The organism is Halopseudomonas xiamenensis (assembly GCF_014219065.1).
GTDB classification, from domain to species: domain Bacteria; phylum Pseudomonadota; class Gammaproteobacteria; order Pseudomonadales; family Pseudomonadaceae; genus Halopseudomonas; species Halopseudomonas xiamenensis.
Genome location: NZ_JACLGO010000008.1, coordinates 1 through 112,495 on the forward strand (window position 1 = coordinate 1; position 112,495 = coordinate 112,495).

At 62.4% G+C, this 112,495-nt stretch carries 100 protein-coding genes, 1 tRNA gene, 1 pseudogene and 1 riboswitch; of the genes and pseudogenes, 64 read left to right on the forward strand and 38 right to left on the reverse strand.

The features are described 5' to 3' along the window. The first annotated feature begins 274 nt into the window (after positions 1 to 274). From H6X51_RS06950 to H6X51_RS06975, 6 genes are all read left to right on the forward strand, one after another. A complete protein-coding gene (locus H6X51_RS06950) occupies positions 275 to 1,243 on the forward strand; it encodes a WD40/YVTN/BNR-like repeat-containing protein (RefSeq protein WP_185266802.1) in 969 nt (322 codons plus the stop codon). 10 nt (positions 1,244 to 1,253) lie between these two features. After that, on the forward strand, positions 1,254 to 3,653 hold the full coding sequence (locus tag H6X51_RS06955; RefSeq protein ID WP_185266803.1) for an efflux RND transporter permease subunit: 2,400 nt from the start codon (positions 1,254 to 1,256) through the stop codon (positions 3,651 to 3,653). Next, the gene (locus tag H6X51_RS06960; protein ID WP_221627262.1) at positions 3,613 to 4,812 is read left to right on the forward strand and encodes a helix-turn-helix transcriptional regulator; all 1,200 of its coding nucleotides are present in this window, start codon (positions 3,613 to 3,615) and stop codon (positions 4,810 to 4,812) included. The genes H6X51_RS06955 and H6X51_RS06960 overlap by 41 nt, the downstream gene beginning before the upstream one ends. A 157-nt stretch (positions 4,813 to 4,969) precedes the next feature. Beyond that, on the forward strand, positions 4,970 to 6,211 hold the full coding sequence (locus H6X51_RS06965; protein WP_185266804.1) for a helix-turn-helix transcriptional regulator: 1,242 nt from the start codon (positions 4,970 to 4,972) through the stop codon (positions 6,209 to 6,211). Between the two features lie 36 nt (positions 6,212 to 6,247). Then, entirely contained in the window at positions 6,248 to 7,489 is a 1,242-nt protein-coding gene (locus H6X51_RS06970; protein ID WP_235991264.1) for a helix-turn-helix transcriptional regulator, read from the forward strand. A 98-nt stretch (positions 7,490 to 7,587) separates the two neighbouring features. Further along, the gene (locus tag H6X51_RS06975) at positions 7,588 to 8,430 is read left to right on the forward strand and encodes an SDR family NAD(P)-dependent oxidoreductase (protein ID WP_185266805.1); all 843 of its coding nucleotides are present in this window, start codon (positions 7,588 to 7,590) and stop codon (positions 8,428 to 8,430) included. A 59-nt stretch (positions 8,431 to 8,489) separates the two neighbouring features. On the opposite strand, the gene H6X51_RS06980 is transcribed toward H6X51_RS06975, so the two are convergent. Continuing rightward, positions 8,490 to 9,167 carry a TetR/AcrR family transcriptional regulator gene (locus H6X51_RS06980; protein WP_185266806.1) on the reverse strand — a complete coding sequence of 226 codons (678 nt, stop codon included), beginning with the start codon at positions 9,165 to 9,167 and terminating at the stop codon, positions 8,490 to 8,492. 194 nt (positions 9,168 to 9,361) lie between these two features. On the opposite strand from H6X51_RS06980, the gene H6X51_RS06985 reads away from it, so the two are divergent. From H6X51_RS06985 to H6X51_RS07025, 9 genes are all read left to right on the forward strand, one after another. Then, entirely contained in the window at positions 9,362 to 10,222 is an 861-nt protein-coding gene (locus H6X51_RS06985) for a TauD/TfdA dioxygenase family protein (protein ID WP_185266807.1), read from the forward strand. A gap of 8 nt (positions 10,223 to 10,230) precedes the next feature. Then, the gene (locus H6X51_RS06990) at positions 10,231 to 10,998 is read left to right on the forward strand and encodes a class II aldolase/adducin family protein (RefSeq protein WP_235991265.1); all 768 of its coding nucleotides are present in this window, start codon (positions 10,231 to 10,233) and stop codon (positions 10,996 to 10,998) included. Positions 10,999 to 11,041: 43 nt separating this feature from the next. Beyond that, positions 11,042 to 11,953, forward strand: a complete 912-nt coding sequence (locus tag H6X51_RS06995; RefSeq protein ID WP_185266809.1) for a 2-hydroxyacid dehydrogenase — start codon at positions 11,042 to 11,044, stop codon at positions 11,951 to 11,953. Positions 11,954 to 12,134: 181 nt separating this feature from the next. Next, a complete protein-coding gene (locus H6X51_RS07000) occupies positions 12,135 to 13,175 on the forward strand; it encodes a Rieske 2Fe-2S domain-containing protein (protein ID WP_185266810.1) in 1,041 nt (346 codons plus the stop codon). Between the two features lie 129 nt (positions 13,176 to 13,304). Further along, positions 13,305 to 14,171 carry a cache domain-containing protein gene (locus H6X51_RS07005; RefSeq protein WP_185266811.1) on the forward strand — a complete coding sequence of 289 codons (867 nt, stop codon included), beginning with the start codon at positions 13,305 to 13,307 and terminating at the stop codon, positions 14,169 to 14,171. A 26-nt stretch (positions 14,172 to 14,197) separates the two neighbouring features. Next, positions 14,198 to 14,839 carry an EthD domain-containing protein gene (locus tag H6X51_RS07010; RefSeq protein ID WP_185266812.1) on the forward strand — a complete coding sequence of 214 codons (642 nt, stop codon included), beginning with the start codon at positions 14,198 to 14,200 and terminating at the stop codon, positions 14,837 to 14,839. A gap of 23 nt (positions 14,840 to 14,862) precedes the next feature. After that, positions 14,863 to 16,383: an amidase gene (locus tag H6X51_RS07015; protein ID WP_221627263.1), complete on the forward strand. Its 1,521-nt coding sequence runs from the start codon at positions 14,863 to 14,865 to the stop codon at positions 16,381 to 16,383. Positions 16,384 to 16,470: 87 nt separating this feature from the next. Next, entirely contained in the window at positions 16,471 to 17,238 is a 768-nt protein-coding gene (locus tag H6X51_RS07020; protein ID WP_185266813.1) for an SDR family oxidoreductase, read from the forward strand. An 88-nt stretch (positions 17,239 to 17,326) separates the two neighbouring features. Next, entirely contained in the window at positions 17,327 to 19,114 is a 1,788-nt protein-coding gene (locus H6X51_RS07025) for an SLC13 family permease (RefSeq protein WP_185266814.1), read from the forward strand. A 33-nt stretch (positions 19,115 to 19,147) separates the two neighbouring features. Here the strand turns inward: H6X51_RS07025 and H6X51_RS07030 are convergent, their stop codons facing one another. From H6X51_RS07030 to H6X51_RS07055, 6 genes are all read right to left on the reverse strand, one after another. Further along, positions 19,148 to 20,461, reverse strand: a complete 1,314-nt coding sequence (locus H6X51_RS07030; RefSeq protein WP_185266815.1) for an MFS transporter — start codon at positions 20,459 to 20,461, stop codon at positions 19,148 to 19,150. Positions 20,462 to 20,705: 244 nt separating this feature from the next. After that, positions 20,706 to 21,731: a 4-hydroxy-2-oxovalerate aldolase gene (gene dmpG / locus H6X51_RS07035; protein WP_185266816.1), complete on the reverse strand. Its 1,026-nt coding sequence runs from the start codon at positions 21,729 to 21,731 to the stop codon at positions 20,706 to 20,708. 10 nt (positions 21,732 to 21,741) lie between these two features. Next, positions 21,742 to 22,662 carry an acetaldehyde dehydrogenase (acetylating) gene (locus H6X51_RS07040; RefSeq protein ID WP_185266817.1) on the reverse strand — a complete coding sequence of 307 codons (921 nt, stop codon included), beginning with the start codon at positions 22,660 to 22,662 and terminating at the stop codon, positions 21,742 to 21,744. Positions 22,663 to 22,677: 15 nt separating this feature from the next. Next, positions 22,678 to 23,469 (reverse strand): fumarylacetoacetate hydrolase family protein, encoded by a 792-nt coding sequence (locus H6X51_RS07045; protein ID WP_185266965.1) that lies wholly within the window; start codon positions 23,467 to 23,469, stop codon positions 22,678 to 22,680. 13 nt (positions 23,470 to 23,482) lie between these two features. Next, a complete protein-coding gene (locus H6X51_RS07050) occupies positions 23,483 to 24,256 on the reverse strand; it encodes a glucose 1-dehydrogenase (RefSeq protein WP_185266818.1) in 774 nt (257 codons plus the stop codon). Positions 24,257 to 24,267: 11 nt separating this feature from the next. Beyond that, positions 24,268 to 25,281, reverse strand: coding sequence for a flavin reductase family protein (locus H6X51_RS07055; protein WP_185266819.1), 1,014 nt, complete (start codon positions 25,279 to 25,281; stop codon positions 24,268 to 24,270). A 217-nt stretch (positions 25,282 to 25,498) separates the two neighbouring features. Here H6X51_RS07055 and H6X51_RS07060 point away from each other — a divergent pair, with 217 nt between their 5' ends. The 9 genes from H6X51_RS07060 (at position 25,499) to H6X51_RS07100 (ending at position 38,388) form a co-directional block, all read left to right on the forward strand. Next, positions 25,499 to 26,929 carry a coniferyl aldehyde dehydrogenase gene (locus tag H6X51_RS07060; RefSeq protein ID WP_185266820.1) on the forward strand — a complete coding sequence of 477 codons (1,431 nt, stop codon included), beginning with the start codon at positions 25,499 to 25,501 and terminating at the stop codon, positions 26,927 to 26,929. A gap of 63 nt (positions 26,930 to 26,992) precedes the next feature. Next, positions 26,993 to 28,654 (forward strand): methyl-accepting chemotaxis protein, encoded by a 1,662-nt coding sequence (locus H6X51_RS07065; RefSeq protein WP_185266821.1) that lies wholly within the window; start codon positions 26,993 to 26,995, stop codon positions 28,652 to 28,654. Positions 28,655 to 28,822: 168 nt separating this feature from the next. Further along, positions 28,823 to 30,013: an acyl-CoA dehydrogenase family protein gene (locus H6X51_RS07070; RefSeq protein WP_185266822.1), complete on the forward strand. Its 1,191-nt coding sequence runs from the start codon at positions 28,823 to 28,825 to the stop codon at positions 30,011 to 30,013. Between the two features lie 84 nt (positions 30,014 to 30,097). Then, positions 30,098 to 31,810, forward strand: coding sequence for an FAD-binding protein (locus tag H6X51_RS07075; protein WP_185266823.1), 1,713 nt, complete (start codon positions 30,098 to 30,100; stop codon positions 31,808 to 31,810). A gap of 11 nt (positions 31,811 to 31,821) precedes the next feature. Further along, on the forward strand, positions 31,822 to 32,586 hold the full coding sequence (locus tag H6X51_RS07080; protein ID WP_185266824.1) for an SDR family oxidoreductase: 765 nt from the start codon (positions 31,822 to 31,824) through the stop codon (positions 32,584 to 32,586). A 1-nt stretch (position 32,587) separates the two neighbouring features. Then, positions 32,588 to 33,622 carry a ferredoxin--NADP reductase gene (locus H6X51_RS07085; protein ID WP_185266825.1) on the forward strand — a complete coding sequence of 345 codons (1,035 nt, stop codon included), beginning with the start codon at positions 32,588 to 32,590 and terminating at the stop codon, positions 33,620 to 33,622. 19 nt (positions 33,623 to 33,641) lie between these two features. Continuing rightward, positions 33,642 to 35,234, forward strand: coding sequence for a FadD3 family acyl-CoA ligase (locus H6X51_RS07090; protein ID WP_185266826.1), 1,593 nt, complete (start codon positions 33,642 to 33,644; stop codon positions 35,232 to 35,234). A 108-nt stretch (positions 35,235 to 35,342) separates the two neighbouring features. Then, a complete protein-coding gene (locus tag H6X51_RS07095) occupies positions 35,343 to 36,995 on the forward strand; it encodes a DUF1302 domain-containing protein (protein ID WP_328795631.1) in 1,653 nt (550 codons plus the stop codon). 13 nt (positions 36,996 to 37,008) lie between these two features. Next, complete coding sequence (locus tag H6X51_RS07100) at positions 37,009 to 38,388, forward strand: DUF1329 domain-containing protein (RefSeq protein ID WP_185266827.1); 1,380 nt, start codon at positions 37,009 to 37,011, stop codon at positions 38,386 to 38,388. Positions 38,389 to 38,481: 93 nt separating this feature from the next. On the opposite strand, the gene H6X51_RS07105 is transcribed toward H6X51_RS07100, so the two are convergent. Together H6X51_RS07105 and H6X51_RS07110 are read right to left on the reverse strand one after the other, a co-directional pair. Continuing rightward, positions 38,482 to 39,231 (reverse strand): SDR family NAD(P)-dependent oxidoreductase, encoded by a 750-nt coding sequence (locus H6X51_RS07105; RefSeq protein WP_185266828.1) that lies wholly within the window; start codon positions 39,229 to 39,231, stop codon positions 38,482 to 38,484. A 20-nt stretch (positions 39,232 to 39,251) separates the two neighbouring features. Beyond that, positions 39,252 to 40,037 carry an enoyl-CoA hydratase gene (locus H6X51_RS07110; RefSeq protein WP_185266829.1) on the reverse strand — a complete coding sequence of 262 codons (786 nt, stop codon included), beginning with the start codon at positions 40,035 to 40,037 and terminating at the stop codon, positions 39,252 to 39,254. Between the two features lie 141 nt (positions 40,038 to 40,178). Between H6X51_RS07110 and H6X51_RS07115 the strand changes: the two genes are divergently transcribed. The 8 genes from H6X51_RS07115 to H6X51_RS07150 all read left to right on the forward strand — a co-directional run bounded on the left by H6X51_RS07115 (position 40,179) and on the right by H6X51_RS07150 (position 47,608). Next, entirely contained in the window at positions 40,179 to 40,964 is a 786-nt protein-coding gene (locus tag H6X51_RS07115) for an SDR family oxidoreductase (protein ID WP_185266830.1), read from the forward strand. Positions 40,965 to 41,020: 56 nt separating this feature from the next. Beyond that, positions 41,021 to 42,001, forward strand: coding sequence for a bifunctional MaoC family dehydratase N-terminal/OB-fold nucleic acid binding domain-containing protein (locus H6X51_RS07120; protein ID WP_185266831.1), 981 nt, complete (start codon positions 41,021 to 41,023; stop codon positions 41,999 to 42,001). A gap of 13 nt (positions 42,002 to 42,014) precedes the next feature. After that, the gene (locus tag H6X51_RS07125; RefSeq protein WP_185266832.1) at positions 42,015 to 43,151 is read left to right on the forward strand and encodes an acyl-CoA dehydrogenase family protein; all 1,137 of its coding nucleotides are present in this window, start codon (positions 42,015 to 42,017) and stop codon (positions 43,149 to 43,151) included. Continuing rightward, the gene (locus H6X51_RS07130) at positions 43,120 to 43,542 is read left to right on the forward strand and encodes a MaoC family dehydratase (RefSeq protein WP_185266833.1); all 423 of its coding nucleotides are present in this window, start codon (positions 43,120 to 43,122) and stop codon (positions 43,540 to 43,542) included. The genes H6X51_RS07125 and H6X51_RS07130 overlap by 32 nt, the downstream gene beginning before the upstream one ends. A gap of 13 nt (positions 43,543 to 43,555) precedes the next feature. Beyond that, positions 43,556 to 44,734 (forward strand): lipid-transfer protein, encoded by a 1,179-nt coding sequence (locus H6X51_RS07135; protein WP_185266835.1) that lies wholly within the window; start codon positions 43,556 to 43,558, stop codon positions 44,732 to 44,734. Positions 44,735 to 44,744: 10 nt separating this feature from the next. Beyond that, entirely contained in the window at positions 44,745 to 45,911 is a 1,167-nt protein-coding gene (locus tag H6X51_RS07140) for an acyl-CoA dehydrogenase family protein (RefSeq protein WP_185266836.1), read from the forward strand. Between the two features lie 325 nt (positions 45,912 to 46,236). Next, complete coding sequence (locus H6X51_RS07145; RefSeq protein WP_185266837.1) at positions 46,237 to 47,115, forward strand: SDR family NAD(P)-dependent oxidoreductase; 879 nt, start codon at positions 46,237 to 46,239, stop codon at positions 47,113 to 47,115. A gap of 13 nt (positions 47,116 to 47,128) precedes the next feature. Continuing rightward, positions 47,129 to 47,608, forward strand: a complete 480-nt coding sequence (locus H6X51_RS07150; RefSeq protein WP_235991266.1) for a nuclear transport factor 2 family protein — start codon at positions 47,129 to 47,131, stop codon at positions 47,606 to 47,608. Between the two features lie 137 nt (positions 47,609 to 47,745). On the opposite strand, the gene fdxA is transcribed toward H6X51_RS07150, so the two are convergent. Continuing rightward, the gene (gene fdxA / locus H6X51_RS07155; protein WP_185266838.1) at positions 47,746 to 48,069 is read right to left on the reverse strand and encodes a ferredoxin FdxA; all 324 of its coding nucleotides are present in this window, start codon (positions 48,067 to 48,069) and stop codon (positions 47,746 to 47,748) included. A gap of 148 nt (positions 48,070 to 48,217) precedes the next feature. Next, on the reverse strand, positions 48,218 to 50,794 hold the full coding sequence (gene mutS / locus H6X51_RS07160) for a DNA mismatch repair protein MutS (protein ID WP_235991267.1): 2,577 nt from the start codon (positions 50,792 to 50,794) through the stop codon (positions 48,218 to 48,220). A gap of 93 nt (positions 50,795 to 50,887) precedes the next feature. Here mutS and H6X51_RS07165 point away from each other — a divergent pair, with 93 nt between their 5' ends. The 3 genes from H6X51_RS07165 to H6X51_RS07175 all read left to right on the forward strand — a co-directional run bounded on the left by H6X51_RS07165 (position 50,888) and on the right by H6X51_RS07175 (position 53,021). Then, entirely contained in the window at positions 50,888 to 51,406 is a 519-nt protein-coding gene (locus tag H6X51_RS07165) for a CinA family protein (protein ID WP_185266840.1), read from the forward strand. A gap of 114 nt (positions 51,407 to 51,520) precedes the next feature. Beyond that, on the forward strand, positions 51,521 to 52,561 hold the full coding sequence (gene recA / locus H6X51_RS07170) for a recombinase RecA (protein ID WP_185266842.1): 1,041 nt from the start codon (positions 51,521 to 51,523) through the stop codon (positions 52,559 to 52,561). A gap of 16 nt (positions 52,562 to 52,577) precedes the next feature. Then, a complete protein-coding gene (locus tag H6X51_RS07175) occupies positions 52,578 to 53,021 on the forward strand; it encodes a regulatory protein RecX (RefSeq protein WP_185266843.1) in 444 nt (147 codons plus the stop codon). Between the two features lie 107 nt (positions 53,022 to 53,128). Here H6X51_RS07175 and H6X51_RS07180 read toward each other — a convergent pair whose 3' ends face one another. Together H6X51_RS07180 and H6X51_RS07185 are read right to left on the reverse strand one after the other, a co-directional pair. After that, positions 53,129 to 54,202 carry an LOG family protein gene (locus H6X51_RS07180; protein ID WP_185266844.1) on the reverse strand — a complete coding sequence of 358 codons (1,074 nt, stop codon included), beginning with the start codon at positions 54,200 to 54,202 and terminating at the stop codon, positions 53,129 to 53,131. Between the two features lie 183 nt (positions 54,203 to 54,385). Then, positions 54,386 to 54,784, reverse strand: coding sequence for a PA3611 family quorum-sensing-regulated virulence factor (locus H6X51_RS07185; protein WP_185266845.1), 399 nt, complete (start codon positions 54,782 to 54,784; stop codon positions 54,386 to 54,388). A gap of 334 nt (positions 54,785 to 55,118) precedes the next feature. Here H6X51_RS07185 and H6X51_RS07190 point away from each other — a divergent pair, with 334 nt between their 5' ends. From H6X51_RS07190 to H6X51_RS07200, 3 genes are all read left to right on the forward strand, one after another. Beyond that, positions 55,119 to 55,793 carry a response regulator gene (locus H6X51_RS07190; protein ID WP_185266846.1) on the forward strand — a complete coding sequence of 225 codons (675 nt, stop codon included), beginning with the start codon at positions 55,119 to 55,121 and terminating at the stop codon, positions 55,791 to 55,793. Between the two features lies 1 nt (position 55,794). Then, positions 55,795 to 56,178, forward strand: a complete 384-nt coding sequence (locus tag H6X51_RS07195; RefSeq protein ID WP_185266847.1) for a diacylglycerol kinase — start codon at positions 55,795 to 55,797, stop codon at positions 56,176 to 56,178. Between the two features lie 96 nt (positions 56,179 to 56,274). Beyond that, entirely contained in the window at positions 56,275 to 59,751 is a 3,477-nt protein-coding gene (locus H6X51_RS07200) for a hybrid sensor histidine kinase/response regulator (RefSeq protein ID WP_185266848.1), read from the forward strand. Between the two features lie 10 nt (positions 59,752 to 59,761). Here the strand turns inward: H6X51_RS07200 and H6X51_RS07205 are convergent, their stop codons facing one another. Then, entirely contained in the window at positions 59,762 to 60,964 is a 1,203-nt protein-coding gene (locus H6X51_RS07205) for an MFS transporter (protein ID WP_185266850.1), read from the reverse strand. A gap of 245 nt (positions 60,965 to 61,209) precedes the next feature. Between H6X51_RS07205 and H6X51_RS07210 the strand changes: the two genes are divergently transcribed. Then, positions 61,210 to 62,319 (forward strand): AI-2E family transporter, encoded by a 1,110-nt coding sequence (locus H6X51_RS07210; RefSeq protein WP_185266852.1) that lies wholly within the window; start codon positions 61,210 to 61,212, stop codon positions 62,317 to 62,319. Positions 62,320 to 62,343: 24 nt separating this feature from the next. Here H6X51_RS07210 and H6X51_RS07215 read toward each other — a convergent pair whose 3' ends face one another. Then, positions 62,344 to 63,408: a metal-dependent hydrolase gene (locus H6X51_RS07215; protein ID WP_185266854.1), complete on the reverse strand. Its 1,065-nt coding sequence runs from the start codon at positions 63,406 to 63,408 to the stop codon at positions 62,344 to 62,346. Then, complete coding sequence (locus H6X51_RS07220) at positions 63,408 to 64,097, reverse strand: crotonase/enoyl-CoA hydratase family protein (protein ID WP_185266855.1); 690 nt, start codon at positions 64,095 to 64,097, stop codon at positions 63,408 to 63,410. The genes H6X51_RS07215 and H6X51_RS07220 overlap by 1 nt, the downstream gene beginning before the upstream one ends. 163 nt (positions 64,098 to 64,260) lie before the next feature. Here H6X51_RS07220 and H6X51_RS07225 point away from each other — a divergent pair. The 12 genes and pseudogenes from H6X51_RS07225 (at position 64,261) to H6X51_RS07275 (ending at position 75,586) form a co-directional block, all read left to right on the forward strand. After that, a tRNA-Ser gene (locus H6X51_RS07225) sits at positions 64,261 to 64,351 on the forward strand. Positions 64,352 to 64,568: 217 nt separating this feature from the next. After that, positions 64,569 to 66,518 (forward strand): TonB-dependent receptor domain-containing protein, encoded by a 1,950-nt coding sequence (locus tag H6X51_RS07230; RefSeq protein ID WP_185266856.1) that lies wholly within the window; start codon positions 64,569 to 64,571, stop codon positions 66,516 to 66,518. A 2-nt stretch (positions 66,519 to 66,520) separates the two neighbouring features. Beyond that, positions 66,521 to 70,408 carry a cobaltochelatase subunit CobN gene (gene cobN / locus H6X51_RS07235; protein ID WP_185266857.1) on the forward strand — a complete coding sequence of 1,296 codons (3,888 nt, stop codon included), beginning with the start codon at positions 66,521 to 66,523 and terminating at the stop codon, positions 70,406 to 70,408. Then, on the forward strand, positions 70,405 to 70,881 hold the full coding sequence (locus H6X51_RS07240) for a MotA/TolQ/ExbB proton channel family protein (RefSeq protein ID WP_185266858.1): 477 nt from the start codon (positions 70,405 to 70,407) through the stop codon (positions 70,879 to 70,881). The genes cobN and H6X51_RS07240 overlap by 4 nt, the downstream gene beginning before the upstream one ends. Beyond that, on the forward strand, positions 70,881 to 71,198 hold the full coding sequence (locus H6X51_RS07245; RefSeq protein WP_185266859.1) for a DUF2149 domain-containing protein: 318 nt from the start codon (positions 70,881 to 70,883) through the stop codon (positions 71,196 to 71,198). The genes H6X51_RS07240 and H6X51_RS07245 overlap by 1 nt, the downstream gene beginning before the upstream one ends. A 30-nt stretch (positions 71,199 to 71,228) precedes the next feature. Further along, positions 71,229 to 71,654 carry an RNA polymerase sigma factor gene (locus tag H6X51_RS20415; protein ID WP_221627264.1) on the forward strand — a complete coding sequence of 142 codons (426 nt, stop codon included), beginning with the start codon at positions 71,229 to 71,231 and terminating at the stop codon, positions 71,652 to 71,654. Then, a pseudogene (locus H6X51_RS07250) lies at positions 71,540 to 72,031 on the forward strand (TolC family protein); the annotation flags it as partial. The gene H6X51_RS20415 and the pseudogene H6X51_RS07250, both read left to right, overlap by 115 nt. 295 nt (positions 72,032 to 72,326) lie before the next feature. Beyond that, positions 72,327 to 72,956: a biliverdin-producing heme oxygenase gene (locus tag H6X51_RS07255; protein WP_185266860.1), complete on the forward strand. Its 630-nt coding sequence runs from the start codon at positions 72,327 to 72,329 to the stop codon at positions 72,954 to 72,956. Next, complete coding sequence (locus H6X51_RS07260) at positions 72,956 to 73,327, forward strand: YbaN family protein (protein WP_185266861.1); 372 nt, start codon at positions 72,956 to 72,958, stop codon at positions 73,325 to 73,327. The genes H6X51_RS07255 and H6X51_RS07260 overlap by 1 nt, the downstream gene beginning before the upstream one ends. Before the next feature lie 62 nt (positions 73,328 to 73,389). After that, the gene (exbB, locus tag H6X51_RS07265) at positions 73,390 to 74,349 is read left to right on the forward strand and encodes a tonB-system energizer ExbB (RefSeq protein WP_221627266.1); all 960 of its coding nucleotides are present in this window, start codon (positions 73,390 to 73,392) and stop codon (positions 74,347 to 74,349) included. Between the two features lie 80 nt (positions 74,350 to 74,429). Continuing rightward, positions 74,430 to 74,783 carry a biopolymer transporter ExbD gene (locus tag H6X51_RS07270; RefSeq protein WP_407925954.1) on the forward strand — a complete coding sequence of 118 codons (354 nt, stop codon included), beginning with the start codon at positions 74,430 to 74,432 and terminating at the stop codon, positions 74,781 to 74,783. Positions 74,784 to 74,806: 23 nt separating this feature from the next. Then, positions 74,807 to 75,586, forward strand: a complete 780-nt coding sequence (locus H6X51_RS07275; protein WP_185266863.1) for an energy transducer TonB family protein — start codon at positions 74,807 to 74,809, stop codon at positions 75,584 to 75,586. Positions 75,587 to 75,661: 75 nt separating this feature from the next. Here the strand turns inward: H6X51_RS07275 and H6X51_RS07280 are convergent, their stop codons facing one another. Next, entirely contained in the window at positions 75,662 to 76,090 is a 429-nt protein-coding gene (locus H6X51_RS07280; RefSeq protein ID WP_185266865.1) for a DUF3010 family protein, read from the reverse strand. 436 nt (positions 76,091 to 76,526) lie between these two features. Here H6X51_RS07280 and H6X51_RS07285 point away from each other — a divergent pair, with 436 nt between their 5' ends. Continuing rightward, complete coding sequence (locus H6X51_RS07285; RefSeq protein ID WP_185266866.1) at positions 76,527 to 77,378, forward strand: restriction endonuclease; 852 nt, start codon at positions 76,527 to 76,529, stop codon at positions 77,376 to 77,378. Between the two features lie 233 nt (positions 77,379 to 77,611). Here the strand turns inward: H6X51_RS07285 and H6X51_RS07290 are convergent, their stop codons facing one another. Both H6X51_RS07290 and H6X51_RS07295 read right to left on the reverse strand, forming a co-directional pair. Then, the gene (locus tag H6X51_RS07290) at positions 77,612 to 79,837 is read right to left on the reverse strand and encodes a hypothetical protein (protein WP_185266868.1); all 2,226 of its coding nucleotides are present in this window, start codon (positions 79,835 to 79,837) and stop codon (positions 77,612 to 77,614) included. Between the two features lies 1 nt (position 79,838). Further along, the gene (locus H6X51_RS07295) at positions 79,839 to 80,996 is read right to left on the reverse strand and encodes an ATP-binding protein (protein WP_185266971.1); all 1,158 of its coding nucleotides are present in this window, start codon (positions 80,994 to 80,996) and stop codon (positions 79,839 to 79,841) included. Between the two features lie 271 nt (positions 80,997 to 81,267). Here H6X51_RS07295 and H6X51_RS07300 point away from each other — a divergent pair. The 3 genes from H6X51_RS07300 (at position 81,268) to H6X51_RS07310 (ending at position 84,662) form a co-directional block, all read left to right on the forward strand. Beyond that, positions 81,268 to 82,406 (forward strand): IS3 family transposase gene (locus H6X51_RS07300; RefSeq protein ID WP_185266870.1). Its coding sequence is split into 2 segments (ribosomal slippage): positions 81,268 to 81,517 and positions 81,517 to 82,406, totalling 1,140 coding nucleotides; the frame shifts between segments, so codons are not numbered across the junction. A 409-nt stretch (positions 82,407 to 82,815) separates the two neighbouring features. Then, positions 82,816 to 83,463 carry a hypothetical protein gene (locus tag H6X51_RS07305; protein ID WP_185266872.1) on the forward strand — a complete coding sequence of 216 codons (648 nt, stop codon included), beginning with the start codon at positions 82,816 to 82,818 and terminating at the stop codon, positions 83,461 to 83,463. After that, the gene (locus H6X51_RS07310; RefSeq protein WP_185266874.1) at positions 83,460 to 84,662 is read left to right on the forward strand and encodes an XRE family transcriptional regulator; all 1,203 of its coding nucleotides are present in this window, start codon (positions 83,460 to 83,462) and stop codon (positions 84,660 to 84,662) included. Before H6X51_RS07305 ends, H6X51_RS07310 begins: the two co-directional genes overlap by 4 nt. A 232-nt stretch (positions 84,663 to 84,894) precedes the next feature. On the opposite strand, the gene H6X51_RS07315 is transcribed toward H6X51_RS07310, so the two are convergent. The 7 genes from H6X51_RS07315 to H6X51_RS07345 form a co-directional block, all read right to left on the reverse strand. Continuing rightward, positions 84,895 to 85,548: a lysoplasmalogenase gene (locus H6X51_RS07315; RefSeq protein WP_185266875.1), complete on the reverse strand. Its 654-nt coding sequence runs from the start codon at positions 85,546 to 85,548 to the stop codon at positions 84,895 to 84,897. A gap of 119 nt (positions 85,549 to 85,667) precedes the next feature. After that, positions 85,668 to 86,201 (reverse strand): ATP:cob(I)alamin adenosyltransferase, encoded by a 534-nt coding sequence (locus tag H6X51_RS07320; RefSeq protein WP_185266877.1) that lies wholly within the window; start codon positions 86,199 to 86,201, stop codon positions 85,668 to 85,670. A 24-nt stretch (positions 86,202 to 86,225) separates the two neighbouring features. Then, positions 86,226 to 86,618, reverse strand: coding sequence for a septal ring lytic transglycosylase RlpA family protein (locus H6X51_RS07325; protein WP_185266879.1), 393 nt, complete (start codon positions 86,616 to 86,618; stop codon positions 86,226 to 86,228). An 84-nt stretch (positions 86,619 to 86,702) separates the two neighbouring features. Then, the gene (locus H6X51_RS07330) at positions 86,703 to 87,431 is read right to left on the reverse strand and encodes an ABC transporter ATP-binding protein (RefSeq protein WP_185266881.1); all 729 of its coding nucleotides are present in this window, start codon (positions 87,429 to 87,431) and stop codon (positions 86,703 to 86,705) included. Next, positions 87,422 to 88,408 carry a FecCD family ABC transporter permease gene (locus H6X51_RS07335; protein ID WP_185266883.1) on the reverse strand — a complete coding sequence of 329 codons (987 nt, stop codon included), beginning with the start codon at positions 88,406 to 88,408 and terminating at the stop codon, positions 87,422 to 87,424. The genes H6X51_RS07330 and H6X51_RS07335 overlap by 10 nt, the downstream gene beginning before the upstream one ends. Next, entirely contained in the window at positions 88,396 to 89,256 is an 861-nt protein-coding gene (locus tag H6X51_RS07340) for an ABC transporter substrate-binding protein (protein ID WP_235991268.1), read from the reverse strand. The genes H6X51_RS07335 and H6X51_RS07340 overlap by 13 nt, the downstream gene beginning before the upstream one ends. 5 nt (positions 89,257 to 89,261) lie before the next feature. After that, positions 89,262 to 91,184, reverse strand: coding sequence for a TonB-dependent receptor domain-containing protein (locus H6X51_RS07345; protein ID WP_185266885.1), 1,923 nt, complete (start codon positions 91,182 to 91,184; stop codon positions 89,262 to 89,264). 116 nt (positions 91,185 to 91,300) lie between these two features. Then, a riboswitch (cobalamin riboswitch) is annotated at positions 91,301 to 91,519 on the reverse strand. Between the two features lie 131 nt (positions 91,520 to 91,650). Between H6X51_RS07345 and H6X51_RS07350 the strand changes: the two genes are divergently transcribed. The 3 genes from H6X51_RS07350 to H6X51_RS07360 are packed head-to-tail and all read left to right on the forward strand — an operon-like array spanning position 91,651 to position 93,767. After that, entirely contained in the window at positions 91,651 to 92,307 is a 657-nt protein-coding gene (locus H6X51_RS07350; protein ID WP_185266887.1) for a 2'-5' RNA ligase family protein, read from the forward strand. Beyond that, positions 92,304 to 92,741, forward strand: coding sequence for a CBS domain-containing protein (locus H6X51_RS07355; RefSeq protein ID WP_185266888.1), 438 nt, complete (start codon positions 92,304 to 92,306; stop codon positions 92,739 to 92,741). Before H6X51_RS07350 ends, H6X51_RS07355 begins: the two co-directional genes overlap by 4 nt. Positions 92,742 to 92,801: 60 nt before the next feature. Further along, positions 92,802 to 93,767, forward strand: coding sequence for a 2-hydroxyacid dehydrogenase (locus H6X51_RS07360; protein ID WP_185266889.1), 966 nt, complete (start codon positions 92,802 to 92,804; stop codon positions 93,765 to 93,767). A gap of 41 nt (positions 93,768 to 93,808) precedes the next feature. On the opposite strand, the gene H6X51_RS07365 is transcribed toward H6X51_RS07360, so the two are convergent. Then, positions 93,809 to 95,968: a TonB-dependent receptor gene (locus H6X51_RS07365; RefSeq protein ID WP_185266890.1), complete on the reverse strand. Its 2,160-nt coding sequence runs from the start codon at positions 95,966 to 95,968 to the stop codon at positions 93,809 to 93,811. Positions 95,969 to 96,136: 168 nt separating this feature from the next. Between H6X51_RS07365 and H6X51_RS07370 the strand changes: the two genes are divergently transcribed. Continuing rightward, a complete protein-coding gene (locus H6X51_RS07370) occupies positions 96,137 to 97,012 on the forward strand; it encodes a YihY/virulence factor BrkB family protein (RefSeq protein ID WP_185266891.1) in 876 nt (291 codons plus the stop codon). A gap of 21 nt (positions 97,013 to 97,033) precedes the next feature. Here the strand turns inward: H6X51_RS07370 and H6X51_RS07375 are convergent, their stop codons facing one another. Continuing rightward, a complete protein-coding gene (locus tag H6X51_RS07375; protein WP_185266892.1) occupies positions 97,034 to 97,999 on the reverse strand; it encodes an endonuclease in 966 nt (321 codons plus the stop codon). 382 nt (positions 98,000 to 98,381) lie between these two features. Here H6X51_RS07375 and H6X51_RS07380 point away from each other — a divergent pair, with 382 nt between their 5' ends. After that, a complete protein-coding gene (locus H6X51_RS07380) occupies positions 98,382 to 99,602 on the forward strand; it encodes a 3-hydroxyacyl-CoA dehydrogenase (RefSeq protein WP_185266893.1) in 1,221 nt (406 codons plus the stop codon). A gap of 178 nt (positions 99,603 to 99,780) precedes the next feature. Here H6X51_RS07380 and H6X51_RS07385 read toward each other — a convergent pair whose 3' ends face one another. From H6X51_RS07385 to purM, 3 genes are read right to left on the reverse strand one after another with little or no spacing between them, the layout of a single operon-like run. Continuing rightward, positions 99,781 to 100,539, reverse strand: a complete 759-nt coding sequence (locus H6X51_RS07385; RefSeq protein WP_185266894.1) for a DUF3108 domain-containing protein — start codon at positions 100,537 to 100,539, stop codon at positions 99,781 to 99,783. Then, positions 100,532 to 101,203, reverse strand: coding sequence for a phosphoribosylglycinamide formyltransferase (gene purN, locus H6X51_RS07390; protein ID WP_185266895.1), 672 nt, complete (start codon positions 101,201 to 101,203; stop codon positions 100,532 to 100,534). The genes H6X51_RS07385 and purN overlap by 8 nt, the downstream gene beginning before the upstream one ends. Positions 101,204 to 101,206: 3 nt before the next feature. Beyond that, positions 101,207 to 102,271 carry a phosphoribosylformylglycinamidine cyclo-ligase gene (gene purM, locus H6X51_RS07395; protein ID WP_185266896.1) on the reverse strand — a complete coding sequence of 355 codons (1,065 nt, stop codon included), beginning with the start codon at positions 102,269 to 102,271 and terminating at the stop codon, positions 101,207 to 101,209. A gap of 224 nt (positions 102,272 to 102,495) precedes the next feature. Here purM and H6X51_RS07400 point away from each other — a divergent pair, with 224 nt between their 5' ends. Together H6X51_RS07400 and hda are read left to right on the forward strand one after the other, a co-directional pair. Continuing rightward, positions 102,496 to 103,713, forward strand: a complete 1,218-nt coding sequence (locus tag H6X51_RS07400; RefSeq protein WP_185266897.1) for a DUF2066 domain-containing protein — start codon at positions 102,496 to 102,498, stop codon at positions 103,711 to 103,713. Between the two features lie 47 nt (positions 103,714 to 103,760). After that, positions 103,761 to 104,474: a DnaA regulatory inactivator Hda gene (gene hda, locus H6X51_RS07405; RefSeq protein WP_185266898.1), complete on the forward strand. Its 714-nt coding sequence runs from the start codon at positions 103,761 to 103,763 to the stop codon at positions 104,472 to 104,474. Here hda and H6X51_RS07410 read toward each other — a convergent pair. The 3 genes from H6X51_RS07410 to arsC are packed head-to-tail and all read right to left on the reverse strand — an operon-like array spanning position 104,452 to position 105,831. Next, the gene (locus H6X51_RS07410) at positions 104,452 to 104,877 is read right to left on the reverse strand and encodes a DUF2069 domain-containing protein (protein WP_185266899.1); all 426 of its coding nucleotides are present in this window, start codon (positions 104,875 to 104,877) and stop codon (positions 104,452 to 104,454) included. The genes hda and H6X51_RS07410 overlap by 23 nt on opposite strands. Then, positions 104,864 to 105,481 (reverse strand): NAD(P)H:quinone oxidoreductase, encoded by a 618-nt coding sequence (wrbA, locus tag H6X51_RS07415; protein WP_185266900.1) that lies wholly within the window; start codon positions 105,479 to 105,481, stop codon positions 104,864 to 104,866. Before wrbA ends, H6X51_RS07410 begins: the two co-directional genes overlap by 14 nt. Continuing rightward, positions 105,478 to 105,831 (reverse strand): arsenate reductase (glutaredoxin), encoded by a 354-nt coding sequence (arsC, locus tag H6X51_RS07420; RefSeq protein WP_185266901.1) that lies wholly within the window; start codon positions 105,829 to 105,831, stop codon positions 105,478 to 105,480. The genes wrbA and arsC overlap by 4 nt, the downstream gene beginning before the upstream one ends. A gap of 111 nt (positions 105,832 to 105,942) precedes the next feature. Here arsC and H6X51_RS07425 point away from each other — a divergent pair, with 111 nt between their 5' ends. Continuing rightward, positions 105,943 to 107,199, forward strand: a complete 1,257-nt coding sequence (locus tag H6X51_RS07425) for a YihY family inner membrane protein (protein ID WP_185266902.1) — start codon at positions 105,943 to 105,945, stop codon at positions 107,197 to 107,199. Further along, positions 107,196 to 107,633, forward strand: coding sequence for a TlpA family protein disulfide reductase (locus tag H6X51_RS07430; RefSeq protein WP_185266903.1), 438 nt, complete (start codon positions 107,196 to 107,198; stop codon positions 107,631 to 107,633). Before H6X51_RS07425 ends, H6X51_RS07430 begins: the two co-directional genes overlap by 4 nt. 340 nt (positions 107,634 to 107,973) lie before the next feature. Here the strand turns inward: H6X51_RS07430 and H6X51_RS07435 are convergent, their stop codons facing one another. The 4 genes from H6X51_RS07435 to H6X51_RS07450 form a co-directional block, all read right to left on the reverse strand. Continuing rightward, the gene (locus H6X51_RS07435) at positions 107,974 to 108,552 is read right to left on the reverse strand and encodes a lytic transglycosylase domain-containing protein (RefSeq protein ID WP_185266904.1); all 579 of its coding nucleotides are present in this window, start codon (positions 108,550 to 108,552) and stop codon (positions 107,974 to 107,976) included. 1 nt (position 108,553) lies between these two features. Next, the gene (locus H6X51_RS07440) at positions 108,554 to 109,258 is read right to left on the reverse strand and encodes a hypothetical protein (protein ID WP_185266905.1); all 705 of its coding nucleotides are present in this window, start codon (positions 109,256 to 109,258) and stop codon (positions 108,554 to 108,556) included. Continuing rightward, positions 109,255 to 110,988, reverse strand: a complete 1,734-nt coding sequence (locus tag H6X51_RS07445; protein ID WP_185266906.1) for a proline--tRNA ligase — start codon at positions 110,986 to 110,988, stop codon at positions 109,255 to 109,257. Before H6X51_RS07445 ends, H6X51_RS07440 begins: the two co-directional genes overlap by 4 nt. Positions 110,989 to 111,184: 196 nt before the next feature. Continuing rightward, entirely contained in the window at positions 111,185 to 112,474 is a 1,290-nt protein-coding gene (locus tag H6X51_RS07450; RefSeq protein WP_185266907.1) for an OprD family porin, read from the reverse strand. Positions 112,475 to 112,495: the final 21 nt, after the last annotated feature.

Sequence of the window (112,495 nt, forward strand, 5' to 3'; positions counted from 1 at the left end):
CCTGAACCGCCGTATACGGAACCGTACGTACGGTGGTGTGAGAGGACGGCGGCTGTGAAGCCGCCTCCTACTCGATTTCGGGCGGAGCCGTCTGGACCGCCGCTCTTGACCCGGATCAACGACATAAGCCGTTTGGACGATGTTTGCCAGGCGGCGCTGGAACAACATCAGGTCACTCTCTGTGCTGCCTTCTATGTCCCGGGCATGAACAGTTGCAGATTCATAAAAACAACAGGTGGCCTGCTACAGGGCACCCACAGGGTGGAATTGCGCCATGAGCAAATTGATCAGCTACTCCTTCTGTCTTGTCGTTGCGGCGTTGGTGGCCTATGCCTTCTCGCCACGCCATGAGCTTGCTGACCGGCAGGTGCAGCTCAACCTGGCGCGCCTGCAGATCAATGATCTGGTCCAGTTCGACGACCGGGTCATTGCGGTCGGTGAGCGCGGCACCATTATCGTCAGCGATGACAAGGGTGATTCCTGGCGTCAGACCCATGGTGACGCGGAACTGCCGGTGACGCTGACCGGCGTGAACTGGCTGGGTGGCAGCGAACTGCTGGCGGTCGGTCACGATGCGGTGCTGATGCACAGCGCCGACGCCGGTGAAACCTGGGAAGTGCTGATGCAGGACGACGAGCTGGGCGAGCCGCTGCTGGGCACCTGGAGCGCCGATGGGCAAAGGATTTTCGCCTACGGCAGCTTCGGCAAGTTCCTCAGCTCTGCGGACCAGGGCCGCAGTTGGCAGGAGCGCGAGCTGGATATCCATGGTGAGCATCTCAATGACCTGGATGGTGACGGCGAGCGGTTGCAGATCATGGTTGGCGAGATGGGCCTGGTGCTGCGCAGCGAGGACCATGGTGAAAGCTGGGAACGTATCGAGCCGTTCTATCGTGGCTCGCTGTTCGGTGTGGCGTACATGGGCAATGCGGTCTGGGTTACCTATGGCATGCGCGGCCACGTGTTCGTCAGCAAGGATGATGGAATGAACTGGACACAGGTCGATATTGCCCATCGCCTGCCGTTGTATGGCCATGCCAGGGATGATTCAGGCCTGGTGATCGTGGGTACCGGTGGTGCCTACGTCAACCTTTCGAACGAGGGAGAGCTTACCGATTCCGGCTACCTCAATGGGCTGGGAACCTTGACCTCGGCAGTGGTCCTGCCTGACGGCGACCTGTTTGTCGCCGGCCAGAGCGGCCTGCTGCAACAGGATCGCGGTTATCTCGCAGTCATTGGTCAATAAGGGGGATAACATGGCCACGCAAAATCGTCGTTGGGTGGATCGTTGGGTCGAGGCCATGGCCGACGGCCTGCTGAACAACCGCAGGTTGTTCCTGTCGATCTTCATCCTGATCACCCTGGGGCTGGGCTACAGCGCCACGCAGATCAAGCTGGACCCGGGTTTCAACAAGCAGATACCCATCACCCACCCGTACATGGAGAACTACCTCCACTACAGTGATACCTTCAGTGGCGCCAATACCATTCTGGTGAGCGTCAACTGGCGTGGTGAAGGGGACATCTATAACGCTGAATTCCTCGACGTGCTGCGTCAAGTCACCGACGAGGTGTTCTTCATCCCCGGTGTACGCCGTGCCAGTGTGCGTTCGCTGTTCACTCCGGACGTGCGCTACGTGGAGATATCCGAGGATGGCTTCGTCGGTGATGTGGTGATCCCGCCGCACTTTTCCGGTACACCCGAAGACCTCGATCAGGTGCGCAGCAATGCCGCCCGTTCCGGTGAGATCGGCCGCCTGGTGGCCAACGACCTCACCGCTGCCATCGTCAATGCCGAGCTGCAGGAGTTCAACCCGGAAACCGGCGAGCGGATTTCCTACACCGAGATCGCCGCCCAGCTGGAAGACATTCGCACGCGCTTCGAGAACGACAACATCCAGATCAATATCGTCGGCTTCTCCAAGCTGACCGGAGATGTCATTGACGGGCTGTTCATGGTGATGGGCTTCTTCGTCATCGCCTTCGTCATCACCGCGCTGATGCTGTGGTTCTACTCGCGCTCGATGGTGCAGACCGTGGTGGCGTTGCTGGTGGCGCTGGTGCCGGTGATCTGGCTGCTTGGGGTGCTGCCACTGATCGGCATGGGTATCGACCCGATGTCGATCCTGGTGCCGTTCCTGATCTTTTCCATCGGCGTGTCCCATGCGGTGCAGATGACCAATGCCTGGAAGCAGGACATCCTCGATGGGCATAACGCCTTCGAGGCGGCGCATGTGTCCTTCTGCAAGATCTTCATCCCCGGCGCACTGGCGCTGCTGATGAACGCGCTGGGGTTCGGGGTGATCATGCTGATCGATATTCCGATCGTGCATGAACTGGGTATCACCGCCTGTATTGGTGGCCTGCTGATGATCGCCACCAACAAGATGATGCTGCCGATCATTCTCTCCTACCTGCGGCTGGACAAGCGAGCCTACGAGCAGCGTGCGCGTACCGCCGATGGCAAGCACCGCCTGTGGTGGAGCCTGTCGATACTGGCCACGCCCAAGGCGGCGCTGGGTGTGTTCGCCATCAGCCTGGTGCTGCTGGTGGCCGGTTCCTGGAAGAGCCGCGACCTGATCGTCGGCGATGTGGGTGTCGGCGCGCCGGAGCTGCGCGAGACCTCACGCTACAACCAGGACAATGCGCAGATTTCCCGCAGCTATTCGATCGGCCTGGACGTGCTGTCGGTGTACATGGAAACCGATATCGAGGAGGCCTGCCTGGATGCCGACGTGATGCGTGCGGTCGAGGAACTGGACTTCCATGCGCGCAGTATCGAGGGTGTCAACTCGGTACACAGCGTGGCCGGGATGGGCAAGGTGTCGATTGCCGGTAATAACGAAGGCAACCCGCGCTGGGCGGCCATTCCGGGCTCGTCCCGTGGCCTGATGCCGGGCTCGCGCGCCTACTCCAGTTCCCATGGGCTGGTGGTCGATGGCTGCCAGACCATGCAGGTACTGTTGTTCCTGACTGACCATGAGGGGGACACCGTGGCCCGGGTGACCGACCAGGTCGAGCGCATCATCGCCAATATCGATGAGCCCAAGGTCGAGTTCAAGATGGCCGGTGGCAACATTGGCGTGATGGCCGCCTCCAACGAAGCGGTACAGAAGGCCGAGGTGCAGATGCACGGCTCGCTGCTGCTGGCGGTGGCGCTGTTCTGCTGGCTGACCTTCCGTTCCATACGGGCGGTGCTGTGCCTGCTGATCCCGCTGGCGATCGTCGCCACCCTGTGCAACGCGGTGATGGCGGTGTTCGGTATCGGCCTCAAGGTAGCGACCCTGCCGGTGATGGCGCTGGGCGTGGGTGTGGGTGTGGACTACGGCATCTACCTGTACGAGCGCATGCAACATGAGCTGGCCATGGGCAAGGATGTGCGCACCTCCTTCTACGAAGCCATGTGCCAGCGCGGTACCGCAGCACTGTTCACCGCCTTCACCATGTCGGTGGGGGTCGGCACCTGGGTGTTCGCGCCGCTGAAGTTCCAGGCGGACATGGGTGTGCTGCTGGCGTTCATGTTCCTGGTCAACGTGTTCGGTGCGATCTTCCTGCTGCCGGGACTGGCGGCCTGGTTCAATCGCAGCAAGCCGCTGGTACGGGTGCAGTCGGCGGATGCGCCGGCTGCTGGCCTGGCACCTGCCGGCAGCCATTGACAAGCCGATGAACGCTGACCGGCGCCGTCTGCAAATGGAAGCCTCATCCTTCGACCTGCTGTTGGGTGAGCTGTATGATGCGGCCATGGACGACCATAGCTGGAGCCGCTACCTGACGCGGCTCCAGCAGTTGTTCAAGGCCAACTACGTGACCCTGATCCTGCGTGCGCCGCAGGACTCGGACAAGGGCCTGATGCTGGTCATCGGTGATATCGAAGGGCAGGGCACCATCTCCTACATCACCTACCCGGGATCGGAAACGCCCTTCGTCAACTGCCCGGTCAACCAGGTATTCACCGTCACCGACCTGATGAGCCTGGACAGCTGGCGCGAGTCGGACTACTACCTGAGCTACTGCATCAAGCAGAACGTGTTCCATGTGATGGGGGTGGACCTGGTGCCACCCAGCGGCGGCGTGTTCCGCTTCCGGGTTACCCGGCCGCAGGGTCAGCCGGACTTCTCGGCGGCCGATCGGGCGCTGTGCGGCGCACTGATTCCGCATATGGGCCGGGCACTGCATATCCACAGCCTGCTCGGACACAAGCATTCCCTGAGTACGCTGTACGCCCAGGCGATGGGACGCTTGTCGATCGCCACCATAATCCTCGATGGCAACGGTCAACTGCTGGAAACCAATCAGGTGGCCAGGGAAATGCTGGCCGCCGGGGATGGTCTGAAGATCATCGGCGGCCGCCTGGAGGCCAGCTATCCGGGGGACAACAAGCGCCTGTACAAGTCCATCCGGTCGGCCGCCGGCAGTGCCGCCGAAGGCCGGGTAGCGCTGGCCGAGGCGCTGTCGATCGCGCGTCCTTCCGGGCAGGTCAGCCTCGGTATCGTGGTCGAGCCGGTGCCACAACAGGACTGGGATGAAGGTGAGAGCCAGGCGGCGGTGGTGATCTACTGCCGTGATGCGGTCGGCCAGTCGCTGTTGAGCACCGCGATCACTCGCCAGGTGTTCGGCTTCACTCCATCGGAGTCGGCCCTGGCGATGGAGCTGGCCAATGGCCTGTCGCTGGAGGAGGCGGCCAGTTCGCTGGGTATCCGGCGCAATACCGCGCGGGCACACCTGCGGGCGATCTTCTCCAAGACCGGAGTGCGTCGCCAGACCGAGTTGGTGCGCCTGATTCTCAATAGTGTGGTAACCCTGGGGCAGCCATGATCAGGGTAAAGGATTGTTTCAAATCAGATTGGCGTATGGATGCACAAGGCGCTGGCGCAAGGGGCTGGTACTGAGCAATATAGAGAGCCAGCCTGGGCAGCGCCTGATAACGATAACAACCCAGCTTCACTGAAGCCAAAGGCATGAGGTTGCAATAATGATGACAACAAGCACAACAACCGATTTTCCTTCGAGCCTGCAGCTGTCATTGGATGACTACGACCGCATCATTGGCCACATCCATGATGGTGGCCTGGAGACCGACCAACTGTCGGTCGCCCTGGAAGAGCTGCGCTGTCTGTTCCAAGCCAACTACGTGACCCTGATCCTGCGCATCCCCGGCGTCCAGGACGTCGGCCTGATGCTGGTCGCCGGTGACCTGGAGGGCAGTGGCAAGGTCACCTACTTCCGCTACCTGCACAGCGACACGCCCTTCTCCAACATGCCGGCGGACCGGGTGTTCACGGTGGACGATGTGATGACCTTCCAGGAGTGGGAAAGCAGCACCTACTACCGCGACTACAGCAGGGACAACGATGTCTACCATGTCATGGGTGCGGACATCTCCACCGCCGACGCCGGTGTGCTGCGCTTTCGCATTACCCGCGGCCAGCACCAGCCAGCCTTCACCGAACAGGACAAGACGCTGTGCTCGCGGCTGCTGCCGCATCTGCGGCGCAGCCTGCACGTGCACAACCTGCTGGGACGCAGCGAGTCGCTGGGCAACCTGTACGCCGAGGCGGTCAATCGACTGTCGGTGGCGACCCTGGTGCTGGACGAGTCGGGTGGCGTGTTGCAGCTCAACGACGTGGCCCGGGAGCTGCTCGGCCAGGCCGACGGCCTCAAGCTGGTCGGCTCGCGGCTGGAGGCCAGCTACCCCAGTGATAACCGCGAATTGCACAAGCTGATCCGTGATGCGGTGGAGTCCAAGGATGCGCCGCAGCCACGGGAGTCCCGTGAGGCGTTGTCGGTCACCCGGCCTTCGGGCGAGGTCAGCCTGGGCGTGGTGGTCGAGCCGATTCCCGGCGCTGAGTGGGCCGAGGGCCGGGGTCAGCCGGCGGTGATGATGTATATCCGCGATGCGGTGGGCAAGTCCCAGGTGGATAACCGGGTGGCCAAGGAACTGTTCAACTTCACCCCGGCGGAAACCCAGCTGGCACTGCAACTGGCCAACGGCCTGTCGCTGGAGGAGGCTGCGGAGAACCTGGGCATCATGCGCAATACCGCGCGAGCGCACCTGCGGGCGATCTTCTCCAAGACCGGGGTGCGGCGCCAGGCGGAACTGGTGCGGGTGATGCTCAACAGCGTGGTATCGCTGGGCCGCGGCAATATCATGCCGCTGGGCAGTCGTGCGGCGGTCATCCCCCGGCCTGAACTGCGTTCGCTGCACTGCCGCTGAGAACCAACAGCCAGCCAAAGACACGAGGTGCAACAGATGACAATAACAATGACCTCTGCGGTTACGGGGCTTCCCAGCAGTCAGCCACTGTCGCTGGATGACTACGATCGCATCATCGGCCAGATACAGGATGGCGCGCTGGAGACCGGGCAACTGGCGCTGGCGCTGGATGAACTGCGCGGCCTGTTCCAGGCCAACTACGTGACTCTGATCCTGCGCGTTCCCAGCGCCGAGAGCATGGGTATCACCCTGATCTCCGGGCAGTCGGAGTGGGCTGGCAAGCTGGCCTATTTCCGTGATTATCGCTGGGATGCACCGCTGGGAAACATGCCGCCCGACCAGGTATACAGCATGGATCAGCTGATGAGCCGCGAGGAGTGGGAAGGCAGTACCTATTATCGCGACTACAGCCAACCCAACGACGTCTATCACATCATGGGCGCCAACATCGCCACCACCGATGCCGGCGTACTGGGCTTTCGCATCACCCGCAGCCCGCGCCAGCCGGCGTTCTGCGAGCAGGACCGGGCGTTGTGCATGCGGCTGCTGCCGCATCTGCGGCGCAGCCTGCACGTGCACAACCTGCTGGGGCGCAGCGAGTCGCTGGGCAACCTGTATGCCGAGGCGGTCAATCGTCTGTCGGTAGCGAGCCTGGTGCTCGACGAGTCAGGCAGTGTATTGCAACTCAACGATGTGGCCCGGGAGCTGCTCGCGCAGGCCGACGGTCTCAAGCTGGTTGGCTCGCGGCTGGAGGCCAGCTACCCCAGTGATAACCGCGAATTGCACAAGCTGATCCGTGATGCGGTGGAGTCCAAGCAGATACCGCAGCCACGGGAAACCCGTGAAGCGCTGTCGGTCGCGCGGCCGTCGGGTGAGGTCAGCCTGGGCGTGGTAGTCGAGCCGATAGCGGCTGCCGAGTGGGCCGAAGGACATGGCCAGCCAGCGGTGATGCTGTATATCCGTGACGCGGTGGGCAAGTCCCAGGTGGATAATCGGGTGGCCAGGGAGTTGTTCAACTTCACTCCGGCGGAAACCGCACTGGCACTGCAACTGGCCAATGGCCTGTCGCTGGAGGAGGCCGCCGAGGAGCTGGGTATCATGCGCAACACCGCCCGGGCGCATCTGCGGGCGATCTTCTCCAAGACCGGGGTGCGCCGCCAGGCCGAGCTGGTGCGAGTGATGCTCAACAGCGTCGGCTCGCTGGGGCGTGGTGCCAGCATCAGCACGCTGGGCAAGCCAGTCCATGTGATCAGGCGGCCTTTGTTGCGGACTGTCTGAGCTGCCCTGCAGCTTCTAGTCTGCGCAGACGATGAGTCTTGCGCAGCACCCTCCGATACTGCTCCGACGAACAGCCTCAGGCAATCCAGGAGCAGAACATGAGCAAGGTGGTATTGGTTACCGGAGCCAGCCGTGGCATCGGGCGGGAAACCGCGCTGGCCTTCGCCCGGGCCGGATTCGATGTGGCTATCAGCGCACGGACGCTGGAGGAGGGCCAGCAGCACGAGCATGCCCTGACCGATGCCGACGGCAAGCCGCTACCGGGCAGTCTGGCCTCGGTCGCCGCCGAGATCAGGGCGCTGGGTCGCCAGGCCTGGTGCATACCCATGGACCTGCTGGATGCCGCCTCGGTACAGGCTGCGGCCGAACAGTTGCTGCGCGAGGCTGGCCGTATCGATGTACTGGTCAATAACGCGGTGTATCAAGGCAGCGATCTGAACGCCACCTTCCTGCAACTGACCCCCGAGACGCTGGAGCGCATGTATCGCGGCTATGTACTGGCACCGGTGCTGCTGACCCAGCGCCTGTTGCCGGCGATGCTGGAGCGGGGCGAGGGGGTGGTCATCAACGTCACCTCCGGTGCCGGCGAGAGTAATCCACCGGTAGCGGCCGACAAGGGTGGCTGGGGTTATGCCTACGGGGCCGGCAAGGCGGCGGTATCGCGCCTGTCGGGTGTGCTCAAGGCGGAGTTGGGTGGTCGTGGCCTGCGCAGCTATACGGTCAATCCCGGGGTGGTCACCACCGATGCACTGAAAGCCACCATCGGCGAGGCCGGGGTGCGGGCACTGGGGGCCGGTTCGGCGCCGCCACCGGTACCGGCCGCAGTGATCTGCTGGCTGGCGCTGAGCGATGTGCAGGGCCTGCACCAGAAGCGCACGATACACGCGCAACCATTTGCTCTGGAGCACGACATCATTGCGGATTGGAGTGCGGTCGAGTAGGTGAAGCTACCTAAATAAACAAGGTAATCCCCCGGCTTAGCCCGGGGGACTTCTTGCTGTCAGTCTTTCTTGGTTGATATCTGTAGACAGCCAAGCGCCATGGCTACCAGGCTGTTGAGGAATGCCTGTGACTCCAGCTTGTCCGGTACGTCTTCGAGAACAGATCGGATCAGGCCGCGCAAGCCTTTTCCCAGAAGATATGCCGCCAATTCCGGATCAGGCACATCGATTTCATGCTCATACATTCTCAGCAGCGGCAGCCACGTTGCATCGATGAACTCGCTTGCTGTTTTGTACGGGCCTCTCCACATGCCTAGATGGAAGGCTTCATGGTAGCGCAGGTGAAATGCCTGACACAGATGGAACAACCGTACTTCTACGCGAATGATATTGGCCAGGATTATGCGTAAGGAGTGAGCCAGCGACAAACCTACTAATGTCTCGCGCATCAGTAGTAACTTCTGAGATTCTTCATCAAGTATGCGTTCATACAGCAGAGCGACAATCGCATCTTTGTTGGGGAAATACTGATAAATCGACCCTACAGCAACCCCGGATATTTCAGAGATACGGGCTACTGTCAGGCCGTCTTCACCTGACTCCTCAAGTATATGTTGGCAAGCTTCTGTGACCGCATCTACCGCAGCGCGAGAGCGCGACTGGGAGGGTTTTTTTCGCAGAGTAGGCAGTATATGGGCTGGTGGCCAGGTATCTGAAGGAGAAGACTTTTCGGTCATGGCTTTAATCCGAGTGCTTGTTCATCTTTTGTCTTGACTTTTGTGAATGTCAATAAAAACAATTGGTTGCGTTTGATTTTTGTTTTCGGGAATGCGAATTCACCTGAACCTGTGATCTGTATACCATGAATTCGAAAGGCAGGAGAAATTTACACTATGCAGATTCGCAATTAACTGAATATAAGGGGATGACTATGTCGTCATTGCTTAAGGTAAAACCGTTAGGACCTCGTATTGGAGCGGAAGTCCGGGATTTCAAATTGGCCGCCTCATCCAAGACGGATATTCTAAAAGAGCTTGAGGTCGGGCTGGTCAAGCATGAAGCCATTGTGCTCCATGCTCCCGATCTTTCACCGGAAGACCATCTGGATATTGCGAAATATTTTGGTGAAGCAGAAGTACATACCTATTACCCAAACCTGGGGAAGGGTTTTGAGCAAATTACCATCATTGACTCGAAGTTGGGTGATCGAGCGGATATGTGGCATCACGATGAGAGCTTTTTACCGAGCCCTCCCATTGTGACAATGACTCATGCACAGGTTCTTCCTCCTTTTGGTGGTGATACCTGTTGGATCAGCATGACCTCTGCTTACGATGCTCTTTCCGAAAAAATGAAGCAATATCTCGAAGGCCTGCAGGCATGGCATGACATGAATGGGCCTATGACGGATGCCTTGCGCCACAATGTGGTTACCCATGAGCGTTATGTGCAAGTCATACAAAAGGAGCAGCGACATCTTCATCCGCTGGTCAAGGTACATCCCATAACCGGTCGGAAAGCGCTGTATATCAGCCCGACCTATACCACGCATATTGACGGTCTGCCGGTGAGCGAAAGCAATGCCATTCTGAACTTCCTGTTCAGTCACTGCCAGGATGTCAACTTCCTGTTCCGTCACCGTTGGAGTGTGGGGGATATGGTGATCTGGGACAACCGTAGCGTCATTCATAACGCCATTCTGGACTATAAGCCGCACCAGCGTCGCATGCACAGGGTTTCAGTTTTTCAACGACAAAGTGAAAAACCAAACTCAATCAATTCTGGTAACTGAGGCGCATGATGAATACTGATATCAATACTGAGCTTTTGAAGAAATATGCACCCATGAAGGGGCGCTATCAACTGCTGCCAGACTTGACCCCCCGGCAGAGCATGGCACTTCTCTGTCGGGTTCTGTATCGCGAAGGTTATAACGATCATATTGCCGGGCATATCACCTGTCGACAGCTCGATGGCTCCTACCTGGCGAATCCCTGGGAGCTGACTTGGGGTGAATTGACGGCCTCGGATATCTTGCGTCTCGATTCTGGGGGGCGGGTGATTGAGGGAGACTGGAATATCACTCCAGCCATCAACCTGCATATGGATATCCATGCCGCGCGACATGATGTCAATGTGGTGATTCATAATCACCCTAAATGGAGTTCTGTCTGGTCCGCAGTTGGCCGTATTCCACCAGTGTATGACCAGACCTCCGCCATGGTGGATAGTGATCCGGTGTTCTACGACGAATACCGGGGTACCGTCGAAGATGGGGCGGCGGGTCGTGCTGCAGCAAATGCATTGGGGTCGCATAAATGGGCGTTGTTGGCCAATCACGGTGTGTTGCTGGTGGCCAATGGCATACGCCAGGCGCATCTGCGAGCCGTCACGCTGGAATGGCGTGCCCGCCTGGCATGGCGTGTAGAAACACTGGGGGATGGCAGCCCGCTGCCCGCATCGGTCGCAGCGGACATTGGTCGCCGTACCGACTCCAATGGCTTCCCCTTCTTGTGGGAAGCCATGGCGCGGGAAGAGATCCGCCGCGATCCCAGCGTTCTGGAGTGAAGGCGATGGACATGCTGAGACGGATTGTTTGGGAGCACAGGTGATGGGAAAGCCTGATTTGTTGCTGGTTACGCCCCTGCCGCCTAGCTGGCATGACGGGCTCAGCCAACTGTTCGAATGTCATGATCTTGCCTTGCTTACTGCAGCTGAACTGGAAGGGGTGGCTCGTCGCGTGCGTGGTGTGGTGGCAAGTGCCAAGTCCGTAGTGACGGATGAGCTGATCGGTTATTTGCCAGCGCTGGAAATCATCGCCGTGATTGGAGTCGGCCTGGATGGTATCGATACTCGATCTGCGGCCAGGAGGGATATCCGAGTGTGCAACACCCCCTCTGTTTCCACGGAAGATATAGCGGATTTTGCATGGGCCTTATTATTGGCATCCGCGCGTCAGGTGGTACATGCGGATCAGTTTGTTCGCTGCGGCCAGTGGAGTCTCGGGCAGCATCCGCTCACGCTCCGGGTGTCCGGTCAGCGGCTGGGTATCGTTGGCCTGGGATGTATTGGACGGGCTGTGGCCGAGCGTGCCAAGGCCTTCGGTATGCAGATCGCTTATACGGGCCGTAACCGTAAAGAGGACGTGCCTTACCAATGGTACGACAGGGTAGCGACGCTGGCGCGAGACGTGGATTTCCTGGTGGTTTGCGTCTCAGGAGGAGAATCGACCCGTGCGTTGATCGATGCCGAGGTGCTGCTTGCGCTGGGGCCCAAAGGCGTCTTGGTCAACGTTGCTCGGGGGGCCGTGATCGACGAGCAGGCGCTTGTTGAAGCGCTGCAGCAACGTGTCCTTGCTGCGGCTGGGTTGGATGTGTTCTGGGATGAGCCGCAGGTGCCCGAGGCGTTGCTATCGCTAAGCAATGTTGTACTTGCCCCGCATATGGCCAGCATGACGGAACAGTCTTTGCGGGCGATGTTCGAGCAGACACTGACTGCATTGACCGAGAGTCTCTGTGACTAACGCTGATCATCAGACCCCTAGTCCAAGTGAGGGATGTAGGGCTGCCAGCATAGCGCGAAGATCCCCTATATCGGATGTGGTTTTCCGACAGGTTCATGCCGTCGCAGTGCAAGGGCGCAGACATAGTGGCTGGACCGAGCCGTGCAGAAAACTATAACAACGCTCAGTGAGGATCAGAATCATGAATCAGATGATCGAAATCAAACCGGTGGCGGAGACTGCGGAATACCGCTATGCCCGCGGCTGGCACTGCCTTGGCGAGGCCCAGAGCTATCGCGACGGCAAGTTGCATACCCTGAACATCTTCGGCACCCGGCTGCTGGCCTTCGTCGGCAAGAATGACGAGATCGCAGTGCTCGACGCCTACTGCCCGCACATGGGCGCGGACCTGTCCCAGGGTGAGCTGGTCGATGGCAAGGTGGTCTGTCCGTTCCACCATTGGGCCTTCGATGCCAGTGGCCGCTGCGCCGAGATCCCCTATTGCAAGCGTATCCCGCCCAAGGCCAAGACCCGCAAGTGGCTGACCTGCGAGGTCAACCGCCTGTTGTTCGTCTGGCACAACCCTGAAGGTCTGCCGCCGGCCGAAGGCGTCGAGATCCCCTACCTGCCGGAAATCGACAGCGACGAGTGGGACGATGACTGGCACCTGGACCTGATGATCATCGACACTCACCCTCGCGAGTTGGTGGACAACCTGGTCGATGCCCAGCATTTCGGCCCGGTGCATGGCGCGCCGACCAAGTACTTCCGCAATACCTTCCAGGGGCATATCGGTACCCAGGAGTTCCATGGCGATTCCGAGCGCCTGGGTGGTGATCTGGTGGCCGAGTCGGCCTACTACGGTCCGGCCACCCACTTCACGCGGATGCGTGCCGAGTATGACGGGCTGGTGGTGGAGTCGATCCTGCTCAACTGCCATGTGCCGATTGGCCCGCGCCAGTTCGAGCTGCGTTTTGGCGTGCTGGTCAAGAAGGTTCCCGGCTGGACCGAGGAGCAGAACAGGGCGCTGGCGCTGGAGTACGTGCAGAACAACCGCACCTCGTTCTACCAGGACGTGGATATCTGGAGCACCAAGCGGCCGGTGGACAACCCGGTGCTGGCCGAAGGGGATGGTCCCATCTACCAGTTGCGCGAGTGGTACGGCCAGTTCTACATCGACGAGGCAGAGGTGCCGCAGGAGATGAAGGAGTTCCGCGAGTTCATCGTGGTTGATGAGAAGTAAGATCCGCTGGCTACGCAAGAACCGCTCTTTCGGAGCGGTTTTTGCTTTTCTGCCGTCCAAACGGACGATGTGACTGCCCGGCGGCACCTCTACTCTGGGGCTTACCCTGTGACGGATCGGGAGTTGCCGATGATAACAATGAAAAAGTGGCTGGCCGGCGGTCTGCTGGTATCAGTTCTGTTCTGTAGCGCGCTGGTTGCCGCTACTGCCATCACCGCCAAGAGCGATGAAGAACGGGTCCGGGCCCTGCTGGAGCGGGCGGTGGCCTATTACCAGGAGCAGGGCGAGCGGGCCTTCGCCGCCTTCAGCCGGGTAGGCCAGTTTTCCGAGGACGACCTGTACGTATTCGTGGTTGATCGCAATGGCACCATGCTGGCCAGTGGCGGTCCCTCGCGCAAGCTGATCGGGCGGGATATATCACCGCTACTGGATGATCAACTGCAGCTGGGCTTCGAGGCGGTGCTGGCGCAACCGCAGACCGGCAGCATCCAGCAGGGCGAGTATCGCTGGACCAACTGGCGGCAGGGCCGGGTTGAGCGCAAGAAGGCTTTCTATCAGATCCTTGATGCCCACATCATTGCTGTCGGCTACTACCTGCCACGTGCCACGCCGGCTGATGCGCGCAATATGCTGGAGCGGGTGGTCGCCGCGCTGGGCGATGATGCCGAGCAGACCATAGGGCTGATAAACCAGCTGGATTCGCAGTTCTATCAGGACGACACCTATCCGGTGATCATCGATAGCGATACCGGGCGTTTCGTTGCCCATGGCTACAATCATGGCCTGGTCGGCAGTCGTTTCGACACTATCGATGATAATGCCGGTGAGCCTTTGGGAGCACCGCTGCTCAAACAGATGGAAAACCGCGATACCGGTGAATTCCAGTATCAATGGCGCAACCCAGCTACCCAGCAGGTGGAAAGCAAGACAGCCTTCATCCAGCGGGTGGGCCGTTATCTGGTGCTGGTGGGCTGGTATAGCGATACTGTGCAATGACAGCGGTGGCTGTCCAAGGACATACGATGAAAGCAGTTTCCCTGGTGACGCGGCGCGCCGGCCTGGATCGCGCCGGGTTTCGAGACTATTACGAAACCAGACATTGCTGGCTGGCCATGCAGCATTTTCCCTTTCTAGGTTACACCCGTAATCATCTGCTGGATCATCCGGAACTGGATTTTGATTGCATCAGCGAGTTCGAGGCGCCCGAGCAGATGGCCAAAATCGACGTAATGGCTTCCCGCTCCCGGCAACTGGTATCGGCTGACGAATTGCAATTCATGGACCCGCAGCGGATTCGGATAGCATCAGTCCGGCCCCACACCTTGATCGCAGCGACCGATGCCAGTACCGGGCAAGCACTGCACAGCCACGTGCTGTTGCTGGAACAGGAGCAGGATCAACTGCTGGAGAGATTACGGCAACTGGCTCGGAACCTGGCTGGCAAAGCTGATGCGCCCTGCGCGATGCGTCTGGACCTGCTGGACAATGACCCGCGTTGTCCGCTGCCGTGCAATGCGCTGCTGTGGCTGGATTGGCTTGATCAGGATGTAATATTGCCAGCCGCGCTGGAACAGCTGCCGGGATACAAGGTAGCACTGCGGATCGAGCGTTGCAGTACTCCGCTGGCTGAGTTGCAGGATAGATTCGTGGCGTTCCAGCCGTAACAATAAAGTGGGGAGAAACAATGATGTCTGGCATCACACGTCGACAGGTTCTACAGGGAGCTGCTGGCCTGGCCGCTGGCCTGGTGCTCAACTTGCGCGTTCCGGCGGCGATGGCCGCATCGGGTATGCGCTTTGACGAATACCGCCGCTGCGATGCGCTGGAGCTGGCGCGCCTGGTGCGTGAGGGGCAGGTCAGTGCCAGCGAGCTGCTGGAGCTGGCCATCGCCCGTACCGAGCAGGTCAACCCCAGCATCAACGCCGTGGTTACCAGACACTATGACGCCGCACGCAGGCTGGCCGGCTCGACCATCCCCGATGGTCCCTTCCGTGGCGTACCCTTCCTGCTCAAGGACCTGGGCATCAGCATGGCCGATACCGTCACCACCCATGGCTCGCGCTTTTTCCGCGAGGCCACGGCGGCAGCGGATGACCTGTATGTGCGCAGGGCACGGCAGGCCGGGTTGGTGATCTTCGGCAAGACCAACAGCCCGGAGTTCGGCAACAACCCGTCCACGGAGGGCACTCTGTTCGGTGATACGCGCAACCCATGGAACCTCGAGCACAGCGCCGGAGGTTCCTCCGGTGGCGCGGCGGCGGCAGTGGCGGCAGGTATCCTGCCGGTGGCCCACGCCACCGATGGCGGCGGCTCGATCCGCCTGCCGGCATCCTCCTGCGGCCTGTTCGGCCTCAAGCCGAGCCGCGACCTGGTGCCGATCGGCAAGGGTCCGGGGGAGGCAGCCGGGCTGCTGTCGGCACAGCATGTGATCAGCCGCAGCGTGAGGGACTCGGCGGCGATGCTCGACGTGCTGGCCTGGGACAACCTGGGGCACGGCTTCGCCGGTGCCGGGCAGGGCTCCTATGCCGGGCAGCTGCAGCAGGCGCCGGGGCGCTTGCGTATCGCGCTGATGCGCCGACCGCTGCTGGATATGCCGGTGGACCAGGTATGCCTGGACGCGCTGGAGGATACGGTTCGGTTGTGTGAGGAACTGGGCCACGAGGTGGTCGAGGCGGTTCCCGGGGTGGACATGCAGGCGGCCATGCAGGCCTCCGGTACCCTCAGTGTCGCCAGCCTGGCCGAACGCATCGCCAGGCGCGAGGCGCAACTGGGGCGGGCCGTCGGCGCCGATGACCTGGAGCCGGTGAACCTGGAGATGCTGGAGTGGGGACGGCAGGTCAGTGCGGTGGATTACATGCGCGCCCAGGAAGGGCTGCGCCAGACTGCGCGCGACATGGCCAGCTTCATGGAGGATTTCGACCTGGTACTCAGCCCGACCATGACCTGGGCGCCACCGCCGCTGGGCGTGGTGGACATGGATCTGCCGCTGCAGGAGTTCGGCCCGCTGGCCACCCGCAGCTCGGTATTCACCACCTTGTACAACATCACCGGCCAGCCGGCGATGTCGGTGCCGCTGTACTGGAGCACCGAGGGCCTGCCGATCGGCGTGATGTTCGCCGGCCGCTTCGGCGCTGAACGGACCCTGCTGCGGCTGGCCGGCCAGCTGGAACAGGCCCGGCCCTGGTTCGATCGCCTGCCTCCGGTCTGATACCGGCGCAGCGCATGCTTTACCCGCTATCCGGCTGGCAGTTGTGCGGCCAGCCGGACCCATCACAGTCATGACAGGAGTTTACCCATGCCCATTACCGCCGTTACCGGCGCGGCCTCCGGAATAGGTGCCGCGCTGAGTCAGCAACTGCGTGAAGCCGGTCACCAGGTGATCGGTATCGATCGCGCCAACAGTGACATCAATGTCGATCTTTCCACCCCGCAGGGCCGCCAGCAGGCGGTGAACGAGGTGCTGGAGCGCTGCAATGGGGTACTCGATCACCTGGTGCTGTGCGCTGGCGTGGGGATCACCGCGCCTAACTGCGGGTTGATCCTGGCGGTCAACTACTTCGCCGTCAGCAGCCTGCTCGACGGGCTGGCCGAGGCGCTCGGCAAGGGCAGCCAGCCGTCGGCGGTGGTGGTCGGTTCGGTCGCCTCGGTGCAACCCGGTGGTGACCAGCAGCCGATCATCGAGCTGATGCTGGGTGGTGATGAGGCGGCAGCGCTGGAGCTGGCCAATCGGGAAGTCTCGCCGAGCCTGGCCTATGCCGGTTCCAAGTATGCGGTCAGCGTGCTGGTGCGCCGCAAGGTGCACGAGTGGGCGAAGCGTGGCGTCCGGCTCAATGTGGTTGCCCCGGGCGTGGTCGAGACGCCGTTGTACCAGGCCTCCACCGAAGATCCACGTTACGGCGAGGCGACCCGTAATTTCGTCGCTCCGCTGGGCCGTGGCAGTCAGCCGCAGGAGCTGGCCGAGGTGATCCGCTTCCTGCTGTCGCCCCAGGCGAGCTTTATCCATGGCACGGTGCTGTTCGCCGATGGCGGCATGGATGCGATGATGCGCCCGAGCCGCTTCTGAACGGATCAGGTCGATGCTGAGGCTGGTGGCGATACCACCGGCCAGGGGTATAGCGCTCCAACCAGAATAATAGCGGGGCTTCTATCAAATGGAATGGCAGGGCGCTCTCACACTGACGACACTCTTCGCTGTCCTGTCGGTCTTGGTTCTGACTCGTCTTTCGGCCGATATGGTACTCATGTCGGCCCTCGCGTTCCTGTTGATCACCGGCGTTCTCGACCCTGCCCAGACCCTGGGCGGCTTCGCCAATCCCGGTGTCATCACCATCGCTACGCTCTATGTAGTCGCGGCAGGTCTGAAGGAGACTGGGGCGGTGCAATGGATCGCCCGGCATCTGCTGGGTCATCCCGTATCGGCCAGAGGTGCCCAACTGCGGATGATAATGCCGACAGGCATTCTCAGTGCCTTCATGAACAATACCGCGGTGGTGGCCATGTTCATTCCGGCTATCCAGGATTGGGGACAACGCCTGGGCATACCTGCATCCAAGCTGTTGTTGCCGCTGAGCTACGCTGCCATCCTGGGCGGCACCTGCACGCTGATCGGAACCAGTACCAACCTGGTAGTGGATGGCATGCTGCAATCCCAGGCCGGTATCCGTCTGGGGCTGTTCGACATCGCCTGGGTCGGGGTACCTTTGCTGGTGATAGGCGGAGGTTTCCTGGTGCTGTTCAGTTCCCGTCTGTTACCTGATCGTGCTGGTGTCAGCGAGGACTTGAACCAGGTTCGTGAATATGGAGTAGAAGTCGAGGTCATGGCCCGGGGTCCCCTGGTAGGCAGGACCATCACCGAGGCCGGGCTGCGCGCCTTGAATTTTGGCTACCTGGCTGAAATCGAACGTGGCGGACGCTTGATAACGGCGGTTGAGCCGAGCCGGGTGCTGGAAGGGCGTGATCGTTTGCAATTCATCGGTGCTCCGGAATGTGCCAGCGAATTACGCCGTATTCAGGGGCTGCGTCCGGCCAATGGCAATGTGCACAAACTGGCTGTGGCCAATCACCAGCGTTGTCTGGTTGAGGTGGTCCTGGGGCCGGAGTTTCCGGCGCTGGGCCAGACCATTCGTGACAGTCGTTTCCGAACACGCTTCAATGCGGTGATCTTTTCTCTGTCCCGCGAAGGCAGGCGTGTGCCGGGGAAGTTGGGGGACATCACCTTCCAGCTGGGCGATACCCTGCTGCTGGAAGCCAGTGAGCAGTTCGTCGAGCAGTACCGCTTCCGGCGTGATTTTCTGCTGGTCAGCGCCTTGAATGACTCGACGCCGCCGGATTTCCCCAAGGCGCCCAGGGCGCTGGTTATTCTCGGGCTCATGGTAGTGGCCAGCGCCTCCGGGCTGTTGCCGATCATGGAGGCGGCTTTCCTGGCTGCTGGCGCGATGATAGTGACAGGCTGCATAACCGCCAGCCGAGCCCGCAGCAGCATCGACCTGCCGGTATTGGTGGTCATCGCGGCATCCTTTGCCCTGGGTACTGCCATGACCGTGTCCGGGGCAGCCAGCTGGATTGCCGGCAACCTGCTTGGCGATGCGGAGATATCGCCCTGGCTGGCCCTGCTGCTGGTTTATGTGCTGACGGGCATATTCACCGAGGTGATCACCAACAATGCCGCGGCCGTGCTGATGTTCCCCATTGCCGTGGCCGTGGCTGAGCAGTTGGGAGTCAGCCTGTTGCCCTTCGCCATTGCGGTAATGTTTTCTGCCTCGGCCTCTTTCATTACTCCCCTGGGCTATCAGACCAACTTCATGGTGTATGGCCCGGGGCGCTACAGGTTCGTCGATTACCTGAGAATCGGAGTGCCACTGAATGTGCTGGCTGGCGCTGTCGCAGTGTTGCTGATTCCCCAGGTCTGGCCCTTTCACTTGCCTGGGCTGACGCCATGATCCCCGTGCCTCGACAACCCCGGGCGGCATACCCTACGCCGTCTGCAATGCCGGCTGAGGGGCGAATGCCTGCTGCCGGTACAGCTGCAGCAGCAGGAACATGGGTATCAGCAGACTCAGATGCACCAGCAGCAGGGCATGGCGCAGCGACTCTGTGCCGCTCCAAGGCAGCAACAGGTCACTCAACAGGCCGGTCAGGATCGGCCCCAGGCCGATACCTGCCAGGGTGGTGCAGATGGTTTGCAGGGCAACAGCGGTAGCCCTTTGCCGGGGGCTGACCATCTGTGTCAGCAGGTTGAAGCAGGGCGCCACCCACCACATGGTGAAAAAGCCCATGATCGCGCACCAGAACATGGCGGTCGGCACATCCACCTCGCCGATACTGAAGGCGATCGCCGGTGGCCAGAGGATGTACAGCAACAGGCTGAGCAGGGTGAAAACGGTACCGATCAGCGGCAACCCGAGCAACCAGGCCTGGCTGCGCAGGTTCAGCCGGTCGCTCAACCAGCCGCTGAACAGACCACCCAGCGCCGCGCTGCAACCGGTCACTACCCCGGCGAGGATACCGGCACTCTGCAGCGACAGACCGTGGGAACGGATCAGAAATGGGGTATTCCACATGGCGAAGGCCAGCCCGCTGAAACTGAACAGGGAGCAGGCAGCGACCAGTTTGCGATAGTGGCTGTTGCCCAGCAACTGGCGGGCCGAGCGCCACAGGCCCAGGGTCGGTGCGTTGCCATGCAGTGGGCTGTCGAAGCGGCCACGGACGGGCTCATGCACGGCAATGGCCAGTAGCAGCGAGATCAGCAGCGGCGGCGTGGCGATGATATGAAAGCCGGTACGCCAGCCGTAAGTGTCGATCACCCAGGCACCCAGGCTGAGCCCGACGATGGCCGAGAGTGTCGGCGCCGCAGTAAAGCAACTGATTGCCAGCGAGCGATTGCGCGCCGGGTACAGGTCGGCGATCAGCGACAGCGAGGCAGGGGTGACCGGCGCCTCGGTAATCGCCACCAGCATGCGGGCGATGACCAGCATGGGGAAGCTGACGGCAAAGCCACAGAACAGCGTGGTCAGCGCCCACAGCGCGGCGCACAGGGCCAGTAGCCGAACCCGCGAATGACGATCGGCCAAGCCGCCGGCGGGCAGCCCCATCAGTGCATAGGCGCCGGCGAACGCCAGCCCGGAGATCAGTCCCATGGCGGTATCGCTGGCGCCGAACTCCAGTTTGATCGGCTCGATCATCACCGCCATGATCTGCCGGCCGAGAAAGATACTCGCATAACCGCCTACCAGCAGGGCCAGTACCGCGTGGCTGGCCCGGCCGACCTTGCTATCGACTGCCGACATCGTGAATCTCCTTGAACATGGAAACACGTACAGACTGTGGGAGCCGCGCCTCGCGGCGAGGCGCTGTCGTCGAGCATTTGCAGGTCATGCTGAATGCCTCAGTCGCTGGTAGCCCGCTTCGCGCCGAGGCGGCGCTCCTACAGGTGATGAGGAGCCCGGGACTACACCCAGGGTTTCGGGTCGGCGAGCGCCTGCTCGCCGACAGTTCTCAGCGGCTGGGAGCTCGCGCTACACCCCCATAGGCTCAGCCCTGGCGCTGTTTGAGCAAGGTCAGCGCGGTATCCTCGATCATGTCCTCCTGACCACCGACCATACCGCGGCGGCCCATCTCGACGAGGATCTCCCGGGCCGGTACGCCGTATTTCTTCTCGGCGCGCTTGGCGAACAGCAGGAAGGAGCCGTAGACCCCGCCGTAGCCCATGGTCAGGGCGTCCTTGTCGCTGCGAATGGGGAAGTCCATGATCGGTACCACCAGATCGTCGGCCACATCCTGGATGCCGAAGACGTCCACGCCGGTCTCGATACCCATGCGTGCGCACACCGCGACCAGGATCTCCATCGGCGTATTGCCGGCCCCGGCGCCCAGGCCTGCTGCGGCGGCATCGACCCGGGTGGCGCCGGCGGCGACCGCGGCGATCGAGTTGGCCACGCCCATGGCCAGGTTGTGGTGGCCGTGGAAGCCGATCTCGGTACCCGGCTGCAGCGCCGCCCGTACCGCGCTGATCCGCGCGGTGACGTCATCGGGCAGCATGTAGCCGGCCGAGTCGGTGATGTACACGCAGTTGGCGCCGTAGCTTTCCATCAGCCTGGCCTGTTCGGCCAGACCTTCGGGGCTGTTCATGTGCGCCATCATCAGAAAGCCGACGGTGTCCATGTCCAGCTTGCGCGCCAGGTTGATGTGCTGCTCGGAGACATCCGCCTCGGTGCAGTGGGTGGCCACGCGAATGGTGTTGACGCCGATCTCCCGGGCCATTTTCAGGTGGTCGATGGTGCCGATGCCGGGCAGCAGCAGGGCGGAGACCTTGGCCTTCTTCAGCAGCGGTACCACCGCCGACAGGTATTCCTCGTCGGTGTGCGCCGGGAAGCCGTAGTTCACCGAGCTGCCGCCCAGGCCGTCACCGTGGGTCACCTCGATCAGCGGGATGCCGGCGGCATCCAGGCCCTGGGCGATGCTCTGCATCTGTTCCAGGCTGATCTGGTGGCGCTTGGGGTGCATGCCGTCGCGCAGGGTCATGTCATGCAGCGTGATCTTCTTGCCTTGCAGGTTCATGGGCGGCTCCTCACAGGTTGGCGGCAATGGCGTCGGGGTCGAAGCTGCCATCGAGCATCTTCTCGGCGAACAGTTCGGCGGTGCGGGCACCGGCGGCGGTCATGATGTCCAGATTGCCGGCGTACTTGGGCAGGAAATCGCCCAGGCCCTCGACCTCCATGAACACCGACACGCGGTTGCCGTCGAAGACCGGACCGTTGACCAGCTTGTAGCCGGGTACGTACTTCTGCACCTCGGCGATCATGCTGTGGATCGAATCGGTGATGCGCGCCTGGTCCGGGGTGCCTTCGGTCAGGCAGTGGATGGTGTCGCGCATGATCAGCGGCGGCTCGGCCGGATTGATGACGATGATCGCCTTGCCCTTCTTCGCGCCGCCGACCTGTTCGATGGCACCGGAGGTGGTACGGGTGAACTCGTCGATGTTCTTGCGCGTGCCCGGGCCGACCGAACGGGAGGACACGGTGGCGACGATCTCGCCGTACTCCACCGGCTGCACGCGGGATACCGCGGCGACCATGGGAATGGTCGCCTGGCCACCGCAGGTGACCATGTTGACGTTGAGGATCGGCTCGCCGGCATGCTGCTGCAGGTTCACCGGCGGCACTACGAAGGGGCCGATGGCAGCGGGTGTCAGGTCGATCATCAGCACGCCCAGCTCGTTGAGCTTGCGGCTGTTCTCGGCGTGTACATAGGCCGAGGTGGCGTCGAAGGCGATGCGGATGTCATCCTCGCGCACATGCGGCAGCAGCCCATCGACGCCGTCGCTGGTGGTCTTCAGGCCCATTTCCTCGGCGCGCTTCAAACCCTCGGAGGTGGGGTCGATACCGACCATCCATACCGGTTCCAGCACCTCGCTGCGTTGCAGCTTGTACAGCAGGTCGGTGCCGATATTGCCTGGCCCGATCAGGGCACAGCGGATTTTCTTGCTCATGGTGTTCTCCGGGCGTTATTCAACAAAACGCAGGCTGGCACTACCCAGTCCGCTGATGTGCATCTCGATCTGGTCTCCGGCGCCGACCGGCACCAGCGGCGCCAGGGCGCCGGACAGGATTACTTCGCCACGGCGGAACGGAATGCCCAGTTTGCCGAGGGTGTTGGCCAGCCAGGCTACCGCTTCGCAGGGGTGTCCCTGCACTGCTGAGCCCAGGCCGCTGCCGGCGGGCTGGCCATTGAGGGTCATGTTCAGTTCGACGGCGGCCAGATCCACCTGGCGCGGGTCGATGCGCGCCTCGCCGAGGGTGAAGACGCCGCAGGAGGCGTTGTCGGCGACGGTGTCCTCGATGCGGATCTGCCAGTTGGCGATGCGCGAATCGACGATCTCGAAGCAGGGCACCACCGATTCGGTGGCGGCCAGGACGTCGGCGGCGCTGACGCCGGGGCCGTTCAGGTCCTCGGCGAGGATGAAGGCGATCTCGCCCTCGGCGCGTGGCGCGATCAGCTTGTACTCGGCCAGGCTCACGCTGCTGCCATCGGCGACCTGCATGCGATCGGTGAGGAAGCCGAAGTCCGGCTGGTGCACATTGAGCATGTCCTGCACGGCCTTGCTGGTCACGCCGATCTTCTTGCCGATGACCCGCTCGCCCAGCGCCTCGCGGCGCTGCAGGAACTGCAGCGAGATGCGATAGGCATCGTCCAGGGTGATCTGCGGGTGGCGTTCGGTCAGGGGACTGAGTGCCCGGCGTTCGTGCAGGGCGGCATGTAGCTCATCGCCCAGCGCCTTGATCAGTTGTTGGTCCATCATGGGATTCCGTTCAGGTGGGGAAGACGCTGGATTCGGCGCCGCCATCGACTTCGATGACCTTGCCGGTCACCCAGCGCGACGCTGGAGTGGCCAGGTACAGCGCCGCGGCGGCGATATCCTCGACCTCGCCGAGGCAGCGTAGCGGGGTATTGGTTTCCATGATCTGGCGGATTTCTTCGGTCATCACCCCGGCCAGCGCGTCGGTCATGATCGGACCGGGGGCGATGGCGTTGATGCGAATCGCCGGGGCGAAGTCCTGGGCCAGCATCTTGCCCAGTTGGGTCAGCGCCGCCTTGGCCGCCGCATAGCGGCTGAAGTTGCGCTGGATATAGCGCGCCGCACCGGAGGTGATATTGATGACGTTGCCCTGGCCGGCCTCACGCATGTGCGGTACACAAAGCTGGATCAGGTGATAGGCACTGGTGACATTGAAGTGCATCGATTGGTCGAATTCTTCCCAGCTCAGCTTCAGCGGGCTGTTGGGGCCACCGCCGCCGGCATTGTTGACCAGGTGGGTCAGCTTGCCGAAGGCCTGCAGTGTGGCGTTGACCACGGCCTCGCGCTGGGCGGCATCGTTGACATCGCAACTGACCGCAATAGCCTGGCCGCCCCGGCTGCGAATCTGCTCGGCTACCGCTTCCACATCGGCCAGGGTGCGGGCCGCGCAGACCACGCTGGCGCCGGCCTCGGCATAGGTCAGGGCGATGGCCTGGCCGATGCCCTTGCCGGCGCCGGTGACCAGCGCGACGCTGCCGTGCAGGGTGAAACGTTCGAGTATGGACATGCTGGTGCTCCTCAAGCCTGCTGATGACTGTCGATGGTGGGCGCTTCGGTGGACCAGAGGTCGGGCAGGCCGGGATCGGTGGCCTGGATCAGGCGCTTGAGCAGGAACTTCAGCGCCTGGGTATCGCCAATACCGAGCTTCTCGGTCACTTCTTCCTCCACTGCCTTGGCCAGGGCTACGTGCTCCAGCGACACCTCCCGGCCTTCGCCGGTGAGAATGAAACGCTGCTGCCCGGACTGCTCATCAGCCACTATGTAGCCCTGCTTCTGCAGGAACAGCAGCATCGCCAGGCTCACCTCGCGCCCGGTGTAGGCAACAAAATGATTGATCTGCTGGAGTGTCAGGTTGTCCTGGATGCTCAGTACCGACAACACGAAGAAGGCATGCTCGTCGAGCTTATGGTTCTGCAACAAGGTACGGAGAAAGGCGACCAGTTGGTAATGCGCACGTCCGGCGAGGTAGCCCAGCAGATCTTCGGTATAGCTGCATTCGGGTGCCACCTGCTCGATCTGCGACAGCCGTACACCCTCGCGCGGCTTGCGCGCGGTCAGGGCATACTGGCCGCTCTGGAACGCCAGCGGCGGCAGGGCGCTCTTGTCGAAGCCGAGTACCTCGCCGACGAAGATCACGTGGTCACCGCCCTCGTACATGAAGGCGGTGCGGCACTGGAAGCGCGCGGTGCAGTTGTGCAGCAGCGGAACGTCGTTGATGCCACGGTCCAGTTCGATGCCGGAGAACTTGTCCTCGCCGCGCGAGGCGAAACGGCCGGACAGCGCCTCCTGTTCCACCGACAGCACATGCACGTTCCAGTGCTTGTTGCCGGAGAAGGCATCCAGGCTGTAGGCGGACTTGGCCAGGCTCCACAGCACCAGCGGCGGGTTGAGCGACACCGAGTTGAAACTGTTGGCGGTGATGCCAATGGGAGAGCCATCCGCCGCCCGGGTGGTGATGATGGTCACCCCGGTGGTGAAGGTACTCAGGGCGTCACGGAACGCCTTGGGGTTGAAGCTTGCCTGAGCAGTCATGTCTGCCTCGTATCATCCAGGTTCAGTGGCTGCAGTATTCGCCGGGGGGCAAGGGTGGGTCATCGTCTTAATGGACTAACGCGCGACGGGGCTACTGGTCCGAATGGACGAGGTGCGCGGCGGGATGCTTATCTATCGTGCGGACATCAGAAAAAAGCAATGGCAATGCCCGCCAGCGGTATTGATTCCGGCAAACAAGAACAAAGGAGAACGCGGCATGCGCGCCCACCTGCAATCCATCGATGAGTTACCCACACTGCTTGCTGCCCAACGCAGGGCTTTCGACCAGCAGGGGCCGGTCAGTGCCGAGCAGCGCCGTGGCCGTATCCAGCAGGTGATCGATCTGCTGGTGGAGCATCACCAGCAACTGGCCGAGGCGATGGACGCCGATTTCGGCGGCCGGCACCCCGGTTTTGGCCTGATGAACGACGTGCTGGGTTCCCTGGGTTCGCTCAAGCATGCCCGCGACCACCTGCATGAGTGGATGCCGAACGAGCCGCGCCAGGTATTCGCGCCTTACGACCAGCTGGGCGCACAGGGCTGGGTGCAGTACCAGCCCAAGGGTAGTGTCGGTATCATCGGTACCTGGAACGCGCCCCTGTTCACCCTGCTCAGCCCGCTGGCCTGCGCCTTTGCCGCCGGTAACCGGGCGGTGCTCAAGCCATCGGAAATCGTCCCGCGTACCGCCGAGCTGCTGGCACAGCTGGTGGGTCAGCGTTTCGATCCGCTGGAGCTGGCGATCATCACCGGCGGGGTAGAGGTGGGGCAGCCCTTCGCCAGCCAGCCGTTCAATCACCTGGTGTTCACCGGCAGCACCGAGGTCGGGCGTGACATCATGCGCCGCGCCGCGGAGAATCTGGTGCCGGTGACCCTGGAGCTGGGCGGCAAGTCGCCGGTGGTGATCGGCCAGAATGCCGATGTCGCCGAGGCGGCGCGGCGGCTGGCGATCGCCAAGGGCATGAATGGTGGACAGCTCTGTATCTCCCCGGATCGGGTGTTCGTACCGGTGGCCCTGCGCGAGCAGTTCCTTCGTCAGTTCGCGGAGACCTACAGTGGCCTGTACCCCAGCGTGACCGATAACCCGAACCAGGTCTGCGTGGTCAATGAGCGGCACCTGCAGCGCCTCGATGGCTATCTGCAGGAAGTGCGCGAGATGGGTGTGGAGGTGCTGCAGTGCCCGGACGTGCCGTTCGATGCCAGCCAGCGCAGGCGCCCCCTGAGCCTGGTGGTCAACCCGCCCCTGACCAGTCGCATCATGCGCGAGGAGATCTTCGGCCCGGCGCTGGTGGTGCTGACCTACAGCGATATCCGCCATGTGGTCGAGGAGATCAACCAGGGCGAGCGGCCGCTGGCACTGTACTACTTCGGTCAGGACCAGGCCGAGCAGGACCATGTGCTCGGGCATACGCTGTCCGGTGGCGTCACCATCAACGATGCGCTGATGCACGCGGCGATGGAAAACGCACCGTTCGGTGGCATCGGCGCTTCCGGCATGGGGCGCTACCATGGTCGTGAGGGCTTTCTGGAGTTCAGTCATGCGCGCACCGTGTTCCAGGCGGCAGCGGTTGACCCGCGTGCCGAGTGGGGCATGCTGCCGCCCTACCATGAGGGTTTCACCGCGGTGATGCAGTCGCAGATCAGCCGCTGAACCTGCCGTTTCGAACTTGCCAGCTCCCCCGGAAGGGGAGTATGCATGGCTGGGAGGCCGATCATGCCCCGAATCCATTTGCGTATGAGTATCGCTGCCCGCCTGTTGCTCTGGGCGGGTCTTGCCAGTGTGCTGTTCTACACCGCCGTGGCGTTGGGCTGGTATGGCCTGCAGTCATCCCGTGACAGCCTGCGTGCGGTGCAGGCTGAGCAATTGACGGTGATCAGTCGCACCACCGAGATCGAGCACCTGCTGGATGACAACCGGCGGCTGGTGCTGATCGCCTTCCAGTATGACCCCGAGGGCAAGTTGTCGATCGCCCATGACCGGGCCATGTCCATGTACCTGGAGGAGATTCGCGCCAACAGTGCACGGATCGAAGGGTTGCGGGGCGTCTTCACGCAGCGGCCGCTGGACGAGCAGGAGCAGCAACTGCTGGCCCGCTTCGAGGAGCACTACCAGTTCTGGCTGGAAGACCTGGATGCCATGCTGGCGTTGCTGGAGATCGAGGACTTCCGCGTCAATGGTATGCGCGCCTTTCTCCAGGTGGGTGCCGAGGAAGGGCGCCTGGCGCGGGTTGCGCTGGCGGAGCTGCGTACCCACCAGCAGCAGAAGGCCGAGGCCGGGTTCCTCCTGGCCGAGCGCCGCTATCGGCTGACGGTGGGCATCTATCTGACCCTGGCCATCGTCGGGCTGGTGCTGGGCAGTATCACCGGGATACTTACCCTGGCCCGTCTGCGGCGTGGCTTCGGCACTGTGTCGGAACACGCACGGGCGATTGCCGCCGGCGATCTGACCGCCGAGGTGCAGGTCAGCGGGCGCGATGAAATTGCCGACCTGTTGACCGAGTTTGCCCGCATGCAGGGCAACCTGCGCGAGTTGATCGGTGGCGTGCGTGGCCAGGTGAGTCTGCTTGGCAGCTCCTCGGCGCGGCTGTCGGCATTGTCCGAGGGCGCTTCACGCATGGCGCAGCAGCAGTCCGATGCGGTGATCAGCATGTCCTCGGCGGTGGAGGAGTTGTCGGTATCCATCGACGAGGTCGGCAGCCATGCCGAATCGACCCGACAGATCACCGAGCAGGCCGCGGCGCGCTCCACCCAGAGCGAGACGCTGATCCAGCGCATGACCGCGGAGATGACCGATATCGCCGGTGCGGTGCAGCAGACCGCCGAACACATGCAAGACCTGGAGCGCTTCTCGGCACAGATCGGCAGCGTGATCCAGGTGATCAACGAGGTTGCCGAGCAGACGAATTTGCTATCGCTGAATGCGGCTATCGAGGCGGCCAGGGCCGGCGAGATGGGGCGCGGCTTCGCCGTGGTGGCCACCGAAGTGCGGCAGTTGGCCGAGCGTACCTCGCAATCGACCCTGGAGATCGCCGAGACGGTCAAGCAGGTGCAGAGCGGCACCCGTGCCGTGGCTGCGGGCCTGCAGCAGACGGTCGGACGGGTGCAGGCCGGCGTCGAGCTGGCGCGGGAAGCCGATGGCTCGGTGGCGCAGATTCGTGCCGGTACCGGTGAGGTGATCGTCGCGGTGAACGAGATTACCGAAGTGCTCAAGGGTCAGGCTGCAGCCACTCGGGAGATCGCCCAACGGGTGGAAGGCGTCTCTGGCGGTGCCCAGGAAATGTCCGGCAGCGCCGCGGAGAGCGCGGCAGCCGCCGCCGAGCTGCAGGAACTGGCCGGCGAACTGGAGCGCATGGCCCAGCGTTTTCGCACCAGTTGATGACTGCGCAAGGGCGAGCGCCTGCTCGCCGACCGTCGACTTTCCAGTCTCTTTTCACTCCTGACCTGAACCATAGTCCGCTTTGACGATGAGTGCAGGGGAGTCACTCCAGATAATCAGATCAGCCGCGCATATGGGCGCTGCGGATAGTCTCTGGAGGACCAAAAGATGGGTGTCACTCGCGAACGAAGTGAAAAAGAACGCGAATTGCTGGAAAGCGCGCGGCAGATGATTCCGGCGCTGAAAGCGCGAGCTGAACAGGCCGATCGGGACCAGAAGGTGCCGGTCGAGACCGTCGCCGATATGCAGGAAGCAGGACTGTTCCGGGCCATGCAGCCGAAACGCTTTGGCGGTTTCGAGCTGGATCCGCGCGGATTCTTCGATATTCAGATGGCCCTGGCCGAGGGTTGCATGTCCACTGCCTGGATCTACGGCGTGATGGGGGTACACCCATGGCAGCTGGCACGTTATCCGTTGCAGGCGCAGGAAGACGTCTGGGGCGAGAACCCCGACACCCTGGTCGGCTCCACCTATATGCCGGTGGCCAAGGTGACACCGGTGGAAGGCGGTTATCGCATCAGCGGTCGCTGGGGCTTCTCCAGCGGCAGTGAGCATTGCAGCTGGACCCTGCTGGGCGGCATCATTCCGCCGGACGCCAATGGTGAGGGCGTGGAACACGGCACCTTCCTGGTGCCGGCCAGCGACTACCGCATCGAGCGTAACTGGGACGTGCTGGGCCTGCGCGGCACCGGCAGTCACGATATCGTGGTCGAGGACGCCTTCGTGCCCGCCCACCGCGTACAGCGTACCAACAATACCAGCATGGAGGCCACGCCGGGACGGCTGGTCAACACCAACCCACTGTATGGCATTCCCTTCGCCCAGGTCTTCACCCGGGCGGTATCCAGTTCCTGCCTGGGGGCGCTGCAGGGAGCGATCAACGAGTTCCGTGACAACGCCAAGCGGCATATCGGCAAGCATGGTGGCAAGACTGCCGAAGACCCCCTGGCGCAGGAAGTGGTGGCCGATGCGACCCTGACCCTGGACCAGCTCAAACTGGTGCTGGAGCGCAATTTCGCGCACCTGATGGATCTGGCGCAGCGCGACGAGTTCCCGGATGAGGAAACCCGCCTGCTGTACCGCTACCAGTCGGCCTACGTGACCAACATCTGCGCCGACAAGGCCGACCAGTTGCTGCGCTGCATGGCGGCGTCGGGGCTGTACAACACCAACCCGGTGGCGCGGATCTTCCGTGACCTGCACCAGGCCCGTGGCCATATCTCCAATAACGTGGCGGCCTTCGCCCGTGCCTATGGTGCCGTGCAGCTGGGCCTGCCCAACCCCGATCCCTACGTCTGAACCGATTCCTGTGTCTGAATCATGGCGCCGCCGCCGGTCGTCGGATCGGCGGTGCTCCCACGGACCGCAACAACGAGTATCGACATGCATAACAACAATGATTTCAACGCAGTATACGACCTGATAGTGGTGGGCTCGGGGGCCGGCGCGATGACTGCCGCGGTGGTTGCCGCCGACCAGGGGCTATCGGTGCTGGTGGTGGAAAAGGCAGCTCAGTACGGCGGCACTTCGGCCCTGTCGGGGGGCGGTATCTGGATTCCCAACAATCATTATTTCAAGGCCATTGGCGGCAAGGACAGCGAAGAGCTGGCCTGGACCTATCTCAAGGCTGCCGTGGGTGAGCGGGTAGACGAGAGCCGTCTGCGCACCTACCTGGACAAGGCTCCGGAAATGATCAGTTGGCTGGAGCAGCATAGCCGCGTCCGCTACGCCGTGGCCGACAAGTATCCGGACTATTACCAGCACCTGCCGGGCGCGCTGCCGGGCGGGCGCAGCCTGGATCCGGAGCTGTTCGATCTCAGCCAGCTTGGCGATGAGCTGGCAAACCTGCGTGAAGCCTCGCCGGGCAACCTGCTGATGGGACGTATTTCCTGGACTGCCCGGGATGCGCACAAGGCGATGGCCAAGACCCGGGGCTGGCGGTTGATGGTGTTGTGGATGATGTTGCGTTACAAGCTGGATTTCGGCTGGCGCAAGAAGACCAACAGCAAGCGTGATCGCCGGGCTGCGCTGGGTAACTCGTTGGTGGCCAGCCTGCGTGCCTCTTTGCTGGATCGGAAGGTGCCCCTGTGGCTGAACACCGACTTCCGCGAGCTGATCGAGGAAGATGGCCGGGTCTGCGGCGTGGTGGTCGAGCGCGATGGCCAGCTGCAGCGCCTGCAGGCGCGCAAGGGCGTGATCCTCGGCGCGGGTGGCTTCGAGCAGAACCAGGCGCTGCGCGAGAAATATCTGCCGCAGCCGACCAAGGTGGCCTGGAGTGCCACGCCCGCCGGCGCCAATACCGGTGCCGCGCTGGAAGCAGCTCAGCAACTGGGTGCCGCTACCGACCTGATGGACTGGGGCTGGTGGGCGCCGAGCCTGCTGGTGCCCGGCGAAGACCGCGCCCGTGGCGTGTTTGCCGAGCGCGCCTTCCCCGGCGCGATCGTGGTCAACCAGCAGGGTAAGCGCTTCGTCAACGAGGCGATAGCCTACCTGGAATTCGTCGATGCCATGTACCGCGATCAAGCTGAGACCGGCGGGCAGAGCATCCCCAGCTGGGTCGTTTTCGACAGCAAGTTCCGCTTCAACTATGCCATGGGGCCGCTGATGCCGGCACAGATCATGCCCGACAGCCGCCTGCGCAAGAACTGGCTGAACAACGTCTACTACAAGGCCGACTCGCTGGATGAGCTGGCCGGGCAGATCGGTGTCGATGCCGCCGGACTCAAGGCCACGGTGCAGCGGGTCAACGGTTTCGCCCGCAGTGGCAAGGACGAGGACTTCGATCGGGGTGGCAACGTGTTCGACCGCTACTACGGCGACAGCAATGTCAGCCCCAACCCCTGCCTGGCACCGCTGGAGAAAGGGCCGTTCTACGCCATGCCCATGTATGCCGGCGATATTGGCACCAAGGGCGGGCTGCTGACCAATGCCGATGCGCAGGTGCTGCATGAGTCGGGGCAGCCGATCGCCGGGCTGTACGCCATCGGCAATACCTCGGCCTCGGTGATGGGCACTACCTATCCCGGTGCCGGCGGCACCCTGGGCCCGGCCATGACCTTCGGTTACGTGGCTGCCCTGCACGCAGCGCAGCAATAGAGGAGGTGCAGATGAGCAATCGACTGACCAACAAGGTAGCGGTGGTGACCGGTGCCGCCAGTGGCATCGGCGAGGCCACGGTACGGCGTTTCGTCGCCGAGGGCGCACGGGTCATCATGACCGACCTGAATGCGTCGGATGGCGAGCGCATCGCTGCGGAACTGGGCGCTGGCGTGCTGTTCATGCGTCAGGATGTCAGTGATCCGGCCGGCTGGCAGGCGCTGGCCGGGCTGGTGCGCGAACGCTTCCAGCGGCTGGATGTGCTGGTCAACAACGCCGGCATCCTGATTCCCGGCAGCATCGAGGACGCGAGCCTGGAGCAGTGGCACAAGCTGCTGCGGGTCAATGCCGATAGTGTATTCCTTGGCTGCCAGACCGCCATCGCGCTGATGAAGGAAAGCGGTGGTGGCGGCTCGATCGTGAATATTTCCTCGATCGCTGCGCTGGCGGCCCGCGACGACTACATGGCCTACGGCGCCAGCAAGGGTGCGGTGGCGGCGCTGACGCGCAGCGTGGCGGTGCATTGCCGGCGGCAGAAGTACCGCATTCGCTGCAACTCGGTGCACCCCGACGGGGTGCTTACCGCCATGACCCGTGGTGGCTACCCCCAGGGTATCGACCCGGCCCGCCTGACCATCGACCACGACCCGATGAACCGCGCCTGCCTGCCCGAGGACGTGGCCGATGCGGTGCTGTACCTGGCTGCGGATGAATCGCGTGCGGTCAACGGCATCGAGCTGCGGGTCGACAGTGGTCAATTCGTGATGAGTATCTGATATGACGACGCCCGACTATATCTCGCTGGAGGTGGCCGCGGTCATCGCCGAAACCCATGACAGCTGCTCCTTCGAGTTCAAGGTGCCGCCGGAGCTGGCCGAGCGCTTCCATTACCGGCCCGGTCAGTTCCTGACCCTGCGTATTCCCAGTGGCGACGACTGGTTGCCGCGTTGCTATTCGCTGTCCAGCTCACCCTTTGCCCGGGAGAACCTGCGGGTCACCGTCAAGCGGGTCGAGGACGGGCGTGGTTCCAACTGGCTGTGTGACAACATCAAGCCCGGCGATCGGGTGCAGGTGCTGGTGCCGGCCGGGGTATTCGTGCCCAAGGGGCTGGATGGCGACTTCCTGCTGCTGGCCGGTGGTAGCGGCATCACCCCGGTGTTGTCGATCCTGCGCTCGGTGCTCAGCCAGGCCCAGGGTCGGGTGCGCCTGGTCTATGCCAACCGTGATGAGCGCTCGGTGATCTTCCAGGAGTTGCTGCAGGGGCTGGTGCGGGAGCACCCGGAGCGGTTGCAGGTCTTGCACTGGCTCGACAGCCTGCAGGGCAATCCGAGTGTACCGCAGCTGGCGCAACTGGCGACCGGTTTCGAGCATGCCCAGGCCTTTATCTGCGGGCCGGGGCCGTTCATGGATGCCAGTGTCGAGGCGCTCAAGCGTGCCGGCCTGCCAGCCCCGTCGATTCATGTCGAGCGTTTCGTTTCACTGCCCAGCGAGAGCGAGCAACCGGTCCTCTCGGTGGTCGAGCATGTGGGCGCGGCGGCCACCCGGCTGACCGTCGAGCTCGATGGTAGTACCCATGAAATCGACTGCCAGGAAGGCGAGGTACTGCTGGCGGCGATGCGTCGCGAGGGCCTGCCGGCACCGCACTCCTGCCTGGTCGGCTCCTGTGCCACCTGCATGTGTACGCTGGTCGAGGGCACGGTGGATCTGCTGCACAACGATGCGCTGGACCAGCAGGAACTGAACGAGGGCTGGACGCTGGCCTGCCAGGCGGTCGCCACCAGTGCCAGCGTGCACCTGCGTTTCCCTGAATGAATCAATGAGAGTGAAGCCGATGGCCAGTGTTTTCCCCAACCATGAACATCTGCCGGCATCGATTCCGGCGCTGGTGCTGCGCGCCGCCGAGCTGCACGGGGCATTGCCGGCGCTGGAGGATGGTGACCAGCGCATCAGCTATGCCGAGTTGCCGCAGCGTATGCTGGCCGTGGCGCGGGCGATCATCGCCGCTGGCATCGAGCCTGGTGACCGGGTAGTGCTGTGGGCACCGAACAGTATCGATTGGGTGCTGTTGGCGCTGGGGTTGCAGGCAGCCGGTGCGGTACTGGTGCCGCTCAACACCCGCATGAAGGGTGCCGAAGCCGCCGACATAGTGGCGCGCAGTGGTGCGCGTCTGGCCTTTGTCCAGGGCCGCTTCCTGGATACCGACTATCCGGCGATGCTCGATGCACACCGCCCGGCGACGCTGGAACGCATGGTGGTGATTGGCGCCGAAGCACCGCGGGCGACGGACCAGCGGCTGGAGGACTTTCTTGCCGATGGCCAGCGCATTCCCGAGCAGCAGGCACGGGAGCTGGCCGAGTCGCTCGGGCCGCAGGATCTGTCCGACCTGCTGTTCACCTCCGGCACCACCGGCAAGTCCAAGGGCGTGATGTGCGCCCATGGTCCGTCGCTGCGGGCCTTCAACGAGTATGTGCGGATCATCGGGCTGGTGCCGGGTGACCGCTACCTGATCGTCAATCCGTTCTTCCATTCCTTCGGCTACAAGGCCGGCTGGCTGACCTGCCTGCTGGGTGGCGCGACCATACTGCCGCAGCCAGTGTTCGATGCCGATGAGGTGTTTCGCCGGGTTGCCGAGGATCGCGTGACCATATTGCCGGGGCCGCCGACGCTGTACCTGTCGATGCTGGACCATCCACGCCTGGGCGATACCGACCTGTCCAGCCTGCGGGTCGCGGTGACCGGCGCTTCGACCATTCCGCCGGTGCTGATCCAGCGCATCCGTGACGAGTTGGGCTGCAGCGTGGTGACCACCGCCTATGGCCTGACCGAGTGCGGCGGGCTGGCGACCATCTGCGACCCGCAGGATTCAGCCGAGGTGATCGCCGCCACCAGCGGCCGGCCGATCCCCGGGACCGAGATGGCGATACTCGATGCCCAGGGCCAGCCGGTGGCGCAGGGTGCCAATGGGGAAATCTGCCTGCGCGGCTTCCATATCATGCAGGGCTACTTCGGTGATCCAGAGGGCACTGCCGCTGCCATCGACGAGAAGGGTTGGCTGCATACCGGTGATATCGGCAGCCTGGACGAACAGGGCAACCTGCGCATTACCGGACGGCTGAAGGACATGTTCATCGTTGGCGGCTTCAATTGCTATCCGGCGGAAATAGAGGCTGCGCTCAGTGAGCATCCGGCCATCGCCCAGGTGGCGGTGCTGGGCGTGCCCGACGAGCGCATGGGCGAGGTGGGCTGTGCCTGCGTGGTGCTGCGTCAGGGCGAGATGCTGGATCAGGCGCAGGTGATCGCCTGGAGCAGGGAGCGCATGGCCAACTACAAGGTGCCGCGCCGGGTGGTGTTCTTCGAGCAGTTGCCGACCAATGCCTCGAACAAGGTCGACAAGCTGGTGCTGGCCCGCGAACTGGCTGGCTGACAAAGGTGCCTGCATACTCTGTATGAGGTATGCGGGCAACTGTCGGCATTTCTGATACTGGCCATTCACCCACCGAGGGTGTGTGAATGACAACATCAGGAGCAGACAGTGAACAACAAAAGCAAAAAAACTGCGGGGCTGATGCTGCGGCATACGCCTCTGGCAGCAGCCATGCTGGCCGTGCTGGGTAGCCCGGCGGCCTTCGCCTTACCTTCGATCGAGTTCGATAACGGACTGGTCATCGACTCCCAGATCACCGCCAACTACACCTATTCGCTGCGTACCCGCAGTGCCGACAGTGAGTACCTGCAGAGCCTGAACAACGACGATGGCACTCGCAACTTCGACCGCTACGCGCCGATCAACAACCGGGTCAGCGTATTCGGTGAGATCATTGCCACCAAGGATAACTATGGTGCGGTAGTGCGTGGCAGTCATTTCTACGACGATGTGTACAAGAGCGACAATGACAACGATGCGGCCGACATGGTCAACCGTGTGGTCGCACAGCCCGGCGATCATCAGCGCTTTGTCAGCAAGACCCGCAACGACAGCGGCAGCCGCTTCCAGTTGCTGGATGCCTATGTCTACGGCAACTGGCCGATCGGCGATGACCAGTACCTGTCGCTGAACGCCGGCCGGCATCTGGTGGCCTGGGGCGAGAGCCTGTTCTGGCCGAACATCAGCCAGGGCCAGGCGCCGGTAGACGCGACCAAGTTCAACGTGCCGGGTACCGAGGCCAAGGATGCCTATCTGCCGGTCAACCAGCTGTCCTTTAGTTGGGCATTGAACGACCGTCTGGCCTTCACCGGCTTCTACCAGCTGGAGTGGGAAAAGACCCGACTCAACCCGGTGGGTGATTTCTTCAGTACCACTGATTTCTTTGGCCCTGGTGCACAGTTCATGCGCTTTGCGCCTGGAGTGATCAGCAATCTGCCCGATGGTGCCGTAGTCGCCAGCGCAGGCGACCGAGATCCTCGTGATTCGGGTCAATGGGGTCTGGGAGTGCGCTGGAATATCGACTTCAATACCGAGGTCGGACTCTACCACTATCGTTACCACGACCGCGTTGCTTCTATGTTCCTGGATATGACCGGTAACAGTCGCTATTCCTCGCTGGGTAGCATTGACAATCTGGACGCCGCGGGGCCGGTAATCAAATTCGGTTACTTCGAGGATATCAAGCTGACCGGTCTGAGCCTGAGCTCCAAGGTCGGTGACGTGCAGCTGGGTTCGGATATCAGCCTGCGTCAGGACGCTCCGGTCATGGTGGCCAGTGGGGCGCCCACCACGGGTGAGCTGCTGATGGCCAGCGCCAACTTCATGTACATGCTGGGGCCGAACAGCCTTGCCAGCCAGACCACGTTGATGGGTGAGCTGGTCAATCAACATATTCTCGATGCGGACACCCTGTCGGTGACCGCTGGCGGCATCACCACGACCGACGACGACTACGTCTTCGACGGCCAGACCCGCTCCAGTACCCTGCTGGGTCTGGGTGTCATTCTGGATTACCCGAGCATCTTTACCGGTTGGGACCTGAGCCTGTCCGGCACCTGGCAGCAGAATCTCGACGGCAGTGCCTATCAGGGCCTGGGCCGCGGCGAGAAGACTCTGACCCTGGGGGCGGACTTTGCCTACCTGGGCAACTTCGAGGTGGGCGCCACCTGGGTCAACTATCTGTCATCCGCGAATCTCGACAAACAGCGCTACATGGCCGACCGCGACTATGTGTCGTTCAACGTCAAATACACTTTCTGAGGAGCATGCCGCAATGCACAAGATCAAACCTGTCACGGGTGCCTTTATCATCGCTCAGGGGCTGTTGCTGGCCGGTCTGGCCCAGGCTGCCGCCACGCCCGAGGAAATCGCCCGGCTGGGCAACGACCTGACCTGCGTCGGTGCCGAGAAAGCCGGCAACGCTGATGGCAGCATCACCGCCTGGACCGGCAAGTGGCTGGGCGCGCCGGATGGCATGGAACTCAACACCACGGGTGCGCACCCGCAGAGTCCCTATGCCGATGACAAGCCGCTGTTCGTCATCACCGCCGCCAACATGGCCGAGCATGCCGATCGCCTGTCGGCGGGGCAGAAGGCGTTGTTCGAAACCTACCCCGATACCTTCCGTATCCCGGTCTATGAAACCCGGCGCGACTTCCGCTTCGCCGACACCGTCTGCCAGGCCACGCTGGAAAACGCCAAGTCCGCTCGCATCGTCAGTGACGGCGAAGGGGTGGAAGGCACTACCGGCGGCATCCTGTTCCCGTTCCCGAAAACCGGCCTGGAGCTGATGTGGACCTCGTCGTTCTTCACCTTCCGGCCCTGGACCGAAGAATATATCTCGGATAACGCCTACGTGCTGAACAATGGCCGAATCAACTGGGGGCGGGTGCATTCGCGCAACCTGGCACCGCCGCTGCAACCCGGCAAGATAGGTACCACCACGGGGCAATCCTCGTTCTACCTCAACGAGACCCTGCTGCCGCAGCGTGATCGTGGCGAGGTCAATACCGGTATGGAGTTCTTCGACCATGCCAAGGAGCCGCGCCAGAGCTGGCGCTACGATCCGGGCACGCGCCGGGTTCGCCAGTCGCCGGAATACGGCTACGACATGCAGTTCCCCGGTTCCGGTGGTTCGATCACGGTGGACGAGGTGCGTATCTTCAACGGCTCCGGCCAGCGCTACAACTGGAGCATCGTCGGCAAGCAGGAGATGTACATTCCCTCCAATGCCTACGCTATCCATTCACCGGACCTCACCTACAGCGAACTGCTGCCGCCGGGCCACGTCAACCCCGAGCATATGCGCTATGAGTTGAGGCGGGTGTGGGTGCTGGAGGCCAACATCAAGGACAACTATCGTCACCTGTACACCAAGCGGCACATGTACGTGGATGAGGACAGCTGGCTGATGATCATGGGTGACAACTACGATGCCCGTGGCGGCCTGTGGCGCACCTCGATGGTCAACTACTACTATGCGCCGGAAGCGCAGACCTGGCAGGCCGGCGTAGGCCTGTACCATGACCTGCAGGCGCGCAGCTACCTGGCGTTCAACCTGGTCAACGAGCAGCCCAAGGGCTATACCCTCAACCAGGGTGGTCTGTCGGCCCGCGATTTCGGTCCGGAGGCTGCACGCCGCGCCGGTCGTTGAGCCCGGCTGGCCGGTTGGCCAGCATTGCAAGTCCACAAAAAATCCCGCTTCGAACTGCTCGAAGCGGGATTTTTTCATGCATGCATGGGGGCGTCAGGCCGTCAGGCTACCCCCATTGAGTGGCAACACCTGGCCGGTAACCCAGCTCGCCTCGCGGGAGGCGAAGTAGGCCACGCCGGCACCGACATCCTGCGGCGAGCCGGCACGCGGGACGAAGCAGGTCTTCTTCGCCAGCTCCTCGGAATCCCAGTTGTTCATGGTGCCCAGTGACAGGGCATTGACGGTGATGCCCTTGCGTCCGGTTTCCGCCGCCAGGTGGCGGATGAAGCCGACGGCACCGGCCTTGGAAGCGGCATAGGCGGCGATGCCCATGGGTAGGCCGGCGCGCCAGGATTCCGAGGTGATGGCGATGATGCGCCCGTAGCCGCGCTCGATCATGCCAGGGACTATGCAGTGGCAGGCGTTCATCAGGCCGAACATGTTCAGGTTGACGAAGCGTTCCCAGTCCTCGCGGGATGATTCGATGAATTTGCAGTAGCCCATGCCATCTACGGGTACGCCGGCATTGGAGACGAAGATGTCCAGGCGGCCGAGCTGGGCTTCGATGTTCCCGACCATGTCCTGCACTGCCTGGTAATTGGTTACGTCGGCGGGTGCGGCGATGGCCTTGAGACCCTGCTCGGTCAATTGCCGTACCGCAGCTTCGGCCCGTTCGGGATAGAAGTCGTTGACCGCGACGGTGGCGCCCAGCCGGGCCAGGGTTTCGGCGATGCCCAGCCCCATGCCACGACCAGCACCGGTTACCAGGGCTACTTGCCCTTCAAGGGAAAACAGTTCGTTCATGGATCACCTCTGTGTGGTTGTCAGTTGCCGTTGAATTGCGGCCGGCGCTTCTCGATGAACGCCTGCATGCCTTCCTTCTGGTCGCGGGAGGCGAACAGCAGGGCGTTGGCCTTGCGTTCCAGTGCCAATGCAGCTTCCAGCGAGGCGTCCATGCCGGCGAGGATCACTTCCTTGATCTGCTCGGCTGCCAGGGGCGGCATGCCGGCGATCAGGGTGGCTTGTTCCAGAGCAGACGCCTGCACCTGTTCATCTTCCACCAGCTCACTGACCAGTCCGGCGATATGAGCTTCCTCGGCGCTGATAGGACGTCCGGTCAACGCCATCTGCATGGCCTTGGCCTTGCCTACGGCGCGCACCAGCCGCTGGGTGCCACCGATGCCGGGCATGATGCCAATGCGAATTTCCGGTTGGGAAAAGCGCGCGCTGCGCCCGGCAATGATGATGTCGGCGTGCATCGCCAACTCGCAGCCACCGCCGTAGGCATAGCCGCAGACCGCGGCGATCACCGGCTTGGGACAGTGCTGGATGGGTGCCCAGGTGCGCTCGGTATGCCGCTGATAGATGTCGATGGCGCCCACCCCGGCCATGCTGGAGATATCACCGCCGGCGGCGAACACCTTGTCGCCACCGGTGAGAATGATGCAGCGGACCTGCGGGTCGGCGGCCAGTCTGGTGAAGTGCTCGGCCAGCAATGCCTGCAACTCGAGGCTGAGCGCGTTGGTTACCGTCGGGCGGTTCAGGGTGAGCCTGGCGACGCCCGGCGCGGGCAGGTCGAGCAGGACGCAGGAAGAGTCGGATGAAGACATGGTGAGCCTATGCATATGAATGAGCGGGGATCGGGATCGATTGTTGGGCCGGTACCGGTGTGCTTCATCGTCCGTTCAGACGAAGTGGTGGTGAGGGTGAGCCAATAGAGTGACGGCATGACATCAAATGAGGGGTGGTGTATGCAGTCTCCCAGCCAACTGGATTACCGCGGCAAGGTGGTGCTCGTGACGGGCGGCACCAAGGGTATCGGTGCCGGTATCGCCAGTGCCTATCTTGCTGCCGGGGCGCAGGTGTTCGTCTGCGGTCGCCAGCAGCCGGAGCGGTTGCCCGAGGCCGATGGGCGCCAGGCGCAGTTTCTGGCCGCCGATGTGCGTGACGTGGAAGCCACCGCGGTGGTATTCGAGCGTATCCGTGAGCTGACCGGTCGGCTCGATGTACTGGTCAACAATGCCGGTGGCAGCCCAAATGCCGATGCCGCCACCGCCTCGCCGCGTTTCAGCGAGAGCATCATCCGCCTGAATCTGCTTGCGCCGCTGAACATTGCCCAGCAGGCCAACCAGTTGATGCAGCAGCAGACCGAGGGCGGGGTGATCATCTTCATTGGCTCGGTCAGCGCATCGCGTCCGTCGCCCGGCACCGCCGCCTATGGTGCGGCCAAGGCCGGCATCGTGGCGCTGGCCAGCTCGCTGGCGGTGGAGTGGGGGCCGAAGGTCAGGGTGATGAGTATCAGCCCCGGGCTGATCCGTACCGAACAATCCCATCTGCATTATGGCGACGAGGCCGGTATTGCCGCGGTCGGTGCGGGTATTCCCGCCGGCCGCATGGGCGAGCCGGAGGATATCGCCAATGCCTGTCTGTATGCCGCCTCGCCGATGGCGGCCTATTTCAGTGGTACCAACCTGCTGTTGCACGGTGGCGGTGAACGGCCGGCCTTTCTGGCTGCCTCCACCGCCGGCAAGGCGTGACTCAACCCGACGCTGCCAATGAGGACAGCGTCCAACGGAACGATCAGGAGACGAACTTGGCTGAACAAGAATTGGTAGACAAGATACAGGCCATGGTCGGACGCGAGTACGGTCGCGTCTACGCCTGGGATCGGGTGAACGCGCCCATGATCCGGCAATGGTGCGAGATCATGGGCATCGAGAATCCGCTGTATACCGACCCGGAATTCGCCCGCGCCCAGGGCCACGCCGATGTGGTCGCGCCGCCCGGCATGCTGCAGGTGTGGGGTATGGGCGGGTTGGATCAGGAGAACTTCCCGGAGGGTTCGAGCAAGGAGAACAACTTCGAGGTGCTCAAGGTCATCGAGCCCTACGGCTATCCGGCGGTGGTGGCGGTCAACTCCGACCTGCACTTCGACCGGCAGGTCATCGCCGGCGAGCGGCTGTATTTTTCCAGCAAGCTGGACAGCATCAGCGAGGAGAAGACCACCCCGCTGGGCACCGGCTTCTTCGTCACTGTGCTGATGACCTATTTCTCCCAGGGCGAGAACGGCGCTGTCGATGAAGAGGTGGGTCGCCAGCTGTTCCGCGTGTTCAAGTTCAGGCCGGCCCAGCGTCCCGAGGCCGCCAAACCTGCGGACAAGCAAGCGGAAGCGCCCAAGGCCAAGCGCCCCCTGCCGGGCAAGAGCGACGATACCCGCTTCTTCTGGGACGGTTGCGAGGCCGGCAAGCTGCTGATCCAGCGCTGCACCGACTGCCAGACCCTGCGCCATCCACCGGCGCCGGTATGCATCAAGTGCCACAGCTTCGAGTGGGACACGCTGGAGGCCAGCGGCAAGGCCAGCCTGTATTCCTTCGTGGTCATGCATTACCCGGAAGTGCCGCCGTTCGACTATCCCAACCCGATCGGCCTGATCGAGCTGGACGAAGGCGTACGCCTGATCGCCGGACTGGTGGGTGTGGAGCCGGAGCAATTGGAGATCGGCCAGCGCCTGCAGGTGGAATTCCACCGTTTCGACGACCGGCAGACCCTGCCGCAATTCCGCCCGGTGGGCTGACAGGAGGCGTGCCATGGACTTTTCATTGAGCGACGACCAGCGCGCCATCGCCGAGATGGCCGACAGCGTATTCCGCGACTACTGCACCGATGAACGCATGCGCGAGTTCGATCTGGATGATCAGCCGTTCATGTTGCCACTGTGGCAGACCTGTATCGAGACCGGTCTGCACGCATTGGCGATTCCGGAGGCCTTCGGTGGCAGCGGCATGGGTATCACCGATCTGTATTGCGTGCTCAAGGCGCAGGGCGCCGGCCTGGGCCTGGTGCCGCTGTGGCAGCACCAGTTGGCTGCCGCCTGCCTGGCTGAGCATGCAGCTGACAGCCAGGGCGAACTGGTCGAGCAGGCCGCCGCCGGCAGTCTGCTGTTGAGCCTGTCGTTGCAGGGCCTGGCGGCCAGCCGCGGGGTCAAGCTGCAGCTGGTCGGGCAGGGTGATCAACTGCAGCTGCAGGGCCAGGCCAATGCGGTGGATGTCGCGGCCCAGGCTGATCGGCTGTTGCTGGTGGCGGACAGCAGCGACGGCCCGCGCCTGGTGCTGCTCGATCCACGCAGCGAGGGTGTCGAGCTGCTGCCGGGCATTGCCAATCACGGTCTGGCGGTGGCGGATGTGCGTTGCAGCAATGTGCCGATCGATGCGGTCCAGCTGTTGCCGGTAGAGGCCCTGGCCTGGCTGGAGCAGCGTGCCATTGCCGCGGTGGCGGCGATGCAACTGGGTGTCAGTGGGGAACAGCTGCGGCGCACCGTCGAGTACGTCAACCAGCGTGAACAGTTCGGTCGGGCGATAGGTACCTTCCAGGCGGTGCAGATGAGCATGGCTGACTGCCATATCGCCATCGAGAGCCTGCGCACTTCCCTGTACCAGTTGTGCTACCGGCTGGACAGCGGCCTGCCCAGCGATTCGGAAGCCTTCGCTACTCGTTACCTGTGTACCGAGGCGGCACACCTGATCGGCCATAAGACCCAGCATGTGCATGGTGGTATCGGCGTCGACCTGACCTATCCGATCCACCGTTTTCTCTATTGGAGCCGCCACCTGAGTCTGGTGCTGGGCGGTTCCGCTGCCACTCTCGAGCGTCTCGGTGACTGGCTGGCCAACAATGACAAGCTTGGATGGAAATATGACCTCGATGAAAACAAGAACCTTTGCTGAAACCAGCCTCGGCGAGCAACTGCCCGAGCTGTCGATTCCGATCACCGTGACCCTGATCAACGGCGGTGCCATCGCCACCCGTGACTACTTCCCCGGCCACCATGATGTCGAGGCGGCCCGGGAGCTGGGCTCGCCACACATCTTCATGAACATCCTCACCACCACCGCGTTGGTGCAGCGGTTCATCGAAGGCTGGGCTGGGCCACTGGCCAGCTTCGGTGATATCCGCATCAAGCTGGGCGTGCCCAACTACCCCGGCGACAGCATGACCTTCAGTGGGGAAGTGACTGAGCGGGATGAGGCCACACGGTCGCTGACCATCACCCTCAAGGGCAGGAATTCCATGGGTAACCACGCGGCCGGGACGGTCAGCCTGGTTCTGCCCGCATAACGGAGAAGCAAAGATGAATGATGCATTGCTTTCCGGCAAGGCTGCGATTGCCGGGTTGGGCGCTACCGAGTTTTCCAAGAATTCCGGGCGCACCGAACTGCGCCTGGCAATGGAGGCAACCCTGGCGGCACTGGCCGACGCTGGTATCGACCCCAAGGACGTAGACGGTTTCAGCTCCTATTCCGTGGACAAGGTGCCGGAGTACGAGATTGCCCGGCTGCTGGGTTGTGAACAGGTCAAGTTCTTCTCCCAGGTGCCGCATGGCGGCGGCGCCGCCTGTGGTCCGGTGATGCACGCGGCGATGGCCGTGGCCACCGGCGTGGCCAAGACCGTGGTGGTCTACCGGGCGATGAACGAGCGCTCCTGGTACCGCTTCGGCACCGGCAGCTATGGTTTTGGTGATACGCCGCTGTTCGATAACGTCAACTACGGCTGGTACATGCCCCATGGTTTCCACACGCCGGCCTCTTGGGTCGGCATGTTCGCCCGCCGCTACATGCACACCTATGGCGCCACCACCGAGGACTTCGGCCGCATTGCGGTCGCGGTACGCGATTTTGCCGCGACCAACCCGGCGGCGTTTTTCTACGGCAAGCCGATCACCCTGGAAGATCACCAGAATTCGCGCTGGATCTGCGATCCGCTGCGCCTGCTCGATTGCTGCCAGGAATCCGACGGTGCGGTGGCCATGGTCATCACCTCGGTCGAGCGGGCGCGCGATCTCAAGCAGAAGCCGGTGATCATCAAGGGTGCTTCCCAGGGCATCGCCGATGGCCAGCAGAGCATGACCTCCTTCTACCGTGACGACATCACCGGCCTGCCGGAGATGGGCGTGGTGGCGAAAGAGATCTACCGCCAGTCCGGCCTGGGTCCGGATGCGATCCAGACCGCGGTGATCTATGACCATTTCACCCCCTTCGTGCTGCCGCAACTGGAGGAGTTCGGTTTCTGCGATCGTGGTGAAGCCAAGGAATTCATTCGCGCCGGTCACCATGCCCGTGGCGGTCGTCTACCGATCAACACCCACGGCGGTCAGTTGGGCGAAGCCTATATCCACGGCATGAACGGTATCGCCGAAGGTGTGCGCCAGGTGCGCGGCAGCTCGGTGAACCAGGTAGCCGATGTGGAAAACGTACTGGTTACCGCCGGCACCGGCGTGCCGACCAGTGGCCTGATTCTGGGCGTGGCCTGAGGAGCAGCGTATGTATGTCGACCTGACTGCGGAACAGAAGAAGCTGCGCCTCGAGGTGCGGGATTATTTCAACAACCTGATGACCGATGAACTGCGCTGTGAACTGCGTGGCTCGGAAGGCTCCGACTCGGCCAACCAACTGGTGCGGCAGATGGGCAGGGACGGCTGGCTGGCGGTTGGCTGGCCGAAGGAGTACGGCGGCCAGGGCTACGGCCCGACCGAGCAGTTGATCTTCTTCGAGGAGGCCAACATCGCTGGTGCGCCGCTGCCCTTCGTGACCATCAGCACGGTGGGCCCGGCCTTGATGCAGCATGGCTCGGCGGAGCAGAAGGAAACCTTCCTGCCGGGTATCGCCGCCGGGGAAATCAACTTCGCCATCGGCTATTCCGAGCCGGGGGCCGGTTCCGACCTGGCCACCCTGAAGACCACGGCGCGGGTCGAGGAGGATGGTTTCGTGGTCAACGGCAACAAGCTGTGGACCTCCGGAGCCCATTCCGCCGATTACATCTGGCTGGCGGCGCGAACCAACCCGGAGGAGGCGCGGCACAGGGGCATCTCCATCCTGATCGTCGATACCAAGGCCGAGGGCTTCTCGCACACCCTGATCCCGACCTGCAGCAATCCGACCGCGGCAACCTACTATGACAATGTGTTCGTACCGGGCAATCGCCTGGTCGGTGAGTTGAACAAGGGCTGGCACCTCGTCACCGCCCAGCTCAACCATGAGCGCCTGGGGCTGGGGTCTTGGTCGGACCGGGTGGTGGGCATCTTCCGCAAGGTCTATCTGTGGGCCAGGGCGCAGGACGAGCAGGGTCGTCGTGCGACGGATCAGCCTTGGGTGCGCAGTTTGCTGGCCGAATGCTACGCGAAGATCGAGGCCATGCGCCTGATCAACTTCCGCATCGCCGCGGATCTGGAACGGCAGCATATGGATGTGGCGTTGGCCTCGACCACCAAGGTGTTCGGCTCGGAGACTGTGGTGGACATCCTGCGCAAGCTCAGTGAAGTGGTCGGTGCCAATGGCCTGGTGCGCGAGGGCAGCGCAGCGGCCTTCCTGCTCGGCGAGCTGGAGTACGATGTACGCGCCTGCGTGACCCTGACCTTCGGTGGCGGTACCAACGAGATCCAGCGTGAGCTGATCGCGCAGTTCGGGTTGGGGATGCCGCGTTCGCGTTAGCGTGAAAGTCGCGCAGCGACGCCATCTGATGACCTTCTCCCGTCCTGGGAGGCGGCGCCCGCTCCCGGCGGGCCAGCCGCATTCACCACGTCCCTGTGGATCAAGGTGGCGCGCAGCGTCGGAAGAGGGAGCGATCACGCCGCTGCGGACTTTCATTATTCGGGGTGCCGGTGGCGGCATGATCGTTGAGCTGGCCAAGACCGTGATAGAACCGGTGGTGACCCACCGGTTTTCACGAGCTTTCAGGTTGTCGTCCGAGCAGACGATGTGGCCGGCGCCCCCAGGTCTTAAAAAGGAAACTGGATAAATTTCCTGGAGCGGAGCCATGTCTGAACAACCTGCAATTGCGGTGGTAACCGGAGCCAGTCGCGGCGTGGGGCGAGGAATCGCAGTGGCGTTGGGCTGTGCCGGCATGACCGTGTATGTGACCGGCCGTACCCTCAGTGGCCAAGGGCAGGAAGAGGTCAACGGCCAACTGCTGGGCGGTAGTCTGGACGAGACCGTGCAGTTGATCAATCGCGCCGGAGGCTGCGGCATCGCGGTGGCCTGCGACCATGCGGACGACACTCAGGTCGCCAACCTGTTCGGGCGGGTACAGCGGGAGCAGGGGCGGCTCGATCTGCTGGTCAACAATGCCACCTTCCTGCATTCCCAACTGGTCGCGCCTGGACCCTTCTGGACCAAGCCGCTGGACATGGTGGAGATGCTCAATGTGGGGCTGCGCTCGGCCTATGTGGCCAGTTACTACGCCGTCCCGCTGCTACTTGCGGCATCCCGCGGGCTGATTGTCTTTATTTCGTCCTACGGCGCCAACTGCTATATGCACGGCCCTGCCTACGGTGCGCAGAAGGCCGGCTGCGACAAGCTTGCTGCCGACATGGCGGTGGACCTGGAGGGCACCGGTGTTGCGGCCCTGTCCCTGTGGCTGGGTTTGCAGCACACCGAGCGCAGCGCCCTGGTCGGCGCCGCCAGCGGCGTGGATTACTCGGCCTTCCTGGCTCAGGCCGAAACCCCTGAATTCAATGGGCGGGTCATCCACGCCTTGCTGAATGACCCCGAACTGGAACAATTCAGTGGCCAGACCCTGATCAGTGCCGAGCATGCGCTGCGCTACGGGATTCTCGATAGCGAAGGTCGTCAGCCAGCATCGCTGCGTCAACAGCTGGGTGCGCCGGTACCGAGGCACCCGGCCCGGGTAGGATGAAGGAGACGTCAAGATGCAAGTGACAAGCCTGATGACGTTGGAGCAGCGTCTCTACCAGCTCGAAGCCCTTGAACAGATCCGACAGCTAAAATATCGATACCTGAATGCCTGCGACCTGAAGCAGGTAGAGGTGATCCGCGACTGTTTCGCGCCGGGGCCGATTCGAATTGATTACGGGGATCTGGGCGTGTTCCACGACCGCGACGACTTCCTCGCACTGTACACCCGGCTGGCCTGCCAGCCGGAGGTTGTCGATCTGCATCATGGCAGCAATCCAGAGCTGGTCCTCGAATCGGTGACCGAGGCGCGCGGTCGCTGGGCGCTATTCTATTTCAACTTGAACCCGCAAACGGGCATTACCCGCCAGCTGGGTGGGTTCTATGAAGACCGTTACCGCTTGACCGAAGCTGGCTGGCGCATCGTCGCGACCCGCTCGTGTATTCATTCTGTGGTAAATGGGCTCAGTCTTGACGGAGCGTCTACCCAGAGATAGCAGGCCACAAAAAATGGCCGGGAGCCATTATTGACGCCACGCAGTGGCGGCCCGCAGGGTGGCCGCCAAGGATGGCAGGCCACAAAAAAGGCTGACTTAAAAGTCAGCCTTTTTTACGCTGGAGCAGGGCGCTGCTATCAGCGCTCCAGATGCTCCAGCTTGTCCGCTACGCCATCCCACTCTTCGGCGTCGGGCAGGGCGTCCTTCTTCTCGGTGATGTTCGGCCATACGTCTGCCAGTTCGGCGTTCAGCTCGATGAAGCCCTGCTGCTCTTCCGGTACCTCATCCTCGGCGAAGATCGCGTTGGCCGGGCACTCGGGCTCGCACAGTGCGCAGTCGATGCACTCGTCGGGGTGGATCACCAGGAAGTTTGGACCTTCGTAGAAACAGTCGACAGGGCACACCTCAACGCAATCGGTATACTTGCATTTGATGCAGTTGTCGGTCACAACAAAGGTCATGGCAGGTCTCTCCCAGGAAGGCGCGTCACAAAGATGGCGCGCATTCTACCAGATGTTTCCATGTTGGTGCAGCGCGGGCGCGCAACTTTTGCCACGTTTGCGGCATATCCGAGCACGTTTAATGATAATGAATATCATTTGATGGGCGTCAAGCCATTTCCGCTTTCCATTGATATAGCAGCTCCAGCGCCTGCCGGGGTGTCAGTTCGTCCGGTTTGAGCTGTTGCAGTGCATCCACCAGCGGGTGGGCGGCAGTGGCGAACAGGTCGTTCTGCACCGGCTGGCTGCTGGCGGCGTGGCTGGCCGAGGACTGGTTCAGGCTCTGCTGCTCCAGGTTGGCCAGGTGCTGGCGTGCGCGCTCGATCACCGGGCGCGGCACGCCGGCCAGCTGCGCCACCTGCAGGCCGTAGCTCTGGCTCGCCGGGCCGGGCAGCACGGTGTGCAGGAACACGATGCGTTCATTGTGCTCGGTGGCGTTCAGGTGCACGTTGGCCACCGTTGGATCGGTGTCGGCCAGGGCGGTCAGTTCGAAATAGTGGGTGGCGAACAGGGTGAAGGCGCGTATCCGGGCCAGGTACTCGGCGGCGGACCAGGCCAGCGACAGGCCATCGAAGGTGCTGGTGCCACGCCCCACTTCGTCCATCAGCACCAGGCTGGCATCGGTGGCGTTATGCAGGATATTGGCGGTCTCGCTCATCTCGACCATGAAGGTCGAGCGGCCGCCGGCCAGGTCGTCGCTGGAACCGATGCGGGTGAAGATGCGATCCACCGGTGACAGCTCGACCCGCGCCGCCGGGACAAAGGCGCCGATATGTGCCAGCAGCACGATCAGCGCGGTCTGGCGCATGTAGGTCGATTTACCGCCCATGTTCGGGCCGGTGATGACCAGCATGCGGGTATCCTGGGTCAGGTTCAGGTCATTGGCGACGAAGGGGCTGTCCAGTACCTTCTCCACCACCGGGTGGCGGCCCTGCTCGATGCACAGCTGGCCACTGCCTTCACTGAACTGCGGGCGGCAGTAGTCCAGGCTGATGGCGCGCTCGGCCAGGCAGGCCAGTACATCCAGCTGCGCCAGGGCGGCGGCGCTGTCCTGCAGCCGTGCCAGGTCTTCGTTGAGGCGGTCGAGCAGTTCGTCGTACAGCTGCTTTTCCCGGGCCAGGGCGCGGCTGCGTGCCGACAGGGCCTTGTCCTCGAACTCCTTGAGTTCGGGGGTGATGAAGCGCTCGGCGCCCTTGAGCGTCTGCCGGCGGATATAGTCGGCGGGTGCCTGCTGCGACTGGCCGCGCGACAGCTCGATGAAGTAGCCGTGCACCCGGTTGTAGCCGACCTTGAGGGTGGACAGGCCGGTGCGCTCGCGCTCGCGGTTCTCCAGGTCGATCAGGTACTGGCCGGCGTTCTCGCTGATGTTCTGCAGCTCATCCAGTTCGCTGTCGTAACCGGCCTTGATCACGCCGCCATCGCGGATCACCGCCGGCGGATTGTCGATGATCGCCCGCTGCAGCAGTTCGGCCAGTTCGGGATAGGTCGATACGATCTCGCCCAGCTCACGGATATGCGGGCTGGCGACCGGCTCCAGCGTGGCCTGCAGTTCGGGCAGGGCAGCCAGCGCATCGCGCAGACGCGCCAGGTCCCGTGGCCGGGCCGAACGCAGGGCGACCCGGGCGAGAATGCGTTCGATGTCGCCGATGCCCTTGAGCACCGGATGGATGGTTTCGTAGTGATAGTCCTCGATCAGCCCGGCGATGCTGTCCTGGCGGGCCTGCAGGGTGGTCATCTTGCGCAGCGGACGGTTCAGCCAGCGGGCCAGTAGGCGGCTGCCCATCGCGGTGGCGGTGTGGTCCAGCACATCGAGCAGGGTGTTGTCGCGACCGCCGGCCAGGTTGCAGTCGATCTCCAGGTTGCGCCGGCTGGCGCTGTCGATCACCACGCTGTCCTCGAAGCGCTCCTGGGCAATGCTGCGCAGGTGCGGCAGCGCGGTGCGCTGGGTTTCCTTGGCATAGCCGAGCAGGGCGCCGGCGGCACCCAGGCCGAGGGTCAGGTCGGCGCAGCCGAAGCCGACCAGGTCCTTGGTGCCGAACTGCTGGGTCAGTGCCTTGTGCGCGCTGTCCTGGTCGAACTCCCAGGGTGCCCGGCGGCGTACCGAGCGCCGCCGCTCGATCGGCGTATTGGCTTCCCAGTCGTCGGGGATCAGCAGCTCGGCCGGGGCCAGGCGTTCCAGTTCACCGAGCAGGGTTTCCCAGCCACTCAGCTCCATGCTGGTGAAGCGACCACTGTTGATATCCAGGGTGGCCAGGCCGAAGGCACGTTCACTGCCGACCAGTGCCGCCAGCAGGTTGTCGCGGCGTTCGTCGAGCAGTGCTTCGTCGCTCACCGTGCCTGGGGTGAGGATGCGCACTACCTGGCGCTCGACTGGACCCTTGCTGGTGGCGGGATCGCCGATCTGTTCGCAGATCACCACCGACTCGCCGAGCTTGACCAGCTTGGCCAGATAGCCCTCGGCGGCGTGGAAGGGGATGCCGGCCATGGGGATTGGCTGGCCGCCGGAGTTGCCACGGGCGGTGAGAGTGATATCCAGCAGACGCGCGGCTTTTTTTGCATCATCATGGAACAACTCGTAGAAATCGCCCATCCGATAGAACAGCAACTGATCGGGGTGCTGCTGCTTGATGCCAAAGTACTGCATCATCATCGGCGTATGGGTAACGGATTTCTCGGCGCGGCTCATGAAGTTCCCTGATTCGATATTTCTGGTGGTGCGGCGCCGTAGTCTAACAAAGCGGCGCCGTATTTTGAGCGCAAGATACTGAAGGAGATGCAGATGTCGCAATATGATCCCCTGATCGATTCCGCCGCCGCCCGACTGGGCAATGCCCTGCGTCAGTTGGGCCTGCGTGTGACTACCGCCGAGTCCTGTACCGGAGGCGGCATTGCCGAGGCGATCACTCGCGTCAGCGGCAGCTCCGGCTGGTTCGATACCGGTTTCGTCACCTATGCCAACCACAGCAAGATGCGCTGGGTGGGGGTGCCCGAGGAGGACCTGCAGCAGTTCGGTGCGGTGAGCGAGCCGGTGGTGCGGTCCATGGCCGAAGGGGCGTTGGAGGCGGCCGGAGCAGACCTGGCGGTGGCTGTCAGCGGTATCGCTGGGCCGGAAGGTGGTACGCCGGAGAAACCGGTGGGCACCGTCTGGTTCGCCTGGGCGGTGCGCGATCGTGGCGTGTTGACCCAGTGCCGGCGTATCCAGGGCAACCGCCGCGACGTGCGTGCCCAGGCGGTACTGCACAGCCTGCAGGGGCTGATCGCCGAGACCGAGAAGCTGGCTGTGAACCGCTCGGCATAATGCATCAGCAGGGGGTAGGCGTGCCCGGACAACTGTGAAATAATACTGACCATATATACAGTATTAAATCTTATCCGGGGCGCTCGCGCACCCGCCATACCAAGAGGATGCACAATGGACGACAACAAGAAGAAGGCGCTGTCGGCGGCTTTGAGTCAGATTGAACGTCAATTTGGCAAGGGCGCGGTCATGCGCATGGGCGATCACGAGCGCCAGGCGATTCCGTCGATCTCCACCGGTTCGCTGGGGCTGGATATCGCACTGGGCCTGGGTGGCCTGCCCAAGGGCCGGATCGTCGAGATCTACGGCCCGGAGTCGTCCGGCAAGACCACGCTGACCCTGTCGGTGATTGCCCAGGCACAGAAGAATGGCGCCACCTGTGCCTTCGTCGACGCCGAGCACGCGCTGGACCCGGAGTACGCCGGCAAGCTGGGCGTGAACGTGGACGACCTGCTGGTGTCGCAGCCCGACACCGGTGAGCAGGCGCTGGAAATCACCGACATGCTGGTGCGCTCCAACGCGGTTGACGTGATCATCGTCGACTCGGTGGCGGCGCTGGTGCCCAAGGCCGAGATCGAAGGTGACATGGGCGACCACCACGTCGGGGTGCAGGCCCGCCTGATGTCCCAGGCGCTGCGCAAGATCACCGGCAACATCAAGAATGCCAACTGTCTGGTGATCTTCATCAACCAGATCCGCATGAAGATCGGCGTGATGTTCGGCAACCCGGAAACCACCACCGGCGGCAACGCGCTGAAGTTCTACTCCTCGGTGCGCCTGGACATTCGCCGCACCGGCGCGGTGAAGGAAGGCGACGAGGTGATCGGCAGCGAGACCCGGGTCAAGGTGGTGAAGAACAAGGTGGCGCCGCCGTTCCGCCAGGCCGAGTTCCAGATCCTCTATGGTACCGGTATCTACCACAACGCCGAGATCATCGACCTGGGTGTGCAGATCGGCCAGATCGAGAAGTCCGGCGCCTGGTACAGCTACAAGGGCAGCAAGATCGGTCAGGGCAAGGCCAACGCGGCCAAGTTCCTGGCGGATAATCCGGAGGTCGCCGACGAGATCGAGAAGGCCATTCGTGACGAGTTGCTGCCCAAGCCGAGTGGCAAGGCGGCAGCGGCTGTCGAAGAGAATGCCGATATCGACGGCTGAGCCGAGTCCCTGAGTCATGTTCGGCAAACGCAGTCTGGACACCCCGGCGGCCATCCGCCGGGCCGCCCTGGACCTGCTGGCCCGTCGCGAGCATTGCCATGGCGAGATGCTGCGCAAGCTGCGTCAGCGCGGTGCTGGCGCCGATATGGCGGAGATCGAGCTGGATCGGTTGCAAGCCGAGGGCCTGCTCAGTGACGCGCGCTTCTGCGAGGCCTATGTCTACTCACGCAGCCAGCGCGGCTACGGCCCGGTGCGCCTGCGTGAGGAGCTGCGCCAGCGCGGCGTCAGTGAAGGCCTGATCGACCAGGTGCTGCAGGATGCTGCCTGGGACTGGAGTGCACTGGCGCAAACCGCCTTTGCCAAACGCTTTCCTGAGGGGCCAGCCGAGGACCTGAAGGAGCGGGCCAGACAGCAGCGTTTCATGCAGTACCGCGGCTTTGGTGGTTACTTCCCACGCTGAGGGGGGTGCGACGACGCAAGCGGTTCGGGATTTGCTGGCGTAGCGCAGGCGCGCTACACCCCATCACCCATCACCCATCACCCATCACCCATCACCCATCACCTGGTTTACAGCAGGTTTTCCTTTACATTCACTGTATCGATCAGTGCCCGCAGTCGCCCCTGTGCGCGGCCGTTGAAGGGGAATGTCAGGCGGCACAGGTGGTGCAGTTCGGGTTCGTCGCCCTGAGGATCACCACACAGTTGCTGGATGAAACCGCTGCCGTCACAGATATCGGCGAAACTGTCGTTGATCCGTTCCAGCGCGGCGTCATTCAACGGGTGATTCAGGCGCAGGATGAACTGCTCGTTCAGCCAGCGTGAGGAGTGATAGTTGCTGTAGAAGGTCAGGATATGCTGCATGGCCTGCTGCGGGGAGCCGGCCAGCTGCAGCAGGTTCAGGTCCGCTTCCAGGATATACCCCTCGGCCAGCAGGTGGTCGTGGAAGAAGCGGGTCAATCCTTTCCAGTAGTTGCCACCGGGTTCGTCCAGCAGGATCACCGGTACCACGGGACTCTTGCCGGTCTGGATCAGGGTCAGTACTTCCAGCGTTTCATCCAGAGTGCCGAAGCCGCCGGGACACAGGATCAGCGCATCGGCCTCCTTGACGAAGAACAGTTTGCGCAGGAAGAAGAAGCGGAACGACAGGTCATGGGTGGTCCCGCTGACCACCCGGTTGGCCTTCTGCTCGAAGGGCAGGGTGATGTTGAAGCCCAGGCTGTTGTCCAGCCCGGCGCCGACGTGGGCCGCCTCCATGATGCCGCCCCCACCACCGGTGATGGTCATGTAATCGTGCTCGGACAGCACCTTGCCCATGTCCCGGGCCAGTGCATACAGACTGCGGTCCAGGGGAGTGCGGGCAGAGCCGAACACGGTGACCTTGCGCCGGCGCTTGAACTGTTCCAGGCGCGAGAAGGCTTCCTCCAGTTCGTACAGGGTCTGACGCATGATCTTGGCGTCCCAGCGATTGCGATCGGCCTGGGCCATGCGCACCACGCTGAGCAGCATGTCGCGGTAGAGCTGGGTGTTTTCGCTGCTGCCATGGGCCAGGGCAAGCAATTCATCGACCTTGTGTTGCACGCCGCTGTCGCCGGTCTGCCAATGCCGGTTCAGATAGTCTGCGGCGCTGGTTTCCTCTGACATGCCTTTCTCCTCGTTTCAAACCACGGTGTACTGCCGGTGAGCCAGTCTACTATGGATCGGACGGAGCTTGGCGAAGGTGCGGGATTGCACCGGTAAGTGAGTACAGAGAAGTGCCTCGGTAGGAGCGCCGCCTCGGCGCGAAGCGGGCTACCAGATATCCAACTATCAACAGGCAGTAGGCGATCACATGGACTGGCAGTGCTCTGCCACGAAGCTCTGGGTCAGTACCGGTTGGCTGGAGTCGGCCAGCACGAAGTGGTAGGTCAGGGTTGCGCCCATATCCAGCAGCCGGCGGAAGCGCTGGTCGGCGCACACACTGCTCTGCAGTTGGCTGCGTACCACCAGCGGATCGCCCTGCATGCGCGCGGCGTACTCGGTGTCCACGGTCAGATGGTTGATCAGTTCCTTGCCCTGGGCGCTGAAGCCTTCGTCCACGATATTGGCATTGATCTGGCGCGGCGTATCCTGGCTGCTCTGTTGGGCGACGTTCTTCAGCGTTTCCTCGAGGCGGGTGTCACGCAGTGAAACAGCCTGGGTTGGCAGGGCGATCAATAGTGCGGTCAATACAATCAGGTAACGCATAGGGACTCCACGGTGCGGTGTGCATCTGTCAGGATTACATCTGTGACCATGGTTGCCGTCTCTGGTTCTGGGGTCACAAGGTTTTTTGTTCAGCGCCCGGGGGCGGCTGCTGCCGGGCCACGAGGCGCTGCCGTTCGATAAGTCCGGCGATGCATGCAAGCCTTTGTGGCGCCGGGGAAAAGGGCGAATTATGCGCGCTGCAGGCCGGGAAAGACAGAGTGGGCTGTACAAGGTGCCAGCAAACAAAATTGACTGATGCGGCTACCGGTGTCAGGCTGTATCGCTGCGTACATGACTCATCTCGATACACCTACACAGCAGCAGGAAGCAAGGCATGGGGCCAATCTACGAGATTCTGATCGCGGATGATCATCCGCTGTTTCGCAGCGCGTTGTTCCAGGCACTGAGTATTGGCCTGGACGCTGATATCAAGCTGACCGAAGCCGGATCCATTGCCGAACTGCAATCGTTGCTGGAGCAGCGCAGTGCCTGGGACCTGGTGCTGCTCGATCTGAACATGCCCGGCGCGCATGGTTTTTCCGGCCTGGTATTGTTGCGCAGCCAGTATCCGCACGTGCCGGTGATCGTCATCTCCGCCCAGGAAGAGGCAGCCGTGGTCCGGCGTGCACGGGACTTCGGTGCCAGTGGCTTCATTCCCAAGTCCTCCAGCCTGGAAGCGATCCAGCAATCGGTGCAGGATGTGCTCAATGGCGATGTCTGCTGGCCGGCACAGGTGAATGAGGATGTCACGCCGCTGAGCATGGAGCAGGAGGCCATCAGTGCCCAGCTGGCCAGCCTGACACCGCAGCAGTTCCGTGTGCTGAGCATGGTCTGCGACGGGCTGCTGAACAAGCAGATCGCCTATGAGCTGAATGTGTCCGAGGCCACCGTCAAGGCGCACGTGACCGCGATCTTCCGCAAGCTGGGGGTGCGCACGCGGACCCAGGCGGCGCTTGCGCTGCAGCACATGGAACTGGCCCAATCGGATCGCCAGGCGCCACAGCACTGACATGCAACCACCACCGGAAAACCCCTACAAGGGCGTGACCGGCATACGGCGCATCTGGTATGCCCTGGGTTATTCGCTGGCCGGGCTGAAGGTTGCCTATCGTGGTGAAGCGGCGTTCCGCCAACTGGTATGGCTGGCGCTGGTGCTCATCCCCATCGCCTGCGTGCTGCCGGTGTCTTCGGTGGCCAGGGCCCTGCTGATTGCCTGCGTGGTATTGTCGCTGGTGGTGGAGCTGCTCAATTCCGCCATCGAGGCGGCCATCGATCGGATTTCCCTGGAGCGACACCCGCTGTCCAAGGCGTCCAAGGACATGGGCAGCGCCGCCCAACTGTTCAGCCTCATTCTCATCGCCGTGGTCTGGAGCCTGGTACTGCTCGGCGGCTGAGCCGCCGCTTCGACTTAGGTATGACAGGCCGCATCTGTGCAAAGGCTGCGCCGCCTGCCAGACTATGCGCTCCTGCTAGCGAGATGAATGCCGTCGATGATGCTTTCCGGTGGACTGGTTGCGTCCACATTCCTTGTCTATATGGCCTGTCTGTTCGCTATCGCCTTCTGGGGCGATCGGCAGACCGGTGAATTCGGGCCGCGCCTGCGGGTCTGGGTGTACAGCCTGTCGCTTGCCGTCTGGTGTACCAGCTGGACCTTCTTCGGCGCGGTCGGCATGGCTGCGGGTCAGGTCTGGGATTTCCTGCCGATCTATATCGGCCCGATGATCCTGTTCATTCTCGGCTGGCGGCTGATTGCCCGCATGCTGGCCATCAGCAAGCAGGAAAACATCACCTCCATCGCCGACTTCATCGCCTCGCGCTACGGCAAGTCGCAGAGCCTGGGCGTGATCGTCGCTGCGCTGTGTCTGGTCAGTGTACTGCCGTATATCGCCCTGCAACTCAAGGGCATAGTGCTGGGCTTCAACCTGCTGACCGGGGCGGGCGCCGAGCCGCTGGTGGAAGGGGCGCACAGTGCCGAGGACACCGCGCTGGTAGTGACCCTGGTGCTGGCACTGTTCACCATCCTGTTCGGTACCCGCAGCCTGGATGCCACCGAGCACCACCGGGGCATGATGCTGGCGATCGCCTTCGAGTCGATGGTCAAGCTGCTGGCGTTTCTCGCGGTCGGTGTGTTCGTCACCTTCAGCCTGTTTGGCGGCATTACCGACCTGCTGGAGCGGGCCAGCAACAGCCCCGCGCTGGCCGATTACTGGCAGCGCGAAACCATGCACATCAACCTGCTGTTCCAGACCTTCATCGCCATCCTGGCGTTCATCTGCCTGCCGCGGCAGTTCCAGGTGGCGGTGGTGGAGAATATCCAGTCGGGAGATCTGCGGGTGGCGCGTTGGGTATTCCCCGCCTACCTGCTGCTGGCCGGCCTGTTCGTGATACCGATCAGCCTGGCCGGCCAGCTGAATTTCGGCACCACGTTGATGCCGGACTCCTATGTGATCAATCTGCCGCTGATGGAAGGCCGCCCGGTACTGGCATTGCTGGCGTTCCTCGGTGGCGCCTCGGCGGCGACCGGTATGGTCATCGTCGCGGCGATCGCGCTGAGCACCATGGTCTCCAATGATGTGGTGATGCCGCTGTTGCTGCGCAACAAGAACCAGCCGGAACGCTCCTACGAGGAATTCCGTGGCTGGATGCTGAATGTGCGGCGCAGCAGCATCCTGATCATCCTGCTGCTGGCCTACGTGGTGTATCGCATGATCGGCTCGGCCGGCAGCCTGGCCAATACCGGGCAGATCGCCTTTGCTGCCATCGCTCAGTTGGCGCCGGCGATGTTCGGCGCGCTGTTCTGGAAACAGGCCAATCGCAGCGGCGTGTTCGCCGGCTTGCTGGTAGGCATCAGCCTGTGGTTCTACCTGCTGATCCTGCCGTTGCTGGATATCGTCAGCGTGACCGACTGGCCGGTACTGGAGGGCATGTACGACAATGCCTTCGGCCTGCCGGTCGACAGCCTGACGCTGGGTAGCATTGCCGCGCTGAGCTGCAATTTCGTGGTCTTCGTACTGGTGTCCCTGTTCAGCCGCACCCGGGTGCTGGAGCACTGGCAGGCCAGCCGTTTTGTCAGCCTGGATGGCGATCAGTGGGCCGATGGCCCGAGCCGCTCCATGCTGCGGGTCACGGTGGACGACCTGCTGATGCTGGCGGCGCGCTTCGTCGGTGAAGAGCGTGCTCGGGCCGGTTTCGAGCGTTTCGCCGAGGCCCAGGAGACTACCTTCAACCCGACGCAGGTGGCCGACAGCAGCTGGATCACCCAGACCGAGCGCCTGCTGGCCGGGGTGTTGGGCGCGTCTTCGGCGCGGGTGGTGGTGAAGGCGGCGATCGAAGGGCGGGCCATGCACTTCGAGGATGTGGTGCGCATCGTCGACGAGGCTTCCGAGGTGCTGCAGTTCAACCGCGGACTGTTGCAGGGGGCGATCGAGAACATCACCCAGGGCATCAGCGTGGTGGACAAGGAGCTGCGCCTGGTGGCCTGGAATCAGCGCTATCTGGAGATGTTCCAGTACCCGGAGGGGCTGATCACCATCGGCCGGCCGATTGCCGACCTGATCCTGTGCAATGCACGGCGCGGGCTGTGTGGCCCGGGTGACCCGCAGATGCATATGGAAAAGCGCGTGAACTGGATGCGCCGGGGTACCGCGCACCGCTCGGAGCGGCTGTTTCCCAATGGCCGGGTGATCGAGATCATCGGCAACCCGATGCCCGGCGGCGGCTTCGTCATGAGTTTCACTGATATCACCGCCTTCCGCGAAGCTGAGCGTGCGCTCAAGGAATCCAACGAGGGCCTGGAACAGCGGGTGGTCGAGCGGACCCGTGAGTTGTCCGAACTGAACGAAGCATTGTTACAGGCCAAGGCCCAGACCGAGCAGACCAGCCAGTCGAAGAGCCGCTTCCTGACCGCGGTCAGCCACGACCTGATGCAGCCGATGAACGCCGCCCGGCTGTTCTCGGCGTCCCTGGCCCATCAGCCGAACCTGCCGGCGGAAGCCCAGGAGCTGGTACGCCACCTGGATACCTCGCTTCGTTCGGCCGAGGATCTGATCTCCGACCTGCTCGACCTGTCGCGCCTGGAATCCGGGCGGATCACCCCGGAATGGAGCGATCTCGTACTCACCGACCTGATCGAGCCGCTGCGCATCGAGTTCGGCGCACTGGCCGTCGAGCGTGGCGTGGACCTGCGGGTGCACAGTAGCCGACTGCGGGTGCGCAGTGATATCCGCCTGTTGCGCCGGGTGCTGCAGAACTTTCTCACCAATGCCTTCCGCTATGCCGGCAACTCCCGCGTGGTGCTGGGTATGCGTCGTCTGCCCGATGGTGTGCGTATCGAGGTCTGGGACCAGGGGCCGGGTATTCCGCGGGACAAGTTGCAGACCATCTTCGAGGAGTTCAAACGCCTGGACAACCACCGTACCCAGGCGGAGAAAGGCCTGGGTCTGGGGCTGGCCATCGCCGACGGCCTGTGCCGAGTACTGGGTCATGAATTGTCGGTGCGCTCCTGGCCAGGACGGGGCAGCGTGTTCAGTGTGATGGTGCCGGTGGTGCGCTACGATCGTCACTCGCGCACGGTCAGCCAGGTCCATGCGCCGATGCTCAGTGGCGCCCAGGTGTTGTGCATCGACAACGAGGCGACCATCCTCACCGGCATGCAGAGCCTGCTCAGCCGTTGGCAGTGCAATGTGGCGGTAGCCAGGGATCGCAGCGAGGTGCAGGCGGTGCTCGATTCGGGGTTCACGCCGGAGCTGGTGCTGGCCGACTACCACCTGGATGATGGCGATACCGGACTGGAGCTGGTGGCCTGGTTGCGCGAGCGGATCAACCCCGAGTTGCCGGGCGTGGTCATCAGCGCCGATGGGCGCAACGAGCTGATCACGCGGATTCGCCTGCACGGGCTGGATTACCTGCCCAAGCCGGTGAAGCCGGCGGCGCTGCGGGCGCTGATCAGTCGCTACGTCAGTCTCTGACCGCTGCTTGCTATGCCCGGGTCCAGCGGCGCGCCAGCATCAGACCCAGGGCAGCGAGCGAGATCAGTACGGTAAAGCCCAGCATGCTGTTGACCAGGCCCACATAGTCACTGGCAAATCCTATCCCCAGGACCACCGTGGCCATGGTCAGATAGGCCGCCAGGTAGAACGCTGAGGTCATGCTGCCACGCTCGGCCGGCGGGGCTGAACGGGCAATGGTGACGGTGGCGATCACGCCGATCGCGCCGGCACCCATGGCGGTGGCCAGGGTTGCCAGGCTGAACAGCCAGACCGAAGCCAGCAGCACCGCGGCAGCCATGGCCGCCAGGCCAAGGATCAACAGGCTTGGCCCGAGCAGCACCAGGCGGTTGAGTGGCTGGCGCTGGCAGGCGAACTGGCTGACGCCAGCGACCAGTTGCCAGCCGGCGGCAAACAGTCCGGCCAGTGCGCGATCACTGACCCCGGCCAGCTCCCGGGCCATGGACGGCCCCAGCGAGGAGTACAGGCTGCCGGTGGACCAGGCCAGGCAGATGGCCGCAGCGGCGAACAGGAAGGTGCCCAACAGCGCGCGCGGTACCTTGATCGGTGTCGGCCGCCAGGCGCGCAGGCGGAAGTCCTGCTGGCGCTGGCCCAGGCCTGCCGGCCAGGGAGCGCGCAGCAGCAGGATGATGCACAGCACGCAGAGCACCGCCACGACCAGGAAGGGCCAGCTTTCGGCATGGCTGGTCCAGCGTAGTGCCAGTGAACTGATGGTCGGGCCCGTGGCCGCGCCGAGGGTGAAGGCCAGGGCGGCCAGCGCAGCGCTGCGGGTCCAGTTGCCGTCGGGCTCCAGCTCGATCACCGCCGCGGTCGCTGCGCCGGTGACCATGCCGGTGCCGATGCCGGTCAGCAGGCGGGCCGCACCCAGTTGGTAGATATCGCTCGCCAGCATGAAGGCGATCGCCCCGAGCAGGATGGACAACAGCCCGGGGACCAGCATCTGCCGACGGCCCAGTTGGTCGGACAACGAGCCCATGCTCAGCAGGGTCAGCACCACCCCCAGCACGTATACTGAAAACACCGCTGTCAGTGCCGTATCGGAAAAGCCCCAGCTCTGTTGCCAGACCGCATACAGCGGCGTCGGCATATGGCTGGCAAGGATGGTAGTGAAAATCGCCAGCAGGCAGCTCCCCATGGCCAGGGGAATTCTATTTTGCGGGGTGGGAACTGCCATCGAACTCGGTATCCTGGGTGGGTAGACGGGGCAAACCGGGCCATTATTGCAGAGCCTGGGCCAGTATGCGCGCCATGGCAGATATCAATGGTATGTATGTTGGAGCGGCGTCTCGCCGCGATGGGCCGCTGATGCCGACGCTGCCAACCTTCGCACAATTCAGTAAAGCATTCCCCGCAGCGGGCGGTCTGCATGCTGTTATGATGGACTGATCGCCGACCCCCGGCCACATACGAAGGGAGCACATGAGTACAACGCCACCCCCATCGATTCTGCCATCGCATTCCGCGGCGCGCTGGTTGCTGTTCCTGGTGATCATCGCCGGGATCTATTTCTTCCACGGATTCATCGTTCCGGTGCTGGCGGCGCTGATCATCGCCTTTGCCAGCTGGACGCTATACCAGCGCCTGTTGCAGCTCTGCGGTGGGCGGCGGACGCTGGCGGCGGCGATAGCCATCATGCTGATCCTCGGCGTACTGATTGTACCGCTGACCATGGCCTTTTCCTTCGCCCTGGAGGAAGCCCAGAGCTGGATGGCCTGGTTGGTGGAGGCTAACCGCGATGGTGCCAGCGTGCCCGGATGGATCGCGGCATTGCCGTTGGTGGGGACCTGGCTGGCGGAGCAATGGAATGAATATCTGAATCATCCCCATGCGATCAGCGAAATCATCCAGATGGCCAGCGGTCAGCACCTGGGCAATATCTCCCGGGTGATCATGACCATGAGCGGCAAGGCCTTCTCCCTGGCCCTGGCGCTGTTGTTCATGCTGATCACGCTGTTCTTCCTGTACCGCGATGGACATCTGCTGGTAGCGCAGATCGACCGGGTGGGGGAGGAGGTGTTGCCGGCGCGCTGGCAACGGTTCTCGCGCATGGTGCCGGCGACCGTTACCTCCACGGTGATCGGCATGGGCCTGATCGCCATCGGTGAGGGTATCGTGCTGGGCATTGCCTACTGGGTGGCAGGAGTTCCGTCACCGGTGGCTCTGGGGCTGATCACCGGCGTCATGGCGCTGATTCCCGGCGGTGCACCACTGGCCTTTACCCTGGTCTCGCTGTACCTGGTGGGCAGTGGCAGTACCGTGGCCGGGGTCGGGTTGTTCGTCTGGGGCTCGGTCGAACTGTTCATCGTCGACAAGACCATCCGCCCTTCGCTGGTGGGCGGCCCGATCAAGCTGCCGTTCCTGCTGACCTTCTTCGGGCTGATCGGCGGAGTGACCACCATGGGCCTGGTCGGCCTGTTCGTTGGCCCGGTGCTGATGGCACTGCTGCTGGCCATCTGGCGCGAGTGGGTACACGAGGGCGACACCGCCACGGCATTGATCAGCAGCTATCAGCAACAGCGATCCCGCTAGACCGGGGTCGCTGGCTGGCGAGGCTCAGGGCTTGGTGGGCGACAGCACCAGGCTCTCGGCCAGACTTCCCATGGATACCGGGTAGCTTTCGTCCAGCGCCCGACGATGCAACAGGCCGAGCGAGGACAGGTCAGCCCTGGGCGCTGGCCACAGCTCGGTGACCTCGACCAGTTGGCTGGTCTGTTGCTGTTGCTGCAACTGCGCCAGGGCGAAGCGGAACGGATGATAGCCGGTCATGCCCAGGCGCAGATCGGTCACCACCCAATGATCATCGATCAGGTCATAGCGCAGCAGGTCACCACTGAACCAGCGCAGACGCTGGTGCTGGGGCGAGTCCTGCAAGGTGGCCTGCGCTTCGCTGGCGCGTCGCGGCAGGCGCTCCAGAACGGGAGGCTGGCTATCGAACCAGCTCACCAGGCCTTCGTAATAATCGTCACCATCCACCGCCACCACCCGCCATAATACGGTGTTGAAGGGCGTCGGCGAACTGAAGGTGGCTTGCGCCTGGATGCCGGTCTCGGCCAGTGCCTGCTCCAGACGCTGCTCGGCCATGTGCTTGCCGGCCAGGGTGCTGAGCAGATACAGGCTGCTGATCGCCAGGGCGACATACTGCAGGCGCACGCCGGCATGCTTGCGCAGGCCGATCAGCAGTCCAGCGGCCACCGCCAGTAGCAGCGGCAGGGTGTACAGCGGGTCGATGATGAAAATACTGGAGATCGCCACCGGTGGCGTCGGCAGCGGCCACAGCAACTGGGTGCCATAGCTGGTGAAGGCATCCAGTACGATATGGGTGGTCAGTACCAGCCAGATGCAAAACCACAGGCGCAGGGTGCTGTAGCCGGGATGCGGCCGCCAGCGTCGGATCAGCCAGGCCAGTACCACGCTGAACAGGCTGGTCACCAGCAGCGAGTGACTGAAGCCACGATGGTAGGTCATGTTGGCCACTGCGTCGCCGTAGTCCAACACCACGTCCAGATCTGGCAGCGTGCCTAACATCGCTCCGTAGAGCAGAGCCTTGCGGCCCTGCCAGCGACCCAGCAAGGCGCCCTGGACCGAAGCGCCGAGTACCGCCTGGGTGAGCGAGTCCATCAGAGATCGTGTTGCTTGTCTTCGGCGATGGACTGATCAAGCAGTTCCAGCAGTGCGCGCCGGGTTTTCAGCTTGGTGTTGCGGTGCGCGGTCATGTTCAGCTTGGTCAGTAGCGTGGCCATGGCCATTGCCTCGGCTTCCAGTTCCTCGGCCGCTACCACCCGGTCCAGGAAGCCGGCGGCAACCGCATCGGCCGGCGAGAACAGCTCGGCATTGATCACCGAGCGGGTGAAGGCGCTATGGGTCAGTCGTGCCCGGGCCAGTTCGATACCCACGTGGTGCATGGTCATGCCGATGGCGACTTCGTTGAGGCCAATCTTGAACGGGCCTTCCACGCCGATGCGATAATCGGCGGACAGCAACAGGAAAGCCCCCTTGGCAATCGCGTGCCCGGTACATACCGCCACCACCGGGTAGGGGTGGGACAGCAGGCGGCGCGACAGGGTAGAGCCGGTGGCCACCAGTTCCCGGGCGGCAGCGGGGCTGGAGGTCATCACCTGCAGGTCATAACCGCCGGAGAAGATGCCGGGCTTGCCGCTGATCACCACCACCGCCCGATCCTGCTCGGCCCGGTCCAGCGCCGCATCGAATGCCTCGAACAGCGCCGGCGAAAGGGCATTGACCTTGCCATTGTCCAGGCCCAGCCGGGCAATACCATCGGAAAAACTGTAGGAGACCAGCTCGCTCATCGAAGAGTCCTCATCGGTTGAAATCAGCCGGGCAGAAGCCGGCGCAGTCTGGCAGTGTATCAAGATAGCGATGACTGGCGAGTCTGCAAATAGGATTTGCCAAACCGCTCTGGTTTGGGTACATTAGCGCGCCTCGGAACTGGCAAGCCAGCTGCCGAGATCCGGAGAGCTGTCCGAGTGGTTGAAGGAGCACGCCTGGAAAGTGTGTATACGTTAATAGCGTATCGAGGGTTCGAATCCCTCGCTCTCCGCCAGATAGTGAGCAAAAAGCCCAGCTGAAAAGCTGGGCTTTTTGCGTTTCTGCAGTCGAGATTGGCAAGAACCCCCACTCCCACTCCCACTCCCCTCGCTCGCCCAGCCTCCGCTTCCCCGTTGCGTACTACCCGTCTTACCAGTCGTCACTTGTTGTTTTGTTATAGTATAACATGATAGTGTCTTGGCCCTTTCCTCACATGCCATCAGGACGGGCCCATGACGCCATCTCACTCTCTTCGTTTTCTGCTGTTGCCCTTGGCCGGCACACTGGCTGTGCTGCCGGCCTCAGCCGGTGCCGATGTACTCGATCTGCAGTCCCAGGTGGTAACCGCCACCATTACCGAGCGTTCGCTGCAGGATGCGCCGGCGAGTATCACGGTGATTTCCCGTGAGGATCTGGCCAATCGGCCGGTGCAGGATCTGGAGGATGCCCTGCGTGGCACGCCCGGCCTGCAGTTCACCGGTATTGGTCTGACCCGGCGCGGGGTCAGCATTCGCGGCATGGACGGCGAGCACACCCTGGTGCTGGTCAACGGCCAGCGCATCAATACCGCCGCCAGTGCCATTGCCCATGCCGACTTCGATCTGGGCTGGGTACCGGTGGAGGCCATCGAGCGCATCGAGGTGGTGCGTGGGCCGATGTCGGCGCTGTATGGCTCCGAGGCGCTGGGCGGGGTGGTCAATGTCATTACCCGCAAGGCCACCGATGAGTGGCGCGGCAGCCTGATGCTGAATGGCGGGATGCCGGATCACAGCCATGGCGGCCAGACCCATCAGTTGGGTGTGTATGCCGGTGGCCCGCTGATCGAGAATGTGCTGGGCCTGAGCTTCACCGGTGAAAACCGTAAACGTCAGGCCACTGCTGACCGGGACGATACGGCTCTGTCCGAGCTGGAAGGGCGCGAGTCGCAGAGTGCCAGCGCGACCCTGAGCTGGACGCCGGACTTGGCGCAGCAGATCGACCTGACCCTGGGCCGCGGCCGCGAGGATCGCTGGCGCAATGTGCGCAGTGCTGCGCCGACTGCGCCGGAGTACGAGTCCCGCGACGATATCGAGCGTGAGCAGTTTTCGTTGAGCCACACCGGCAACTGGGACTGGGGCAGAACCAGCGTGCGCGCCTACCGCAACACCCTGGAACGCGAACAAAGCTATACCCGTGGCCAGATTCCGACCAATCCCTGGCAGAAGATGACCGATGATATTGTCGACGGCACGCTAAGCCTGCCGCTGGGCGAGCGTCATCTGCTCAGCCTGGGTGGTGAGTGGCGTCGCGAGGAGCTGAAGGATGACAGCCTGGCCAGTGGCAAGGGCAAGGCAGTGCACCGGGCGGTATTCCTGCAGGATGAAATCCAGCTGCACGAGAACTGGTCGTTGCTGCTCGGCAGCCGCTTCGACAAGCATGAGGAATACGGCTGGCACAAGAGCCCGCGGGCCTATCTGGTGTACAACCACAGCGACGCCCTGACCATCAAGGGTGGTGGCGGGCGCGGCTTCAAGGCGCCGACATTGAAGCAGCTGTCGCCGGGCTATTCGGCCATTGGTGGGGGCGGTCAGTTCACCATCGTGGGCAACCCCGACCTCGATCCGGAACTTAACACCACCTATGAGCTGGTGGCCGACTATGTGGGTGAGGGCTGGTCACTCAACGCCGGGATTTTCCAGAACAACCTGAAGGGGCTGATCCAGACCGTTTGCGTTGCCGATTGCGGGATTCGCGGGCGTGAACTGCGCAACTACGAGAACGTTGACCGTGCCCGCATCCGCGGCCTGGAGCTGGGTGGAGAAATTGACCTGCCGGCCTCCCTGCACTGGGGTATCAACTACACCTATCTGGATGCCATCGATCGGGGTGCCGACCAGCGCCTGGCCGGACGCTCGCGGCATCTGGCCAATACCCACCTGAAGTGGGCACCGACACCGGCATTCAATGCACAGCTGCGTGGTGAGTATGTCGGCAGCCAGATCGGCTACAGCCGCAACGTAGCCTACGGGCTGCCGGCCTACAGCCTCTGGCACCTGGAGTTGAGCCAGCAACTGACGCCCGAGCTGACCCTGCGCGGTGGCATCGAGAACCTCGGCGATGAGCGGCTGGCCGATGACAATGTGCTGTTCAACTACCCTGAGCCGGGCCGCACCTACCACGTCGGCCTGAGCCTGAGTTTCTGAGCATGGCCAGGTTAGTGTTGATCCTGCTGGTGCTGCTGGGCGGTGCAGGCCTGGTACGGGCCGAGGCCGTGCCGGATGTCCGTGTGCTGAGCAATGACTTCGTGCTGCCGGGCAAGCTGGCGCGGTTGCAGCAATGGGCCGGGGAAGCCGGTCTGCGGCTGGAGAGCGGTTATATCGAAGGGCAGGCTGCGCCGGCAGACCTGCTGGCCGGCCTGCTGATTCTCGACACGCCCCGGCCCGGTGACCTGGCGCAGATGCAGGCGTTTCTCGGTGATCAGCTGGAGCACGGCAGCACCCCCTGGATTCGGGTAGGCGGTGGTGCCCCGGCGTTCGGCAATCTGCCAGCGCCGGCCGCCTGGCAACTAATTGGCTACTACGGCAACGGCGGGCAAAGCAATCTGCGCCGGCTGTTCGAGTTCTGGCAACTGCAACGCTCGGGCGGGGATGCCGTCGGCGTGGCGCCGCCCCAGCAACTGCCGGCCGCCGGTGTCTATCATCCCGCCGCCCCGGCACCGTTCGACAATGTACAGGACTACCTGCGCTGGGGCAGCGAGCGCTGGCCGCAGCAGGCGCCGCGCATCGGCTTCATCACCCACGGCAGCAGCCTGGCCGATGCCGAGTTGCAGCTGCTGGATGACCTGATCGCTGCCAGCGAACGGCACGGCCAGACTCCGCTGGTGTTCTGGGTCGATGCGCAGAACCCGCAGGCGCTGACCGAGGTGGTCGAGCCCGCCGGGGTGCGCGTGTTGGTCAACCTGACCCATATGCAGAATGGCGCGGCGCGCCAGGCCGAATTCCTGCAACTGGGCATTCCGGTCATCCAGAGCTTTATCCAGCGCACCAGCCTGGCGGACTGGCGCGAGTCCCCATCGGGTATCGCTACCCATTCCGTCGCGCCCCTGCTCGGCGTACCGGAAACCTGGGGCATGACCGACCCGCTGGTGATCGGCACACTGGAGCAGGGCGAGCCACAGTTGATCCCGGAACAGGCCGACGCCCTGCTGGGCAAGATCGACCGGCTGGTGCGTCTGCAGGATCTGCCGCCTGAAGACAAGCGGCTGGCCCTGCTGTTCTGGAATCACCCGGATGGCGAGCGCAACCTGTCGGCCTCGCACCTCAACGTACCGCGCAGCTTGGCGGTGCTGAGTGGCGCACTGGCCGACGCGGGTTACCCGATCCCGGCTACCGATGAGGAAAAGTTCATCCAGCTCGGCCAGCGCCTGCTGGCCGGTTACTACCGGCCCGAGACCCTGGATGCGCTGCATGACGACGGCCTGGCGGCAGCCCTGCCGCTGGCCGACTATCAGCAATGGCTGCATGACCTGCCCGCTCCGGTGCAACAGGCGTTGCAGCAGCGCTGGGGCGATCCGGCCAGCCACTGGGCGCTGCGCCAGATCGACGGTCAACCGCACTTCATCATTCCCCGGGCGCAGCTCGGCAGCCTGCTGCTGATGCCGCAGCCGCCCCGGGCCGGGCGACCGGGCGAGGCCTATCACGACACCGCCGTGCCGCCGGACCATATCTACCTGGCTGCCTATATGCTGCTGCGCTGCCAAGCCGATGCGCTGATCCACTTCGGCACCCATGGCACCCAGGAATGGCTGCCGGGCAAGGATCGTGGGCTGGCGGTGGATGATTATCCGTTTCTCGCACTGGGCGATCTGCCGGTGTTCTATCCCTATATCCAGGACAATATCGGCGAGGCCATGCAGGCTCGGCGCCGCGGGCGCGCGGTGGTGGTCAGTCACCAGACCCCACCGTTTGCCCCGGCCGGGCTGTATGACGAGTTGCGCGAGCTGCATGACCTGATCCACCAGTACCAGCAACTGGAAGAGGGCGCGGTACGCCAGCAGACCGCCGACGCTATTCTTGGGCAGGTGGCTGAACAGGGCATGCTCGCCGATCTGGGCTGGGACCAGGCGGGGGCGCAGCAGGATTTTTCCGGCTTCTTTGCCGCCCTGCATGACTACCTGCACGCGCTGGCGGCGGACAGCCTGCCGCTTGGCTTGCATACCTTCGGCCAGCCCGCTGCTGTAGAGCACCAGTTGAGCACGGTGATACAGCAGCTTGGCACGCCCTATCTGCAGGCGGTCGCAGCCGCCAGCGGCGAGCCTTTCGACAGCGATGAGCCCGCCGCGTTGGACTTTGCCGAGCTGCAGAACACCCCGGCCTACCAGTTGATCGAGCGCCATCTGCTGCACGGCGAGCCGGTCGAGCAACTGGCTGCTGGCGAGCTGCGTGACTGGCTGCACAAGGCCCGCGAGCAGCAGCATAACTTGGCCGAGACCGGCGAAATCGAGGCGCTGCTGGCCGGCCTGGCCGGTGGTTTTGTCGCGCCGGGGCCGGGCGGTGATCCGGTGCGCAATCCGCAGGTGCCCAGCGGTCGCAACCTGTATGCCTTCGAGGCTGACAAGCTGCCCACCGCCAACGCCTACGCCGCCGGTGAGCAGGCGCTGCAGCAATTGCTCGACGCCTACCGCGCCGAGCACGACGGGCAGATGCCGGAGAAGCTCGCCTTCAGCCTGTGGTCGTCCGAGGCCATGCGTCACCTGGGTATCCTGGAAAGCCAGGTGTTGCACGCTCTGGGTCTGCGTCCGGTATGGGACGCGGGTGGCAGAGTGCGGGCGCTGGAGATTATCCCGCGCAGCGAACTGGGGCGCCCGCGCATCGACGTGGTGCTGCAGGTCACCAGCGTCTACCGTGACCAGTTCGATGGCTTCATGCAACTGCTGGCCGAGGCCATCGAGAGGCTGGGCCAACTGGATGAGGAAGATAGCCCGCTGGTCGCCAACAACCGAGCACTGATCGAGCAATTGCAGGCGCAGGGGCTGGGTAGCGAGCAGGCCGCCAGTCTGGCCAATGTGCGCATCTTCAGCAATGCCCCCGGCGACTACGGCACGGGCGTCACCGCTCTGACGCTGGACTCAACCAGTTGGGAGGACGAGGCGGTACTGGCCGAGCAGTTCCTGCAACGCCTGCAGCATGGCTATGGCAGCAGCGGGCTGGTTGCACCGCCGCCCTCCGGCAACCTGTTCGCCGAACAGCTCAAGGGGGTTCAGGCTGCGGTGCTGGCGCGCTCTTCCACGGTCAACGGCCTGCTGTCCACCGACCATCCATTCGAATACCTCGGTGGTCTGTCCCAGGCGGTACGCCAGATCAATGGCCAGGCGCCGGCGTTGTATATCAGCGACCTGCGCCAGAACACCCCGCGCACCAGTGGCGCTGCACAGTTCCTTGCCGGCGAGCTGCGCAGCCGCTACCTCAACCCCCAGTGGATCGGTGCCATGCAGCAGGAAGGCTATGCCGGCACGCTGGAGCTGCTGAATATCGTTAACAACCTGTGGGGCTGGCAGGCCACCGACAGCAGCATGGTGCGTGACGACCAGTGGCAGGCGGTGCACGACAGCTATGTGATGGACAGCCGTGAACTGGGCCTGAGCCAGTGGTTCGAGCAGCACAACCCCACCGCCCAGGCGCAACTGATCGAACGCATGGTCGAGGCGATCCGCAAGCAGCACTGGGATGCCGATGAGCAGACCCGCCGCGAACTGGTCGAGCGCTGGCAGGAACTGACCGGACAGCATGGCGCCGATAGGGGGGCGGCGCTGACCGTCGAGTTCATCAGCGACATGGCCGCCGGTTTTGGCCTCGGCAGCGCCAGCGCCAGTCAGCCGCAGAGCCAGGACAACCCCGCTGAACCGAGCGGGCAGCAGGCCGCCGTGCGCGGTCAGGTCATGCAGGAGGTCACGCCGCAGGGCGAGCTGGAAACGCCCTGGCGCATCTGGGCCGGTCTGCTTGGCATGCTTGGCTGCATCCTCTTCGGTGTCTGGTGCCAGCAGCGGGCCAACCGCCATATCCCCATCAACACAACTGCAACGGAAACACCATGAACGCCCTGGAAGTCACCCTCTACGAACTCACCCGCTGGTTTCTCACCCCGGTGCTGCTGCTGATCGTTGCCGCGCTGATCTACTCGCTGATAGCCCTTGGCGGCTTTGCCATGGAGGCCTGGCAACGCCGCACCGGCCGCCATCGCTCGCCGTTGCTGGCCTGGCAGCAGCGCCATGGCGGCAGCAGCGATGATCTGGAGCTGCATATCATGCAGCGTCTGGAATGGCTGCGCATCACCTCGCGCAGCACCCCCATGCTCGGGCTGGTCGCCACCATGATCCCCATGGGCCCGGCCTTGCTGGCGCTGACCCGCAGCGATGCCCAGGGCATCGGCGACAATCTGGTGGTGGCCTTCTCGGCGGTGATCCTGGCGCTGCTGGCTGCTAGCATCAGTTATTTCATCCTGACCGTTCGGCGCCGTTGGCTGTTGCAGGAGCTGCGGGTCATTGAACGGACCGGGGAGGGCAACTGATGCGTTTTCTCGAACAGGACGAGGACGACCCGCTGCTATCGATGGTCAACCTGATCGATCTGTTTCTGGTGGTGATCGGTATCCTGCTGGTGATCATAGTGCAGAACCCGCTCAACCCCTTCACCCGGGACAACGTCATAGTGATCGAGAACCCCGGCCAGAGCGACATGCGCATGACCATCAAGGAGGGTGAGGAGCTGACCCGCTACGAGTCCAGTGGCGAGGTCGGTGAGGGGCAGGGCAGCCGCGCCGGTATCACCTACCGGCTGAATGACGGGCGCATGATCTATGTGCCGGAGGCGGCTTCGGACCAGTGAGCCGGAGCAGTCGGTCTCCCAGCCCAGGGTGTGGCGCCTTGCCACACCCTTGCAAATGATAAACAATATCATCTGTTCGCTATCTTCGTCCGGCCAAGGGAGAGCACGGCAATCGACCAGGCACATCAGTATTACCGGGCCTACGCCAGCAAGATCAACCGCTACATCCTGCTGAAAACCAACGATCCGGAGCTCAGTGCCGACCTGACCCACGAGAGCTTTGCCCGATTGTTCACCCTGCTGCAGCAGAAAGAGAGCGTGGAAAAGCCGCTGGCCTACCTGTACACCGTGGCCAACCACCTGGTCATCGACCATCTGCGCAGCCATGCCACCAGCCGCACCGACAGGGGTACTTGCCCAAGCTCAGCCTGTACGCCAGCACTCGCAAGACCAAGTCCGATTCGGAAACCAGCTTCAACCAGACCTATGACACCGACAGTATCGGCATCCAGCTGACTGTGCCGCTGTTTGCCGGGGGCGGCGTCAGCGGGCTGTCGCGCCAGGCCAGTTACCGGCTGGAGCAGGCCAGTCACGAACTGGATGCGCAGACCAGTAGCTTGCTCAACGAGTTGCGCCGCCAGTACAACCTGTACCAGACCAGCGCCACCCGCACCCGCGCCTATGAAATGGCGGTGCAGTCGGTCGATACCCTGGTCGAGGCCACACGGCAAAGCGTATTGGGCGGCGAACGGGTCAACCTCGACGTGCTCGACGCCCAACACCAACTCTACAGCGCCCGCCGCGACCTCGCCGATGCCCGGCATCAGGCGCGGTTGGCGCGGTTGCAACTGAAGTATCTGGCGGGGGTGGTGGAGCTGGCGGACCTGGAGTAGGAGTCTCTACCTCGTCATCCTTCGCCTGCGCGAAGGATGACGAGGTGGGGGCAAAGGATTACGAGGTGGGGCGAAGGATGATAGGAGTGCGGGGGGTGACGGGGTGACAAAAGCGGTCTTTCTCGCAGTTCATGAATTATTTTAAGAGGAATTATCATTTCGATTACCGGATTCATGTCGCTCATCCGTCATATACATAGAGAGTGATGCATTCCGCCCGGACGCATCAGCCAATTCATCCCCATCAGCCAGTTCCGCCTATCACCCGGATGGCTCGGATCAGCCAGGAGTCGACATGACCTCGGTAGTAGACAGCATTGCAGAACCGCTTTCCCTTCACCTCAAGAACGGCACCACCGCACTGCATGAGAGCCTTGACCAGCGGATCATGGCGCTGGCGCCTTTCTCCAGCCGGGAGCGGTTTGTCTGCTTTCTGCGCATGCAACTGCGCCTGCATCTGGTGACCTCGCCGCTGTACCAGAATGCCGAACTGCAGCAGCGCCTGCCGGGGTTGGGGGAGCGCAATCGGTTGGATGCGATCCTGCTGGACTGTGCTGATTTCGACGTGACCGAGGAGCAACTGGCCGAGGACCGCAGTGCGGCCGCCACGGTGTGGATCGAGCCGGGTGAAGCGGCGCTGGGCTGGCTGTATACCCATGAGGGATCGACCCTGGGCGCAGCCTTCCTGCTCAAGCATGCCCGCGACCAGCTGGGGCTGTCGGAAACCCATGGCGCTCGCCATCTGGCAGGTCATGCCGAGGGACGCGGCCTGCACTGGCGGCGTTTCAAGGAGGAGCTGGATGCCATCGAGCTGACCGCCGCACAGCGGGAGCAGGCACTGGTCGGTGCCCGCCAGGCATTCGCCTTCGTGCGTGCCTCGGTCGAGTCGCTGATGGCCGCTGAGCGAGCTGCGGACGCGGTCTGATGCGGGTGCTGGGCTGGCGTTTGCTGGCGCTGGTGTTCGTTGCCCTGGGATTGATCGGAGTGGTGCTGCCGGGCATGCCGACCACGGTGTTCATGCTGCTGGCCGCCTGGGCCTCGGGCAAGGGCTGGCCGGCGTTGAATGCCTGGTTGCTGGCCCATCCGCGTTTCGGCCCGCCGATCGACAACTGGTATCGGCATCGGGCGATTCCGCGCCGAGCCAAATGGCTGGCAGCGATCAGCATGCTGATAAGCATGCCGCTGGTGTGCATTACAGCCACTGCTCTGTGGGTGCAGTGGCTGGTGCCGTCGACCATGTGTGCGGTGTTGCTGTGGTTGTGTACCCGCCCCGAACTGGGCGTATCCCGCTCTTGAGGGCAACCGGTTGCACCGGCCGACAGTGCCCAGGTGTAGCTGAATCGAAGAGGTAAGCTGAGATGAAAGTTCAAACATGCGCCCTTGGCCTGTTGCTGGCCGTGCTGGCGCTGCCGGTGTTCGCCCAGGATAGCGGCAGTGTACAGGCCGAGATGCCGGCAACCATCGAGGTGCCCACCGCTCTGGTCGAGGGTGAGCAGGCCGTACTGGATGAAGCTGCAGCAGCGCAGTTGACCAGTGGGGAGGAGGCTCTGGCTACCGACGGGGAGCCGAGCGCCGAGACTGCCATGCTGGCGCACGACCTGTCGCCCTGGGGCATGTATCTGGCCGCCGACTGGGTGGTCAAATCGGTGATGATCGGCCTGCTGCTGGCGTCGGTGCTGACCTGGGCGATCTGGATCTTCAAGGTGCTGCAACTGCATGTGGCGCGCCACCGCGCACGCAGCATCCTGCAGATACTGGTGAATGCGGAGAACTTTGCCGATGCGCGCCAGTATTGTGCGGAGCAGCGCGGGGTCGGCCTGGACCTGCTGGGGGCGACCGCCCATGAGTTGCAGCTGTCGGCGCAGGGTCCGGCATCCGATGACGGCATCAAGGAGCGGGTGGCGGCGCGCCTGGATCGGGTGCAGGTATCGGCTGGCTCGCACATGAGCCGGGGTACCGGGGTGCTCGCCACCATTGGCGCGGTATCCCCCTTCGTCGGTCTGTTCGGCACGGTGTGGGGCATCATGAATGCCTTTATCGGTATTGCCCACTCGCAGACCACCAACCTGGCGGTGGTGGCGCCGGGTATCGCCGAGGCGCTGCTGGCCACTGCCTTCGGTCTGGTTGCGGCAATCCCGGCGGTGGTGATCTACAACCACTTCGCCCGCTCCATCGGTGTGTATCGTGCGGTCCTGGGGGATATCGCCACGGCGTTGCTGATCCTGGTCAGCCGTGATCTGGACCGCAAGCGCCCCGGTGGTAGAAGCCTGGGGGACGATCGACATACCGTGGTGCCCATGGCGCGGAGTGCCGGCTGATGGCGTTTCGCATGCAGGACACCAGCGCCGCCGATCTACCGGACAATCACGAGATCAACGTTACCCCGTTCATCGACGTGATGCTGGTGCTGCTGATCATCTTCATGGTCGCCGCGCCACTGGCCACGGTCAGCGTGCCAGTGGACCTGCCGGCCTCCTCGGCGACACCGCAACCGGCTCCGGACGAGCCGCTGTACCTGACGATACAGACCGACCTGTCCCTCACCCTCGGTGATGACTTGCGGGTGGAGCGTGACAGTCTGGCAGACCACATGCGCCAGCTGGCGCCCGATGAGGAGCAGCGCATCTTCCTGCGGGCCGACCAGACGGTGCCCTATGGAGAACTGATGGAGGTCATGAACGTGCTGGGTAGCGCTGGTTACCTGAAGGTCGCCCTGGTGGGGCTGGAGCGGCCAGCGGGTGATGCGCTGTGACACCTCTGGCAGGGCCGGGGGGAATGGCGAGCAGGCGCGGGCCGCTGTATTGGTCGCTGGCCGGGTTGTTTGCACTGTCCCTGCATGCTGCGGTGGCGGCATTCTATCTGTGGCATCCTGCAAGTCCACCGCCGCCGGACATACCTGCCGCCGCACCCTTCGTGGTTGAAATGGCCATGTTCATGGCTGCGCCGGAGGATGCCGCGAAGGAGATGCCGCCGGGGCCGGAGCAGGTCGAGTCGGTGAAGGCGCCGGTAACGCCACCCGACGTGGTCGAGCAGAAACTGCCCGAGTTGCCCAGGGTGGAGCGCCCAGCCGAAGTACCGATACACAAGCCGGTGGTGGCGGAACGACCCAGGCCTGAGCCTGAGCCGGAGGTCGAACCGGAGCCGGAGCAGCCGCCGGAGGAGTACAGCGAGGTCTCCGCACCGGAAACCACGGCGCCGCCGAGCATGAATGTGGCTCAGGTCAGCGATCAGGTGACGGCACCCATGCAGGGCGCATTCAGTCAGCAGCAGGTCATCGATGCGCAGCAGCAATGGCAACAGATCCTGCATGCGCATCTGGAGCGCCACAAGCGCTCACCCCGCGAGACAAGGCGCAAGGGCGTGAGCCTGGTGAGCATTGTCATCGACCGGCAAGGGCAGGTGTTGTCGGTCAACCTGAAACAGGGCAGTGGTGTGAATCTGTTCGACCGCGAGGCCCTGGCCACCATCCGCCGGGCCGATCCGCTGCCGCCGCTGCCGGCCGAGATGCGTGGGGAGACCCTCGCCCTGACTCTGCCGGTCCAGTTCAATATGTGAGCGCTAGCGATCCCAAGGGCGGGCATGTCCCGGTAGAAAAACCATACAGGCGGAGTAGCGCCCTTATTCCGATCGCTACAGATAATGCCCTACATAGGCGGCGGTAAAAGCCGCCTCCTGAAACTGCTTCAGGTCGGTATCGGCAAAGGGGATGGGCAGCGGATTGTCAGCCAGAATGGCCTTGCTCTGCGTCGCGGAGATCAGGCAGACCTCGATAGCCGGTTCAGCCATCAACTGAATCGCCGCCTCCAGCTTGAAGCTGATCGCACCGCCGGCGAACTTGCCCTTCTGCAAACGCTCCTTGATGACCACCCGCTGCACTTTGTAATCTCGCAGGAACTGTACGAGATCCTTCTGAAACCGCTGCAGATCGGCGCGGGTATGATCCTTCTTCAGTGACAGCTTGCGAATACGGCTGTCCGGCAGGCTGAACAGTTCCTGATCCTTGTGCAGCAGGCACACTACGGCATCGCTGCCGGTCAACTCGATACCACAAATACGCATACTGATACTCCTCCTTAATGTTCTTTATGAAACTGGATATGCAACTGATGCACCTGTGCGGACGGTTCCTCGTCCGGCCCCGCCACCGGGGTATCGGTGATTACCTCACCAATACGCAACGCCCGCCACAGCCTCGGCTGCCAGCTCCATGCACCGTTTCAGATATACGCGATCCTGTTCGCGGATCATGGGCGTTTCTCCAATCTGATTTTCTGTCCGACCTCCGGCAATCCGCAAGGCTGGCCCGGGAAGATGCGGCCAGCCATGTCCGAGGCAACGGCCGGGCTCGCGTAACGGGAAAGTGTGGGCATTATGGGCTGAGTGTTCGCCGGGGGCTACCAATTGAGCGACCGGGCCATGCAAGGTTTTGCTGATCTCTCCGAAAAGAGGTAATGTCGGTCGTGGCACTTTGATGTTGTGGCAAGGGAGCTTAGGGATGGGCCGCCGTAAACGTACTTCAGCCTTCGAAGATTTCATCACCATTCTGGCCCGATTGCCCTGGTGGGTGTGCCTGATCATCGGCTTGATCGCCTGGCTGATCCTTCACCCGATAGCCAGCAGTCTCACTGAAACTCCCCGGGTCGTCAGCCCCAGCGATCTGAGCGGCATACTCGTAGGCCAGATTCTCCGCACGCTCGCCTTCGGTGGCCAGTTTCTGATTCCCTTCGCCTGTGTATTGGCCGCCATCGGCTCAATCGCCTCCCGCAGCCGCCGCAAGAAACTCGTAGCAGACGTGCAAGCCGCCACCCAACCCGGCAAAGCCATCGACGGCCTCAGCTGGCGCCAGTTTGAACAATTGGTCGGCGAAGCCTTTCGCCGCCAGGGCTACAGCATCACCGAAACAGGCGGCAACGGCCCCGACGGTGGTATCGATCTGATCCTGCGCAAGGATCGGGAGAAATACCTGGTGCAGTGCAAACACTGGCGCTCGCTAAAGGTGGGTGTCGCGGTTATCCGCGAGTTCTTCGGAGCCATGGCGGTAGAAGGAGCTGCCGGCGGCTTTGTCGTCACCTCCGGCCAATTCACCAAAGAGGCCGAAGCCTTCGCATCCGGGCGCAATATCCAGTTGGTCGATGGCGCCGTGCTAAGACGGTGGATAGCGCAGCATCGGGATGCTGTCGTTCAGGCTGAACCTGTTATGGCAGCAGGTCAGCAGTCCCATGAGCCAAGCTGTCCCAAGTGCAATGCACCTATGGTTAAACGTGTCGCCAAGCGAGGTGCGAATGCGGGGAATGCTTTTTGGGGGTGTTCGGGGTATCCGGGATGTCGTGGGGTGGTGAGTTTGTGAGCGGCAGATGCTTTCGCAAGTTGGGCGGGCTGGTTGGGAGTAGTTCGGGGAATGTGAGTTTGCAACTGGCGGCTTTCGGCCAGAAGCAGCCACTCATACCTTGTCGCTTTCGCCCCATTGCGGCTGTTCTGGCTTGCGGTCCAGCCTTCCTGCTGAAATGGCATCTCCTGGTGGCCGTCTTAAGAGGCCTCTAGGGAGTCCTGGGGCGATTAACTTGGCTGCTCGCAGGTGATTTAGAATGGAGCGGGTTCACCACCCAGAAGCCGCGCCAAATCTGCGATCTGAGTTTCCAATGCTGCATTCAGGGAGGCTCTCAGTTTCTTGTCTACCTCCTTGTGCAGTCGGATTTTCTCGATGGCCAAGGCAATGATGAACTCCATCGCCGCTTCACCGCGCTCGTGTGAATAACCCATAGCCACGCGCAAGATGATATCTGCCATCGCAGCGCTGTACGTTTCGTGGGCGCTGTAATCCAGCTCTGTGGGCAGCGCAGCTCTCAGAAATGCTGCCTGGATGATCCCGTCGTCGTATCGCGAAAATACGTCCGGTGTCAGTAGCACCTGCTGCAACTCACCAGACTCCAACCGCTTCGCATCCTTGATTTTCGCGCCCTCCCGCGCGTTCTGCAAAATCCAGAGGATGGTCAGAAAAATGTCTACGGTCGACGCTTTTTTAACATCTTCCTTACCGTTTACGAAGGCGAAGCCATCGGTGAGTTTCATCTCTTTTTGGGTAAAACTGCTGGGCCAAAAAGCTTGAACAGACAGGCCGGAGCCTTTCTCGTCGGCAAGCTGAGCGGCACGATCTTTGATCAGTGCTGAACAGTCATCACCAAAGGCATCCAGCTTCATCAGCAAATCCTTTTCCCTTGTCCAATGATTGCTACACACAGCACTGCCGGCAGGAATCTCCATGTAGGCTTTAAAAACGTATCGGCGTTCACCTTTTGGTGGCTGCGTCAGATTGGAGATTAGGTCTTTCATCTGCTCATAGGTTCGACCGAAAAGTGCTCCTACGATGTACAGGCGGGTGCCCGTTTTTTGTGCGCTACGAAGTCTTCTGCTGATTCTCTGCAGCACGGTTCCACGCTCTGCTGCGGCGGCAACCACGATGACCGAGCCATGAAGCTCTTTATCTTGGTTGAAACTGTCTTCTCTGACTTTCGTGCAGCTCAGCCCTCGTTCAGTCAGGTAATTGAAGGCCTCAGTCGCGAGCTTCTCGCTTGCCGAGTCATTGTCATAGATGACTAGCTTTGTAGAGGCAGGCGACTCTTGGTCAAGGCACTTTGTGAACCAGTCTGTGAAACCCTTGGTTTCGACCAGTTTGTCCTTCTCGACATGCACAGTGCGGGGTCTTTCACGCTCTACGATGGGTTTAACACAGCTGAAGAGTCCCTTGCCTATGAAGGAGTCAAACTTCGTCTGAAGGCCATCCGGGAGATGATCCATGCTGATATTCAACAACCTGGTCTCCGTGTGCTCTGCGATGAAACGCTCGCCATGAATGCGGATAGTCTGTCTGAAATCCGCGGTTTCCGACTCAGCAGGTGCTTCGAAGTCTTGGGGGCGTTCCAGTGTATGCAAAATGGTGCAATTTTCAGACTTATCCAGGAAAGACAGAACCGTGGCTACGCGAGAGGGTGGTGCCCTGTTGATACGGATCCACTGATCAGCCAACCCGCAGCTTGTCGATGCGGATATCAAGCAGAGGGCCGTACTACCGCCAGGCAATGGCCCATCTTTCAAACCATCATGGGAGTGGAAGGATCTGATGGTCTGGATTGTTGGCTTCCCAAATCGCAACTGGTAAAGCTGCATCGACAGGGCAACAGGTAAGAATGCCATTGTATCGAGATAGACAGTGTCAGGCTCCCCCAACGTGTTGGTTGCGGCTTGCTTGAGCATCCTCAGGGCTGCAAATGCAATAAAGTGTGCATGCAGGGTTTCTGAAAGGAGGTTCTCAGCACGGATAAAATAGTTCGCGGAACGGGAGGAGGGCTTTGAAAACAAGAAACCCGCTGGAGCTTTGGTCAACACCGACGTACCTCTAACCAACTTCTCCATACCTGCAGTGACGATTGCCGAGGTACCGTTTTGCAACAGCTTTAAAAGGCCTTTTTTTTTCGCCCCAGAGATGTGTCGATACTTGGTAATGCTGCCGTGGCTATCGTAATACACAAAGCCATAGCTCAGTGAGGAACCCGCGTCACGACGCTGCAAAGCACTCGACAACGGGGAAGCTTTGTTTTGGTACTGCTTCTGAGTCTGATCTTCAAAGCATTGCGGTACGAGAAAAATGAGGTGATCAGGCAGAATGTAGCCAGGCAAACGCTTCTGCAGAGCGTCTGTCACTTGGATGGAGGTTATCGACTCAGGCCCTGTGAAAAAGACTACCACCTGTGCGGGCTCTGCTCCGGGAGCTGGTGTGAGGCATACCTCGAAATCGTAAAGATCAGACATGTCAGTTCACCGGGATGCAGATGGTGAAAACAGTCCCTTCGGCTGTGGCAAGCTTACCATCCCCACTCCATTCTTTGGGGTGGTAATCCACCTCGCCAGCGTGTCCTTGGAATGTCTGGGAGAGGCAGAGTCTGCCAGTGCGCAGGCGTACATAGGCCTGGAGTTTGTTGAAAGCCTGAACGGCGTTGTGTAAACCCATACCCGATTCCTTCGACGGCTTGGTTGTTACATGTTTTTTAAAGCAGTCGAGAGTGGCTTGAAGCTCATCCTCAAGTGACAACCTTTCCAAGGTTTCAAGCGGTTTGCCCTCTTTGATCGAGAGCCAGCGCCGGGCGAGGCCCGGTCCGCTATCGATGATGGAAATCTCCAAGAAGTCCAGAGCATCGATATTCTTGACCATATGTTTGATGACAAAACGAGCGAATTCAGGCTCCGTATGGGCATAATCCGATATGTCCGTTTTGTTGATGCGGCTCGCCTTGACCGTCATACCACGCAAACCCTTTTTGTATTTGTTGCCCTCTAGGTCGATTGATGCGTGTTCGTCGGCGTTTGCAAGTAGTTCCTCAAGAACCGTTCCTAGGGCGGGGAGTCCTCTTCGCATCAGGGCATCGCGCTCATGCCTGGTATGCATTAATAAGGACAAGTCTTCGATTAAGGTAGAAAAGGTCGGCCATTCATGCACTTTGGGCTCTTGCTCCCAGTGGTAGAATGGTTTGATGTATTCCCTTTGCGCATAGTTGATACAGAAGAGATTGATCATTCTGGGGCGTGCCCCTTTGCCACTTGAGGTGTGCTTTAGATCACCCTCAAACATTGCATCAATCAGCGGTCTAATTTCGCCCAGCGCAGCACGTCGCCCAATCGGATCATGAGTTTCTGACTCAATGTGAGAGCTCATCACGAGCGCCGCTAGACCTGCTGCTGTTCTGGCAAGTTGCGATACATGCTCGAGTGCGCCTGCGGTGTCAGAGTACAGATGCAGTGTGCTTTTTTCTTGGGTTTTTGCCCATGTAATCACAAGCTGAGCGAGAGAGGCATCGACTCCTAGAAGTCCTCCGTAGCTCATAGACACGGGTAACCTCAATTGCTGGTCGGTATGACACAAGGGGTACAGATCCTCAATGTCATACGTGTTCATGCTTCGGGTGATATTCATCAGCACCTCTGACATCCATCGATTGAGTGCTGGGCCGAGCTAAAAGCAAGGAGCACCGAAAACTGAAACCTGCCGAAGATTCCGGACTCATGATCGAGCAGGGAACACTGCGAGTACGGCGGCTCAGAGCTAAGCGAGTTTACGTAACCAAGCTCCCGCTTGGAAGGCTGCTTCTCGCTACAGCAACTGAATTGCCCTAGGAGTGACCTGCCCCCCGATTTCAGTACCACGCCGAACTTAGTAGAGTCCGTTTTCCGAGCAGGAGACGGTAGTGAAAAAGCGTTTTACAGAAGAACAGATTCTCGACTTTCTTAAGCAGGCAGAGGCCGGCGTGCCGGTGAAGGAGCTGTGCCGGCGGCATGGCTTCAGTGATGCATCCTTCTACACCTGGCGTGCCAAGTTCGGTGGCATGACCGTGCCGGACGCCAAGCGGCTCAAGGATCTCGAGCTGGAGAACAGCCGGCTAAAGAAGCTGCTAGCCGAAGCCCATCTGGATATCGAGGCACTTAAGGTGGTCGCCCGGGGAAAAGGGTAAGCCCGACAGCACGGCGGGAGGCGGTGCAGGAGATGCAGGCCAGAACCGGTATCTCCGAGCGCCGTGCCTGTCAGCTGATCGGGCTGTCTCGCTCGGTGCTGTGCTATCAACCCCGTTCCAGCGAGCAAAACACCAGGCTGCAATCCCAACTTGTGGAGCTGGCACAGGAGCGTCGGCGCTTTGGCTATCGGCGCCTGCATATCCTGCTGCGGCGGGCTGGCATGCAGGTCAACCATAAACGGATCTATCGCCTGTACCGGGCTGCCGGGTTGATGGTGAAGCGCCGGAGGCGCCGCCACGGTGTCGCCGTAGAGCGCGAGCGGCTGAGTCTGCCGAGCGCGCCGAATCAGGTATGGTCGATGGACTTCGTCTTCGATGCACTCAGTACGGGACGTAGGATCAAATGTCTGACGGTGGTCGATGATTTCACCAAGGAGGTGGTGGGTATCCTTGTGGATCACGGCATCAGCGGCTTCCGTGTTACTCGCGCATTAGATGAAATGGCCCGATTCCGCGGTTACCCCAAGGCAATCCGCACCGACCAGGGCCCCGAATTCACCGGCAAGGCTCTTGATCAATGGGCCTATCAGCGCGGCATCAAGCTGAAGCTGATTCAGCCTGGCAAGCCGACACAGAATGCGTTCATCGAATCATTCAATGGCAAGTTTCGGGATGAATGCCTGAATGAGCACTGGTTCTGCTCACTGGCCGAGGCCAGAATCCGCATCGCGGCCTGGCGAAGGGACTACAACGAACACCGACCGCACAGCGCTATCGGGAATCACACCCCGGCAGAATTCGCTGCGCATTGGAGGGCAAGCCAACAGCAACCCCGACATGAAAAACTAACATCAACCCCAGGGCCTACTAACTAGGAAACGGTACTAAAACTGGGGGCAGGTCAGGAGTTGTAGACACATCCCGTGTGGCTGATATTGGCCGAGCGCACGCCGGTACAGCCTGCTATCGACCGAGGGCGGAGAGGGAAATCAAGTCAACCTCCAAGATTACTTAGCGGGTAATCTATGATGCTTGCGCTCTTCCCATCGGGCGCCAGTCGTATAGGCCAGGGCTACGACCTGCGCTGACGTTGCCCTACCCGTGAATAGTGAAGCGAACCGCTGTGCCTGCAGCGAATGGGCGAGCGCCCAAGCAAATTGCTTGACTCCTGACTTACGAGCAATTCAAGAAGCAATCGCCAGCCAAAACTCAAAGACGAGACCCTTTACACGAAATTATTTTGATGTAAAATCGCGTTTAACGAAACTATATTGAGTGCGTACTATGCCGCAGTCTAGTCGTAAGGCCATTGCTGAACTGATCATGCAAAACCTCCCTCGTGATCTCCTGTTGGGCATTGAGGAAGGCTTGAACGTGGGTGCTGCTCGGGCTTTGTCAGCAGCCAAAGGCATGCACACTGGCCATGTCAAACATGCAGTTGGCCAAATGCGCAGCTTCCATATGAACGAGACGTTCAATGATGCACTGATCGCTGGCGGAGCGAACCCTACCCCGATCAAGGGTAACAGCCTCGTTATCGGGCGTTCCGGCATGCTGACATTGAGCCGTTTCAATGTATCCGCTCGCACTTGGAACAACGGTCGTCGTAGCGCAATGCGCCGTCAACTTGCCCAAGCAAATCAAGCCATTGAACAGCTGGTTCAGCCTGGCCTTTTCTCGCCGATGCCGATTACTGAGGCGACCGTTTTCTTTGTGGCATCGTTTAGTGGCTCTATGTCGTTTGAACCCGAAGCCCCACAAACGATCTACATTGCCGTGCCTGATAAGAACATGAAGTCCTGGATTTTCCAAGAGCCGCTTGACAGCTTCTGCTCTCGCTACTTTGAGGGCGAGAGCACTGTTCAACCAGACATGGCTCAACCCAAGCTCAAGCCAGCCGTCGCAGCGGAAACGCGGAAAAATCAATCATGAGTCGAGGAGTCAATGGGTTCCAACCGGGCCGCCTGAGTCAAGCTCTTGCGGCCCGTCGTCTTCCTCAAGTTCAGCTCGCTGCGATGATTGGCGTTTCGCCAGCGACTGTTAGCAAATGGCGCGGGGGACATCAGGATCCGGAAGCTGACGCGCTTGAGCGCCTTGCTGCCGTTATCAACGTAAGCCCCGAGTGGTTTACCCGCCCCCTTCCGGCCAAGTCATCTCTTCCCCTATTCCGAAGCAATGCTTCGGCGCATGTCGCTGCTCGGCAGATGTTGGAGGCGCGGCTGGAGTGGGCCCAAGACATCTCAATTGCCTTGGAAGAGTTCGTTGACTTCCCTGAGCTCAGCCTGCCAGTACGAAGTTTCGAGTCGCCTGAACAGATCAGCGCTTCGGATATCGAAGAGGCCGCTTGTGAATGCCGAGATTTGTGGGGCCTAGGTAGGCGAGCGATCCCTGATCTTGCACTAGCTGTTGAGGGAGCAGGGGTAATCGTCGTCCGCGAAGAGACAGGTATCGCGCCTATAGAAGGGCTATCAGCGTGGAGTGAAGCGTTGAAGAGGCCGATAGTTTTGCTATCTGCAGATAAGGCAAATGGATTCCGCAGCCGGTTCGACCTGGCTCATGAGCTCGGCCACTTGGTACTCCATAAGGGCATAGAGCGCTCCACCGATCCAGTTCGTTACAAGCAGATGGAAGATCAGGCGCATCGCTTTGCTGGGGCTTTCCTACTGCCTGCTGAGACATTTGCTGCTGAGGTGAAAACACCTGTCACCTTGGATAGCTTGCTGCTGCTCAAACAGCGCTGGGGAGTCTCGGTCGCTGCCATCATGATGCGCCTTCATGCTTTGGGAATCATCGACCAGGAAGAAAAGTCTCTCCTCTTCAAGCGCCGCTCTGCACGTTGGGGAGTGAAGTCTGAACCAGGTGACGAGGCTCGCGTTCCTGAGCAACCTCGGCTTCTCAAGAGAACCATCGAACTTCTCGCTTCGTCTGGTGTTATGCCTATCGAATCAGTCCCGAGTTACATCGGCTTGGCTGCATTTGATATCGAGCGTCTGACAGGCCTCCCTGAAGGTTACCTGTCTCAAAGTGGTGTTGTGTTGTCTCTGACAAAACTGAAGGCCAGCGTTGCCCGCGATGCATCCCCTGTTACGACTGACGGCAGCGCTACCATTTTGCCCTTCCATCGACACTGATGCATAGATAGGCATCTGACGTCATGTGGATGCCTTCTGTGTCATGCAGCAATGTACTGAATAGCCTCGTCGGCCAAGAACCGTTTCTCAGTTACCTTCGCGTCGTCGAGTCTGGCCACAAACCTTACAGTTGTACGTTCGGCACCAGTGCCCGCGAATACCAGGGAAGCGCATCTTCAGCGTCCGCTTTTGGCCGAAAGCAGTCTATCGACCTACTGCATTCAGCCTAAGCTCATGACGGGGCATTCTGGCTCTTCAACCTCACCACCCCTAACGCAATCAACGCCTGCCCCGCAAAGTAAATCGTCACAATCACCGGTACCGCATACGCAAACGGCATCGCAAACTTGTTCACTCCAATCAGCGAATCCGCGATCACAAACAGCATCGCGCCCAGCCACAGCAGCCCCGGTTTGTCTTCCACCCGGCAGGCCATGAAGGCCATGGCATACAGGCACAGCAGATAGATGGCGACGGGCACCTGATAGGCACCGGCGGCGGGCACCAGCCATACGGCGAGCAGCAGGCTGTAGAGGGTGACGGGGAGCATGCGCCAGCGTAGCCAGGGTTTGCCTTTGGCCATGAGGGCGAAGGCGGCGACGAAGGCGAGTTGGTTGACCAGAAAGGAGCACAGCGCCTGGATGAACAGGCCGTCGCGATCGCCGTAGTCGAGGAAGAAGTCGCCAGCTGCGGCGCCGATAAATCCCACGCCCAGCAGGACGCCGGTGATGCCAGGCCAGGCGCGCCAGGCGAGCAGGGCGAAGATCAGCATGGGGATGGGTTTGAGCAGCCAGCTCAGTGGGTAGGGTTTGAACGGTATCAGAGCAAGGTAGATCAGCCCCAGTACGACGGCCACAGCAAAATAACGGCGCTCGAAGGTGGACATGCGTTACTCCTGAACATTGTTATTGTTTTGCCGGCATGCTCGCGCGTCCCGTGCCGAGGGTCACGTCGAGGGAATGATAAAGGTCTCGCGCCTCAATACCGTACTGAAGGTACGTCTAGCTACTTCCCATAACTCCGACTGACAAACTCTGGCTCCTTCACCCCACGCCGCTGGTTGATCACCAGTGTCAGTACAAAGAAGAAGTTGCACAGCATGTTGCACATGCGTGGCAGCAGCATGGGTACTTCCTTGCCTTCCTGATCGACCTTGACCATCACGCGGATGGCTTTCTTGCAGGCGGAGCGGGCCAGGTGCAGTTGCGGGATCGGTGGGGTGCCGCGGGGGAGGACGAAGCCGCCCAAGCGGTCGGCGACTTCTTCCTTGTAGTGGTTCAGGCGCGCTTGCAGCCAGGCCTGATCCTCTTCGCTGACGGCCAGCCGGCCGCGGATCGAGCCGTTGATGTGGAAGGCCAGCGGCTGGATGTGTTCCAGGTCGGCGGTGATGTCCGGCATATCATCCGGCATATGGGAAATGATGGCGCCGATATGGCCGCACAGCTCATCGGTGATGACCTCGAAGTCGCACAGCGATGCGCTTTCGTACATGAAGGGATAGCACATTTCGTCAAAATTCTTGCCGAACTTGAAGGCCATGACACTTACCTCGGGATGATGGGATTATCTGACAACTTCGATACGTACCTTCAGCAAGCCGGCGGAGGTGTCACCGATACTGGCGAAGGAAGAACGGGACAGATCGATAACCCGGCCGCGCACAAAGGGGCCACGGTCGTTGATGCGCACCACCACGCTTTTACCATTGCGCACGTTGGTCACCCTTACCTTCGAGCCGAAGGGTAGCGTGCGGTGTGCTGCGGTATTCCGGCCGGCTTTATAGAGCTCGCCGCTGGCGGTTTTTCTATTCTGGAATTTGTCTGCGTAGTACGACGCCTGTCCTGCTTCCGTGTGCCCCACCCATTGGCCGCCGGCGCCGGGTTTGAAAGGGGTGCTGCAGGCGGATAGGGCTGTCAGGCACAGCAGCAGGATGAATGCCTTGATCGTGTGGTGCATTGATTACCTTCATGTTCATCTGGTTGCCCGCCACAGGTTCCGGTGCCCGCCTCTAACGGACGGCAAGGGACCTCTGCGGTTCGGCTACTTGGGCACTATGATCGGCGGATGGTTCTCCAGGTCGATATGCACGTCGATATGAAAGGCTTCTTGCAGGTGCTCCTTGGTCAGTACATCCTTCGGTGGGCCGACGGCAATCACGCGGCCCTGGTGCAGCAGGCACAGGCGGTCGCAATAACGTGCCGCCAGCGACAGATCGTGGATCGACAGCATCACGCCACGTCCGCTCTGGGCATAGCGGCGCAGCAGGCGCAGCACATTCTGCTGCTGGTACAGATCGAGGCTGGCGACCGGCTCGTCGGCCAGCAGTACTCGGGGTTGGCCGGCCAGTACCCGGGCCAGCCAGACGCGGGCCTGCTGGCCACCCGAGAGCTGGTCCACCTGGCGCTCCAGCCAGTCCTCGACCTGGGCCGCCGCGGCCGCCTGGGCAATGGCCTTGGCATCGCTATCGCCCCAGGGCAGCCGGCCGAGCGCAATCACATCGCGCACCGACAGGGCCCAGGCACTCTGGCTGCTCTGCGGCAGGAAGCCGAGCTGCTGCGCCCGTTGCCGCTCGGGGATGGCGGCCAGTGCGCTGCCGGCCAGGCGGATGCTGCCCTGATACGCCTGGATGCCGGCCAGGCAGTGCAGCAGGGTGGACTTGCCGGCGCCATTGGCACCGATGACGCCGAGCATTTCACCGGGAGCCAGATTCAGGCTGACATTCACCAGACGCTGGCCGACGTTCAACTCATGGATGTCGATCAGATCCACCGTTTGCGCTCCTTCCACACCAGCCAGATGAACAGCGGCGCGCCGAGCAGCGAGGTCAGCACGCCGAGCTTGAGTTCACGCCCCGGCGGCAGCAGGCGCACGCCGATATCCGCCAGGCAGACCAGCATGGCACCGGCCAGCGCCGCCGGGATCAGCAGCCGCTCCGGGCGGTGGCGGACCAGCGGGCGCAGCAGGTGCGGCACCAGCAGGCCGACGAAGCCGATGCTGCCGGCCACCGCCACCGAGCTGCCGACCAGTATGGCCGCGCCCAGTACGATCATGATGCTGCCATTGCGATAATTCAGGCCCATGCTGCGCGCCACCTGGTCGCCCAGGCTCAGGCCGCTGAGCAGGCGGCGCTGACTGAGGATCAGCGCGCTGCCCAGCAGCAGTGCCGGTAGCAGCAGCCACAGATGCTCCAGGCCGCGCTCGGCGACCGAGCCGAGCAACCAGAACACCAGCTCCTGCATGGCATAGGGGTTGGGTGCGAAATTCAGCACGGTGGCCAGCGCCGCGCCGCACAGGGTGGAGATGGCCAGGCCGGCCATGATCACCATATGCGAGCGGGCCGAGCCGGCCAGGGCCAGCATCAGCATCAGCGCGATGGCCGCGCCGATCAGCCCGGCCACGCCCGGTGCTGCGGCACCGAGACTGGGGAACAGGCCGAAATAGAACACACTGGCCGCCCCCAACGCCGCGCCCTGGCTGGCTCCGGTCAGGCTGGGCTCGGCCAGCGGGTTGCGCAGCAGGCCCTGCAACGCAGCCCCGCTCAGCCCCAACGCCGCACCGACGGCCAGGGCGATCAGCGTACGAGGCAGGCGGATTTCGCCGATGACGATGGCGTCCAGGCTGCTCTGGCCGCCGAGAAAGTCGAGCAGGCCGGGCAGTACCGCCACCGAGGTCGAGCCGACTGCCAGCGAGGCCAGGGTCGTGGCCAGCAGCAGGACCAGCAGGGCGGGGGTTATCAGTCTAGCCATTGGTTGAGTTGCCTTATCAGATCCCAGGTCCAGGGGCCGGGACATTGCCAGCGCCAGTAGTCGGTACTCAGCCAGCCGCCTTCCGGGATACTGCGACGCAGCACCGGATGCTCGGCAAAGCGGTTGGCCAGGGCCTGGTGCTCGGGCGCGGCAAACAGGATGGCATCCGGAGGATCGCTGGCGATGCGTTCCAGATCAAGCTGCACATGCCCCGAATCGGTCAGGTAGTTGCGCCAGCCGGCCTGTTCGATGATCTGGTGCTCGAAGGTATCGCGGCCGGTGCCGATGGCATTGGAGCCGAGCAGCAGCAGGCGCTTGGCGTCGGGTTGTGGCGTACGGGGTACCGGCGCTGGCTGGGCCAGCTGCGGGTCACGTCCCATCAATTCGAGCAGGCGTCGCTCGTAGGATTCCACCTGCGCCAGGGTGCTGGGCAGGGGCAGCACCTCGACCCTGTGGCCCAGGCTGCGCAGGCGTTCGCGCAGCATCAGGGCGCTGTACTGGCCGGTCAGTACCAGGTCGGGTTGCAGGCCTACCACCTGTTCCAGCGAGCCGTCGTGGGACGGCCAGTGATCGTCGATCCAGTGGATCGGATAGCGCAGATGCAAGGGGGAAAGGGCGGCCACGCGGGCCGGATCGGCATGCTGGGCCAGTGCCCAGTCCATGCACAGGTCGAGGGAGACGATGCGTTGCGGTGGTTCGGCGGCCGCGGTTGATGCTGCAGGACCGCCGAGCAGCAAGGCTACAGTCAGGCAAGACACCCCCCAGCGCAGCCGACCCCGCGCCCCGGCACGAACCGGGGTAGGGAGGTTGGGTTCAGCTGGTGGCTGATGACGGAGGTGTTTGCTCATTCCATTCAGAGGTTGGGGGTCCAGGTTACGCCAAGCATGGCGGTGAAGGGCGTTTCGCGGTACCCGTACTCCTGCCAGTCTTGGCTGTAGCTGTACACCAGACGACTGTAGTCCTTGTCCAAAACGTTGGCCAGCTTCACATCGAAAGCCAGTTCACTGCTGGCCTGCCAGCTGGCGCGCAGATCCAGAACGCCGTAGCCGGGCAGCTCGGAGGTGTTTGCGGCGTTGGCATAGCTGCTGCTGACTGCGGTAAAGGTCGCCCCCAGACCGATATCACCAAACTGACGATCAAGATTCAGATTCAGAGTGCGTCTGGCGCGGTTGGGCAGTGTGCGGCCGGTGCCACGATCACGGGGATCAATCACGCTGATACCGAGATCACTATGCCAACCGAACAACTCCTGTTGAAGAGTGGCCTCGAAACCGTTGACCCGGGCGCGGTTGACGTTTGCCGTAGTGCCTTCCCAAGGAAAGTCATTAGTCGTTACGGTAGTAATCAGGTCGCGGAAATCGGTTCGATACAGCGAGGCCTCCAGTCGGGTACTCGGTGCCAGTTGGCTGCGCCATTGCAATTCATAGCTACGAGACTTTTCCGGCTTCAGGTCCGGGTTGCCTTGGTAGCCATCATACAGCGGCCAATAGAGGTCGGCGAAAGTAGGTACGCGAAAACCTTCCGAATAGGACAGGATCAGTTGGTTGGCCGAGTCTAGCTGGTAGCTCAGTGCACCATTGAAGGTGTTTTCGCTGCCGAACTGCTGGTTGTCATCGTGACGCATGCCCAGCTCGGTGCCAAAGCGTTCGCCCTGAAAACTGTGCTGAATAAAAGCGGCCTTGTTGTCGCGGTTGCTGACGGCAAAATCGTTGCTGCTGCGCACCTTGTCATTCAGATAGTCGAGGCCCAGACGCAGGCTGTGTCCGTTGCCCAGTGCCAGGGTATTGAGCCAGTTGGCCGAGTCACGGTAGGTATTGTTCACACTGCTGCCGGGGAACAGCTTGTCGAAGTTTTCCTGTTTGTCTTCGCTATGGCCCAGTTCGATACGACTGTGCCACATCTCATTGATGCGGCCGTCCAGCCACAGGGTGCTGGTGCTGATGCTGTATTCGTCATAAGGCTTGGTCGGATTATAGATCCACGACCCGGGTGGATCTTCGCGACCAAAGGGGTTGTCGGTTTCCGTTTTGCCGCGCTGATCTAGTATGGTGAACCCACCCTCTAAAGTATCGTTGAAGCTGTGGCTCAGACTCAGTGCGAGGGAACGGTTGCGGTAGGCATCATGGTCAGCGTCGCTGGCAAAGGAGGTGTGGGTGCGGTCGATACCGGCGGTTTCTTCCAGCCCGGCGGACAGATTGAAGCGCGTGCGTTCGTTGCCGCCGGACAGGCCCAGGTTACGCTCCCAGGTGCTGTCGCTACCGCCGGCGATGCGCACATAGGGGCGCAGACCTTCACCATCGCCACGGCGGGTGAAAATCTGGATTACCCCACCCATGGCGTCGGCGCCGTGGATCGCCGAACGCGAGCCACGCAGCACTTCGATGCGTTCGATCTGATCGACGCTGAGAAATTGCAGGGCGGCACTGCCGGCGGTGGCCGAGCCGGCACGCACACCGTCGATCAGCACCAGGGTCTGGGCGGTGCTGGTACCGCGTACATTCAGACCAAACAGCGCGCCCCGGCCACCATAGTTTGAAACCTGCACGCCCGGCACCTGGGTCAGCAGCGCTGGCACGCTGGCCGGGCGCAGACGCTCGATATCGGCACGGGTAAACACCGTGCTGGCGGCGCTGCTGTCACTGCGCTGCTCGACAGCGCGGTTGGCAGTAATCAGGGTATCGGACAACTTCAGTGCCTGTTCATGGGACGCAGGCTGGGCGGCCAGCGCCAGGCTCGGGGCCAGGGCGATGCTCAGGGCAAGACGGGACAGTTTCATCATGAATCCTCAAAAGGTCGGAGTGACTTTCGAGGAGGGCAGGTAAGCAAGTGCGCACGGGGCGGATGGGCAGACGGACCAGCACGGCACTTGACGGTGATGCCCTCCGCAACACCAGTCGAGATTGCATGCGGGCCGGTCTCCGGACTCTCGACGCCCATCCGCTCACCTTCCCATGCCATGGCACAGTGGTTATTGAGCGAACGCCGATCCGTGATCGGGGTCGATTACCGTTGCGGGGGCAGTGCCGGGATTGTTCTCTGTATCGATGGGGAACGCACCGGCTTTCCGTTTCATGCCTGCTGGTCAGGCACACCTGCATGAATAACGCGGCGAATGGTATGCCGACGGCAGGGCAAACACAAGCGCGGTCATGGCACGGAGCCGCCATGCGCTGGAGCATTGGCGTTGATCGCGGCATACTCGACGCACCCTGTTCACGTGTGTGTCCTCATGTTGCCGCTCGATGTTACTGTCTGATCCCGATCTGCCCTTTGCCGAGACCACGGCCACGCAGCTGCGCGATTATCCCGAATGGCACCGTGGTCGCGACCGCTATGCCATCTGGATGATCCCCATCAACTGTCCACGGGTGCTGGCGCATATCGAGCATATGACAAGGCAATTGGCGGACCTGCTGCACCCGACCCGCCGCCAACCGCATATCACACTGTTCGTCTGTGGTTTCGAGCAGGATCGCCGGATTCACGATGATGACTTCACTGCCGGGCAATTGCGGCAGCAACTGCTCGATCTGGAGCAACTGAGCCTGCCGCCGTGCACCCTGCAGATCGGCCCGCCGGACAGTTTTGCCAGTGCCGCCATCCTGTCGGTGGGCGATCCGCAGGGGCAGCTGCAGAACTGGCGCGAGGTGCTGGGCAGACAGTGTAGCGAGGTCCGCCAGGCGGCTTACGTGCCGCATATCACCCTGGGGTTGTATCGGCGCAGTATCGACGTCCGGCTGCTGCGCCAGCGCCTGGCTCAACTGTCGGTGGCGGACGATCTCTATCTGCCAGTTGAACAGCTGCAGTACGCCACCTACAGTAGTAATGATATGTTTGGGCCGCTTGAGTGTCGGCAGTGGGTGATATACGGATCAGCACATAAAAGGAGCATCAGATGAAAACCGTGGCACAGGTTATCCAGACCAAGAAGATCCAGCAGGTACATACCATCGATGCGGAAAGTACTGTGTTGAAGGCGCTGCAGGTGATGGCCGATAACAATATCGGTGCACTGCCGGTGACCGAGAATGGCAAGGTCGTCGGTGTCATCAGCGAGCGTGACTACGCGCGCAAGTGTGTACTGAGAGGGCGAGCCTCGGTTGGCACCATGGTACGTGAAATCATGAGCAGTCCGGTGATTACCGTGACACCGCAGCAGAGCGTGCAGGAGTGCCTGTCACTGATCACTGCCCGCCACCTGCGTCACCTGCCGGTGGTCGATAATGATCAACTGGTGGGCCTGGTATCGATCGGTGACCTGGTCAAGGAAACCATTGCTGAGCAGGAACAGCTGATCCAGCAACTGGAGCAATATATTCGCGGCGAAGTGTGAATCACGGAGGGGTATACTCGCGTGCTTCAGGCTTTCGAACGCAGGGTAGATAGTATGCCAATGAAAAAGAATGTAGTGGTTCTGAATCGCCTGGCGCCGGATCTGGTGGAGCGCCTGGCCGAACATTTCAATGTCGTCCAGTTCGAGTCAGGGCAGGATCTGCAGAGCGTGCTGACCTCGGTTCCGGTGCATGGGGTGATCGGCGCGGGCCGTCAGCTTGGCCGCCGGGAGTTGGAGAATGTCAGCGAGCTTGAGGTGATCTCGACCATCTCGGTGGGCTATGACAACTACGACCTCGATTATCTGAATGAGCGTAGCATCCTGCTGACCAATACCCCCGATGTGCTGACCGAAACCACTGCCGACCTGGCCTTCACCCTGATGCTGGCCACGGCGCGGCGCATCGTCGAGCTGGACAACTGGTTGCGTGCCGGCAACTGGCGTGCCGGGCTTGGCTCGAAGTATTTCGGTTGCGATGTGCACGGCAAGACCCTGGGCATTCTCGGGCTGGGCAATATCGGCGCGGCGATCGCCCGGCGTGGGCGGCTCGGTTTCGGCATGCGGGTGCTGTACACCGCCAACAGCCGCAAGCCGGCACTGGAACAGGAATTGGATGCCGAGTTCCGCGAACTCGATGGGCTATTGGCCGAGGCGGACTTTCTCTGCGTGGTGGTGCCGCTCAGTGAGCAGACCCGCAAGCTGATCGGCCAGCGCGAGCTGGAGCGGATGAAGTCCAGTGCGATCCTGGTGAATATCGCCCGCGGCCCGGTGGTCGACGAGGCGGCGCTGGTCGAGGCGCTACGCAGTGGCCAGATTCGGGGCGCGGGGCTGGATGTGTTCGAGCGCGAGCCGCTGACCGAGTCGCCGCTGTTCGCATTGGACAATGTGGTTGCCGTGCCGCACATAGGTTCGGCCACCCACGAGACGCGCCGGGCCATGGCCGAGCTGGCGGTGCGTAATCTGGAGCTGGCACTGCTTGGCGGCACCCCGTTGCATATGGTCAACCCGCAGGTGAGAGCCGGCTGACAGTGCCGGGCGGCACCCTGCGGTGCCGCTCAGGACCGCCCTCAGAAGTCCAGGGTGGTGGACAGGATGAAGGTGCGCGGCGCACCGATCATCAGTGAACCGTCACCGGGATAGCCGCCCGCCGTCGCCCAGTACTCCTTGTCCGCCAGGTTCTCGACCCTGGCCCGTAGCGTCAGTTGCTGGTCGCCATCGAGCAGCATGTTGTAGCGCAGGCCGGCGTCGAAGCGGGTCCAGGATGGCAGTTTCTGCTGGTTCTCGGCATCGGCGTACTGGCTGCCGGTGTGAATGGCGCGGGCATCCAGCGACAACCCGCTGAGCGCCGGCACCATCCAGTCGAAGCCGACATTGGCCTGCAGCCTTGGCGCGCCGATGGCATCGTTGCCTTCGACATCACTGTCCAGCAGGCTGACGCCGCCCAGCACCGCCAGGCCTGGGGTGGCCTGGCCGAACAGCGACAGCTCCAGACCACGGTTGCGCTGGTGGCCGATCACGCCATAGATGCCATCTTCCACCCCGGCGATCTGCTTGCGGCTCTGGTACAGACCGAGGCTGGCGCCGAGGCGTCCGCCGTCATACTTCATGCCCACTTCATTCTGCCGGGTCTTGTATGGCGCCAGTATCTCGCCGACATTGATGACCGGATTGCCGCCGGCGTTGGCCGGCGCCACATCACCCTTGACCAGACCTTCGATATGGTTGGCGTAGACCGACACCTGAGGTGTCAGTTGGTAGAGCACGCCCGCTACCGGCGTGATCGCACTTTCCGAATAGGCCCCGTTGCGCGCACCGTTATTGTAGTCGTAGCTGTAACTGCGGATCTTCTGGTAACGCGCGCCGAGGGTGATCAGCAGCCGCTCGTCCATGAACGACAGCACATCGGCCAGGGCCAGGCTGGAGGTGCGGGTTTCATCGGTGACCAGGGGGTGATCGAAACTGCCGCCAACCAAGGCGGTTGGGGGCGAGGGCACATCGATCGGCTGATAGATATTCCCGGCAAAGGAATCGGAGAACTGGTAGGCATTACGTGAATCCATGCGGTAGACCGAGCCGGACAGCGTCACATTATGGCCGATGCTGCCGGTATCGAAACGGCTGCGCAGGCCTGCTTCACCGGTCTTGACCCGGTCTTCGCGCACGCCGCTGAAGCGTGTGCCAGTGGTATTGCCGGCCAGGTCCTGCACTGTGGGGGTGGTCAAGGCGCTGGACTCGTCGCCGCTGCGCATGCCAGCGGCCAGCCAGCCGGTCAGTTGATCATTGAAGTCGTACTCGGTGCGCAAGGTACCGAAGGTGTCACGCGCATTGGAGAAGGTCCAGGGCTGGGCGATGCTCTTGTCCGGGCGCGGTACAGAAGGGATATCCACCCCCGGTGCGATTCTGATGCTCGGCTGGATATCATCGAGCTGATGATCCTGGTGCCCCAGGTCGGCGGAGAGACGCAGGCGCTCGCCACGGTAATCCAGGCCCAGGGTGAACAGGCTCAGCTCGGTGGACTCCCCATCGATGGCAGTACCACCATCGCGGCGAGCAACATTCAGCCGTATACCGATGCGGTCATCGGCCAGGCGCCGGGCGAAATCGCCGGCCATATAGGTTTGGTCACCCGAGCGTACCCCGGCGCTGATCTGGTTCAGCGGTTGATTGGGTGCGCGCTTGGGCACGATATTGATAGCACCTCCCAGTCCGCTGCCGCCCGGTGCGGCGCCGTTGAGGAAGGCATTGGCGCCACGCAGCACTTCGACCCGCTCGATCAGCTCGGCGCCCAGGTACTGCCTGGGCAGCAGGCCGTACAGTCCGTTGTAGGACATGTCATCGGAATAGATCGGCAGGCCACGCACCATGTACACCTGCTGGAAGTTGCCGAAGCCCCGGGCGCTGCGTACCGCCGGGTCGTTCTCGACGATATCGGCGACACTGGCAGCCTGCTGGTCCTGGATCAACATCTGGGTGTAGCTGGTGATCTGGAATGGCGTCTGCATGTTGTCCTGGTTACCCAGCAGACCGACCCGGCCGCCCTTGGCCACCTGGCCTCCGGCATAGGCGGGCGGCAGCCCCTCGGCGGAAGCATCGGCACTGGCACGGACTTCCATTGCGGGCAGGGCCAGGGGATCATCCGGGTTGTCGGTATCCTGGGCGGTTGCCAGGTGAGGATGGAGTGCGAAGGAGAGTGACAGGACGGTCAAGGTCAGCCGGGATGGATGCATGGAGGAGAACTCTAGTAAATGAAAATCCTTATCATTATATTTTCATTCGGTAATAAATTGCTACATTTGTAAAGGCGTCGGCCGACGAACCCGCATGACAAGGTTCTGCAAACTTTTAGCCGGTACGGTCGTCCCAGATAAGGGACGGATGATCAACGGGGAGAGAAGATGTCTTTTCTGAAACTGCGCAACGCCGGGGCGCTGACCATAGTGAAGCGGACCGCCAAGGCCTTCAGCGAGGACGACATGTCCACCTATGCCGCAGCACTGGCGTATCGGGCGCTGTTTTCGATCTTTCCCTTCGTGCTGTTTCTCATGGCCATGCTGGGCTTTCTGCATCTACCCGATTTCTTCGACTGGCTGCGCGAGCAGGCAGCATTGGTGCTGCCGCCGATCGCGCTGGACCAGGTCAACCCGGTGATCGATCAGTTGCAGCAGAGCCAGGGCGGGCTGCTGTCGTTCGGCATACTGCTGGCGCTGTGGACCGCCTCGATTGGCGTACGCTCGCTGATGAACGCGATGAACAAGGCTTACCGCGTGGAGGAGGGGCGCCCCAGCTGGAAGCTGTTCCTGCTGTCGGTGCTGTATACCATCGGTATCGCTGTCATGCTGTTGCTGGCGGCCGGCTTCATGACCCTGGGGCCGCAGGTGATGACATGGCTGGCGGCGCAGATCGGCCTGGAGCAGGTGCTGGTGGTCATCTGGGCCTGGCTGCGCTGGCCGGTGGCGATCCTGCTGCTGATGCTGGCGGTGGCGCTGATCTATTACGCCACACCGGATGTGAAGCAGGAGTTCCGCTTCATCACCCCGGGCTCGGTAATAGCGGTGATCGTCTGGCTTGCCGCTTCGATAGGCTTTGGCATCTATGTGCAGAACTTCGCCAACTACAACGCGACCTACGGCAGCATTGGCGCCATCATCGTCCTGCTGCTGTATTTCTATATCAGTGCTGCCGTGCTGCTATTGGGCGCCGAGCTGAATGCGGCCATCGAGCATGCCTCGGTCGAAGGCAAGGATGTGGGGGAGAAGGTGGCGGATGAGTAGCTTGCAGCCCTTCTCCCTGCCTCACCGGCAGTTGCCCGCCTTGCGATAACCACTGGCCTGGGCCTCGGTCTCGCTGTCGAACCAGACGATATTCCTCTGCGCTACCTGGGCGTAACCGGGGCAACCGGCTGGCAGGTGATAGAGCTTGCTGTTGCGGTTGCCGATGATACGCGTGGCGGTTGCCTGCGGGATGTCGCTGCTGCGCGGTGCGCTGGCGGCCGGTCTGGCGGTGCTGACCAGGCCATCGCCGCTGTTGCGGTGATTCAGCGTCCACTGCCGCTCGCCACTGACGAAGGGGTTGCCGTGCCCCATCAACCGGCTGATGCGTCGATCCCGCTCGTGTTCCCAGCTCGTGGGCGGGTGCTGGTTGTGCCAGGCCATCAACAGCCGCTGCTGCTGGCTGGACATGTTCAGATCATAGCGGTCATGCATGTAGAACCAGACCCTGGCGATCTGACCCTTGACCTGGTCGCGGGGCTCGACCACCCGCTCGGAGAACTCCACCTTGAAGTCGCACTGGCCATGCCGATAGGGCGTACCCGGCAGCATGCCGAAGCGGAAGTTGCTGCGGTCGGCATTGGTTTCGCCGATGGCCGGAGTCAGGTTATGCAGGTCGGCTTCCATGATATTGAACGCCGGATCGCTGTTCTTGCAGTTGCTGCGTCCGCCCTGTTGCCAGCATTGGCGCTGCTGGCCGAACAGCGATGCCGGCACTATGTGTTCCCACTCAATGCGGCTGGCGCGGTTGGGCTGGGCACGGGTCTGGTAGCCGCAACTGGCGTGATCCACCACGCCGCCGGAGCGCCCGGCCCATTCCCAGGTGCAGCCACAGTAGAAGCTGCCATGCTCGTTGCGGTCATGGTAGACCTGCTGGCGGGCCTGCACCTTGGCGGCTTCGAAGGTGGCCGGCGCGGCGGCCAGAGAGGGTGGAAGACAGAACAGGCAGGCAAGAACAACCAGTAGGGTACGGCGACAGGATCTGAACATTGAACGACTTATAGCAATGGAGAACCGGGATATCCGATACTGCGGGCTGGTATTGTAAGCGACTGAAACGATTAGGGAAAACCGTATCCATCATAGCGCGGTCTGGTCCAACTCCGTCCGTCATTGCGAGCCCGTAGGGCGTGGCAATCCATCGGGGCAGGCCATGCAGTGCTGGCCGGGGGACATCGTGCTTGTGGATTGCTTCACCGCTTTGCGGTTCGCAATGACGAAATAGGAGAATTCTCGCTGAAGGGGGGAGTGGGGAATATTCATACTGTGAATGCCCATCATCAGCGGGTTTCGTTTTTATTCGGCGCGGCTTTTTCGTACTGTATTGCTCCATTCGATTTCCGATAAATACACACTGTGGAGAAGGGCTGCTATGGCTTCGTTCGAGGACATCAAAAAGGTAGGTGTGATTGGTGCTGGCACCATGGGTCGAGGCATCGTCATGAATTTCGTCAACGCCGGTTATCCGGTGGTCTGGCTGGACGTGAATGCCGAGATGCTGGACAAGGGGCTGGTCGAGATCGCCAACGTCTACAAGCGCTCGGTGGCCCAACAGCGCTTCGACGAGGCCGAAGCCCAGGCGCGTGTGCAGCGGATTTCCACCACGCAGCAGTACGCCGACCTGGCGGACATGGATCTGGTAGTCGAAGCCGTCTACGAGAACATGGACCTGAAGAAAACCATCTTTGCCGAGCTGGACAAAGCGGTGAAGCCATCGGCCATCCTGGCCACCAACACTTCCTATCTGGATATCGACGAGATTGCTTCGGCGACCCAGCGTCCGGCCCAGGTGCTGGGCCTGCACTTCTTCAGCCCCGCGCATATCATGAAGCTGCTCGAAGTGGTGCGTGGCAAGGCCACTGCCCAGGACGTGCTGGATGCCTGCCTGGCGGTCGGCAAGAAGATCGGCAAGGAAGCGGTACTGGCCGGCAACTGCCACGGCTTTATCGGCAACCGCATGCTGTCCATGTATTCACGTCAGTCCCGCGAGGTGGTGCTCGAAGGCGCTACGCCGTGGCAGGTGGACCAGGCGCTGCAGGGCTTCGGCATGGCCATGGGCCCGTACCGCATGTATGACGTGGTGGGTGTGGACCTGGGCTGGCGCTCCCGCCAGCTGGCCGGCCTCGGTCGTGGTGAGCCGATCGTGTGGCTGGACAACCGACTGTGCGAGATGGAGCGTTTCGGCCAGAAGAGTGGTCATGGCTTCTACCGTTACGAGCCGGGTAGCCGCCAGGCCATCCATGATCCGGAAACCGACATGATGGCCCGTGAAGTAGCTGAAGAAGCGGGCTATACCCAGCGCGATGTGGCTGACGAGGAAATCGTGCAGCGCTGCATCCTGGCGCTGGTCAATGAGGGCGCGCGGATTCTCGACGAGGGTTTTGCCGAGAGTGCCGAGGATATCGACCGCGTTTACCGTTTCGGCTACGGCTTCCCCGCCGAGCGTGGCGGACCCATGGCTTATGCCGATAGCCTGGGGCTGGATGTGGTACTGCAACAGATCCGTGAGCTGGAAGAGCGCCAGGGTGAGTTCTGGAAGCCCGCGGCTGGCCTGGTCAAGCGTGCTGAGGCAGGTGGGAAGTTCATCGGCTGAGAGCATGGCTGATATGAAGAAGGCGCCGATCGTGGCGCCTTTTTCGTTTGCCTGCAGTATCCGTGCTGGCCCGTCGTCGCGCAGGGACGCGACAACCCGAACCGGGGGTGTAGCGCCCCTGCGCTACGCCAGCGAACTGGCAGCCACCGGAACCGCCGGTGCCTGGCTGCAGGCCTGCTCAGTTACTCCTGACTGGCTTGCCCACCACCGGCTCGCCATTCAGAGTCGCTTCCTTGAGTACGATCTGGTAATGCTGGCCGTCGGTCTCCACCTGGCTCAGGCGCACCAGCAGGTAGTGCCAGTCCTTGGCGAACCACAGGGTGGTTTCGCGCTTGGCGCCGGGTTCGCGCACGCGTTCGACCTCAACCGCATCGAACTGGCCATTACGGGTGGTGACGCGCTGTTCGCCGACCACGCGGAACTGGTACTGCTCGACCTCATCGCCATCCACTACGCGGTAGGTCATTTCCTTCTTGCCGGCGACCAGATCACGTTGCAGAGCCAGTTGATAGGTGGTCTTGTCCAGCAGACCGGGCTCGGTTGGCAGGCTGAAGGCATCCTTCTTGTGTTCGCCGCTGACCAACCCTGCGTCCCAGTCGAAGCTCTGGGTCGTCACTCGACCGCGCCCAAGGCCCTTGCGCTCGTAGCGGTAGTTGAGGGGGACCAACTGGTCGTTCTCCAGCTTCAGTACGCTCTCTTCGGTCAGCCTAGCGACGAACATGCTGGCATGGAATGCCAACTGCCAGGTGCCATCGGCATTGGCCTGCAAGCTATGGGTGGCTTCGCCGTTGACCGGGATATTCTTCATGTCGGCGGCGTAGCTGGCGGTAAAGGGCACCAGTTCCTGGGCCATGGTCAGGCTGCTGGCCAGGCTCAGCGCGGCGACGGCCAACCAGCGGCCAGGACGGCGGAACAAGAGCGAACTGCTGTCAGTCATTGCGGTGACCTCGCATGTCTGTTTCGAATTGATCCAGCCTGAGGCCACAGGGTGCGATGGCGTTGCCATCCAGGCAGGCGTGACCATCCACCAGCCGCAGGCGGCCACTGATGTACAGCATAGCAGCCTGCGGGTAGAGTCTGTGCTCGGTCTCGCGCACGCGCTCGGCCAGGCTGTCGGCGGTGTCATCGACCAGTACCGGCACGTGCGATTGCATGATCGCCGGGCCGCCGTCCAGCTCCTCGGTGACGAAGTGCACGGTGGCGCCGTGCTCGCAGTCGCCCGCCTCCAGCGCCCGCCGGTGGGTATGCAGGCCGGTGTACTTGGGCAACAGCGAAGGGTGGATATTCAGCAGCCGCCCATGATAGCGGGCGACGAAGCCGGGGGTGAGGATGCGCATGAAGCCGGCCAGGATCACCAGTTCGGGGGTGTGGGCGTCGATCAACGCGGCCAGCGCCTGGTCATAGCTGGCCCGGTCCGGGAAGTCGCGATGATCCAGTACCTCGGTGGCAATGCCGGCCCGCGCGGCCCGCTCCAGCCCATAGGCATCGGCGCGGTTGGAGATCACCGCGACGATATTGGCCTGCTGCGGATGCAGGCTGTCGATGAAGGCCTGCAGGTTGCTGCCTGACCCGGAAATCAGTATGACGGTGCGGCAACTCACGTATCAGCGGCCGTTACGCAGTACGACAGCCTCGCCGCTGGTATCGGCCTGCTCGATGCTGCCGATGATCCAGGGTTGTTCGCCGGCCTGTTGCAGTACCTGCAGGGCCTGGTCAGCCTGATCGGCAGCGACGCAGATGACCATGCCGACGCCGCAGTTGAGCACGCGGTGCATTTCGGTTTCATCCACGTTGCCCTGTTGTTGCAGCCAGTCGAACACGGCTGGGCGTTGCCAGCTGCTCAGGTCGATGCTGGCGCTGGCGTTGTCGGGCAGCACGCGCGGAATGTTCTCCAGCAGGCCGCCGCCGGTGATGTGAGCCATGGCCTTGACCGCGCCGGTCTGCTTGATCAGTTGCAGCAGTGCCTTGACGTAGATGCGGGTCGGCGCCATCAGCAGGTCGGTCAGCGGCTGGCCGTCCAGTTGCACGGTATTGATATCGACACCGGCGACCTCGATGATCTTGCGGATCAGCGAATAGCCGTTGGAATGCGGGCCGGAGGACGGCAGGGCCAGCAGCACGTCGCCGGGCTGCACCTTGCTGCCATCGATGATCTCGGACTTCTCCACCACGCCGACGCAGAAACCGGCCAGGTCGTAGTCGTCACCTTCGTACATGCCGGGCATCTCGGCGGTCTCGCCACCGACCAGGGCGCAGCCGGCCAGCTCGCAGCCAGCACCGATGCCGGTCACCACCTGGGCGGCGACGTCGACATTCAGCTTGCCGGTGGCGTAGTAGTCGAGGAAGAACAGCGGCTCGGCGCCACACACCACCAGGTCATTGACGCACATGGCCACCAGGTCGATACCGATCTGGTCATGCCTGGCCAGGTCCATCGCCAGGCGCAGCTTGGTGCCGACGCCATCGGTGCCGGATACCAGCACCGGCTGCCGGTAGCCCGCCGGGATCTCGCACAGCGCGCCGAAGCCGCCCAGGCCGCCCATGACTTCCGGGCGGGCGGTGCGTTTGGCGACGTGCTTGATGCGATCGACCAGCGCGTTGCCTGCGTCGATATCGACACCGGCGTCCTTGTAACTGATGGAAGGCTTGGAGGGCGTTTGGCTGCTCATGCGTGGGTCTCGAGTGATCAGAAGAGGAGGCGATTGGCCTGGCTTGAGGCTGTCGCGATATAGCGCGCTAGTGTAGCAAATTCATGGCCGCCGCGACCATGCCCGGGCGACTTTGGCCGGCCGCGGTTGCCGGCGCTGCGGCGCTTGTTTAATGTATGCGCTTTATGACGCTGTTTCATGGCCGCTTCGGGGCAGGCAGCAGACACCAGATGGTGGAATTACCCATGCGTTTCAAGCAAAGAGTCCGCGCGCTCCTGTTGTGCACTGCCGCCCTGGCGTCGCTACCCGTTGCGGCGGCGGTGCTGGATGATCTCTACCAGGTGCGCCTGGTCCAGGAAGAGGGCCAGAGCCGCGACGAGGCCATGCGTGAGGCCGCTACCGTGATGTTGCAGCGCCTGGCCGGTAACAAGGTGGACCTGCAGCGTCCGGCTATCGCCACTGCATTGCAGACGCCGCAGGAGTTGATGCGGCGGATAGGCTCGGCCGAGGGCGGCCAACTGCGTATCGAGTTCGAGCCTGACGCGGTGGGCAGGGTGCTCAGGGACGCCGATCAGCCTGCGCTGGGTCGCAATCGGCCGGGAATAGTGCTGTGGGCGGTGGAAACCGGCGAGCTGGGTGATCGGACGCTGAATCCGGTGGCGCCCTGGGCGCTGCGTCTCAAGCAGGCGGCACAGCATCGGGCGGTGGCGCTGAGTTTTCCGCTGGGTGACCTGCAGGACATGGCGCTGGTCAGCGAAGAGCTGATTCGCCAGGCCAGCCAGCAGGAGCTGCTCGAGGCCAGTGAACGCTATCCGGCGGAGGGCACCCTGGCCCTGACCATTGCCGGAGAGGATGAGCAGACCACCCTGAACTGGACATTGTGGCTCAACGACCAGCGTGACTCCGGGCGCATCAGCGGGACCGCTGAACAGGCCGCCGACGAGCTGATGCGGCGCCTGGCCGATGCGGTATTCGAGCAGTATGCGATTCCCGCCGGGACGGCTGCCGGTGGCGAGCTGTCCGGCTGGCAACTGCAGGTCGAAGGTATCGACAGCGTCGCAGCCTACTCCGGTCTGCTGCGCATGCTGCGGCAACTGGGCACCCAGCAGCAGCCCAGGCTGCTGGCGATCGATGGCGATACCGTGCTGCTGCAGGTCAGCTTCCCCGGCAGCGAGGCGCAGCTGGAGCGCATGCTCAACCTGGACATGCGCTTGCAGCGCATTCCCGAGCCGCCGCCGGAGCCTGAGCCGGTTGTCGAGCCGGAGCCCGCACTCGATATGACGCCGACAGTCCCGGCTGACGATGGATTTGCCGATATCGAGGGGGAACTGGCCATCGACCATCTGCCAGCCGACGCTGCCGGCAGTGCCGACGAGCCGGAGGCAGCGCTGCCGGAGCAGGTGCAGCCGGTGCAGCCGCCGACTCCGGCCTTGCCGACACTCTACTTTCGCTGGCGCGGGTAAGGACGGTCGATGCGCGGCAGTGCAGATGACAAGGCGGAGCGCAACTGATGTCCGCAGGCCAACCTATTCAGCTTCCCCTGGGTATCAAGCTCAGGGATGAAGCCACCTTCGATAATTATTTCGCCGGTGCCAACGCCACTGTGCTGGCTGCCTTGCAGGAGCTGGCCGATCCGTCGCACATCCCGGCCGAGCGCTGCATCTATCTGTGGGGCGCCCCGGGCAGCGGGCGCTCGCACCTGCTGCAGGCGGCCTGTCACCGCATGGCCGAGGCGGGCGCGGTGGCCATGTACCTGCCGCTGCGCGAGGTACTGGAGCATGGTCCGCTGCTGCTGGATGGCATGGAAGAACTCGACCTGTTATGTCTGGACGATCTGGAACTGCTGGCTGGCCAGGCCGACTGGGAAGAGGCAGTATTTCATCTGTACAACCGCATCCAGCAGCGCCAGGGGCGAATGCTGATGTCGGCCAGCGCAGCGCCCCGGGGCCTCGGCCTGCAGCTGCCGGACCTGGCGTCACGCCTGGGTTGGGGGCTGGTGTTCCAGCTGCAGGCACTGGATGACGAGGGCAAACAGCAGATGCTCAAGATGCGCGCGGAACGCCGTGGCCTGCAACTGCCCGATGAGGTGGCACGCTATATTCTCAGCCGCGGTGCCCGTGGCATGAACGAACTGTTCGCCGCGCTCGAACAGCTGGACCAGGCATCGCTGCAGGCCCAGCATCGACTGACCATTCCCTTTGTCAAGCGGGTGATGGGCTGGTAGCTGCCGCCCGCACTCTCTGCGCCTGGAAGCTCCAGCGCACATAGCCCAGCGCGGCGATGAAGTACAGCACGCTGGTACCCACCAATACTCCGCCATACAGCTGCTTGCCCGGTACGAAGCAGCTCTGCACGCCATAGATGAAGTACAGGTTGATGGCGAAGCACAGCCAGGCGTGGGCGCGTACGTTGCCGCTGGCGATGCCCGGCAGGAAGATCAGCAGTGGCACCAGCAACACGCCGAGAATCACCAGCGGGTTGGCGCCATGCAGGTTGGCGATGAAGGCGTTGTAGATGAACAGGCACAGCAGCAGACCGGCATAGCCCAGCGCCGCGAGCAGGCGGCTCAGGCGTATGCGTGGCTCCAGGTAGTGCAGGGGTGGCAGTGGTTTGTCAGCTCGGGACATGGGCGGCTCCGGCCAGCAGCTGACGGGTGACCGTGGCCACCCGCTTGCCGAGGGCTCGGCACAGCGTGGTTTCATGCCCGTCCAGCGGGCGCGCGCCATCGCTGCCGGCCAGATGGCTGGCGCCGTAGGGCGTACCGCCGCCACGGGTCTCGGTCAGCGCGCTTTCGCTGTAGGGCAGCCCGACCAGCAACATGCCGTGGTGCAGCAGGGGTAGCTGCATCGACAGCAGGGTGCTTTCCTGGCCACCGTGCAGGCTGGCGGTGGTGGTGAACACCGCCGCCGGCTTGCCGGACAGGCTGCCCGACAGCCACAGGCTGCTGGTGCCGTCGATGAAATACTTCAGCGGTGCGGCCATGTTGCCGAAGCGGGTTGGGCTGCCAAGCACCAGCGCCGAGCAGTTCTTCAGGTCGTCTTCGGTACAGTAGATAGCGCCGCTGTCGGGTACTTTAGGGGCGCTGGCGCGTGTCTCGGGGGATACCTTGGGGACGGTACGCAGGCGCGCCTCCAGGCCGGCCTGCTCGATACCTTCGGCAATCAGTCGGGCCATCTTGGCAGTGGCGCCGTTGTGGCTGTAGTACAACACCAGAACGTAGGGATCACTCATGCGTACAGCTCCAGTACCTTTTCCGGCGGCCGGGCGATGATCGCCTTGCCGTCGCGGATGACGATGGGACGCTCGATCAGGCGCGGATAGTCGACCATGGCCTGGACCAGTTCCGCTTCGCTGAGGTCGGGGTTGTCCAGTTTCAACTCCTTGTAGGTATCCTCGCCCTTGCGCATCAGATCCCGGGCGCCGAGCCCGAGCTGTTGCAACAGGGCGCTGAGCGTGGCGCTGTCCGGCGGAGTGTCGATGTAGTGGATGACTTCCAGCTCCTCGCCCTGTTGTTCGAGCAGGGCCAACGCCTGGCGCGATTTGGAGCAGCGGGGGTTGTGATAGATGCATACCCGGGACATGGCAATCTCCATTCAGATCCGGTAGGGTCCGTCAAGCCGGTGGCTTGGGCGGGGCATGACCGCTATTCTAAGCATTAAAGCACTGGCTGTCAGGGAACCAAGGGAGCCTTAATGCCGCGTCGAATCCAACAGTTGGTGTATTTCTGTCGTTATCTGCTGCGCCGCTTCGGCGAGGATAATTGCCCGAAGAATGCCGCTGCACTGACCTATACCACGCTGTTCGCGGTGGTGCCGGTGATGACCGTCACCTATGCGATGCTGGCGGCGATACCGGCGTTCAACCAGGTGGGAGGGCAGATCGAGGCGTTCATCTTCGACAACTTCGTGCCCTCGACCGGAGCGGCATTGCGCGAATATCTCAGTGAGTTTTCCCAGCAGGCCCGGCAACTGACCGGTATCGGCGTGGCGGTGTTGATGGTGACTGCGTTCATGATGCTGCTGAATATCGAGAAATCCTTCAACGCCATATGGCGCATCCGCCGGCCCCGGCGTGGGCTGTCCAGTTTCCTGTTGTACTGGGCGGTGCTGAGCCTGGGGCCGCTGCTGCTGGGTGCCGGGTTCGTGGTCAGTACCTACCTGGCTTCCCTGTCCTTCCTGTCCGGTGACGCGGTGCTGGCCTCGGCGTGGAAGCAACTGCTGGGCTGGCTGCCGCTGCTGCTGAGCATCGCGGCCTTTACCCTGATCTTCGTCGCGGTACCCAACACCCGGGTGCGGTTCAAGCATGGCTTCGCCGGCGGAGTGCTGGTGGCGTTGCTGTTCGAGGGCGCCAAGGCCTGCTTCGCGCTGTATGTCGCATTGTTTCCCAGCTTCCAGCTGATCTACGGTGCTTTTGCCACCTTCCCGTTGTTCCTGCTGTGGATCTATGTCGCCTGGATGATCATCCTGTTCGGCGCCGAACTGGTGTGCAACCTGGGCAGCAGTGCCGCCTGGCAGCGGGTGGCCTATCCGTGGCTGGTCAGCCTGTTGGCATTGCTGCGGGTGTTTCTGCAGGCGCAGAAGAATGGCCATACTGTCGACCTGGCCAGGGTTAACACCGCAGGCTGGGCCATGCCCGAGGATCTCTGGCTGCAGTTGACCGAATGGCTGGAAAGCCGGCAGATCATCACCCGCGCCCAGCAGGGTGGCTATGTACTGAGCCGTGACCTTGATTTGCTGGAACTCTCCACGCTGCTGGAGGAACTGCCGGAGTCGCTACCGGCGGTAGCCTCGCTACCCCTGTCGCTGCAGGGCGGAGACAGCTGGTACCCGCCGCTGCGCGAGGCGCTGACCGAGTTGGAAGGCTGCCGTCAGCGGATCATGGCCGGCAGTGTGAAAAGCTGGCTGAGCGAGGATGGCAAGGCCGGGCTCAAGACCGAGGAGGCATCATGAAGGCGTGGTTCTGCGGTGGTATGTTGGCTGTCATTCTGGCCCTGGGTGGCTGTAGCGAGCAACAGTGGTTGGATCATCAGGGCAATTCGTTGAGCCATGCGGATCTGCAGGATCAGTGGGTGGTGGTGAACTACTGGGCTGAATGGTGCGCGCCCTGCCTGCATGAGCTGCCGGAGTTCAACCGCCTGGCGGAGCGCCCTGAGGTCACTGTGCTGGGGGTCAACTACGATGGGGTCAGCGGTGATGCGTTGCTTGCGCTGGCACAGAAGATGGACATCCAATTCGCGGTGATGGGTCAGGACTTTGCCGACAGCCTTGGCCTGGAGCGTCCGCAGGTACTGCCGACCACCTATGTATTCAACCCGCAGGGTGAGTTGCAGCATAGTTTGCCGGGGCCGCAGACCGAGCGGAGTTTGTTGGTGTTGTTGGAGTGAGTGGGGCTGCTTTCCCCCTCTCCCCCGGCCCCCGCTCCGCGCCCCGGCCCTTCGCAGAGCTCAGGGCGCTCAAGCGGGCGAAGCAGTGCTTCGCTTTTCCCGCTTTCGCCCCGCAAGGGGCGAGGGGTGACTCGCGCCGGATATGTTGTGCATCTCCTGCTTGAACCGTTGGTGAAAAACCCCTGGTTTATGACTCACTCCATTTAACGACTCCGTGCTTGGTGCGATGTGCCCCGCAGCGTGTTCAGCAGCGCCACGGAATGCTCAGGATAAACACGCACGCCCCAGCGCGAGTCACCCCTCGCCCCTTGCGGGAGAGGGGCCGGGGGAGAGGGGGGAGCTACTCCCTCACATACCAATACCGATACCAGTAATCCTGCACCTTGTCCGGATAACGGTGACTGCCCAGGCTGCCGTTGTAGCGGGCCAGGGCGCGGCGCAGGTCGCCTTTTTCCAGGTCGAGGTAGTATTTGAGGATGGTGCAGCCATAGCGCAGGTTGGTCGCCAGGTCGATGAGATTGTCTTCCGGTCGGCCCAGCTCGGCTTTCCAGAACGGCATCACCTGCATGATGCCCTGGGCGCCGACGCGGGACAGGGCGTAGCGGTCGAACAGGCTTTCCACATGGATTACCGCCAGCACCAGGTCGGGTTTCAGACCGGCGTGGCGGGCCTCGCGGTGTACCAGGCGCAGGAAGCGCAGGCGCTCCTGCTCATCGGGGATATAGCGTCGCAGCCGGGTGGACATGTCCAGTAGCCAGACCTGGGCATCGAAGGCGTCGGCAAAGCTGTCGGCCTGGGACACTGCCTGCATCAGCAGTGCCCGCAGCTCGGGATCGACCGGCTGGCTCTGATTGATTGCCACCGCCGCAGGCGCAAGGCTCAGGGTGAGGCAGAACACCATCCATGTGTTGCGCGGCATGTCAGGGTCGTTCGCTGTGTTCCAGGGCGTGGGTGAATTCGGCCTGCAGTTCGGGGTCGCCCACCGTCAGCAGGATCAGCATGTTTTCCAACTGTGTGGACTCCTCGTTCAGGCCCAGCTCGTTCAGGCGCCGGACCCGGTAGACCCACTGTTCGACATCGCTTTCCTCGAGGCTGTCATGCACCAGCGTGACCGCTTCCTGCAGTACCGCCCGCAGCTCGCGGCTGACCAGCAGGTTCTGTTCGGCGACCACCGTGGGCGTGGCCCGGGCCACCAGCTGGACTACCCGCAGGCTCTCGAAGTCCAGCTCGATGAACTGCTCGTCCAGCAGGTTCAGACGCAGCATGCCGTCATGATCGGTCAGCAGGGAGAAGCGTTTGCCTTCGGCGATCAGGGTGACTGGCTGGGTATCCCATGGTACGGCCTGATAACTCTCATGACTGTTGACCGGCCGGTCCGCGGCATCGAACTCGGTGACCTGGTGCAGCTGCTGCTCGGTGATCCGGACAGTGCGCTGGGGCGAGGTCAGCACCAGTTGCTCGCCGGCATCGATGCGCAGGTTGTGGCTGACCAGGGTGCGTTCGACCCGCACCGTCACCGCCCCGGGAGGCTGTGGCTGCTGGTTGCTGCAGGCGCTCAAGGTGAGGCCGGCACACAGCCAGAGCAGCCACGGCAGCACAGGCTGCCGCATGCTATTGGTGGTCATTGGCGACCCGTGCGCTGGAGCAGGAAGTCGAGCATGTCGGCCGCCGGCACATTGCTGGCCTCCTGGTCCCGACGGTATTTGTACTCCAGTTGGCCTTCGGCGAGGCCGCGGTCGCTGATGACCACGCGGTGGGGGATGCCGATCAGGTCCATGTCGGCGAACTTGACGCCGGGGCTGACCTTCTTGTCGCGGTCGTCCAGCAGCACTTCGACGCCGGCCTGCTGCAATTGCTGATACAGCTGTTCGGTAGCGTTGCGCACCGCTTCGGAGCTTTCCATCTTCATCGGCACCAGGGCCACCTGGAAGGGCGCCAGGGCGTCCGGCCAGAGAATGCCGCGCTGGTCATGGTTCTGCTCGATGGCAGCAGCGACCACGCGGGACACACCGATACCGTAGCAACCCATCAGCAGGGTGGAGGTCTTGCCCTGCTCGTTGAGGACGGTGCACTGCATGGCTTCGCTGTACTTGCGGCCGAGCTGGAAGATATGCCCCACCTCGATACCGCGCTTGATCACCAGGGTGCCGTTGCCATCCGGGCTGATATCGCCTTCCACCACGTTGCGCAGGTCGGCCACTTCGTCAAAACGCGCATCGCGTTCCCAGTTCACCCCAACGAAGTGCTTGCCGTCCTGGTTGGCGCCACAGACGAAATCCGCCAGATGGGCAGCGCTGTGATCGGCGATGACCTTGATGTTCATGCCCACCGGACCGATGGAGCCGGGCTTGCAACCGAGTGCCTGTTCGATCTGTGCTTCGCTGGCGAAGGTCAGCGGCGCCTGGATCGCCGGATGGTTCTCGGCCTTAATCTCGTTCAGTTCATGATCGCCACGCAGTATCAGGGCCACCAGCGGCTGCGGCTTGCCCTCTTCGGCGGCGCCGAGCACGATCAGCGACTTGACGGTGCGCTCTGCGGGCAGGCCCAGCAGTTCACACACCGCCTCGATGGTGCGCTGGTCCGGGGTGTCGACCAGTGTCTTGTCCTGGGCGGGAGCGGGGCGCTCGCCTTGGGGCGGCTGGGCGCTGGCCTTTTCGATATTGGCGGCATAGCTGCCCGAGTCGGAAAATACGATAGCGTCCTCACCGGATTCGGCGAGCACATGGAACTCATGGGAGCCTTCGCCACCAATGGAGCCGTTGTCGGCCACGACCGGGCGGTATTCCAGGCCCAGCCGGCTGAAGACGTTGCAATAGGCCTGGTACATGGTGTCGTAGGTCTGTTGCATGGACGGTTGGTCCAGATGGAAGGAGTAGGCATCCTTCATCAGGAACTCGCGTGCGCGCATCAGGCCGAAACGCGGCCGGATCTCGTCACGGAACTTGGTCTGGATCTGGTACAGGTTCAGCGGCAACTGCTTGTAACTGGTGATTTCGTTGCGTGCCAGCTCGGTAACCACTTCCTCATGGGTCGGTCCCACGCAGAACTCGCGATCATGACGATCCTTCAGGCGCAGCAGTTCGGGGCCGTATTCTTCCCAGCGGCCCGACTCCTGCCACAACTCTGCAGGCTGGATGGCTGGCATCAGCACTTCAAGTGCGCCGGCCTTGTTCATTTCATCGCGGACCACAGCCTCGGCCTTGCGCAGTACACGCAGCCCCATCGGCAGCCAGGTATACAGGCCGGAGGCGATCCGGCGGATCATGCCGGCGCGCAGCATCAACTGGTGGCTGACCACGGCCGCATCGGCGGGGGTTTCCTTGAGGGTGGAAATAAGATACTGGCTGGTACGCATGGGTGCAGAACGTCCTGGAATCGATGATCGGAGAATGGGGCTTATTGTACGTTCGTCCCCATGCGGCGTATAGCCTGGCAAGGTGGTCGTCGACGGCGGCAACCGCTGGCCTCGTGGGTGGGTATGGTGCAGGTGCGTCCAGACATGAAAAACCCGGCCGGAGCCGGGTTTTTCTGCATCGCTGCGCTGGAGCCGCTTAGAGCAGGTTCCAGGTGTAGGATGCGTACAGGCGGTTCTCGTCGATGTCGCCACCGTCCAGCAGGCTGTCCTGGCGTACGGTCGCGTTGCGCCATACCAGGTCGATACCCTGGAAGAAGCCGCTCTGCAGGGTGTAGCGGATCTCGGTGTCGCGCTCCCAGCGCGAATCGCTGACGCCAGCCGGCGCATCGATGTTGTTGCCCTTGATATAGCGGGTCATGAAGGTCAGCCCAGGGATGCCCACGCCTTCGAGGTCGTAGTCATAGCGAGCCTGCCAGGAACGCTCGTCCTTGGCGTTGAAGTCGACGACCTGCACCGAGTTGGCCAGATAGATGCTGTAGTCGTCATAGGCGAAGCCGGCATCGCCGCCCATGCGCTGATAGGCCACAGTGAAATCGTGGAAGCCAGCACCAAGAGTGAAGGCCAGGGAGGTAGCCTTGTTGTCATAGTCGGCTGGTAGCCCGGTGTCGGCGTTGACTGCCGCTGCAGGTGAATCATCGGAGGTCTGATAGTGGGACAGGTCGGTAGTCAGGTCCAGACCATTGCCGAAGTCCCAGACATGAGTGAGGCCGGCATAATGACGCTTCCACAGGTCTTCCGACTTAGAAGTATACAGCGAGGCGCTGAGGTTGTCGGTGAACGCATAGGTACCACCCAGGTAGGTCACCTTGTCGTGGTCGATGTTAAGGCTGGAATGACGATAGGGGCCATCAAATTGGGAAGAGCCGTCCATATCGCCACGGTCGGTCATGCGGCCTGCTTCGAGCATCAGGCCATCGATGGAAGTATTGGTGATGCTGTAGCCGAAGTAGTGGCTGGGCAGCAGGCGCGAGTCCTCGTAATTGAGGATCGGGTTTTCCAGCATGTGGAAGCCGTAGCGCAGCACGGTATCACCGGCGATGTTAGCCTTTACTGCACCGCGGATCTCGGAGTACTCGTCCGGCACGGAACCGTCATTGTCGATCGGCAGCAGGCCAGTGCCGGCGCGACCGCGACCGCTGTCCAGCTTGATGCCGGCCAGTGCCATGACGTCGGCGCCCAGGCCGATGTTGCCCTGGGTATAGCCGGAGCGGAAGTCGAGGACGAAACCGGTGGCCGTTTCTTCGGCCTTGCTCTGGCCGGCGGCATTGTTCCTGAAGTCGCGGTTGAAGTAGCCGGTGCGGTTGCTCAGAGTGGCGGAGGCACCTTCGACGAAGCCTTCACCCTGCGCGACAGCTTGAGTGGCGATGAGACCGTTCGCCATGGCCACAGCCAGGGCAACAGAACTCCATTTGACAGCATTTTTCATATTATTTGCTCCTTCCAGTAA

What these genes read in the sequence shown, in the direction of transcription:
- H6X51_RS07340 (WP_235991268.1), bottom strand. Translation starts at nt 89,256, where the DNA reads ATGAGCAAACACCTCCGTCATCAGCCACCAGCTGAACCCAACCTCCCT.
- H6X51_RS06980 (WP_185266806.1), bottom strand. Translation starts at nt 9,167, where the DNA reads ATGACCGAAAAGTCTTCTCCTTCAGATACCTGGCCACCAGCCCATATA.
- H6X51_RS07115 (WP_185266830.1), top strand. Translation starts at nt 40,179, where the DNA reads ATGCAGTCTCCCAGCCAACTGGATTACCGCGGCAAGGTGGTGCTCGTG.
- H6X51_RS07280 (WP_185266865.1), bottom strand. Translation starts at nt 76,090, where the DNA reads ATGCGTATTTGTGGTATCGAGTTGACCGGCAGCGATGCCGTAGTGTGC.
- H6X51_RS07140 (WP_185266836.1), top strand. Translation starts at nt 44,745, where the DNA reads ATGTATGTCGACCTGACTGCGGAACAGAAGAAGCTGCGCCTCGAGGTG.
- H6X51_RS06990 (WP_235991265.1), top strand. Translation starts at nt 10,231, where the DNA reads ATGAATACTGATATCAATACTGAGCTTTTGAAGAAATATGCACCCATG.
- H6X51_RS07230 (WP_185266856.1), top strand. Translation starts at nt 64,569, where the DNA reads ATGACGCCATCTCACTCTCTTCGTTTTCTGCTGTTGCCCTTGGCCGGC.
- H6X51_RS07335 (WP_185266883.1), bottom strand. Translation starts at nt 88,408, where the DNA reads ATGGCTAGACTGATAACCCCCGCCCTGCTGGTCCTGCTGCTGGCCACG.
- H6X51_RS07055 (WP_185266819.1), bottom strand. Translation starts at nt 25,281, where the DNA reads ATGACTGCTCAGGCAAGCTTCAACCCCAAGGCGTTCCGTGACGCCCTG.
- H6X51_RS06985 (WP_185266807.1), top strand. Translation starts at nt 9,362, where the DNA reads ATGTCGTCATTGCTTAAGGTAAAACCGTTAGGACCTCGTATTGGAGCG.
- H6X51_RS06950 (WP_185266802.1), top strand. Translation starts at nt 275, where the DNA reads ATGAGCAAATTGATCAGCTACTCCTTCTGTCTTGTCGTTGCGGCGTTG.
- H6X51_RS07310 (WP_185266874.1), top strand. Translation starts at nt 83,460, where the DNA reads ATGAGTCGAGGAGTCAATGGGTTCCAACCGGGCCGCCTGAGTCAAGCT.
- H6X51_RS07025 (WP_185266814.1), top strand. Translation starts at nt 17,327, where the DNA reads ATGGAATGGCAGGGCGCTCTCACACTGACGACACTCTTCGCTGTCCTG.
- dmpG (WP_185266816.1), bottom strand. Translation starts at nt 21,731, where the DNA reads ATGAACCTGCAAGGCAAGAAGATCACGCTGCATGACATGACCCTGCGC.
- H6X51_RS07135 (WP_185266835.1), top strand. Translation starts at nt 43,556, where the DNA reads ATGAATGATGCATTGCTTTCCGGCAAGGCTGCGATTGCCGGGTTGGGC.
- H6X51_RS06970 (WP_235991264.1), top strand. Translation starts at nt 6,248, where the DNA reads ATGACAATAACAATGACCTCTGCGGTTACGGGGCTTCCCAGCAGTCAG.
- H6X51_RS07315 (WP_185266875.1), bottom strand. Translation starts at nt 85,548, where the DNA reads ATGTCCACCTTCGAGCGCCGTTATTTTGCTGTGGCCGTCGTACTGGGG.
- H6X51_RS07440 (WP_185266905.1), bottom strand. Translation starts at nt 109,258, where the DNA reads ATGACCACCAATAGCATGCGGCAGCCTGTGCTGCCGTGGCTGCTCTGG.
- H6X51_RS07100 (WP_185266827.1), top strand. Translation starts at nt 37,009, where the DNA reads ATGCACAAGATCAAACCTGTCACGGGTGCCTTTATCATCGCTCAGGGG.
- H6X51_RS07450 (WP_185266907.1), bottom strand. Translation starts at nt 112,474, where the DNA reads ATGAAAAATGCTGTCAAATGGAGTTCTGTTGCCCTGGCTGTGGCCATG.
- H6X51_RS07030 (WP_185266815.1), bottom strand. Translation starts at nt 20,461, where the DNA reads ATGTCGGCAGTCGATAGCAAGGTCGGCCGGGCCAGCCACGCGGTACTG.
- mutS (WP_235991267.1), bottom strand. Translation starts at nt 50,794, where the DNA reads ATGAGCCGCGCCGAGAAATCCGTTACCCATACGCCGATGATGATGCAG.
- H6X51_RS07365 (WP_185266890.1), bottom strand. Translation starts at nt 95,968, where the DNA reads ATGCATCCATCCCGGCTGACCTTGACCGTCCTGTCACTCTCCTTCGCA.
- H6X51_RS07185 (WP_185266845.1), bottom strand. Translation starts at nt 54,784, where the DNA reads ATGCGTTACCTGATTGTATTGACCGCACTATTGATCGCCCTGCCAACC.
- H6X51_RS07320 (WP_185266877.1), bottom strand. Translation starts at nt 86,201, where the DNA reads ATGGCCTTCAAGTTCGGCAAGAATTTTGACGAAATGTGCTATCCCTTC.
- H6X51_RS07085 (WP_185266825.1), top strand. Translation starts at nt 32,588, where the DNA reads ATGACGACGCCCGACTATATCTCGCTGGAGGTGGCCGCGGTCATCGCC.
- H6X51_RS07430 (WP_185266903.1), top strand. Translation starts at nt 107,196, where the DNA reads ATGAAGGCGTGGTTCTGCGGTGGTATGTTGGCTGTCATTCTGGCCCTG.
- H6X51_RS07305 (WP_185266872.1), top strand. Translation starts at nt 82,816, where the DNA reads ATGCCGCAGTCTAGTCGTAAGGCCATTGCTGAACTGATCATGCAAAAC.
- H6X51_RS07150 (WP_235991266.1), top strand. Translation starts at nt 47,129, where the DNA reads ATGCAAGTGACAAGCCTGATGACGTTGGAGCAGCGTCTCTACCAGCTC.
- H6X51_RS07350 (WP_185266887.1), top strand. Translation starts at nt 91,651, where the DNA reads ATGTTACTGTCTGATCCCGATCTGCCCTTTGCCGAGACCACGGCCACG.
- H6X51_RS06955 (WP_185266803.1), top strand. Translation starts at nt 1,254, where the DNA reads ATGGCCACGCAAAATCGTCGTTGGGTGGATCGTTGGGTCGAGGCCATG.
- H6X51_RS07205 (WP_185266850.1), bottom strand. Translation starts at nt 60,964, where the DNA reads ATGGCAGTTCCCACCCCGCAAAATAGAATTCCCCTGGCCATGGGGAGC.
- H6X51_RS07000 (WP_185266810.1), top strand. Translation starts at nt 12,135, where the DNA reads ATGAATCAGATGATCGAAATCAAACCGGTGGCGGAGACTGCGGAATAC.
- H6X51_RS06960 (WP_221627262.1), top strand. Translation starts at nt 3,613, where the DNA reads ATGCGCCGGCTGCTGGCCTGGCACCTGCCGGCAGCCATTGACAAGCCG.
- H6X51_RS07180 (WP_185266844.1), bottom strand. Translation starts at nt 54,202, where the DNA reads ATGTCAGAGGAAACCAGCGCCGCAGACTATCTGAACCGGCATTGGCAG.
- H6X51_RS07410 (WP_185266899.1), bottom strand. Translation starts at nt 104,877, where the DNA reads ATGTCCCGAGCTGACAAACCACTGCCACCCCTGCACTACCTGGAGCCA.
- H6X51_RS07290 (WP_185266868.1), bottom strand. Translation starts at nt 79,837, where the DNA reads ATGTCTGATCTTTACGATTTCGAGGTATGCCTCACACCAGCTCCCGGA.
- H6X51_RS07375 (WP_185266892.1), bottom strand. Translation starts at nt 97,999, where the DNA reads ATGTTCAGATCCTGTCGCCGTACCCTACTGGTTGTTCTTGCCTGCCTG.
- H6X51_RS07060 (WP_185266820.1), top strand. Translation starts at nt 25,499, where the DNA reads ATGCGCGCCCACCTGCAATCCATCGATGAGTTACCCACACTGCTTGCT.
- H6X51_RS07285 (WP_185266866.1), top strand. Translation starts at nt 76,527, where the DNA reads ATGGGCCGCCGTAAACGTACTTCAGCCTTCGAAGATTTCATCACCATT.
- H6X51_RS07425 (WP_185266902.1), top strand. Translation starts at nt 105,943, where the DNA reads ATGCCGCGTCGAATCCAACAGTTGGTGTATTTCTGTCGTTATCTGCTG.
- H6X51_RS07090 (WP_185266826.1), top strand. Translation starts at nt 33,642, where the DNA reads ATGGCCAGTGTTTTCCCCAACCATGAACATCTGCCGGCATCGATTCCG.
- H6X51_RS07380 (WP_185266893.1), top strand. Translation starts at nt 98,382, where the DNA reads ATGGCTTCGTTCGAGGACATCAAAAAGGTAGGTGTGATTGGTGCTGGC.
- H6X51_RS07240 (WP_185266858.1), top strand. Translation starts at nt 70,405, where the DNA reads ATGAACGCCCTGGAAGTCACCCTCTACGAACTCACCCGCTGGTTTCTC.
- H6X51_RS07045 (WP_185266965.1), bottom strand. Translation starts at nt 23,469, where the DNA reads ATGGACCAACAACTGATCAAGGCGCTGGGCGATGAGCTACATGCCGCC.
- H6X51_RS07360 (WP_185266889.1), top strand. Translation starts at nt 92,802, where the DNA reads ATGAAAAAGAATGTAGTGGTTCTGAATCGCCTGGCGCCGGATCTGGTG.
- H6X51_RS07210 (WP_185266852.1), top strand. Translation starts at nt 61,210, where the DNA reads ATGAGTACAACGCCACCCCCATCGATTCTGCCATCGCATTCCGCGGCG.
- H6X51_RS07020 (WP_185266813.1), top strand. Translation starts at nt 16,471, where the DNA reads ATGCCCATTACCGCCGTTACCGGCGCGGCCTCCGGAATAGGTGCCGCG.
- H6X51_RS07260 (WP_185266861.1), top strand. Translation starts at nt 72,956, where the DNA reads ATGCGGGTGCTGGGCTGGCGTTTGCTGGCGCTGGTGTTCGTTGCCCTG.
- H6X51_RS07190 (WP_185266846.1), top strand. Translation starts at nt 55,119, where the DNA reads ATGGGGCCAATCTACGAGATTCTGATCGCGGATGATCATCCGCTGTTT.
- H6X51_RS07075 (WP_185266823.1), top strand. Translation starts at nt 30,098, where the DNA reads ATGCATAACAACAATGATTTCAACGCAGTATACGACCTGATAGTGGTG.
- H6X51_RS07015 (WP_221627263.1), top strand. Translation starts at nt 14,863, where the DNA reads ATGTCTGGCATCACACGTCGACAGGTTCTACAGGGAGCTGCTGGCCTG.
- H6X51_RS07080 (WP_185266824.1), top strand. Translation starts at nt 31,822, where the DNA reads ATGAGCAATCGACTGACCAACAAGGTAGCGGTGGTGACCGGTGCCGCC.
- H6X51_RS06975 (WP_185266805.1), top strand. Translation starts at nt 7,588, where the DNA reads ATGAGCAAGGTGGTATTGGTTACCGGAGCCAGCCGTGGCATCGGGCGG.
- H6X51_RS07070 (WP_185266822.1), top strand. Translation starts at nt 28,823, where the DNA reads ATGGGTGTCACTCGCGAACGAAGTGAAAAAGAACGCGAATTGCTGGAA.
- H6X51_RS07355 (WP_185266888.1), top strand. Translation starts at nt 92,304, where the DNA reads ATGAAAACCGTGGCACAGGTTATCCAGACCAAGAAGATCCAGCAGGTA.
- H6X51_RS07400 (WP_185266897.1), top strand. Translation starts at nt 102,496, where the DNA reads ATGCGTTTCAAGCAAAGAGTCCGCGCGCTCCTGTTGTGCACTGCCGCC.
- cobN (WP_185266857.1), top strand. Translation starts at nt 66,521, where the DNA reads ATGGCCAGGTTAGTGTTGATCCTGCTGGTGCTGCTGGGCGGTGCAGGC.
- exbB (WP_221627266.1), top strand. Translation starts at nt 73,390, where the DNA reads ATGAAAGTTCAAACATGCGCCCTTGGCCTGTTGCTGGCCGTGCTGGCG.
- arsC (WP_185266901.1), bottom strand. Translation starts at nt 105,831, where the DNA reads ATGTCCCGGGTATGCATCTATCACAACCCCCGCTGCTCCAAATCGCGC.
- H6X51_RS07220 (WP_185266855.1), bottom strand. Translation starts at nt 64,097, where the DNA reads ATGAGCGAGCTGGTCTCCTACAGTTTTTCCGATGGTATTGCCCGGCTG.
- H6X51_RS07195 (WP_185266847.1), top strand. Translation starts at nt 55,795, where the DNA reads ATGCAACCACCACCGGAAAACCCCTACAAGGGCGTGACCGGCATACGG.
- H6X51_RS07445 (WP_185266906.1), bottom strand. Translation starts at nt 110,988, where the DNA reads ATGCGTACCAGCCAGTATCTTATTTCCACCCTCAAGGAAACCCCCGCC.
- H6X51_RS07010 (WP_185266812.1), top strand. Translation starts at nt 14,198, where the DNA reads ATGAAAGCAGTTTCCCTGGTGACGCGGCGCGCCGGCCTGGATCGCGCC.
- H6X51_RS07215 (WP_185266854.1), bottom strand. Translation starts at nt 63,408, where the DNA reads ATGGACTCGCTCACCCAGGCGGTACTCGGCGCTTCGGTCCAGGGCGCC.
- H6X51_RS07435 (WP_185266904.1), bottom strand. Translation starts at nt 108,552, where the DNA reads ATGCCGCGCAACACATGGATGGTGTTCTGCCTCACCCTGAGCCTTGCG.
- recA (WP_185266842.1), top strand. Translation starts at nt 51,521, where the DNA reads ATGGACGACAACAAGAAGAAGGCGCTGTCGGCGGCTTTGAGTCAGATT.
- H6X51_RS07175 (WP_185266843.1), top strand. Translation starts at nt 52,578, where the DNA reads ATGTTCGGCAAACGCAGTCTGGACACCCCGGCGGCCATCCGCCGGGCC.
- H6X51_RS07255 (WP_185266860.1), top strand. Translation starts at nt 72,327, where the DNA reads ATGACCTCGGTAGTAGACAGCATTGCAGAACCGCTTTCCCTTCACCTC.
- H6X51_RS07370 (WP_185266891.1), top strand. Translation starts at nt 96,137, where the DNA reads ATGTCTTTTCTGAAACTGCGCAACGCCGGGGCGCTGACCATAGTGAAG.
- H6X51_RS07385 (WP_185266894.1), bottom strand. Translation starts at nt 100,539, where the DNA reads ATGACTGACAGCAGTTCGCTCTTGTTCCGCCGTCCTGGCCGCTGGTTG.
- H6X51_RS07270 (WP_407925954.1), top strand. Translation starts at nt 74,430, where the DNA reads ATGCTGGTGCTGCTGATCATCTTCATGGTCGCCGCGCCACTGGCCACG.
- H6X51_RS07050 (WP_185266818.1), bottom strand. Translation starts at nt 24,256, where the DNA reads ATGTCCATACTCGAACGTTTCACCCTGCACGGCAGCGTCGCGCTGGTC.
- H6X51_RS07245 (WP_185266859.1), top strand. Translation starts at nt 70,881, where the DNA reads ATGCGTTTTCTCGAACAGGACGAGGACGACCCGCTGCTATCGATGGTC.
- H6X51_RS07105 (WP_185266828.1), bottom strand. Translation starts at nt 39,231, where the DNA reads ATGAACGAACTGTTTTCCCTTGAAGGGCAAGTAGCCCTGGTAACCGGT.
- H6X51_RS07165 (WP_185266840.1), top strand. Translation starts at nt 50,888, where the DNA reads ATGTCGCAATATGATCCCCTGATCGATTCCGCCGCCGCCCGACTGGGC.
- H6X51_RS07130 (WP_185266833.1), top strand. Translation starts at nt 43,120, where the DNA reads ATGACCTCGATGAAAACAAGAACCTTTGCTGAAACCAGCCTCGGCGAG.
- H6X51_RS07325 (WP_185266879.1), bottom strand. Translation starts at nt 86,618, where the DNA reads ATGCACCACACGATCAAGGCATTCATCCTGCTGCTGTGCCTGACAGCC.
- H6X51_RS06995 (WP_185266809.1), top strand. Translation starts at nt 11,042, where the DNA reads ATGGGAAAGCCTGATTTGTTGCTGGTTACGCCCCTGCCGCCTAGCTGG.
- H6X51_RS07345 (WP_185266885.1), bottom strand. Translation starts at nt 91,184, where the DNA reads ATGAAACTGTCCCGTCTTGCCCTGAGCATCGCCCTGGCCCCGAGCCTG.
- fdxA (WP_185266838.1), bottom strand. Translation starts at nt 48,069, where the DNA reads ATGACCTTTGTTGTGACCGACAACTGCATCAAATGCAAGTATACCGAT.
- H6X51_RS07275 (WP_185266863.1), top strand. Translation starts at nt 74,807, where the DNA reads ATGGCGAGCAGGCGCGGGCCGCTGTATTGGTCGCTGGCCGGGTTGTTT.
- H6X51_RS06965 (WP_185266804.1), top strand. Translation starts at nt 4,970, where the DNA reads ATGATGACAACAAGCACAACAACCGATTTTCCTTCGAGCCTGCAGCTG.
- H6X51_RS07065 (WP_185266821.1), top strand. Translation starts at nt 26,993, where the DNA reads ATGCCCCGAATCCATTTGCGTATGAGTATCGCTGCCCGCCTGTTGCTC.
- H6X51_RS07005 (WP_185266811.1), top strand. Translation starts at nt 13,305, where the DNA reads ATGATAACAATGAAAAAGTGGCTGGCCGGCGGTCTGCTGGTATCAGTT.
- H6X51_RS07040 (WP_185266817.1), bottom strand. Translation starts at nt 22,662, where the DNA reads ATGAGCAAGAAAATCCGCTGTGCCCTGATCGGGCCAGGCAATATCGGC.
- H6X51_RS07110 (WP_185266829.1), bottom strand. Translation starts at nt 40,037, where the DNA reads ATGTCTTCATCCGACTCTTCCTGCGTCCTGCTCGACCTGCCCGCGCCG.
- purM (WP_185266896.1), bottom strand. Translation starts at nt 102,271, where the DNA reads ATGAGCAGCCAAACGCCCTCCAAGCCTTCCATCAGTTACAAGGACGCC.
- H6X51_RS07200 (WP_185266848.1), top strand. Translation starts at nt 56,275, where the DNA reads ATGATGCTTTCCGGTGGACTGGTTGCGTCCACATTCCTTGTCTATATG.
- H6X51_RS07295 (WP_185266971.1), bottom strand. Translation starts at nt 80,996, where the DNA reads ATGAATATCACCCGAAGCATGAACACGTATGACATTGAGGATCTGTAC.
- H6X51_RS07145 (WP_185266837.1), top strand. Translation starts at nt 46,237, where the DNA reads ATGTCTGAACAACCTGCAATTGCGGTGGTAACCGGAGCCAGTCGCGGC.
- H6X51_RS07125 (WP_185266832.1), top strand. Translation starts at nt 42,015, where the DNA reads ATGGACTTTTCATTGAGCGACGACCAGCGCGCCATCGCCGAGATGGCC.
- wrbA (WP_185266900.1), bottom strand. Translation starts at nt 105,481, where the DNA reads ATGAGTGATCCCTACGTTCTGGTGTTGTACTACAGCCACAACGGCGCC.
- hda (WP_185266898.1), top strand. Translation starts at nt 103,761, where the DNA reads ATGTCCGCAGGCCAACCTATTCAGCTTCCCCTGGGTATCAAGCTCAGG.